This window comes from Streptomyces smaragdinus (genome assembly GCF_009604385.1).
Lineage (GTDB): Bacteria > Actinomycetota > Actinomycetes > Streptomycetales > Streptomycetaceae > Streptomyces > Streptomyces smaragdinus.
Genome location: NZ_WEGJ01000002.1, coordinates 1 through 113,363, shown reverse-complemented (window position 1 = coordinate 113,363; position 113,363 = coordinate 1). Strand labels below are relative to the sequence as shown.

99 protein-coding genes (1 of these 99 running past the window's edge) are annotated in these 113,363 nt (G+C 73.3%); 47 read left to right on the top strand and 52 right to left on the bottom strand.

Features of this window, described 5'->3' with window-relative positions:
* The 5 genes from SRB5_RS03980 to SRB5_RS03960 form a co-directional block, all read left to right on the top strand.
* On the top strand, window positions 1-1,395 hold the 3' portion of the coding sequence (locus SRB5_RS03980; protein ID WP_323376996.1) for an ABC transporter permease. It extends 1,173 nt beyond the left edge of the window; 1,395 of the gene's 2,568 nt are visible here — the last part of the coding sequence; the start codon falls outside the window, past its left edge; the stop codon is at window positions 1,393-1,395.
* A 70-nt stretch (window positions 1,396-1,465) separates the two neighbouring features.
* Complete coding sequence (locus SRB5_RS03975) at window positions 1,466-1,888, top strand: GNAT family N-acetyltransferase (RefSeq protein ID WP_153450031.1); 423 nt, start codon at window positions 1,466-1,468, stop codon at window positions 1,886-1,888.
* Window positions 1,889-2,071: 183 nt separating this feature from the next.
* Complete coding sequence (locus SRB5_RS03970; protein WP_153450030.1) at window positions 2,072-3,418, top strand: hemolysin family protein; 1,347 nt, start codon at window positions 2,072-2,074, stop codon at window positions 3,416-3,418.
* Complete coding sequence (locus SRB5_RS03965; protein WP_153450029.1) at window positions 3,415-4,431, top strand: hemolysin family protein; 1,017 nt, start codon at window positions 3,415-3,417, stop codon at window positions 4,429-4,431. The genes SRB5_RS03970 and SRB5_RS03965 overlap by 4 nt, the downstream gene beginning before the upstream one ends.
* 13 nt (window positions 4,432-4,444) lie before the next feature.
* Window positions 4,445-5,281, top strand: coding sequence for an SGNH/GDSL hydrolase family protein (locus SRB5_RS03960; RefSeq protein WP_153450028.1), 837 nt, complete (start codon window positions 4,445-4,447; stop codon window positions 5,279-5,281).
* A gap of 3 nt (window positions 5,282-5,284) precedes the next feature.
* Here the strand turns inward: SRB5_RS03960 and SRB5_RS03955 are convergent, their stop codons facing one another.
* Genes SRB5_RS03955 through SRB5_RS03925 form a run of 7 tightly spaced genes read right to left on the bottom strand, consistent with a single transcriptional unit; the run spans window position 5,285 to window position 12,555 of the window.
* Window positions 5,285-6,625 carry an aldehyde dehydrogenase family protein gene (locus tag SRB5_RS03955; protein ID WP_323376994.1) on the bottom strand — a complete coding sequence of 447 codons (1,341 nt, stop codon included), beginning with the start codon at window positions 6,623-6,625 and terminating at the stop codon, window positions 5,285-5,287.
* A gap of 25 nt (window positions 6,626-6,650) precedes the next feature.
* Entirely contained in the window at window positions 6,651-8,378 is a 1,728-nt protein-coding gene (locus tag SRB5_RS03950) for an asparagine synthetase B family protein (protein WP_153450027.1), read from the bottom strand.
* 58 nt (window positions 8,379-8,436) lie between these two features.
* Complete coding sequence (locus SRB5_RS03945; RefSeq protein ID WP_153450026.1) at window positions 8,437-8,946, bottom strand: hypothetical protein; 510 nt, start codon at window positions 8,944-8,946, stop codon at window positions 8,437-8,439.
* 40 nt (window positions 8,947-8,986) lie between these two features.
* Window positions 8,987-9,784: a hypothetical protein gene (locus tag SRB5_RS03940; RefSeq protein WP_153450025.1), complete on the bottom strand. Its 798-nt coding sequence runs from the start codon at window positions 9,782-9,784 to the stop codon at window positions 8,987-8,989.
* 1 nt (window position 9,785) lies between these two features.
* Complete coding sequence (locus tag SRB5_RS03935) at window positions 9,786-10,847, bottom strand: hypothetical protein (RefSeq protein ID WP_153450024.1); 1,062 nt, start codon at window positions 10,845-10,847, stop codon at window positions 9,786-9,788.
* Window positions 10,844-11,845 carry a hypothetical protein gene (locus SRB5_RS03930; protein ID WP_153450023.1) on the bottom strand — a complete coding sequence of 334 codons (1,002 nt, stop codon included), beginning with the start codon at window positions 11,843-11,845 and terminating at the stop codon, window positions 10,844-10,846. The genes SRB5_RS03935 and SRB5_RS03930 overlap by 4 nt, the downstream gene beginning before the upstream one ends.
* Window positions 11,842-12,555, bottom strand: coding sequence for a cupin domain-containing protein (locus tag SRB5_RS03925; RefSeq protein WP_153450022.1), 714 nt, complete (start codon window positions 12,553-12,555; stop codon window positions 11,842-11,844). The genes SRB5_RS03930 and SRB5_RS03925 overlap by 4 nt, the downstream gene beginning before the upstream one ends.
* A gap of 178 nt (window positions 12,556-12,733) precedes the next feature.
* Between SRB5_RS03925 and purB the strand changes: the two genes are divergently transcribed.
* The 3 genes from purB to SRB5_RS03910 all read left to right on the top strand — a co-directional run bounded on the left by purB (window position 12,734) and on the right by SRB5_RS03910 (window position 16,951).
* Complete coding sequence (purB, locus tag SRB5_RS03920) at window positions 12,734-14,164, top strand: adenylosuccinate lyase (RefSeq protein WP_323376992.1); 1,431 nt, start codon at window positions 12,734-12,736, stop codon at window positions 14,162-14,164.
* A 22-nt stretch (window positions 14,165-14,186) separates the two neighbouring features.
* The gene (locus tag SRB5_RS03915; RefSeq protein ID WP_323376989.1) at window positions 14,187-14,993 is read left to right on the top strand and encodes a class I SAM-dependent methyltransferase; all 807 of its coding nucleotides are present in this window, start codon (window positions 14,187-14,189) and stop codon (window positions 14,991-14,993) included.
* 101 nt (window positions 14,994-15,094) lie between these two features.
* Complete coding sequence (locus SRB5_RS03910) at window positions 15,095-16,951, top strand: RCC1 domain-containing protein (RefSeq protein ID WP_153450021.1); 1,857 nt, start codon at window positions 15,095-15,097, stop codon at window positions 16,949-16,951.
* 39 nt (window positions 16,952-16,990) lie between these two features.
* On the opposite strand, the gene mscL is transcribed toward SRB5_RS03910, so the two are convergent.
* Entirely contained in the window at window positions 16,991-17,431 is a 441-nt protein-coding gene (gene mscL, locus SRB5_RS03905) for a large conductance mechanosensitive channel protein MscL (protein WP_153450020.1), read from the bottom strand.
* Between the two features lie 352 nt (window positions 17,432-17,783).
* Between mscL and katG the strand changes: the two genes are divergently transcribed.
* Complete coding sequence (katG, locus tag SRB5_RS03900; RefSeq protein WP_153450019.1) at window positions 17,784-19,994, top strand: catalase/peroxidase HPI; 2,211 nt, start codon at window positions 17,784-17,786, stop codon at window positions 19,992-19,994.
* Window positions 19,995-20,046: 52 nt separating this feature from the next.
* On the opposite strand, the gene SRB5_RS03895 is transcribed toward katG, so the two are convergent.
* Together SRB5_RS03895 and SRB5_RS03890 are read right to left on the bottom strand one after the other, a co-directional pair.
* The gene (locus SRB5_RS03895) at window positions 20,047-20,775 is read right to left on the bottom strand and encodes an ABC transporter permease (RefSeq protein WP_153450018.1); all 729 of its coding nucleotides are present in this window, start codon (window positions 20,773-20,775) and stop codon (window positions 20,047-20,049) included.
* Window positions 20,775-21,695 (bottom strand): ABC transporter ATP-binding protein, encoded by a 921-nt coding sequence (locus tag SRB5_RS03890; RefSeq protein WP_153450017.1) that lies wholly within the window; start codon window positions 21,693-21,695, stop codon window positions 20,775-20,777. Before SRB5_RS03890 ends, SRB5_RS03895 begins: the two co-directional genes overlap by 1 nt.
* Before the next feature lie 108 nt (window positions 21,696-21,803).
* Between SRB5_RS03890 and SRB5_RS03885 the strand changes: the two genes are divergently transcribed.
* From SRB5_RS03885 to SRB5_RS03870, 4 genes are all read left to right on the top strand, one after another.
* A complete protein-coding gene (locus tag SRB5_RS03885) occupies window positions 21,804-23,006 on the top strand; it encodes a sensor histidine kinase (protein WP_323376987.1) in 1,203 nt (400 codons plus the stop codon).
* Window positions 23,007-23,036: 30 nt separating this feature from the next.
* Window positions 23,037-23,699 carry a response regulator transcription factor gene (locus SRB5_RS03880; RefSeq protein WP_323376985.1) on the top strand — a complete coding sequence of 221 codons (663 nt, stop codon included), beginning with the start codon at window positions 23,037-23,039 and terminating at the stop codon, window positions 23,697-23,699.
* Window positions 23,700-23,742: 43 nt separating this feature from the next.
* Window positions 23,743-24,900: an ROK family transcriptional regulator gene (locus SRB5_RS03875; RefSeq protein WP_153450016.1), complete on the top strand. Its 1,158-nt coding sequence runs from the start codon at window positions 23,743-23,745 to the stop codon at window positions 24,898-24,900.
* A gap of 145 nt (window positions 24,901-25,045) precedes the next feature.
* The gene (locus tag SRB5_RS03870) at window positions 25,046-27,256 is read left to right on the top strand and encodes a coiled-coil domain-containing protein (protein ID WP_153450015.1); all 2,211 of its coding nucleotides are present in this window, start codon (window positions 25,046-25,048) and stop codon (window positions 27,254-27,256) included.
* A 10-nt stretch (window positions 27,257-27,266) separates the two neighbouring features.
* Here SRB5_RS03870 and SRB5_RS03865 read toward each other — a convergent pair whose 3' ends face one another.
* Window positions 27,267-27,986, bottom strand: a complete 720-nt coding sequence (locus SRB5_RS03865; protein ID WP_323376983.1) for a GntR family transcriptional regulator — start codon at window positions 27,984-27,986, stop codon at window positions 27,267-27,269.
* 193 nt (window positions 27,987-28,179) lie between these two features.
* On the opposite strand from SRB5_RS03865, the gene SRB5_RS03860 reads away from it, so the two are divergent.
* Window positions 28,180-28,926, top strand: a complete 747-nt coding sequence (locus SRB5_RS03860; RefSeq protein WP_153450014.1) for an SDR family oxidoreductase — start codon at window positions 28,180-28,182, stop codon at window positions 28,924-28,926.
* Between the two features lie 21 nt (window positions 28,927-28,947).
* Here the strand turns inward: SRB5_RS03860 and SRB5_RS36235 are convergent, their stop codons facing one another.
* Together SRB5_RS36235 and SRB5_RS36230 are read right to left on the bottom strand one after the other, a co-directional pair.
* Window positions 28,948-29,826: an RNA polymerase sigma-70 factor gene (locus tag SRB5_RS36235; protein ID WP_323376982.1), complete on the bottom strand. Its 879-nt coding sequence runs from the start codon at window positions 29,824-29,826 to the stop codon at window positions 28,948-28,950.
* Window positions 29,775-30,719: a DMT family transporter gene (locus tag SRB5_RS36230; RefSeq protein WP_228389773.1), complete on the bottom strand. Its 945-nt coding sequence runs from the start codon at window positions 30,717-30,719 to the stop codon at window positions 29,775-29,777. The genes SRB5_RS36235 and SRB5_RS36230 overlap by 52 nt, the downstream gene beginning before the upstream one ends.
* A gap of 47 nt (window positions 30,720-30,766) precedes the next feature.
* Between SRB5_RS36230 and pdxR the strand changes: the two genes are divergently transcribed.
* The 3 genes from pdxR to SRB5_RS03840 all read left to right on the top strand — a co-directional run bounded on the left by pdxR (window position 30,767) and on the right by SRB5_RS03840 (window position 33,934).
* Entirely contained in the window at window positions 30,767-32,200 is a 1,434-nt protein-coding gene (pdxR, locus tag SRB5_RS03850; RefSeq protein ID WP_153450013.1) for a MocR-like pyridoxine biosynthesis transcription factor PdxR, read from the top strand.
* A 160-nt stretch (window positions 32,201-32,360) separates the two neighbouring features.
* Complete coding sequence (locus SRB5_RS03845; RefSeq protein WP_153450012.1) at window positions 32,361-32,513, top strand: hypothetical protein; 153 nt, start codon at window positions 32,361-32,363, stop codon at window positions 32,511-32,513.
* An 86-nt stretch (window positions 32,514-32,599) separates the two neighbouring features.
* Window positions 32,600-33,934, top strand: coding sequence for a GNAT family N-acetyltransferase (locus SRB5_RS03840; RefSeq protein ID WP_153450011.1), 1,335 nt, complete (start codon window positions 32,600-32,602; stop codon window positions 33,932-33,934).
* Here SRB5_RS03840 and SRB5_RS03835 read toward each other — a convergent pair.
* A complete protein-coding gene (locus SRB5_RS03835) occupies window positions 33,882-35,063 on the bottom strand; it encodes a trans-sulfuration enzyme family protein (RefSeq protein ID WP_153450010.1) in 1,182 nt (393 codons plus the stop codon). The two genes, SRB5_RS03840 and SRB5_RS03835, sit on opposite strands and share 53 nt — an antisense overlap.
* Window positions 35,064-35,122: 59 nt before the next feature.
* Between SRB5_RS03835 and SRB5_RS03830 the strand changes: the two genes are divergently transcribed.
* From SRB5_RS03830 to SRB5_RS03820, 3 genes are all read left to right on the top strand, one after another.
* Window positions 35,123-35,602: an Lrp/AsnC family transcriptional regulator gene (locus SRB5_RS03830; RefSeq protein WP_153450009.1), complete on the top strand. Its 480-nt coding sequence runs from the start codon at window positions 35,123-35,125 to the stop codon at window positions 35,600-35,602.
* A 61-nt stretch (window positions 35,603-35,663) separates the two neighbouring features.
* Entirely contained in the window at window positions 35,664-37,349 is a 1,686-nt protein-coding gene (locus SRB5_RS03825; RefSeq protein ID WP_153450008.1) for a DUF885 domain-containing protein, read from the top strand.
* Window positions 37,350-37,410: 61 nt separating this feature from the next.
* Complete coding sequence (locus tag SRB5_RS03820; protein ID WP_153450007.1) at window positions 37,411-37,812, top strand: nuclear transport factor 2 family protein; 402 nt, start codon at window positions 37,411-37,413, stop codon at window positions 37,810-37,812.
* 4 nt (window positions 37,813-37,816) lie between these two features.
* Here the strand turns inward: SRB5_RS03820 and SRB5_RS03815 are convergent, their stop codons facing one another.
* The 4 genes from SRB5_RS03815 to oxc all read right to left on the bottom strand — a co-directional run bounded on the left by SRB5_RS03815 (window position 37,817) and on the right by oxc (window position 44,489).
* Complete coding sequence (locus tag SRB5_RS03815; protein ID WP_323376981.1) at window positions 37,817-40,810, bottom strand: SMC family ATPase; 2,994 nt, start codon at window positions 40,808-40,810, stop codon at window positions 37,817-37,819.
* Window positions 40,807-41,973 (bottom strand): exonuclease SbcCD subunit D, encoded by a 1,167-nt coding sequence (locus SRB5_RS03810; RefSeq protein WP_153450006.1) that lies wholly within the window; start codon window positions 41,971-41,973, stop codon window positions 40,807-40,809. Before SRB5_RS03810 ends, SRB5_RS03815 begins: the two co-directional genes overlap by 4 nt.
* 75 nt (window positions 41,974-42,048) lie before the next feature.
* On the bottom strand, window positions 42,049-42,675 hold the full coding sequence (locus SRB5_RS03805) for a YigZ family protein (protein WP_153450005.1): 627 nt from the start codon (window positions 42,673-42,675) through the stop codon (window positions 42,049-42,051).
* Between the two features lie 65 nt (window positions 42,676-42,740).
* The gene (gene oxc, locus SRB5_RS03800) at window positions 42,741-44,489 is read right to left on the bottom strand and encodes an oxalyl-CoA decarboxylase (protein ID WP_153450004.1); all 1,749 of its coding nucleotides are present in this window, start codon (window positions 44,487-44,489) and stop codon (window positions 42,741-42,743) included.
* 275 nt (window positions 44,490-44,764) lie between these two features.
* Between oxc and SRB5_RS03795 the strand changes: the two genes are divergently transcribed.
* Entirely contained in the window at window positions 44,765-46,324 is a 1,560-nt protein-coding gene (locus SRB5_RS03795) for a FadD7 family fatty acid--CoA ligase (protein WP_153450003.1), read from the top strand.
* Between the two features lie 12 nt (window positions 46,325-46,336).
* On the opposite strand, the gene SRB5_RS03790 is transcribed toward SRB5_RS03795, so the two are convergent.
* Both SRB5_RS03790 and SRB5_RS03785 read right to left on the bottom strand, forming a co-directional pair.
* Window positions 46,337-47,272, bottom strand: coding sequence for a LysR family transcriptional regulator (locus SRB5_RS03790; RefSeq protein WP_153450002.1), 936 nt, complete (start codon window positions 47,270-47,272; stop codon window positions 46,337-46,339).
* Window positions 47,273-47,446: 174 nt separating this feature from the next.
* Window positions 47,447-48,421: a 2-dehydropantoate 2-reductase gene (locus SRB5_RS03785; protein WP_323376980.1), complete on the bottom strand. Its 975-nt coding sequence runs from the start codon at window positions 48,419-48,421 to the stop codon at window positions 47,447-47,449.
* 177 nt (window positions 48,422-48,598) lie between these two features.
* Between SRB5_RS03785 and SRB5_RS03780 the strand changes: the two genes are divergently transcribed.
* The 3 genes from SRB5_RS03780 (at window position 48,599) to SRB5_RS03770 (ending at window position 52,440) form a co-directional block, all read left to right on the top strand.
* Window positions 48,599-50,137 carry a Re/Si-specific NAD(P)(+) transhydrogenase subunit alpha gene (locus SRB5_RS03780; protein WP_153450000.1) on the top strand — a complete coding sequence of 513 codons (1,539 nt, stop codon included), beginning with the start codon at window positions 48,599-48,601 and terminating at the stop codon, window positions 50,135-50,137.
* A gap of 6 nt (window positions 50,138-50,143) precedes the next feature.
* The gene (pntB, locus tag SRB5_RS03775; protein ID WP_153449999.1) at window positions 50,144-51,610 is read left to right on the top strand and encodes a Re/Si-specific NAD(P)(+) transhydrogenase subunit beta; all 1,467 of its coding nucleotides are present in this window, start codon (window positions 50,144-50,146) and stop codon (window positions 51,608-51,610) included.
* A gap of 143 nt (window positions 51,611-51,753) precedes the next feature.
* Window positions 51,754-52,440: a GntR family transcriptional regulator gene (locus SRB5_RS03770; protein ID WP_153449998.1), complete on the top strand. Its 687-nt coding sequence runs from the start codon at window positions 51,754-51,756 to the stop codon at window positions 52,438-52,440.
* A gap of 70 nt (window positions 52,441-52,510) precedes the next feature.
* Here SRB5_RS03770 and SRB5_RS03765 read toward each other — a convergent pair whose 3' ends face one another.
* The 4 genes from SRB5_RS03765 to SRB5_RS03750 are packed head-to-tail and all read right to left on the bottom strand — an operon-like array spanning window position 52,511 to window position 57,607.
* Window positions 52,511-52,723 (bottom strand): formate dehydrogenase subunit delta, encoded by a 213-nt coding sequence (locus tag SRB5_RS03765; RefSeq protein WP_323376979.1) that lies wholly within the window; start codon window positions 52,721-52,723, stop codon window positions 52,511-52,513.
* Window positions 52,720-55,521, bottom strand: a complete 2,802-nt coding sequence (gene fdhF / locus SRB5_RS03760; RefSeq protein WP_153449997.1) for a formate dehydrogenase subunit alpha — start codon at window positions 55,519-55,521, stop codon at window positions 52,720-52,722. Before fdhF ends, SRB5_RS03765 begins: the two co-directional genes overlap by 4 nt.
* On the bottom strand, window positions 55,518-57,101 hold the full coding sequence (locus SRB5_RS03755; protein WP_153449996.1) for a formate dehydrogenase beta subunit: 1,584 nt from the start codon (window positions 57,099-57,101) through the stop codon (window positions 55,518-55,520). The genes fdhF and SRB5_RS03755 overlap by 4 nt, the downstream gene beginning before the upstream one ends.
* Window positions 57,098-57,607: a formate dehydrogenase subunit gamma gene (locus SRB5_RS03750; RefSeq protein WP_153449995.1), complete on the bottom strand. Its 510-nt coding sequence runs from the start codon at window positions 57,605-57,607 to the stop codon at window positions 57,098-57,100. The genes SRB5_RS03755 and SRB5_RS03750 overlap by 4 nt, the downstream gene beginning before the upstream one ends.
* 308 nt (window positions 57,608-57,915) lie before the next feature.
* Between SRB5_RS03750 and SRB5_RS03745 the strand changes: the two genes are divergently transcribed.
* Window positions 57,916-58,602, top strand: coding sequence for a GntR family transcriptional regulator (locus tag SRB5_RS03745; protein WP_153449994.1), 687 nt, complete (start codon window positions 57,916-57,918; stop codon window positions 58,600-58,602).
* Here the strand turns inward: SRB5_RS03745 and SRB5_RS03740 are convergent.
* The 3 genes from SRB5_RS03740 to fdhD all read right to left on the bottom strand — a co-directional run bounded on the left by SRB5_RS03740 (window position 58,563) and on the right by fdhD (window position 61,238).
* A complete protein-coding gene (locus SRB5_RS03740; protein ID WP_323376978.1) occupies window positions 58,563-59,351 on the bottom strand; it encodes an acyl-CoA dehydrogenase family protein in 789 nt (262 codons plus the stop codon). The two genes, SRB5_RS03745 and SRB5_RS03740, sit on opposite strands and share 40 nt — an antisense overlap.
* 138 nt (window positions 59,352-59,489) lie before the next feature.
* Window positions 59,490-60,041, bottom strand: coding sequence for a beta-class carbonic anhydrase (locus SRB5_RS03735; protein ID WP_153449992.1), 552 nt, complete (start codon window positions 60,039-60,041; stop codon window positions 59,490-59,492).
* 348 nt (window positions 60,042-60,389) lie between these two features.
* Window positions 60,390-61,238: a formate dehydrogenase accessory sulfurtransferase FdhD gene (fdhD, locus tag SRB5_RS03730; protein WP_153449991.1), complete on the bottom strand. Its 849-nt coding sequence runs from the start codon at window positions 61,236-61,238 to the stop codon at window positions 60,390-60,392.
* Between the two features lie 232 nt (window positions 61,239-61,470).
* On the opposite strand from fdhD, the gene SRB5_RS03725 reads away from it, so the two are divergent.
* Both SRB5_RS03725 and SRB5_RS03720 read left to right on the top strand, forming a co-directional pair.
* Window positions 61,471-62,379 carry a molybdopterin-binding protein gene (locus SRB5_RS03725; protein WP_153449990.1) on the top strand — a complete coding sequence of 303 codons (909 nt, stop codon included), beginning with the start codon at window positions 61,471-61,473 and terminating at the stop codon, window positions 62,377-62,379.
* A 107-nt stretch (window positions 62,380-62,486) separates the two neighbouring features.
* The gene (locus SRB5_RS03720; protein ID WP_153449989.1) at window positions 62,487-63,170 is read left to right on the top strand and encodes a GntR family transcriptional regulator; all 684 of its coding nucleotides are present in this window, start codon (window positions 62,487-62,489) and stop codon (window positions 63,168-63,170) included.
* 80 nt (window positions 63,171-63,250) lie between these two features.
* Here SRB5_RS03720 and SRB5_RS03715 read toward each other — a convergent pair whose 3' ends face one another.
* From SRB5_RS03715 to frc, 3 genes are all read right to left on the bottom strand, one after another.
* Window positions 63,251-64,636, bottom strand: a complete 1,386-nt coding sequence (locus SRB5_RS03715) for an OFA family MFS transporter (protein WP_153449988.1) — start codon at window positions 64,634-64,636, stop codon at window positions 63,251-63,253.
* Window positions 64,637-64,812: 176 nt separating this feature from the next.
* Entirely contained in the window at window positions 64,813-66,951 is a 2,139-nt protein-coding gene (locus SRB5_RS03710; protein WP_153449987.1) for an acetate--CoA ligase family protein, read from the bottom strand.
* 3 nt (window positions 66,952-66,954) lie between these two features.
* Window positions 66,955-68,184 (bottom strand): formyl-CoA transferase, encoded by a 1,230-nt coding sequence (frc, locus tag SRB5_RS03705; RefSeq protein WP_153449986.1) that lies wholly within the window; start codon window positions 68,182-68,184, stop codon window positions 66,955-66,957.
* Between the two features lie 335 nt (window positions 68,185-68,519).
* Here frc and sucC point away from each other — a divergent pair, with 335 nt between their 5' ends.
* From sucC to SRB5_RS03665, 8 genes are all read left to right on the top strand, one after another.
* Complete coding sequence (gene sucC, locus SRB5_RS03700) at window positions 68,520-69,650, top strand: ADP-forming succinate--CoA ligase subunit beta (RefSeq protein WP_153449985.1); 1,131 nt, start codon at window positions 68,520-68,522, stop codon at window positions 69,648-69,650.
* Window positions 69,651-69,655: 5 nt separating this feature from the next.
* Window positions 69,656-70,537: a succinate--CoA ligase subunit alpha gene (gene sucD / locus SRB5_RS03695; protein WP_153449984.1), complete on the top strand. Its 882-nt coding sequence runs from the start codon at window positions 69,656-69,658 to the stop codon at window positions 70,535-70,537.
* Between the two features lie 130 nt (window positions 70,538-70,667).
* Window positions 70,668-71,075, top strand: a complete 408-nt coding sequence (locus SRB5_RS03690; RefSeq protein ID WP_323376977.1) for a CoA-binding protein — start codon at window positions 70,668-70,670, stop codon at window positions 71,073-71,075.
* Window positions 71,076-71,237: 162 nt separating this feature from the next.
* Complete coding sequence (locus SRB5_RS03685) at window positions 71,238-73,352, top strand: VMAP-C domain-containing protein (RefSeq protein ID WP_323376976.1); 2,115 nt, start codon at window positions 71,238-71,240, stop codon at window positions 73,350-73,352.
* Window positions 73,349-74,299 (top strand): AAA family ATPase, encoded by a 951-nt coding sequence (locus tag SRB5_RS03680; protein ID WP_153449983.1) that lies wholly within the window; start codon window positions 73,349-73,351, stop codon window positions 74,297-74,299. The genes SRB5_RS03685 and SRB5_RS03680 overlap by 4 nt, the downstream gene beginning before the upstream one ends.
* A 2-nt stretch (window positions 74,300-74,301) precedes the next feature.
* Window positions 74,302-77,643, top strand: coding sequence for an SAV_2336 N-terminal domain-related protein (locus SRB5_RS03675; protein WP_153449982.1), 3,342 nt, complete (start codon window positions 74,302-74,304; stop codon window positions 77,641-77,643).
* 152 nt (window positions 77,644-77,795) lie between these two features.
* Window positions 77,796-78,683 carry an NAD(P)-dependent oxidoreductase gene (locus SRB5_RS03670; protein ID WP_153449981.1) on the top strand — a complete coding sequence of 296 codons (888 nt, stop codon included), beginning with the start codon at window positions 77,796-77,798 and terminating at the stop codon, window positions 78,681-78,683.
* Between the two features lie 31 nt (window positions 78,684-78,714).
* On the top strand, window positions 78,715-79,188 hold the full coding sequence (locus SRB5_RS03665; protein ID WP_153449980.1) for a GNAT family N-acetyltransferase: 474 nt from the start codon (window positions 78,715-78,717) through the stop codon (window positions 79,186-79,188).
* A gap of 7 nt (window positions 79,189-79,195) precedes the next feature.
* On the opposite strand, the gene SRB5_RS03660 is transcribed toward SRB5_RS03665, so the two are convergent.
* Window positions 79,196-81,958: a CDP-glycerol glycerophosphotransferase family protein gene (locus tag SRB5_RS03660; protein WP_153449979.1), complete on the bottom strand. Its 2,763-nt coding sequence runs from the start codon at window positions 81,956-81,958 to the stop codon at window positions 79,196-79,198.
* Between the two features lie 218 nt (window positions 81,959-82,176).
* Window positions 82,177-82,842 (bottom strand): MBL fold metallo-hydrolase, encoded by a 666-nt coding sequence (locus tag SRB5_RS03655; protein WP_153449978.1) that lies wholly within the window; start codon window positions 82,840-82,842, stop codon window positions 82,177-82,179.
* A gap of 79 nt (window positions 82,843-82,921) precedes the next feature.
* On the opposite strand from SRB5_RS03655, the gene SRB5_RS03650 reads away from it, so the two are divergent.
* Window positions 82,922-83,365, top strand: a complete 444-nt coding sequence (locus SRB5_RS03650; RefSeq protein ID WP_194292819.1) for a MarR family winged helix-turn-helix transcriptional regulator — start codon at window positions 82,922-82,924, stop codon at window positions 83,363-83,365.
* A 12-nt stretch (window positions 83,366-83,377) separates the two neighbouring features.
* Here SRB5_RS03650 and SRB5_RS03645 read toward each other — a convergent pair whose 3' ends face one another.
* Together SRB5_RS03645 and SRB5_RS03640 are read right to left on the bottom strand one after the other, a co-directional pair.
* Window positions 83,378-83,932: a YbaK/EbsC family protein gene (locus tag SRB5_RS03645; protein WP_153449976.1), complete on the bottom strand. Its 555-nt coding sequence runs from the start codon at window positions 83,930-83,932 to the stop codon at window positions 83,378-83,380.
* A 4-nt stretch (window positions 83,933-83,936) separates the two neighbouring features.
* On the bottom strand, window positions 83,937-84,509 hold the full coding sequence (locus SRB5_RS03640; RefSeq protein WP_323376975.1) for a helix-turn-helix domain-containing protein: 573 nt from the start codon (window positions 84,507-84,509) through the stop codon (window positions 83,937-83,939).
* Between the two features lie 106 nt (window positions 84,510-84,615).
* Here SRB5_RS03640 and SRB5_RS03635 point away from each other — a divergent pair, with 106 nt between their 5' ends.
* Window positions 84,616-85,491 carry an EamA family transporter gene (locus SRB5_RS03635; RefSeq protein WP_153449974.1) on the top strand — a complete coding sequence of 292 codons (876 nt, stop codon included), beginning with the start codon at window positions 84,616-84,618 and terminating at the stop codon, window positions 85,489-85,491.
* A gap of 56 nt (window positions 85,492-85,547) precedes the next feature.
* Window positions 85,548-86,012, top strand: coding sequence for a hemerythrin domain-containing protein (locus SRB5_RS03630; protein ID WP_153449973.1), 465 nt, complete (start codon window positions 85,548-85,550; stop codon window positions 86,010-86,012).
* Window positions 86,013-86,160: 148 nt separating this feature from the next.
* On the opposite strand, the gene SRB5_RS03625 is transcribed toward SRB5_RS03630, so the two are convergent.
* Complete coding sequence (locus SRB5_RS03625) at window positions 86,161-86,892, bottom strand: acyltransferase (RefSeq protein ID WP_407703874.1); 732 nt, start codon at window positions 86,890-86,892, stop codon at window positions 86,161-86,163.
* A 128-nt stretch (window positions 86,893-87,020) separates the two neighbouring features.
* On the opposite strand from SRB5_RS03625, the gene SRB5_RS03620 reads away from it, so the two are divergent.
* On the top strand, window positions 87,021-87,560 hold the full coding sequence (locus tag SRB5_RS03620) for a gamma carbonic anhydrase family protein (RefSeq protein ID WP_153449972.1): 540 nt from the start codon (window positions 87,021-87,023) through the stop codon (window positions 87,558-87,560).
* A 4-nt stretch (window positions 87,561-87,564) separates the two neighbouring features.
* Here SRB5_RS03620 and SRB5_RS03615 read toward each other — a convergent pair whose 3' ends face one another.
* A complete protein-coding gene (locus SRB5_RS03615) occupies window positions 87,565-88,017 on the bottom strand; it encodes a DUF4442 domain-containing protein (RefSeq protein WP_153449971.1) in 453 nt (150 codons plus the stop codon).
* 64 nt (window positions 88,018-88,081) lie between these two features.
* Here SRB5_RS03615 and SRB5_RS03610 point away from each other — a divergent pair, with 64 nt between their 5' ends.
* Both SRB5_RS03610 and SRB5_RS03605 read left to right on the top strand, forming a co-directional pair.
* Complete coding sequence (locus SRB5_RS03610; RefSeq protein ID WP_153449970.1) at window positions 88,082-89,056, top strand: hypothetical protein; 975 nt, start codon at window positions 88,082-88,084, stop codon at window positions 89,054-89,056.
* 56 nt (window positions 89,057-89,112) lie between these two features.
* Complete coding sequence (locus tag SRB5_RS03605) at window positions 89,113-90,477, top strand: MFS transporter (RefSeq protein ID WP_323376972.1); 1,365 nt, start codon at window positions 89,113-89,115, stop codon at window positions 90,475-90,477.
* Here SRB5_RS03605 and SRB5_RS03600 read toward each other — a convergent pair.
* The 3 genes from SRB5_RS03600 to SRB5_RS03590 form a co-directional block, all read right to left on the bottom strand.
* Window positions 90,396-91,265, bottom strand: coding sequence for a spermidine synthase (locus tag SRB5_RS03600; protein ID WP_323376970.1), 870 nt, complete (start codon window positions 91,263-91,265; stop codon window positions 90,396-90,398). The genes SRB5_RS03605 and SRB5_RS03600 overlap by 82 nt on opposite strands.
* Before the next feature lie 60 nt (window positions 91,266-91,325).
* The gene (gene tuf, locus SRB5_RS03595; protein WP_153449969.1) at window positions 91,326-92,495 is read right to left on the bottom strand and encodes an elongation factor Tu; all 1,170 of its coding nucleotides are present in this window, start codon (window positions 92,493-92,495) and stop codon (window positions 91,326-91,328) included.
* A gap of 246 nt (window positions 92,496-92,741) precedes the next feature.
* Window positions 92,742-93,449 (bottom strand): DNA alkylation repair protein, encoded by a 708-nt coding sequence (locus tag SRB5_RS03590; RefSeq protein ID WP_153449968.1) that lies wholly within the window; start codon window positions 93,447-93,449, stop codon window positions 92,742-92,744.
* Between the two features lie 78 nt (window positions 93,450-93,527).
* Here SRB5_RS03590 and SRB5_RS03585 point away from each other — a divergent pair, with 78 nt between their 5' ends.
* From SRB5_RS03585 to SRB5_RS03575, 3 genes are all read left to right on the top strand, one after another.
* On the top strand, window positions 93,528-94,247 hold the full coding sequence (locus SRB5_RS03585; protein ID WP_153449967.1) for a TVP38/TMEM64 family protein: 720 nt from the start codon (window positions 93,528-93,530) through the stop codon (window positions 94,245-94,247).
* Between the two features lie 57 nt (window positions 94,248-94,304).
* Window positions 94,305-95,180 carry an undecaprenyl-diphosphate phosphatase gene (locus tag SRB5_RS03580; RefSeq protein ID WP_153449966.1) on the top strand — a complete coding sequence of 292 codons (876 nt, stop codon included), beginning with the start codon at window positions 94,305-94,307 and terminating at the stop codon, window positions 95,178-95,180.
* 97 nt (window positions 95,181-95,277) lie between these two features.
* On the top strand, window positions 95,278-95,502 hold the full coding sequence (locus SRB5_RS03575; RefSeq protein WP_153449965.1) for an EF-hand domain-containing protein: 225 nt from the start codon (window positions 95,278-95,280) through the stop codon (window positions 95,500-95,502).
* A 4-nt stretch (window positions 95,503-95,506) separates the two neighbouring features.
* On the opposite strand, the gene SRB5_RS03570 is transcribed toward SRB5_RS03575, so the two are convergent.
* Complete coding sequence (locus SRB5_RS03570; RefSeq protein ID WP_228389772.1) at window positions 95,507-96,661, bottom strand: CapA family protein; 1,155 nt, start codon at window positions 96,659-96,661, stop codon at window positions 95,507-95,509.
* A gap of 207 nt (window positions 96,662-96,868) precedes the next feature.
* Here SRB5_RS03570 and lnt point away from each other — a divergent pair, with 207 nt between their 5' ends.
* The gene (gene lnt, locus SRB5_RS03565; protein ID WP_194292849.1) at window positions 96,869-98,416 is read left to right on the top strand and encodes an apolipoprotein N-acyltransferase; all 1,548 of its coding nucleotides are present in this window, start codon (window positions 96,869-96,871) and stop codon (window positions 98,414-98,416) included.
* Here lnt and SRB5_RS03560 read toward each other — a convergent pair.
* The 12 genes from SRB5_RS03560 to SRB5_RS03505 all read right to left on the bottom strand — a co-directional run bounded on the left by SRB5_RS03560 (window position 98,340) and on the right by SRB5_RS03505 (window position 107,714).
* Window positions 98,340-99,266, bottom strand: a complete 927-nt coding sequence (locus SRB5_RS03560) for a Gfo/Idh/MocA family protein (RefSeq protein WP_153449964.1) — start codon at window positions 99,264-99,266, stop codon at window positions 98,340-98,342. The two genes, lnt and SRB5_RS03560, sit on opposite strands and share 77 nt — an antisense overlap.
* A 56-nt stretch (window positions 99,267-99,322) precedes the next feature.
* Window positions 99,323-99,757, bottom strand: coding sequence for a hypothetical protein (locus SRB5_RS03555; protein ID WP_153450360.1), 435 nt, complete (start codon window positions 99,755-99,757; stop codon window positions 99,323-99,325).
* 110 nt (window positions 99,758-99,867) lie between these two features.
* Window positions 99,868-100,701 (bottom strand): class I SAM-dependent methyltransferase, encoded by an 834-nt coding sequence (locus tag SRB5_RS03550; RefSeq protein WP_153449963.1) that lies wholly within the window; start codon window positions 100,699-100,701, stop codon window positions 99,868-99,870.
* Window positions 100,702-100,757: 56 nt separating this feature from the next.
* Window positions 100,758-101,444: a uracil-DNA glycosylase gene (ung, locus tag SRB5_RS03545; RefSeq protein ID WP_323376968.1), complete on the bottom strand. Its 687-nt coding sequence runs from the start codon at window positions 101,442-101,444 to the stop codon at window positions 100,758-100,760.
* A 101-nt stretch (window positions 101,445-101,545) separates the two neighbouring features.
* Window positions 101,546-103,135: an ABC transporter substrate-binding protein gene (locus SRB5_RS03540; RefSeq protein WP_153449962.1), complete on the bottom strand. Its 1,590-nt coding sequence runs from the start codon at window positions 103,133-103,135 to the stop codon at window positions 101,546-101,548.
* Window positions 103,136-103,343: 208 nt separating this feature from the next.
* The gene (locus tag SRB5_RS03535; RefSeq protein WP_153449961.1) at window positions 103,344-104,099 is read right to left on the bottom strand and encodes an SDR family oxidoreductase; all 756 of its coding nucleotides are present in this window, start codon (window positions 104,097-104,099) and stop codon (window positions 103,344-103,346) included.
* 13 nt (window positions 104,100-104,112) lie between these two features.
* Window positions 104,113-104,874 (bottom strand): 3-oxoacyl-ACP reductase FabG, encoded by a 762-nt coding sequence (gene fabG / locus SRB5_RS03530; protein WP_153449960.1) that lies wholly within the window; start codon window positions 104,872-104,874, stop codon window positions 104,113-104,115.
* 84 nt (window positions 104,875-104,958) lie between these two features.
* Window positions 104,959-105,393 (bottom strand): DUF3037 domain-containing protein, encoded by a 435-nt coding sequence (locus tag SRB5_RS03525; RefSeq protein ID WP_323376966.1) that lies wholly within the window; start codon window positions 105,391-105,393, stop codon window positions 104,959-104,961.
* Window positions 105,390-106,211: a HipA family kinase gene (locus SRB5_RS03520; protein ID WP_153449958.1), complete on the bottom strand. Its 822-nt coding sequence runs from the start codon at window positions 106,209-106,211 to the stop codon at window positions 105,390-105,392. Before SRB5_RS03520 ends, SRB5_RS03525 begins: the two co-directional genes overlap by 4 nt.
* A gap of 106 nt (window positions 106,212-106,317) precedes the next feature.
* Window positions 106,318-106,623, bottom strand: coding sequence for a site-specific integrase (locus tag SRB5_RS03515; protein WP_407703873.1), 306 nt, complete (start codon window positions 106,621-106,623; stop codon window positions 106,318-106,320).
* A gap of 276 nt (window positions 106,624-106,899) precedes the next feature.
* A complete protein-coding gene (locus tag SRB5_RS03510; RefSeq protein ID WP_153449957.1) occupies window positions 106,900-107,040 on the bottom strand; it encodes a hypothetical protein in 141 nt (46 codons plus the stop codon).
* Window positions 107,041-107,522: 482 nt separating this feature from the next.
* Window positions 107,523-107,714, bottom strand: a complete 192-nt coding sequence (locus tag SRB5_RS03505) for a hypothetical protein (RefSeq protein WP_153449956.1) — start codon at window positions 107,712-107,714, stop codon at window positions 107,523-107,525.
* A gap of 665 nt (window positions 107,715-108,379) precedes the next feature.
* On the opposite strand from SRB5_RS03505, the gene SRB5_RS03500 reads away from it, so the two are divergent.
* Both SRB5_RS03500 and SRB5_RS03495 read left to right on the top strand, forming a co-directional pair.
* Entirely contained in the window at window positions 108,380-109,012 is a 633-nt protein-coding gene (locus tag SRB5_RS03500; protein ID WP_153449955.1) for a hypothetical protein, read from the top strand.
* A gap of 165 nt (window positions 109,013-109,177) precedes the next feature.
* On the top strand, window positions 109,178-113,363 hold a 4,186-nt coding region (locus SRB5_RS03495), incomplete at its 3' end, for a putative T7SS-secreted protein (protein ID WP_323376964.1).

Below are 113,363 nucleotides of genomic sequence, written 5' to 3'. Positions count from 1 at the left end.
ATGGCGGCGCTGGCGGACGCCGAGGTCGCCGGGGTCGGCCGGCCGCTGCGGCTGCGGGCCGTGGCCGGCGCCGTGGTGGCGGCGGGAGGCGCGGCGGCGCTGGTGGCGTGCGCGCGCAACGGGGACACGTCGACCGCCTCGCTGTGGCTGGTGCTGGGGATCGTGCTCACCCTGATCGCCACGGTGATCGCGGGACCGCTGCTGGTGCGCCCGGTGATCCGGGTGCTGGGCGGGGCGTTCCCCCGGGTGTTCGGTTCGGTCGGCGCGATGAGCCAGCGCAACGCCCTGCGCAATCCCCGGCGCACGGGCGCCACCGCCTCGGCGCTGATGGTGGGGCTGGCGCTGGTGGGCGGGATGTCGATCGCCGGGGCGTCGATGACGAAATCCGTGGACAACGAGATCGACCGGTCGCTGGGCGCCGACTTCGTGGTCGGCGGCAGCAGCTTCGGCCCCTTCCCCCGGGAGATCACCGACCGGGTGCGGGACGTCCCGGGGGTCGGGCTGACGGTCCGCCAGCGGTATGCCACCGCGCGGCTGACGCTGCCCGACGGCGAGCGGGTGCGGACGCCGCTGGGCGCGTACGACCCGGAGCTCGACAAGGTGTTCAAGCTGGAGTACGCCGCCGGTGACACCGCGGCGGCGCTGGCGCCAGGACATGTGGGGCTGCAGAAGGAGTACGCCGACAAGCACGGGATACGTGTCGGCAGTGTCCTCCCCGTGCAGTTCGCCGACGGACGGCGGGCCCGGCTCACCGTGGGTGCGCTGAGCAGCCAGGAGTCGGAGAGCTTCAACGCCGGGGGCGGCTTCTATCTGGGCATCGGGACGCTGGAGCGGTATCAGCCGGGCGGGCAGGACAGCGCCGTGATGCTGAACGCCGCGGACGGCACCGGCACGGAGGGGCTGCGGTCCCGGCTGGAGACGGCGCTCGAGACGTATCCGCAGGTCGCGGTGCGGGACCAGGCGGACTTCAAGGATCTGGTGCGGCAGCAGATATCCGTGCTGCTGTATCTCGTGTACGCGCTGCTGGGGCTGGCGATCGTCATCGCGGTGCTCGGGGTGGTCAACACCCTGGCGCTGTCGGTGGTGGAGCGGACCCGGGAGATCGGGCTGCTGCGGGCGATCGGGCTGTCGCGCCGGCAGCTGCGGCGGATGATCCGGCTGGAGTCCGTGGTGATCGCCGTGTTCGGGGCGGTGCTGGGCCTCGGGCTGGGGCTGGTGTGGGGCGTGGCCCTGTGGCGGGTGCTGGCGCTGGAGGGGCTGCGGGCGTTCGCCGTGCCGTGGGGCACGGTCCTCGCGGTGGTGCTGGGCTCCGTGGTGGTCGGGCTGGCCGCCGCGCTGCTGCCGGCGCTGCGCGCGGCCCGGCTCAACGTCCTGGCCGCCATCGCCCACGAGTGACGGCGCGGCGCCGTTCCACGGGGTGAAACCCGTTCGACGTGCGCGTACGGCCGGTGATGGGATGCCCGCCATGAACGATCTGCTGATCAGACATGCCGGGGTCGACGAGGCGGCGGACGTGCTCGCCTTCTGGCGGACCGCCGCCGAGGGGACGAGCGTCAGCGACGACATCGCGGGGGTCACGGCCCTCATCCGCCGCGACCCCGAGGCGCTGCTGCTGGCGGAGCGGGACGGCGACCTCGTCGGCACGGTGATCGCCGGGTTCGACGGCTGGCGGTGCTCGCTCTACCGGCTGGCGGTACGGCCGGACATGCGCCGCCGGGGAGTCTCCGCCGCGCTGCTGCGGGCCGCCGAGGAGCGGTTCACCGCCCTGGGCGGACGGCGCGGCGACGCGATGGTGCTGGAGCGCAACGAGGTGGCGCACCGGGCGTGGGGCGCCGCCGGATACGTCCGCGAGGACCACTGGCGGCGCTGGGTGAAGCCGTTCGTCTGAGTCCCGCACGGCGGCCGTCTCCCCGGGCCGGGTCCGGCCGCCGCTTTGCCCTTCCTTTACCATGGGGCGTCCAGCAGCACCACACGGACGAGACCCCGCAGAAAGGTGTGAGCGTCCCCTGATGGACGAGCCCCCCGGTAGCCGCCCGCCCACCGTGCCCGATCATGGGGAGGTGGTGGTCCGATGACGGAAGTCCTGCTGCTGGCCCTGGCCCTGGCGCTCTGCCTGGCCTGCGGGCTCTTCGTCGCCGCCGAGTTCTCCCTGACCACCGTCGAACGCAGCGAACTCGAAGAAGCCGTCGAGCGCGGTGAGCGGGGCGCGGAGAGCGCCCTGAAGGCCGTACGCGGCCTCACCTTCCAGCTCTCCGGCGCACAGCTGGGCATCACGGTCACCAACCTCGTCGTCGGCATGCTCGCCGAGCCGTCCGTCGCCAAGCTGATCGAGGGACCGCTGACCGCCGCCGGCATCCCCCGTTCGGCGGCGCCGGGCACCGCGCTCGCCCTGGGCACCGCGCTGTCCACGCTCGTACTGATGATCGTCGGCGAACTGGTGCCGAAGAACTGGGCGATCTCCCGCCCGCTGCCCGTCGCCCGGCACGTCGCGACGTTCCAGCGCGGCTTCAGCGCCGCGTTCGGCCCGTTCATCCACTGGCTCAACAACACCGCCAACCGCGTCCTGCGCCTCCTGGGCCTGGAGCCCGCCGAGGAGCTGGCCTCCGCGCGCAGCCCGCAGGAACTCGTCGCCCTCGCCCGGCACTCCGCCCAGGAGGGCTCCCTGGAGGCGGACACCGCGGAGCTGTTCGTCCGTACGCTCAATCTGTCCGCCCTGACCGCCGAGAACGTGATGACCCCGCGGGTGCAGGTCACCGCGCTGGACATCCAGACCACGGCCGAGGACGTCGCCAACGCCACCCGCGCCACCGGACTGTCGCGCTTCCCCGTCTACCGGGGCTCCCTCGACACCGTCGTCGGCTTCGCGCACATCAAGGACGTGCTGGCGGTGCCCGCCGAGCGCCGCCCGTATCTGCCGGTCGGCGAGCTGCTGCGCGAGCCGGTGCTGGTCCCCGAGACGCTCACCGTCGACCGGCTGCTCGACCGGCTGTCCAGCAAACGCTCGATGGCCGTCGTGATCGACGAGTACGGCGGCACGGCCGGCGTGGTGACGCTGGAGGACATCGTCGAGGAGGTCGTCGGCGAGGTCCGCGACGAGCACGACCCGCACGAGACCTCCGACCTGGTGCCCACCGGCACGGACAGCGACGGACGGCAGACCTACGACGCCGACGGCGCCGTCCGCCCCGACCAGCTCGAGGCGATCGGCCTGCGCACCCCGCAGGGCCCGTACGAGACCCTCGCCGGCCTCGTCGCCACCTATCTGGGGCGCATCCCGAACGACGGCGACCGGGTGCTCGTCGAAGGCTGGGCGATCGAGGTCGTCGACGCGAGAGGGCGGCGCGCCGCCCGGCTGCTGCTGCACGCGCCGCCGCCGCGCGGCGACGGGACCGGGGACGAACGGGACGGGGAGCGATGACCACCGCACTGCAACTGCTGACCGGTGTGCTGACGCTGGTCGTCAACGCGTTCTTCGTGGGCGCCGAGTTCGCAATGATCTCGGTGCGCCGCAGCCAGATCGAACCGCACGCGCAGGCCGGCGACCGGCGCGGCCGCCAGGTGCTGTGGGGGCTGCGGCATCTGTCCCCGCTGCTGGCCACGGCCCAGCTCGGCATCACGCTGTGCACCCTGGTGCTCGGCATCGTGGCGGAGCCGGCGATCGCGCATCTGCTCGAGCCGGTGTTCGACGCCGTGGGCGTGCCGCACGGACTGGTGCATCCGATCTCGTTCGTGATCGCCCTGACCGTGGCGACGTACCTGCACATGCTGTGCGGCGAGATGGTGCCGAAGAACGTGGCGCTGGCGGAGCCGGTGCGCACGGCGCTGCTGCTGGGACCGCCGCTGGTGGCCATGACACGGGCGCTGCGTCCGGTCGTCTTCCTGGTGAACGCGATCGCGAACCGCCTCCTGCGGCTGCTGCGGGTGGAGCCGAAGGACGAGGTCTCGGCGACGTTCTCCGACGACGAGCTGGCGCGGATCGTCCGGGACTCCGGCGAGGCCGGGCTGATCGACGAGAAGGCCCGCGAGCGGCTGCAGGACGCCCTGGAGCTGGGGCGCCGGCCGGTGCGGGAGATCGCGCTGCCGCCGGGGCGGGTGGTGTCGGCGCGCTTCGGGATCACGCCCGAGGAGCTGGAGCTGCTGTCCGCGCGCTCGGGGTTCTCCCGCTTCCCGGTGGCGGACGAGCGCGGCCGGGTCTTCGGCTATCTGCACGTCAAGGACGCCCTGGACCGCTCCCCGCGCGATCTGCCGTTCCCGGTGAGCGCCATGCGGCCGATCGCCCGGGTACGGGCGAGCACCCCGCTGGACGACGTGCTCACCGCGATGCGCCGCAGCCGCACGCACCTGGCGGCGGTCACGGACGACGAGGACCGGCCGGCGGGCATGGTGACCATGGAGGACGTCTTGCGTGAGCTCGTCGGGCAGACGGCGTAAAATCGACCACGCCATGGAGATAGATGCTCGATACACCAGCCTTGTCGCGGTCGGCGACTCGTTCACCGAGGGCATGTCGGACCTGCTGCCCGACGGAAACTACCGGGGCTGGGCCGATGTCCTGGCCGGCCGGCTCGCGGCCCGCTCCCCCGGCTTCCGGTACGCCAATCTCGCCGTCCGCGGGAAGCTGATCGGCCAGATCGTCGAGGACCAGGTGCCGACGGCCGCCGCCATGGGCGCCGACGTCGTCACGCTGGTCGGCGGCCTGAACGACGCGCTGCGGCCCAAGTGCGACATGGGCCGGGTCACGGCGCGGCTGGAGCAGGCCGTGGAGACGCTGCGGCCCTCGTGCAAGCGGCTGGTGCTGATGCGCAGCCCCGGCCGCCAGGGACCGGTGATGGAGCGCTTCCGGCCCCGGATGGAAGAGCTGTTCGACTTCATCGACGCGCTGGCGGACCGGCACGGCGCGCTGGTCGTGGACCTGTACGCGGGCGACCACCTGGGCGACCCCCGGATGTGGGACGAGGACCGGCTGCATCTGACCGCCGAGGGCCACCGCCGCGTCGCCGAGGCCGTCTGGCAGCGCCTGGGCCTGCCCGCTCAGGACGACTGGACCACCCCGCTGCCCCCCGCCGCCCGCCCCGGCTGGACGGCGCGCCGCCGCAGCGACCTGGCGTTCGCCCGCAAGCACCTGGGCCCGTGGATCGGCCGCCGGCTGACGGGCCGCTCCTCCGGCGACGGACGTACGGGCGCCCACTTCAGCGCCGAGCGGGGCGAGGCCTTCTGGGTCACCCCGGCGGACCCCGCGAACCCCGGCCCGGTGGCGGGCTGGCGGCCGGTGGAGGCCTGAGCGTCAGAGCCTGGCGGTGACCGTCTTGGGCCGCTGGTACTCGGGCAGGGCCAGCGTGCTCAGGTCCGTGCCGTGGCCGGAGGCGCCCCGGCCGCCGTGCGGGAGCTCGGCGGTCTGCACGAGGTGGCAGTTGAGCCAGACTTCCCCCGCGTTCAGCCGCCCGGCGAGCTCCAGCCCCGTGGCCAGGTCACGGGTCCACACACTCGCCGCCAGCGCCTGCGGGACCCCGCCCGCCAGCGCCACGGCCGCGTCCGGGTCCCCGGCCCGCTGCACGGTGAGCAGCGGGCCGAAGACCTCCTCCACCACCGCCGGGTCGTCGTCGGGCAGGTCGGCCAGGACCCGGGCGGGACGCCAGAAGCCGTTCTCCTCGCCCGGCCCCGGGGCGATGTCCGCCGCGAAGGTCCGGCCGGCGGCGGAGGCCGCGACGATGCCGTCGTAGCGGGCCACCTGGTCCGGGTTGTTGAGCGGCCCGAAGTCCCGTCCGGCGAGGCGTTCCCGTATCGCGGCGGCCAGTCGCTCCACCACGTGCTCGTAGTTCGAACGCAGGGTGATGACCCGGGCGGGCGCGGCGCAGCTCTGGCCGGTGTTGTACGTGCAGGCGGCGGCCAGCCGGTCCCAGGTGTCGTCGGGCGCGTCCGGCAGGACGAGCGCGGGAGCATTGCCGCCGAGCTCGAGGCTGACCCGCCGCCCGGCGGCGCGTGCGGCCACGTCGGCCCCGGCCGCCGCGCTGCCGGTGAACGCCACCATGTCGACGTCCGCCTCGACCAGCAGCCGGCCGGTGCGCCGGTCGCCCGCCAGGGCGGTGAGGACGCCGGGGCCGAGCGTCTCGGCGGCGTGCCCGGCCAGGAGCAGCAGCGAGTCCGGGGTGGTCTCGGCGGGCTTGGCCACCACCGTGTTGCCCGCGGCCAGGGCCGGAGCGCACCGCCAGGCGGCCATCAGCAGCGGATAGTTCCAGGGCACGACGACCCCCACGACGCCCAGGGGCTCCCACCGCACCCAGCTCTCGTGCCCGTCGACCAGCCGTCCGGCCGCCGGTACCGTCTGGGCGCGAACGGCCGAGGCGTAGAACCGCAGGAGGTCCGCGACCTGCTCCACCTCCCCCGCCGTCTCGCTGTCCGGCTTCCCGGTCCCGGCGGCCTCCGCCGCGACGAAGGCGGCGGCGTGCTCCTCCACCCGTGCGGCGAGCCGCTCCAGCCGGCGTGACCGCTGCGCGGGGGTGAGACCGCGCCAGCCGGGCAGGGCGGCGCGGGCGGCTGCAACGGCGGACCGCGCCTCGCTCTCGCGTCCGACGGGGGCGGTGCCCCGGTCGCGGCCGGTGCGGGGGTCGACGAGGGTGGTCTGCACGGTGTGGTCGCCTCCAAGGTCCGGTTCACAGGTCGTACGCCCGCAGCCACAGCTCCAGCGTGAGGACGAGCCACAGCTTCCCGCCCTGACGCGGCAGCAGCGTGCCGCCGCCGCGCAGCCACGTCCGTACGGTGTCCGGCCGGAACAGCCCCCGCCGCCGGGCGTCCCGGCCGGTCAGCAGCTCACGGCCCAGCTCGCGCAGCGGCCCGCTCAGCCACTGCTGCACGGGAACCCGCATCCCGCTCTTGGGCCGGTCGACGACGGTGGCGGGCAGCAGGTCCCGTACGGCCTCCTTCAGCACCCATTTCTCGGCCGTGCCCCGGAGCTTGAGCTCCGGCGGGGTGGCGAAGGCGTGGTCCACCACCCGGCGGTCGAAGAGCGGGGCGAGGCCCAGCAGGCCCTGGGAGGCGGTGAGGCGTTCGACCTTGGTGAGGATGTGGTGGGCGCCCTTGGTCCGCAGATTGCAGTGCAGCAGCTGGTTGAGGAGGTGCGTCATCCGGTCCGGGCCCGTCAGATAGGGCTCGACGAAGCGCTGCGGGACGGGGGCGGACTCCAGCGCGGACAGCGCGTCGGGCGTCAGCAGGCCGGGGAGGTCGGTCCAGCACTTGCGGTACGAGCGCAGATAGGCGGTCGCCCGGTCCTCGTACCAGGGCTCTTCGGGGTCTCCGGCGTGCATCTCCTGGACGAGCATCGGGAGGTTCTTCGGCCCGCCGAAGACCGGGTCCCCGCCCTCGCCGTTGAGTACGGTCGTCAGCCCGTCGCCCGCGACGGCCTCGGCGAGCATCAGGTTCGGCACGGTCAGCGGGTCCCCGACCGGGCTGTCGAGGAGGGCGGCCGTGTCCGCGAGGCGGGCGGCGACCGCCGCGCCGGAGACCGTCAGGATCCGGTGCCGGGTGTGGCAGTGGGCGGCGACCAGGCCCGAGTAGCCGAGTTCGTTGGGGAGTTCGCCGCCGAAGGCGATGGAGTAGGTGTGGACCGGATGGTGGTGCAGCTTCGCGGCGAGCGCGGTGACCAGGGAGCTGTCGACGCCGCCGGACAGCAGGACCCCGACCGGCTCCGCCTGCGGCAGCCGCGCCGCGGTGGCCTCCTCCAGGAGGGCGCGCAGGGTGAGGACGTGGTCCCCGGGTCCGCCGGTCCGCTCGCGGGGCTCCCAGTGGACCGTCTCGGCCGCCGTCCCGTCGGGCGCCAGCCGCAGCACCCGGCCGGGCAGCACCTCGTGTACGCCCTCCAGCAGCGTCTCGTCACCGGGGAGATAGGCGAAGGTGAGGAAGGAGCGTACGGCCGACAGGTTCATCCGGGTGCCCAGCGCGGGCCAGCGGCGCAGCGTACGCAGGGAGGTGCCGGCCGCCCAGGCACCGGCGGCGCGGGCGTAGAACAGGGTGCGGGCGCCGACGTGGTCCCGGATCAGCACCAGGTCGTCGCCGTCGAGCACGGCGAGCGCGAACATGCCCTCGGCCAGCGCGACGCCCCCGGCGCCGAGCCGGGCCCAGCACCGCAGCAGCAGCTCACCGTCGCCGGCACCGTCGGGCGCGGGCGCGCCGTCGGCGGCGAGGGCGGCGAGCAGCTCGGCGCGGTTGTGCAGGGTGACCTCGCCCACGGCACGCATCCCGTGCGCCTCGAACGGGCCGTCGGCGTGCCCGGGTTCGTCCCGTACCAGGGCGAGGCCGGGCGCGAGGGCGGGGGCGCCCATCGCGGCGAGGTGGGCGTCGGAGTGCCCGGTCTCCGGCGCGAGACAGACGCAGAAGCGTGCCATCGGCGGAATCCTTTCGTGGTGCGGCGTTTCCTCGGTCGGCCGGCGGGAAGCCGCCCGCTCAGCCGAAGTCGTCGTCGCTCCAGCCGCCGTCGTCGTCGCCCCAGTCCCCGCCGCCCCAGTCGTCGCCTCCCGCCTCGACGTCTCCCCCGCCGTCGGACGAGGTCCGGGCCTGGCGGCGGAGTTCCTCTTCCTCCTCCGGGGTGAGGTGCAGCGGCGGCATCTGCGATGCGGTGACGGCGACGCCGAGGACGCCGATCCCGGCGAGGATCGCGCCCATCCGGCCGCCGAACGACGTCCGGTTGACCATGAGGGTCTCGCTGCGGCTCCACAGGGTCCGGCCGTAGCCGAGGTCGCGGCCGTAGGTCGCGGTGCCGTCGGCGAGGACGCGCTTGATGATCCGGGCGCCCAGCAGTTCGTCGGTGCCGGTGCCGCCCTGGTCGTCGCGCCAGTGCACCACGCCGTCCGCGCCGCGCCGGCGCCATTCCCGGCGGCCGTCCTCGTAGGTGCGGTGGACGCTTCGGTCGGCGAGCAGTTCGTCCGTGTAGCCGATTTCGCGTGGGCGGGTCATGTCCTCGGTTCCTCGGGTCTGGGGGCGGGGCGGGGCCGGGTCATGCGCCGGGCCAGGTCAGGAACCCGGCGGTGCGCAGCTCCCGCAGCTCGCCCCGGGCGGACGGACGGGCCGGGCGGGGTCCCCGGGTGAGCCGCAGTACGGCACGCAGCAGTTGGGCGGGCGGGACGGCGGCGACCTCGGCGTACCGGCCGGCGGCGAGCCAGTCGGCCTCGGCACGCCGGAGCCCCGGCGGCAGGGTGACGGGAGGCGCCGGGCGGGGGCCGCGCCCGGACACCAGACGCAGCGCCGCCACGTGCCGGGGCACCAGCCCGAGGGAGGCGACCCGGACGGAGGGCAGCGTCTCGCGGACCCGGGCGGGCAGGGCGATCCCGGTGGGGCTCGCGTCGTGCAGGACGTGCACGGTGGCGTCCCCGGCCCGCTCCAGGGCGGCCACCAGCCGGGGGTCGAGCGGCAGGCAGTCCTGGGCCGCGAGGACGGGGCAGGCGGCCTCGAGGTGTACGTGGTTGGCCAGCAGCATCCGGGCGATGGAGCGGTCCTGGCAGACCAGCAGCCGCGGCAGCCCGTACGCGTACAGGTCGGGCTCCCGCGCCTGACCGCTGGTCACCGGGCCGGGGGGGTCCGCGGCGGGGAGCAGCCCGGCCGGCTCCCGGCCCCGCAGCGCCTCGGTGAAGCGGGACAGCCCCGGGGCCGGGGCCGGGCGCAGCACGCGGCGGGCCTCGTAGTACAGCTGCCTCTCGGTGAAGCGGATCCCCCCGGGAGCGGCGGCGCGCCGGGCGGCGACCGCGATCACCCGCTCCAGCAGCACCCGGCCGGCCCGGGCCGTGAACGCCGGCATGTCAGCTCCCGTCCTTCCCGGCGGCCGACGGCCACGTCAGGAACCCGACGCCCGCGGCCTCCCGCCGGTCCGGGTCCGCGGCGTCCCGCGCCTGCTGTACGGCCCGCTCCACGGCGGCCTCCAGCACCGCCGGGGGAACCGCGGCAAGGGGGCTGTACCACCCCTCGGCCACCCACTCCGCGTCCTTCGGGGCGGACCGCGCCAGCTCCCGCAGCCACTCCCCGTCCCGTACGTCCGCGGGCGGATCCCGGTGCAGGGTCACGGCCCCGCGGTTGCCCACGACCGCCCGCACCGGCAGCCCCCCGTCCACGACCACCCCGGGCCGGCCCGCCCGCACGTCGGCGACCAGCTGGAGGCCGCGCGCGCCGGCGTCGTGGAGCACCACCACGGGCCGGGTCTTCGACAGCTGGCGGGGCTCGGGGACCAGCGTCAGGTTCAGCCGCCGCGGAAATCCGTTGGCGGCCAGGAAGACGCTCACGGCCCGGTCGGTACAGAGCAGCTCGACCACCTGGTACCGCGGCCCGTCGGTCTCCTCCGGCACCGCCCGGTAGCGGTGGTCGTCGACGATCCCGGGCGGCAGGCCGCCGTACACCCCGACCCACCGCGTCCGGATCATCGACAGGAACGACGGCGGCGAGGGCACCACCCAGGCGGTCGGGCCCGAGGCGCTCCGATACGGCGCGCCCCTCGCCACCCGGTGCACGCAGAGGGCCAACCCGGCGCCCACCAGCCCGAAGAGAACGTCCTGGACCAGAAATCCCCACACCACGACCACCGCGACGAGCACGATCGCCGAGGTGCGCCGGAACCGCTTCGAGCGCCCGCTCCCCGGCCTGGCCGGCGCGATGTGGTTGGCGCTGCGGGCCAGATACCCGAGCTGGGTGACCGTGACCTGCCGGCGTCCGCCGTCGGTGGCCCTCTCCGCGATCCGCCGGATACGTGTGTCGTGCATGCCCCGGCCGTGCACCCTGGGGTCGAGGGCGAAGGGGCGGCCGCACTCGGCACACACGCTGTCGGGGCGTTCGCCGCGCGTCAGGGAGGCCCGGCAGTTCGGGCAGATCATCCAGCCTCCCCGGGCCAGGTCAAGAACCCTGTGGCGGCGGCCCGGCGGCGCTGCGGATCGGTCGCCGCGGCCGCCTTGTCGACGGCTCGGGTGACAACGGCGAGGAGTCCGGCGGGCGGCACGGCGATCAGCGGGAATCCCCAGCCCTTGCCCAGCCACTTCAGCTGGTCGGGAGGGAACTCGCCGCTCCGGGCGAGCGGTTCCATCACCTCCGCCCCCGGTGACGCGTCGCGTACGGGGACCGCGCGTGACAGGCGCCGCATGGTGGCGAGCGGCAGCCCGAGGTCGACGACCCGGCGCCCGGGGTGCGCGGCGCGGACCCGGTGGGCGAGCAGCAGGCCGTGGGCGTCGGCGTCGTGGAGCACGAAGAGGACGGGAGCCGGGCGCGCGTGAGCCGGGTCGGCGACGAGGGTGAGCCCGTAGCGCGCCGGCAGGCCGGCGGCGTCGAGGAAGACCGCGACGGAGGTGTCGGGGCAGACCAGGACCGGCCCGTCGGCGCCGGGAGCGGGCCTCGGGTAGCGGCCGTCGTCGACCATCCCGGGCGGCAGCGAACCGTAGACGGTCCTCCACTCCTCCAGCAGACCGCCGCGGAACTCCTCCCGCGAGACCTTCGGCCGCCCCCGCTGCCGGTACCCCACGACCACGAAGACGCCCGCCGCAAGCAGCAGCAGGACGCACACGACGCCGAGGGCCGCGGAGTGTGCGCCGAGCGCGGCGAAGCCTCCGACGACGCCGAAGACGACCAGCCCGAAGGCGCAGCCGAGCTCGTCCCCGGGATTGCCCAGCGTCTTACGGGTCAGGGCGTACCACAACTGCCCGGGTGTACACGGCACCTCGCCGTCCCGGGTGAGGCGCAGGGTGACACGCCGGACCCGCAGGTCGTTGAGCTTCAGCGGGTTGGTCTTGGGGTCCAGGGCGTACCTGCGCCCGCATTTGCCGCATGTCCTGTCGGGCCGCTCCTTGAGCAGCAGCGAGCTCTCGCAGTGCGGACAGATCACCGTCGCTCCTCCAGTCCCTGCGCCAGCCGGCGCAGGCGCGCCGCCAGCCGCTCCCGTACGGTGGTCGCGCCGGTCCCCCGTACCCGCTGGACCCGCTCGATGTCCCGCAGGGCGGCGGCGAGTTCGAGGTAGTCGGTGACCGTGTGCCTCTCGGCGTCCGGCACCGGGCCGGACGCCCTGCGCTCCGCCTCGGGGGCGGTGATCGCGTAGTCCTCGTGGTCGATGCCGTAGCCGGTGTTGGCGGCCAGGATGGTCAGCGGGGAGGTGGCGCGGTTGGCGAAGGAGTGCGGCATCATCGCCGGGATACGGATCAGCTCCCCCGGGACCAGCGGGACTTCGACGACCCGGCCGCGTTCGTCGTCGTACAGCCCGCAGGCCGCGTGGCCGAGGCTGAGGACGAAGTGCTCCCCGCCGTGCGCGTGCGGGGTGAAGGCGCTGCGCGGGCCGACGACGCCGAGCTTCACGGTGGCGTTCGAGGGGCGCTCGGGGGAGGTGGCGGCGTCCCCGACGAGATAGTGGGCGAACTGCCCGTCGTCGATGAACCGCAGCAGATCCCGCTCGGGCACCAGCCCCCGGGCGCCGTCACGGTCGGCCAGGGCCACGGAACCGCCGGCCCCCAGCCGGTAGAGCAGCACGCCGCGCGGCAGCCTCCCCAGACCGCTCCGGCCCTCCGCCGTGACCGCCCCGTCCTCACCCGAACCGCCGAACAAGCGAGCCTCCCCCGTGCCGCTCACCCACAGGCTCGAATGATAAGTCGCACAGGGCTTCCCACGCGGGCCGTCCGGCTGAACGAGAGGCAAACAAAAACCCGCCTTCCGGCGGCCTGACCAGCCACGGCGACGGGCCTGGAGGATCGCACAGGTTCGCGGCCCCGTATCATTCGGTCACGTGAACAAGCCCCGCATCCCCAATGTCCTGGCCGGCCGCTACGCCTCCCCCGAGCTGGCCGTCCTGTGGTCCCCCGAGTACAAGGTCACGCTGGAGCGGCGGCTGTGGCTCGCCGTGCTGCGCGCGCAGAAGGACCTCGGGATCGAGGTGCCGGACGGTGCGATCGAGGACTACGAGCGGGTCGTGGACCAGGTCGACCTGGAGTCGATCGCCGCGCGCGAGAAGGTCACCCGGCACGACGTCAAGGCGCGGATCGAGGAGTTCAACGCCCTCGCCGGGCACGAGCAGGTCCACAAGGGCATGACGTCCCGGGACCTCACGGAGAACGTCGAGCAGCTGCAGATCCGGCTGTCCCTGGAGCATGTACGGGGCCGGACCGTCGCCGTGCTCGCGCGGCTGGGGCGGCTCGCCGGCGAGCACGCGGAGCTGGTCATGGCGGGGCGTTCGCACAATGTGGCGGCGCAGGCCACGACGCTGGGCAAACGGTTCGCGACGGCGGCCGACGAGCTGATGGTGGCGTACGCGAGGCTGGAGGACCTGCTGGGCCGCTATCCGCTGCGCGGCATCAAGGGGCCGGTGGGCACGGCGCAGGACATGCTGGACCTGCTCGGCGGGGACGCGGGGAAGCTGGCGGACCTCGAGGGGCGCATCGCCGCGCACCTGGGCTTCGCCCGGGCGTTCACCTCGGTCGGCCAGGTCTACCCCCGGTCGCTGGACTACGACGTGGTGTCGGCGCTGGTGCAGCTGGCCGCGGCGCCGTCGTCGCTGGCCAAGACGATCCGGCTGATGGCGGGGCTCGAGCTGGTCACCGAGGGGTTCAAGCCCGGCCAGGTCGGCTCCTCGGCGATGCCGCACAAGATGAACACCCGCTCCTGCGAGCGCGTCAACGGCCTCGCGGTGATCCTGCGCGGCTACGCGTCGATGACGGGCGAGCTGGCCGGCGACCAGTGGAACGAGGGCGACGTGTCGTGCTCGGTGGTCCGCCGGGTGGCGCTGCCGGACGCGTTCTTCGCGCTGGACGGGCTGCTGGAGACGTTCCTGACGGTGCTGGACGAGTTCGGCGCGTTCCCGGCCGTGGTGGCCCGTGAGCTGGACCGCTATCTGCCGTTCCTGGCCACGACGAAGGTGCTGATGGGCGCGGTACGGGCCGGGGTCGGCCGGGAGCTCGCGCACGAGGTGATCAAGGAGCACGCGGTCGCGTCCGCGCTGGCGATGCGCGAGCGGGGCGCCGAGCGCAACGAGCTGCTCGACAAGCTGGCCGCCGACGAGCGGATCCCGCTGGACCGCGAGCAGCTGGACGCCCTGATGGCGGACAAGCTGTCCTTCACGGGCGCGGCCGGTGACCAGGTCGCGGCGGTCGCCGCCCGGATCGAGGCGATCACGAAGCAGCACCCGGACGAGGCGGCGTACACGCCGGGCGCGATTCTCTGACAGCCGGCGGGGGGCTTTCGCGGTGACGGCTTTCGACGAGTCCGAGCGGCGGATCTGGGCCGGGCGGGCGGACGCGTTCGCGGGCAGCTTCGCGAGGCTGTGCGCGTATCCGGTGTCCCGGCTGCTCGACGCGGCGGGGGTCGCAGAGGGTGTGCGGGTGCTCGACGTGGGGACGGGCACCGGTACGGCCGCCGCCGCCGCGTGCGGGCGCGGGGCACGGGTCACGGCGGTGGACGCGGAGCCGAGCATGGTCGCGCGGGCCGCGCGTGCGGTGCCGGGGGCGGACGTACGCCTCGCGGCGCTGCCGGAGCTGCCGTTCGCCGACGGCGCCTTCGACGCGGTGGTCGGGAACTTCGTCGTCAACCATGTCGGACGGCCCCGGGCGGCCCTGGCGGAGCTGCGCCGGGTGACGCGGCCGGGCGGGCGGATCGCCGTCACCGTCTGGGCGCTGCCCGCCGCCGCGGGGCAGGCGCTGCTGGGGCGGGCCGTGGAGGCGGCGGGGGTCGGCCGGCCCGCGCATCTGCCCATGGTGGACCCCGGTGACGACTTCTCCCGTACGGAGGCGGGGCTGGCCGGGCTGCTGGACGCCGCGGGGCTGGCGGACGCCGGCTGCGAGACGCTGCGCTGGGACCACCGGACCACCGCCGGGGAGTGGTGGAGCGGTCCGGCGTCCGGGGCGGCGACGATCGGGCAGATCGTGACAGGCCAGTCCCCCGAGGTCATCGAGGCGATCAAGGGGCACTTCGACGCGCTGTGCGCCGGGTTCACCGGCGCCGACGGTGTGCTGTCGCTGCCCCACGCGGCCCTGCTGGCGCACGGCCGGGCCTGAGCCGGCCACCGGGACCGTACGGATCAGGGGAGACGCCCGTTCGAGGGGCGGTACCGGTGCGGCGACCGGAAAGCGGGCCCGCCCGGCGATAAGCCGATTGCATGACAAGATCACCTGTCGAACGGAGATCCGGGCGCTGGGCGGCAACGCTGCTCGGCGCGCTGCTCTCCGCCGTCATCGGACTCACCGGACTCGCCGCGCCCGCCGCGACGGCGGTCTCCCCGCCCACCGACACCGCCCTGAGCTGGGGCTACAACCTCCACGGCCAGCTCGGCGACGACACCATCCTCAGCCGGGACCTGCCCGTGGACGTCCAGCTGCCGACGGGGGCGGAAGTCACCGACCTCGCCGGCGGCACCTACTTCAGCCTGGCGCTGACCTCCGACGGCAAAGTACTGGCCTGGGGCAACAACGCCTACGGCCAGCTCGGCGACAACACCGTCACCGAACGCCACACCGCCGGCTACGTGGACCTGCCCCCGGGCGTCACCGTCACCGCCATCGCCGCCGGCGACCAGCACAGCCTCGCGCTCACCTCCGACGGGAGGGTGCTGGCCTGGGGCCGCAACGACCTCGGCCAGCTCGGCGACGGCACCACCGTCGAACGCCACCTGCCGGTGTACGTGGACCTGCCGCCGGGCGTCACCGTCACGGCGATCGCCGCCGGCACCGGCGGACAGCACAGCCTGGCGCTGACCTCGGACGGCCGCGTCCTGTCCTGGGGCTGGAACGCCTACGGCCAGCTCGGCGACGGCACGACGACCGACCGCCCCGACCCCGAGTACGTACACCTGCCCGACGGCGTGACCATCACCGCCATCGGCGCGGGCGAGGGGCACAGCCTCGCGGTCACCTCGACGGGCCAGGTCCTGACCTGGGGCTGGAACAACTCCGGGCAGCTGGGCAACGACACACTCGTGAACCAGCCCCTCCCCGTGTACGCGGAACTGCCCGGCGGCGCCACGGTCACCGCCGTCGACGGCGGCCGGCGCCACAGCCTGGCGCTGACCTCGGACGGCCGCGTCCTGTCCTGGGGCTGGAACGCCTACGGCCAGCTCGGCGACGGCACCCTCACGACCCGTCGCGTCCCCGTCTACGCGAGCCTCCCCGCGGGCACCACGGTCACGGAGATCGACGCCGGCTCGCTGCACAGCCTGGCACTCACCTCCGACGGCAGGATCCTGGCCTGGGGCAGGAACGCGTCCGGGCAGATCGGGAACAACACCACCCAGGACCAGCGCATCCCCGTGTACACGGACCTGCCGGAGGGCCTGGTGGCCACGGCCGTCGCCGCCGGATACCTGCACAGCCTCGCCCTGGCCGTCGAGCCGGCGAGCACCACCACACTGGCGGCCGACCCCACCGAGGCGCAGCCGGGCGACCCCGTCCGGCTCGCCGCCCACGTCACCTGCAACGCCGGCACCCCGACCGGTTCGGTGGCCTTCTACGACGGCGACAGCCTCGTCACCACGGTTCCGCTGGACGCGAACGGCAACGCGGTGCTGACCACGACCGCCCTGCCCGAGGGCGCACACGCCCTCACCGCGCGCTACGCGGGCGAGGGCCTGTGCCCGGGATCCGTCTCCGACACGGTGACGGTCACGATCACCGCCCCCGTGCCACCCGGCGCGGGCTCGGTCACCGTGCGCAAGACCAGCAGCCGTACGGGCGGGCCGCTGGCCGGCGCGGTGTTCCAGCTGTGGCGGGAGACCAACGGCACGCCCGGCCTGCAGCGCACCGACACAAGGGTCGGCGCGGCCTGCGCGACGGACCAGCGGGGCGAGTGCCTCTTCGACGACCTCGCGGCGGGCACGTACTACCTGCGCGAGACGGACGTGCCGGAGGGATACGTGCTGCCGGAGCACCGGGTCACCACGGTCGACCTCGCCGACGGCGCGCGGCTCACCGAGCCGATCGCCAACGATCCCGTCGTCTGCGGGAAGCACTGCAAGAAGTAGTACACGTGGAGCCGGCCCGGGCCGGCTCCACGCACGGGCTCAGCGCGCGGCAGCCGTCGTCTGGGCGGGGAAGCCCGGGCGGCCGGCCAGCTCGGTGGTGCAGAACGCGCAGCGGACGGCGGCCTCCGGCACGGGGCTCAGGCAGTCCGGGCACTCGATCTTCGCCATGGGCATGTCCTTGACCGGCTCGAACTTGGCCTGGAGCTTGCCCACCGGCAGCACGACGGCGAAGTAGATCACGGCGGCGATGAGCACGAAGCTGATGGCCGCGTTGAGGAAGGCGCCGTACGGGAACTTCGCACCCCCCACGACGAAGGACTCCTTGCTGAAGTCACCCACCACCCCGGTGGCGACACCGATCAGCGGGGTCAGGAACGCGGTGACGAAACCGGTGACGACGGCCGTGAAGGCGGCACCGATGACGATGCCGACGCCGAGGTCGACCACGTTGCCGCGCAGCAGGAAGGAACGGAATCCCATGGTTCAGGTCTCCAGATCGATAAGTACTCGAGTCGTACGACCGCCCCGCGGGCAGCCCGGCGGGACATGCTGCCGACGCTATCGGGTGGAGTCCAGTTCGATCACTCGTTACGGTGAAAGGGAGACCGCAACCGTGACCTGGGCCACAGTCATGGACAACCCTTTCCCGGCCGCCCGCGCCGATCGGACGATGTGGCGTGGATCACCCGGGACACGGCTAAACTAGACAGTGTCCGGTCTTTGACTTGTTCGCCGTTAAGCGGTTGAGTGGCCCCGAGCGTCGGCGGCCGGCCGCACCACGGTCGGCGCACAACAGAAAACACCCTCAGAGTCACACAGCCCGGAGGAATCCATGTCGGATAACCAGGAGTCCGTTGTGAACGACACCAACGAGGGCGGCTGCCCGGTCGCCCACGGCCGTGCCCCGCACCCCACCCAGGGCGGCGGGAACCGGGACTGGTGGCCGAACCAGCTGAACCTGAAGATCCTCGCCAAGAACACCGGCGTCACCGACCCGATGGGCAAGGACTTCGACTACGCCGAGGCCTTCAAGTCCCTCGACCTCCCGGCCGTCAAGGCCGACATCCTCCAGGTGCTGACCACCTCCCAGGACTGGTGGCCGGCCGACTTCGGCCACTACGGCCCGCTGATGATCCGGATGGCCTGGCACAGCGCCGGCACGTACCGCATCAGCGACGGCCGCGGCGGCGCCGGCTCCGGCCAGCAGCGCTTCGCGCCACTGAACAGCTGGCCCGACAACGGCAACCTCGACAAGGCCCGCCGGCTGCTGTGGCCGGTCAAGAAGAAGTACGGCAAGAACCTCTCCTGGGCCGACCTGATCATCCTCACCGGCAACGTGGCGCTGGAGTCGATGGGCTTCGACACCTTCGGCTTCGGCGGCGGCCGCCCGGACGTCTACGAGCCCGAGGACGACGTCTACTGGGGCCCCGAGCAGGTCTGGCTCGACGACGAGCGCTACACCGGCGACCGCGAGCTGGAGAACCCGCTGGGCGCGGTCCAGATGGGCCTGATCTACGTCAACCCCGAGGGCCCCAACGGCAACCCGGACCCGATCGCCGCGGCCCGCGACATCCGCGAGACCTTCCGCCGGATGGCCATGAACGACGAGGAGACCGTCGCCCTCATCGCCGGCGGCCACACCTTCGGCAAGACCCACGGCGCCGGCCCGGCGGAGAACGTCGGCCCCGAGCCCGAGGCGACCCCGCTGGAGCAGATGGGCCTGGGCTGGAAGAGCACCTACGGCACCGGCAAGGGCGGCGACGCCATCACCTCCGGTCTCGAGGGCATCTGGACCAACACCCCGACCACCTGGGACAACAGCTTCTTCGAGATCCTCTTCGGCTACGAGTGGGAGCTGTTCAAGAGCCCCGCCGGCGCCTACCAGTACCGGCCGAAGGACGGCGCGGGCGACAACACCGTCCCCGACGCCCACGACCCCAGCAAGCGCACCCACCCGACGATGCTCACCACCGACCTCTCGCTGCGCGTGGACCCGGTGTACGAGCCGATCTCGCGGCGCTTCCTGGAGAACCCGGCCGAGTTCGCGGACGCGTTCGCCCGCGCCTGGTTCAAGCTGACCCACCGCGACATGGGCCCGATCGCCCGCTACCTCGGCCCGGAGGTCCCCTCCGAGGTGCTGGTGTGGCAGGACCCGGTCCCGGCCGTGGACCACGAGCTGGTCGGCCCCGCCGACGTGACCGCCCTCAAGGAGCAGGTGCTGGCCTCCGGCCTCTCGGTGTCCCAGCTGGTGTCCACCGCGTGGGCGTCCGCGTCCTCCTTCCGCGGCAGCGACAAGCGCGGCGGCGCCAACGGCGCGCGGATCCGGCTGGAGCCGCAGAACGGCTGGGAGGTCAACTCCCCCGACGAGCTGGCGACGGTGCTGCGCACCCTGGAGGGCGTCCGGGAGCGGTTCAACGCGGGCGGCAAGAAGATCTCGCTGGCCGACCTGATCGTGCTCGCTGGCGGCGCCGGCGTGGAGAAGGCCGCGAAGGACGCGGGCGTGCCGGTCGAGGTGCCGTTCACCCCGGGCCGTACCGACGCGTCGCAGGAGCAGACGGAGGTCGAGTCGTTCGCCGCGATGGAGCCGACGGTGGACGGTTTCCGCAACTACACGGGCAAGGGCAACCGGCTGCCGCAGGAGTTCCTGCTGATCGACCGGGCCAACCTGCTCACGCTGAGCGCCCCGGAGATGACGGTCCTGGTCGGCGGTCTGCGGGTGCTGGGCGCCAACCACCAGGGCACGTCGCTCGGTGTGTTCACCGACGCGCCGGGCACGCTGACGAACGACTTCTTCGTCAACCTGCTCGACCTGGACACCACCTGGACCCCGACCTCGGCGGACGCCACCACCTTCGAGGGCCGCGACGCCTCCGGCGCCCTGAAGTGGACCGGCAGCCGGGTCGACCTGGTCTTCGGCTCGAACTCCGAGCTGCGGGCGGTCGCGGAGGTCTACGGCGCCGACGACGCGAAGGAGAAGTTCGTGAACGACTTCGTCGCGGCGTGGACCAAGGTCATGGAGCTGGACCGGTACGACGTCAAGTGACCCGATGAGCGGGTGACCGGGGCCGGCCCGCACGGGCCGGCCCCGGTTCGCGTCACGCGTCCCGCCGGCTCACCGACCACCAGCCGGCCGCACCCGCCGCCGCGGCCCAGACGGCGAGGATCGCCAGCCCCGTCCAGGGGCCGAAATCGGTGCTCGGATCCCGGTAGAAGATCATCTGGCCGGCGCGGTCCGGAAGGTAGTCGGCGAAGGTCCCGGCGGAGTCGCCGATCACGAACGACACCGTCAGGATCAGCGGGATCATGATGCTCAGCGCCCCGACCCCGCTGCGCAGCACCGCCGTCAGGCCGGCGGCGAAGACGGCCAGCAGCGCGTAGTACAGGCCGCTCCCCGCGCAGGCGCGCAGCACTCCCTCGTCACCCCAGGCCGGCTTGTCCGCCCCGCCCAGCGCCTGGTCCCCGAGGACCGTCGCGACGCCGGTGAGCAGCCCGGCCGCCAGGGTGAGCCCGGCGATCACCGCCAGCTTCGCCCCGTAGAACAGCCCCCGGCGCGGCACGGCGGCCAGGGAGATCCGCAGTGCGCCCCCGTGGTACTCCGAGGACACGGCGAGGACGCCGAAGGCGATCGCGGCGATCTGGCCCATCGCGATGCCGAAGAAGGCGTGGAAGAGCGGGTCGAGGTTGCCGTCCTCCACCTCGGAGGTCCCCACGGTGAGCCAGCTGAAGCCGGCGGTCAGCGCGATCAGGACCAGCAGGGACACGGCGGTACCGCGCAGCGAGCGGATCTTGATCAGCTCGGAGCGGATCACGGCGGTAGTGGACATCAGGCCTCCTGCGGGGTGGCGGTGAACTGGACGGCGCCGGCGGTGAGATCGAGGTACGCCTGCTCGAGCGTGGCCTCCTCGGCGGCGAGTTCGAGGACGGCGATCCCGGCCCCGGCGGCGAGCGGGCCGACGTCCTCGACCCGGGCCCCGTCGACGATCAGCCGGTCGTCGGCGTCCGGCTGGGTGGTGAAGCCCCGGTCGTGCAGCAGCCCGCGCAGCCGCTCGCCGTCGGTGCTGCGCACCCTCACCCGGGGGTGGGTGCGGGAGGCGAGGAACTCCTTCATCGGGGTGTCGGCGAGCAGCCGCCCCCGGCCCAGGACCACCAGATGGTCGGCGTAGGACGCCGTCTCGTTCATCAGATGGCTGGAGACCAGCACGGTGCGGCCCTCCCGGGCCAGTCGGCGCAGCAGCTCGCGGATCCAGATGATGCCCTCCGGGTCCAGGCCGTTGGCCGGCTCGTCGAGCAGCAGCACCCCCGGATCGCCGAGCAGCGCGGCGGCGATACCGAGGCGCTGGCGCATGCCGAGGGAGTACGTCCTGACCCGGCGTCCGGCGACATCCGCCAGCCCCGTCTGCTCCAGGACCTCCGCCACCCGCCGGTCCGGGATCCGGTGGGTGGCCGCCAGGGCCCGCAGATGGGCGCGGGCGGTACGGGAGCCGTGGGCGGCCCGGGCGTCCAGGAGGGCACCGACGTGGTGCAGCGGCTCACCGAGGGCGGCGTACGGGCGTCCGCCGACGCTCGCGCTGCCGGCGGTGGGGCGGTCCAGGCCGAGGACCAGCCGCATCGTGGTGGACTTCCCGGCGCCGTTGGGGCCGAGGAAACCGGTCACCCGGCCGGGTTCCACGGTGAAGGTGAGGCCGTCCACGGCCCGGACGCTGCCGTAGTCCTTGGTCAGGTCACGCACTGCGATCGAGGTCATGCCCTCAGCCTCGCCGTCCGGCCCGGGGCACGGCTTCCCCCCGCCGGGGGTTCGCTCTCCCCCGCACGGGGGAGCCGGGGCAGGGGGCGGGGCTGGCACGATGGCCGGGTGATCACGCTCTTGCGGCCGCTGACGCGGGCCGTCACGTACACCCGGTGGCTGCATATGCTGCTGGGCGGACTGCCGTCGCTGGTCGCCATGATGGTGATCGGCAGCCCCGACCCCGAGCCCGCCTCCTGGGTGCTGATGCCGGTCGTGGTGGTGCTGCCGCTGATGGCTGTCGCCGCGCTGGTGCCGCAGACGCGGGTGCTGGAGGCCGCGCAGGCCCGGGGGCTGCTGTTCCCCGGCCCGCACGCGCGGGAGCGCGGGGAGGACCCGGGGATCAGCGCCGGGCCGTCGGCGTCCTGGGGGGACCGGGGGCGGGTGCTGTGCTGGCTCGTGCTGCGGGTGGTGTCCGGGGTCGCCGTGGGGATCGCGACGTTCTGGCTGACCGGGCAGTCGATGGGGCTGGCCTTCGGCCCGGCCGGCGGGGCGACGGACCTGGTGTGGCCGGGCGTGTGGCTGTCCTGGTACGCGCTGCTCGCACCGGTTCCGTCCGTCCTGCTGCTGCTCCTGGTGATCCTCGCCGGGCGGCTGGAGGCGGCGGCCGCGCGGCGGCTGCTCGGGCCGTCGGCCGCCGAGCGGATGGCCGCGCTCGAGGAGCGCACAGAGCGGCTGCTGGAGCACAACCGGCTGGCCCGCGAGCTGCACGACTCCATCGGCCACGCGCTCACCGTCGCCGTCGTCCAGGCAGGCGCCGCCCGGGCCGCCGGAAAGCCCGAGTTCACCGAACGGGCCCTCACCGCGATCGAGGACACCGGACGCCAGGCCCTCGAGGAGCTGGACCGCGTGCTGCGGGTGCTGCGCGAGGACGCCGGGCGCGATCCGGCGTCCCGGCCGGGGCTGACCAGGCTGACGGGCCTGGTGGAGGCCGCACGGGCGTCGGGCGCCGAGGTGTCGTGCACGGTGACCGGGGAGCTGGCGGGGGTGCCGGGGCCGGTGTCGCGGGAGGCGTACCGGATCGTCCAGGAGGCGCTCACCAACGTGCTGCGGCACGCCGGGACGGTCCCCGTACGGCTGCGGGTCGACGCGGCGGCCGACGCGCTGGAGCTCGACGTGGCCAACCCGCTGCCCGACGGGGCGCCCGCCCTCCCGGGCGGCGGCAGCGGACTGCGCGGCATCCGCGAGCGCGCGGCACTGCTCGGCGGGCGAGCGCACACCGGCGGCGAGGACGGCGCGTGGCGGGTGCGGGTACGGCTGCCGCTGGTCTGACGCGACGGCGGGGGCCGCTAGGGTGACCGGGTGGGGACGATCAACGTACTGCTGGTGGACGACGATCCGCTGGTGCGGGCGGGGCTGCGGGTGATCCTCGAGGCCCAGGAGGACATCGCGGTCGTGGGCGAGGCGGCCGACGGGGCGGCGGTGCTGCCGCTGGTGCGCTCGCTGCGGCCGGACGTGGTGGCGATGGACGTCCGGATGCCGCTGCTCGACGGGATCGAGGCGACCCGGCTGGTGCTGCGGTCCGTCGCCGAACCGCCGAAGATCCTCGTGGTGACGACGTTCGAGGAGGACGAGTACGTCTACGAGGCGCTGCGCGCCGGCGCCGACGGCTTCCTGCTGAAGCGGGCCCGCCCGGCGGAGATCGTGCACGCGGTGCGCCTCGTCGCCGAGGGTGAGTCGCTGCTCTTCCCCGCGGCGCTGCGCTCCCTCGCCGCCGCCCGCGGCAACGACACCGCGGCCCGGGCGATGGAGCGCGCCGCGCTCACCGAACGTGAGGCGCAGGTGCTGCGGCTCGTCGCCCGCGGGATGACGAACGCGGAGATCGCCGCGCAGCTGGTGCTGGGCACCGAGACCGTGAAGTCGCACGTGAGCGCCGTCCTGACGAAACTCGGCGCGCGGGACCGCACCCAGGCGGTGATCGCGGCGTACGAGTCCGGGTTCGTCGCTCCCGGTACGGGCCGATAGCGGATAGCATCCGCCCCACAGACATTCGATGGGAGGGCGGACGTTGGGGCAGCTCACCGGTGGAGACCCGTCTCTGCTGCGTCGCATCAACTCCGCGGTGGTTCTGCACGCGCTGCGTGACGCGGAGATCCTGACGCTCACCGAGCTGGTGAGCGTCACGGGTCTGTCGCGCCCCACGCTGGAAGGCGTCATCGAGGGGCTGGTGGAGTCCGGTCTGGTCGTCGAGGCGGCGGCGGAGCCGAGCAAGTCCCGCCGGCAGGGGCGGCCCGCGCGGCGGTTCCGCTTCCACGCCGAGTCCGGGCATCTGCTGGGCATCGAGATCGGGCCGCACCGGGTCTCCGCGCTGCTCTCCGACCTGGAGGGCCAGCTGCGCGGCTCCGTGTCGCGGGACGTCGCCGAGGACGCCGCGGCCGAGGAACGGCTGGAGAAGACCCGCGCGGCGGTCGGTGACCTGCTGCGGCGCTCCGGCGTGCCGCGCAGTTCGCTGCGGGCCGTCGGCGTGGGCACACCCGGGATCGTCGAGGCCGACGGGACCGTACGGCTGGGCACCGCCATTCCCGGCTGGACGGGGCTGCGGCTCGGGGAGCGGCTGCAGCGGTCGTTCCGCTGCCCGGTGATCGTGGAGAACGACGCCAACGCCGCCGCCGTCGCCGAGCACTGGCGGGGGGCGGCACGCGACTCCAGCGACCTGGTCTTCGTACTGGCGGGCCTGTCACCGGGCGCGGGCGCGCTGATCGGCGGCCGGCTGCACCGGGGGTTCGGCGGGGCTGCCGGGGAGATCGGGGCGCTGCATCTGCTGGGCCGGGAGGCGTTCCCGGAGAAGCTGCTGTCCACAACCGGGGAGCCGCTGCACCCACTGGACGAGACGGCCGTCGCGCACGTCTTCAGCCGCGCCGCGGCCGGCGAGGCGGGGGCGCGGGATGCGGTGGAGCGCTTCCTGCAGCGGCTGGTGCACGACGTGGCCGCGCTGGTGCTGGCGCTGGACCCCGAGCTGGTGATCGTCGGCGGCTGGGCGGCCGGACTGGACGGGGTGCTGGAGCCGCTGCGGCGCGAACTCGACCGCTACTGCCTGCGGCCACCGCAGGTCAAGCAGTCGATGCTCGGAGACTCGGCGATCGCCACGGGCGCGCTGCGGCTGGCGCTGGACCATCTCGAGCACGAGCTGTTCGCCGTGGAGTCGACGGTGACGGCGCGCCACTGAACCGGCAAAGCGGTGGCGCCCCTCGCCCGGGATGTGTGAGAGTCGTCGATGCCGGGGGGACTCCCGGTGACGGCGTGTAGCTCAGCAGCAGAGCACCGGGCTTCAGACCCGGGGGGCGCAGGGGCGGAACCTGCCACGCCGGCCTATGAACGACAACCGCGAACCCGAGACGTCCGCCGGTCCCGCCTACGCGCGCGCCCAGCTGGCCCGCGCCTTCGCCACCGCCCTCGCCCACCCCGATCCGGCCACCCGTGAACGGGCCGAGACGCGCGCCGGCCTGTGGCAGGACGTCCTCGACGCCATCCTGGGCGGCCGCGTCACCGTCGGCTCCCGCACCCCCGTCGCGGATCTCCCCGCCTGGGTGACGCCCGAGGTGGTCCGCGGCGGCTTCGCCACCTCCCGGGCCGCGGCCGAGGGGCCCCTGGAGCAGTACGAGCGGCGGGCCGCCGAGGAGGCCGGCGTACCGGCGCGGCGCGAGGCGCTGTTCGCCCACTGGCTGACGGAGCCGGGACTCGAGCGGCTGTGGGCGCTGCTCGACAGCGGGCGGTACGAGACGGCGGTGCCGGAGGAGGGCGCCCTGCTCACCGTGGCCTGGCTGGTGCGCGCCGGGGAGCACGACGCCGCCGTGGAGCTGGCGCGCGAGCTGGAGCCGTTCGCGGACCGGCTGCGGTTCACCCCGCGCCCGGCGACGGGGCCGGCGCCGGACTCCCGGGCGGTGCACCGCAGTACGGCGGGCGAGGCGGGCGCCGCCCTGGTCGCGCGCCGGCCGCACGACGGGGTCGAGGCGCAGCGCGAGGCGCACACCGTGTGGCTGCCGTTCGGGGACGAGCTGCTGGCCCACTGGCTCGCGGCCGGCGACCTGGACGGCGTACCGGACGAGGCGTGGCTGGCGCGCGGTACGGCGCTGCTTGCGCGGTACGCGAAGCTGGCCGCCAACCACGACCGGTGCACCAAGCACCTCAACCCCAAGGAGAACCTGGGGATTCTGCGCGGCGCCCTCGAGGAGGTCGTCGCCGGGCGCGCGCTGGACGCGCGCCGGCGGGGGCTCGTGCGGTGTGCGACGCGGGCGATGGTGCGCAAGCGCGGGCTGCCCGGCTCGGACCGGCACCGTGAGCTGCGCGCCGGACAGCGGGCGCAGGCCGCACTGCCGTCGCACCTGGAGATCGGGCAGCTGGTACGGCGCCGGCTGGACGCGCTGCCGCAGACGACGGGGGTCGCCGAGGTGCCGCCGCTGCTGGTGGACGTGTCGGAGGCCGAGGCCGAGGGGACGTCCGTCCCCGCCGGGACGGCCCTGCCCAAGTCGCTGCGGCGGGTCCTCGAGCGCACCCTGAGCGCGCCGGTGGACGTCCTAGTGGCGCGCGGTCTCGTACCCTCCGCGGAGGTGCTGGCGACGCTCGTCCCGCAGCTGGTCGGCACGGCGTTCTCCGGCGCGTACCCGGACGGCGCGCTGCGCACGCTGGGCGCGGCGCACTACCGGGCGTTCCGCACCCGCCGCTCGCTGCTCCTGCTCGACCACGCGTCCCAGGTCCGGATCGGGGAACTGCCCTGGGTGCGGGCGCTGGAGCCGCACCGTACCGAGGCGGGCCGGGCGCCCGCCCGCGTCGCGCTGCGGCACACCGCCGAGCTGGCCGTCGGCGTCTTCCCCGGGACACCGCTGCCCAATCCGCTGGTCCGGGAACTGGGCGTGCTGGCAAGGGAGTCCGGGGACGAGCTGCCGTTCACGGAGGACCTGGCCGCCGACATCTTCATGGGGTCGTTCACCCCGAAGTTCGCCCGGGCTGCCCGGATCGCCGCCGAGGTGCTGGCGGGCAGTCTGTACGCGCGGTACTACGGCATCGACTACTCGGCGGCGTGGACGCCGGAGGACTTCGGCGCGCTGTGTACGGAGCGCGCGGGCGCCGCGGGGCGGCGTGACCGGTCCCCGGCCGTGAACGGGACGATCATCGAGCAGGCGCAGATCCTCACCACCCACAACCTGGCCACCCTGGTGGCGCGGGCGGAGATACGCCCCGAGGCGGGCTGGGCGGATCTGGCGCGAGGGGCCTTCGGCACCGTGTGCCGGTTCACGGCCCGGCTGGAGAACAATCCGCGCCCGCTGACCACCGTGAAGGCGGCGGCGTACGCGTGGCGGCAGATGCTGTTCTTCCTGTCGCTGTGCGACGACGCGGCGCGCGCCCAGGTGCTGGCGGGGCTCGGCGACCACTGCGCCCAGCACCCCCGGCCGGTCGCCCGGCGGCTCGCGCCGGCGCTGGCCGGGCTGAGCGCGGTCGAGGCCGGCGGGCGTGCCGGTGACGGGCAGGGCGAACTGTTCCTGGGATGGACGACGCGCCGCCACTGGATCCTGGCGGCGCGCTGAGGTCCGGACGTCAGCCGGCGAGCAGGCTGCCGTCGTCGCTGAAGGTCAGCCGGCAGGTGTCGGCCCGGTAGGTGTCCACCGACACCGCGACCGTGCGGCCCGCGTCCGTGTAGCGGGTGGTGACGACCAGCACCGGGGCGCCCGGCAGCCGGTCCAGCTCGCGGGCGTCCTCCGCGCGGGCGGAGCCCAGCTCGACCGTGCGGTCCTGGCCGGCCATGTCGTGGCGGCCCAGCTCACGCACCACGCGGGCGGCGGCCACATCGTCGCCGTCGACGCCCGGGACGGACCGCGCCGGCACGTACAGCAGCTGCGCCGCGACGGTCTGGCCGCCGCGGGCGCGGATCCGGCGCACGGTGTGCACCTTCTCGCCGCCGTCGGTGCCGAGCATGCGGGCGATGGCCGCCGGGGCGCTCTCCAGGCTGACGGAGACGGGCTCCCAGAGCTCCTGCTCGTCGGGCCAGGTGTGCTGGCCGGAGCCGACGGGGACGCCGATCCGGGGCGGGGCGACCGTGGTGCCGACGCCGCGGCGGCGCTGCAGCCGGCCCTCCAGCTCGAGCTGGTCGAGGGCCTGGCGGAGCGTGGCCCGGGCGACGCCGAAGCGGGCGGCGAGGTCGCGCTCGTTGGGCAGGATCTCCCCCACGGCGAACTCCGAGTCGAGCGCGTCGCTCAGCACGGACTTCAGGTGCCAGTACTTGGGCTCCTGAACTGCGTCAAGCTGCGTGGTCCCCACCCTGACCTCCCCCGGTCTCTCTCGTGTGCCTGCTGCCGTCTAATGCAGAACTGTTTATTAAAGGTTGTTGCAGTAACTGAGACAGTAGGCGCGCCGAACGTCCTGGTCAAGACCAATCGGGCCGGGAGATGCCGGGCCGGGCCCGTGGCGTAGATTCCGTGATCACACGGGAGCGGGTACGGAAGGGCGGGCCATGCGCAAGGTCACGGTGGTCACCGGCGGCGGCCGGGGGATCGGGGCGGCGGTCGCGCTGCGGCTGGCGCGCGCCGGTCACGACGTCGGCATCGGGTACGAGCGGGCGCGGGACGCGGCCGAGGCCACCGCGCGGGCCGTGCGCGACGCGGGCGGCGCGGCGGTCGCGGTACAGGCCGACGTGAGCCGGGAGGAGGACGTCGACGCCCTGTTCGCGACGGTCGCCGGAGAGCTGGGGCCGGTCACCGGGCTGGTGAACAACGCCGGGGTGCCGGGGCCGCGCGGGCCGTTCACAGAAACGCCCGTGGCCGACATCCGCCGCGTCATCGACGTGAACCTGACCGGCACCGTGCTGTGCGCCCGCCGGGCCGCGCTGGTGATGGCGACGTCCCGGGGCGGGGCCGGCGGGGCGATCGTGAACATCTCCTCCGGCCAGGCCACCCTGGGCGGCGGTGGGGACTACGTGCACTACGCCGCGTCGAAGGCCGGGGTCGACGCGCTGACCGTGGGCCTGTCCCGCGAGCTGGCCGGGGACGGGATCCGGGTGAACTCCGTGCAGCCCGGCGTCGTCGACACCGAGATCCACGCCACGATGGGCGACCCGGACCGGGCGTGGACGATGGGACGGGCGGTGCCCCTGGGGCGGCCGGCCGATCCGGCGGAGATCGCGTCGGCGGTGGCGTGGCTGATGTCCGACGAGGCGTCGTACACCACGGGCGCGGTGCTGCGGGTGGCCGGCGGGCGGTGAGGCCCGGGCCGGGCGTCCTCGCTAGAGGAGCCCGGCCATCTTGTCCGGGTTGCGCACCAGGTAGATCGTGTCGATCCGCCCGTTGCTCGTCTCCAGGGTGACCACCGAGTCCGGCTTGCCCTGCGACAGGACGATCAGCGCCAGCACCCCGTTGACCTCGCGGAACTCGAACGACGGGTCGATCGGGGCCCGGTCCGAGATACCGACGAGGAAGCGGCCGACCTTGTCCGCCGACGCGACGATCCGGCGCGGCGCCCGCGACTTGCCGCCGCTGTCGGCGACCAGGCTGACGTCGGGGGCGAGCAGCTCCATCAGGTCGGTGAGCCGGCCGCCCGCGGCGGCGGCGAGGAACCGCTCGGTGAGGTCGCGGCGCTCCTGCGGGTCGACGGTGTAGCGGGGGCGGCGTTCGTCGACGTGCCGCCGGGCGCGGCCGGCGAGCTGGCGTACCGCGGGCTCGGAGCGGTCGAGCAGCTCCGCGATCTCGGCGAACGGGTAGCCGAACGCCTCGCGGAGCACGAACACCGCCCGCTCCAGCGGCGACAGCGACTCCAGGACGACGAGGACCGCGACGCCGACGGTGTCGGCCAGGACGGCCTGCTCCGCGGTGTCCGGGACGGCCTCGCCGAAGTCGGTGGCGATCGGCTCCGGCAGCCACGGCCCGACGTAGGACTCGCGGCGGGACTGTGCCTGGCGGAGCCGGTCGATGGCGAGATGGGTGGTCATCCGTACGAGATACGCCTTGGGTTCGCGCACCTGGCTCTGGTCCAGGGCGGCCCATTTGAGCCAGACGTCCTGGACCACGTCCTCGGCGTCGGCGAACCGGCCGAGCATGCGGTAGGCGACCCCCGTCAGGAGCCGGCGGTGATCTTCGAAGGATTCGAGCGCTGTCGCGGCTGCCACGCCCCCATCATGGCAGGGCGCCTGATCAGCCCCGCGCCCAGGACCACCCCGAAGCCCACCAGCAGGCTGCCGGCCGCCTGCGAGAGCCCGTACGTGCCCGAGCCGACCAGCGGCGCGGTGACCGCGGCGGCGACGGGGATCAACCCGGAGAAGAGGGTGGCGCGTTCGGCGCCGATCCGGGCGATGCCCGCGTACCAGCAGACGAAGCCCACGACGGTGACGACGACCGCCTGCCAGACCAGCGCCGCGGCCTCCCCGGTATCGGGCATCCGCAGGGTGTCCGCGCCCTCGTACAGCAGCCCCACCGCGAGCGCCTCGAGCGCGGCCACGCCGCAGCCCGCCGTCGACAGCAGCTTCGGGCCCAGCGGCCGCAGCAGCGGCACCGCGACCACGGCGAACCCGACCTCCCCGGCCAGCGCCGCCACCGAGTACGCCAGCCCCGCCGCGTCGGTACGTCCCCAGCCCTGGACGACGAACGCCCCGGCGGCCACGACCAGCGCGCCGGTCAGCACCGCCCTGCCCGGCCGGCGGCCGGCCGTCAGCGGTCCCAGGACGGCCACGAGGACCGGGGCACAGCCCACGAGGACGCCGGGGACGGCCGGTTCCGCGGTGCGTTCGGCGGCCAGGACGGCGAAGTTGAAGCCGACCATACCGATCGCGGCGAGCGCCGCCAGACGCGTCCACTGGCGGGCGGTGAGCCGGCGCAGCGGGGCGAGCCCGCCGCGGCCGAGGAGCGGGATCAGGAGCAGGCAGGCGAGGCCGTAACGGAGGGCCTGCCCGCCGGCGTACGGGTAGTCGCCGAGGGTGCTGTTGACGGTGAAGGAGCCGCCGACGAGGACGCAGGCGAGGGCGGCGAGGAGGGCGCCGCGGGGGTCTGTGCGCGTTGGCTTCATGGGGACGACGCTGCCAGGGACGCGGTCCCCCATTAAGGTCCATTCGCATGGGGCTATCGGGGACCAATGAGTGGGCGGCCGCCTGGGAGCTGTTGCTCCCGGCCGTCGCCGCGCCGCCACGCAGGCGCGGGCGCACGCTGCAGGCGGCGCTGCGGGACGCGGTGCGTTCGGGGCGGCTGGCGGCCGGGACGCGGCTGCCGGCGAGCCGGGAACTGGCCGCCGATCTGGGGGTGTCGCGGGGGCTGGTGACGGACGCGTACGAGCAGCTGACCGCGGAGGGGTATCTGCGGGCGGGACGCGGGGCCGGGACGTGGGTCGCCTCGGTCGGCGGGGCGCTCCCGGCGGCCGGGATCCCGGACGGGGAGCGGGAGCTGCCGGACGTCGACTTCAAGCCCGGGACGCCGGATCTGTCGCTGTTCCCCCGGGCCGCGTGGACGGCCGCGCAGCGGCGGGCGCTGGCGGGGATGGCGCACCGGGAGCTGGGGTATCCGGATCCGCGCGGGCTGCCGGCGCTGCGCCGGGTGGTGGCCGGGCTGCTGCTGCGGCGGCGCGGGGTGGTCGCCGACGCCGGGCGGGTGATCGTCTGCTCGGGGGTGGCGCAGGCGATGACGCTGCTGGGGCTGGCGCTGCACGGGGACGGGCACCGGCTGGCGGCGGTGGAGGACCCGGGGAGTCCGCCGCACGCGGCGCAGTTCGAGGCGGTGGGCATCCGGGCGGTGGGGGTGCCGCTGGACGGCGAGGGCATCCGGGTCGACGCGCTGGAGGCGTCGGGGGCCGGGTCGGTGGTGGTGACGCCGGCGCACCAGTTCCCGTCGGGCATCGCGTACTCGGCGGCGCGGCGCGGGGAACTGCTGGCGTGGGCGCGCGGGGGTGAGCGGCTGATCGTGGAGGACGACTACGACGGCGAGTTCCGCTACGACCGCGCGCCCGTCGGGGCGTTGCAGGGGCTCGACCCCGAACGGGTCGCGTACAGCGGGTCGGTGAGCAAGTCCCTCGCCCCGGGGCTGCGGCTGGGCTGGCTGGTCGTACCGGACCGGCTGGTGGCGGAGGTGACGCGGCGCAAGCTGCACCTGGACCTCGGCAACTCGGTGCTCGATCAGGCGGCGTTCGCCGATCTGGTGGAGCGCGGGGACTACGACCGGCATCTGCGGCGCTGCCAGCGCGCCTACCGGGATCGGCGGGACGCCCTGGTCGCGGCGCTCGCGGAGTCGCTGCCGGGGGCGGCGGTGACGGGCATCGCGGCGGGGCTGCACGTGATCGTGGCGCTGCCGGCGGGGTACGGGCCGCGCGCGGAGCCGCTGGTGGCCGCGGCGGCGGAGGCGGGGGTGCGGGTGATGCCGCTGTCGGCGTACGGGCGGGACGGCGCGGCGGACGGGCGGGTGCGGCTCGTGCTGGGGTACGCGCACCTCGCGCCGGGTGAGATCGCCCGCGGGGTGCGGCTGCTGCGGGGCGCTTGGGAGGCGTCGGCCACCTCCGGCTGACCGGGATTTGGCCCGCCGTTCGCGCCGGGGCCATACCGCCGGTAGTCCTGGGGGGTCAGTGGCTTCCGAGGAGGGCATGTGAACCCGATGGGCCAGGACGGGCGCGGCGGCTGAGTGTGCTGCGTGGGGGTGCGGCCGCCGTGGGGGCTTCGGGGCGCCGGTGGCCTCGAACGTACCGCCGTCCGGGGGCGGGCAGTTCTTCGGTCAGGCCGACATCGACGCGTCCAGCGGGGTGATGACGGTACGGCTGCGGGAGACCGACGGCGGGGTGCTCTTCACCCAGGAGCTCCAGCCGGGGCGGGTGGGGCAGTAGTCAGGATGTAACGGACAGAAGAGGCCTTTACCCATCGGTCACAGTTCGTTCGTGATCACGCAACACCTCTGGTGGACGCTGGGGCCATGAAGCATTCCTCCGCGTTCCCGAGAAATCACGCCTGGCGCCGCGACATCGTCGAACTCGCGGCCCTGTTCACGGCGGTAGCCGTCGCGGACACGCTCGCCAAGACGGTGGCGGGCGTGCCCGACGGCCCGGCGCTGCTGGTGTGCTCGGCGGCGGCGCTGCTGGTGACGGTCGGCCTGCACATGTGGTGGGCCCGCCGGCACACGCACGCGCCGCCACCCGTGGCCGCCGCGCCGGCCGTGACGCCGGCCGGTGAGACCGCGCTGTGGCGGATGCGCACCACCGTGCGGGACCGGCCGGGTTCGCTGGCCGCCGTGTGCGGCGCGCTGGCCCGGGAGGGGGTCGACATCCTGACGCTGCAGACGCATCCCCTGGCGGACGGCACGGTCGACGAGTTCCTGCTGCGCACGCCCGCCGGCCTCGCCCCGTCCCTGCTGCGTACGGCCGCCGCCGGCGCCGGGGGCCAGGACACGTATCTGGAGCGGGCGGACGCGCACGATCTGGTGGACGTCCCGACCCATGTGCTGGGCCTGGCCACCCGCACCGCCACCGACGCCGCCGAGCTGCCGCTGGCCCTGCGGCAGCTGCTCGGGCGCTGCACCATCCGCTCGCTGCCGGCGGTGTCCCCCGGCGGCCGGCCACTGGTCAGCGACATGCCCGCCGAGGGCGACATGGAGGGCGCCGTGATGCGGCTGCCCGATCCCTCCGGAGGCCAGATCATCGTCGAACGGCCGTTCCCGGCGTTCACCCCGACGGAGTTCGCCCGGGCCCGGGCGCTGGTGGAGCTGGACGCCCGGCTGGGCTCCCGGGTGCCGCACGGCCGGGCGGTGACCACGCTGCCGGAGGGCAACGCGGTGACCGTACGCCGGGCGGGGCCGCACGACGTACCGGCCGCGCGGCAGCTGCACGAGCGGTGCTCGCGCGACACCCTCGAGCGGCGCTACCACGGGCCGGTCGCGGACGCCGACCGCTATCTGGAGCACCTCCTCAGCCCCCGCTTCGGCCGCACCCTCGCCGTCGAGAGCGCCTCCGGGCGCCTCGTGGCCCTCGGGCATCTGCTCGGCGACGGGGACGAGGCGGAGCTGGCGCTGCTGGTCGAGGACGACTGGCAGCGGCGCGGGGTCGGCGGGGAGCTGATGCGGCGGCTGATCGGAATGGCGCGGGAGGCCGGGTATCCGAGCGTGTACGCCGTCACCCGGTCCTCCAACAACGCGATGATCGGCCTGATGCGGGGGCTGGGGCTCCCCCTCGACTACCAGGTCGAGGAGGGCACCCTGGTGCTCACCGCCCGGCTGGAGCGGGAGCCCGCCGTTCCCCGTCGGGCGGTGTCGTAGCCGACCCGGCGAGCGCGGCGTCGAGGTCCGCCCACAGGTCGTCGACGTCCTCCAGGCCCACGGACATCCGCAGCAGCTTGTCGCCGATGCCGCCGGAAAACCGGTCGACGGGGTCGACGATGCGGTGGCTGATCGACCCCGGGTGCTGGATGAGGGTGTCCACGCTGCCCAGGCTCACCGCCGGGGTGATCAGCCGGACGCCGGCTGTCACCTCGTGCGGGTCGCCGTGCACCTCGAACGCGACCATGGCGCCGCCGATCTTCGGGTAGTGGACCTTCGCCACCCGCGGGTCGGCGGCCAGCCGCGTCGCCAGCTCGGCGGCGGTCGCGGACTGCGCCCTGACCCGTACGGGCAGCGTGGCCAGACCGCGCAGCAGCAGATAGCCGGCCAGCGGGTGCAGCACGCCGCCGGTGGCGAAGCGGATCTGACGCAGCTTGCGGGCGAACTCCTCGTCGCAGGCCACCACGCCGCCCATCACGTCGCCGTGCCCGCCGAGGTACTTGGTGGCGCTGTGCAGCACCAGGCGCGCGCCCTCGGCCGCCGGGCGCTGGAGCACCGGGGTGGCGAAGGTGTTGTCGGCCAGCAGCGGCACCTCGCCGCAGGAGTGGGCGACGGCGCGCAGGTTCAGCTCGGCCAGCGTGGGGTTGGCGGGGGTCTCCACCATCACCAGGCCGGTGTCGGGGCGGATCGCGTCGGCGACGCCCGCCGGGTCCGTCCAGGTGACCTCGGTGCCGAGCAGTCCGGTGTCGAGCAGATGGTCGCTGCAGCCGTACAGCGGGCGGACGGCGACGACGTGCCGCAGGCCCATGGAGACCCGTACGAGCAGCACGGCGCTGAGCGCCGCCATCCCGCTGGCGAAGGCGACGGCGGACTCGGTGCCCTCGAGCCGGGCGAGGCCCTGCTCGAAGCGGGCGACCGTCGGGTTGTCCAGGCGGGCGTACACCGGCGGGCCCTGGAGCCGGGCGCCGGTCGCGGCGAACTCGTCGATCCGGGCGGCCTCGGCCCGGCTGTCGTACGAGGGGTAGGTCGTCGAGAGGTCGAGCGGGGCGGCGTGCAGACCGAGGGCGGCGAGGTCTTCGCGGCCGGCGTGCACGGCCTCGGTGGCGAGGGAACGCGATGGGATCTCCATGCCGTCATGCTGAACAGTCACCGGATTCGGGCGGTGGATCCCCGTGCTAAGTTCGGCAGATGTCCGATTCCGTGTCCCTCGATCCGGTGGACCTGGAGATTCTGCGGGTGCTGCAGAACGACGCCCGGACCACCAACCGCGATCTCGCGGCCGCCGTGGGCATCGCCCCGTCCACCTGTCTGGACCGGGTGGCCCGGCTGCGGCGCGCCGGGGTGATCCTCGGCCACCGGCTGCAGCTGGACCCGGCGAAGCTCGGGCGGGGGCTGGAGGCGCTGCTCATGGTCCAGGTGCGGCCGCACCGGCGGGAGCTGATCGGGCCGTTCGTGGACCGGGTGCGGGGGCTGCCGGAGTCCCGGGCGCTGTTCCATCTGACCGGGCCGGACGACTATCTCGTCCATGTGGCGGTGACCGGACCCGCCGATCTGCAGCGGCTGGTGCTGGACGAGTTCACCTCGCGCAAGGAAGTGGCCCGGGTGGAAACCCGGCTCATCTTCCAGCAGTGGGAGTGCGGCCCGCTGCTGCCGGGGGATCCCACCTGATCGTCCCGGGACCACGGATATGGGATGACGTGAGCACGCTACGTATACGAGGATGGCCCGTATGTCCGACACCACGCACCCCCAGCTCCCGCGGCAGGTCGCCGACGCCTACGTCGACGACCTGATCGCCCTCGACCCGATCACCGGCACCTACCTCGGCGTCGCCGCCAGTTCGGCGCTGCTGCCCGACTTCTCCCCGGCCGGGCAGGAGGCCCGCGCCGGCCTCGCCCGCGCCACCCTGGCGAAACTGGACGGGGCGGAGAAACTCCCCGAGGCGGCCGGCAGCGCGGCCGAACGGCGCTGCGCCCGGCTGCTGCGGGAGCGGCTGACCGCGGAACTCGCCATGCACGAGGCCGACGAGGGGCTGCGCGAGGTCAGCAACATCCACTCCCCCGCGCACAGCATCCGTGAGGTGTTCACGCTGACGCCGGCGGAGACGGAGGAGGACTGGGCGGCGATCGCCCGGCGGCTGCGGGCGGTGCCCGAGGCGCTGGAGGGCTACCGGCAGTCGCTGAAGCTGGGCCTGGACAAGGAGCTGTACGGGGGGCCGCGTCCGACGCGGACGTTCGTCGGACAGCTCACCGAGTGGGCCGAGGGACGCGGCTGGTTCGCGGAGTTCGCCGCGGCGGGGCCGGACGCGCTGCGCGCCGAGCTCGACTCGGCCGCCGAGGCGGCCCGCCGGGGGGTCGTGGTCCTGCGGGACTGGATGCGCGACGTCTACGCCCCGGCGGTCGCGGGCAGCCCGGACCCCGTGGGGCGCGAGCGCTACGGGCGCTGGGTGCGGTACTTCAACGGCACCGACCTGGACCTGGACGAGGCGTACGCGTACGGCTGGTCGGAGTACCACCGGCTGCTGGCCGAGATGCGCGCCGAGGCACAGAAGGTGCTCCCCGGCGCCGCGACGCCGTGGGAGGCGATCGCGCACCTCGACGTGCACGGCGAGCACATCGAGGGCGTCGAGGAGGTGCGGGTGTGGCTGCAGTCCCTGATGGACGAGGCGGTCGACGCGCTGGACGGCACGCACTTCGAGCTCGCGGAGCGGGTACGGCGGGTGGAGTCGCGGATCGCGCCGGCGGGCGGGGCGGCCGCGCCGTACTACACGGGGCCGTCCGAGGACTTCTCCCGGCCGGGGCAGACGTGGCTGCCCACGATGGGTGAGACCCGGTTCCCGGTCTACGACCTGGTGTCGACCTGGTACCACGAGGGGGTGCCGGGGCACCATCTGCAGATCGCGCAGTGGGCGCATGTGGCGGACCAGCTGTCGCGCTACCAGGCGACCGTCGGCGGGGTGAGCGCCAACGCCGAGGGGTGGGCGCTGTACGCGGAGCGGCTGATGGACGAGCTGGGGTTCCTGACGGACGCGGAGCGGCGGCTCGGGTATCTCGACGGGCAGATGATGCGCTCCACGCGGGTGATCGTGGACATCGGCATGCATCTGGGGCTGGAGATCCCGGCGGACTCCCCCTTCCACCCGGGCGAGCGCTGGACGCCGGATCTGGCGCAGGAGTTCTTCGGGATGCACAGCGGGCGGCCCGCGGACTTCGTGGAGAGCGAGCTGACGCGGTATCTGTCGATGCCGGGCCAGGCCATCGGCTACAAGCTGGGCGAACGCGCCTGGCTCGCGGGCCGCGAGGCGGCGCGGACGCGGCACGGGGCGTCGTTCGACGCGAAGAAGTGGCACATGGAGGCGCTGTCGCAGGGCCCGCTGGGCCTGGACGACCTGGTGGAGGAACTGTCGGCGATCTGATCCTCTTGCGACGGGGCTCCGGGACGCCGTCCCGGGGCCCCGGTCACTAGGATCGGCGCACATGACGACGATGACCCCGGCAGAGACCGTACAGAGCCTGTTCCCGCTGCTCGCCCAGGGCAAGTCGGCCGAAGCCGCGGCCCTGTTCGCCGACTCGGTGTCGTTCTCCATCCCCCACCCGCCCGGCATCCCCTGGGTCCCGGAGGTCGATTCGGCGGCCGGCATGCGCACGTTCTTCGACCTCCTGGGCACGCACGTACGAACCAAGGAGCTCGACGTCCGTCAGGTGATCTCCCAGGGCGACGACGTGGTGTTCATCGGCCACATGGTCTCGGAGGTCCTGAGGACGGGCCGGTCCATCGACACGGCGTTCGTCCTGCACACCACGGTCGAGGACGGCCGGATCACGCGCTACCACCTCTACGAGGACACCTACGCCGTGGCGCGGGCATACTTCGACTGACCGGTCACCACTCCCCCGTCGTGCGCAGGCGGACCGTCGAGCCCGACTTCGTCTTGTGGACCTGGAGTTGGGTGGGGATACGGCGGCGGAGGTCCGGGACGTGGCTGACTATGCCTACCGTGCGGTCGCGTTCGCGGAGGGAGTCGAGGACGTCCAGGACCTCGTCCAGGGTCTGTTCGTCGAGGCTGCCGAAGCCCTCGTCGATGAACAGGGTGTCGAGGCGGACGCCTCCGGCCTCCTCCGTGACCACGTCCGCGAGGCCCAGGGCCAGGGCCAGGGAGGCGAAGAAGCTCTCGCCGCCGGAGAGGGACGACGCCTCGCGTTCGCTGCCGGTCCAGGCGTCGACCACGTGCAGGCCGAGGCCCGAGCGGCCGCGGCCGCCCCGGCCGTCGGAGTGGACCAGGGTGAAGCGGCCGGCCGACATCCGGCGCAGGCGGAGTGAGGCGGTGGCGGCGACCTGTTCGAGGCGGGCCGCCAGGACGTAGGACTCCAGGCGCATCTTGCGTTCGTTCTCCGCCGACGTTCCGGCCGCCAGGGACGCCAGGCGGGCGACGCGCTCGTACTCCGCCCGCAGCGGCGCGATCCGGCGGATCTCCGCCGTCGCCCGCTCGCCGAGCCGGTCGAGCGCCGTGCGGCGCTCCTCGGCCCGCGTCCGGTCCGCGGCGCGCTCACGCATCCGGCGGGTGGCGCGGTCGTACGCGGTGTGGGCGGCGTCGATGTCGGCGGGGGGACGGACGGCGGCCTCGCGGATACGGGGGTCCGCGAGGGTCGCGGCGTCCGCGGCGTCCTCGCGCTGCCAGGCGTCGAGGCGGTGCTGGAGCTCGCGCTGGGCGGCGCGGTCGAGCACCGCGTCGGCGGCGGCCGTCGGCGTGTCGAACCCGGCGCGGAAGGCGGCGTCGGCGAGCCGCGCGTCGGCCTCCTTGAGCCGGAGCGCCGAGACCTCCGCCTGGCGGGCGCGGGCGGCGGCCTCCTCCAGGAGCTCGGACTGCCGCGTGAGCTCGCTCGCCCGGGCGGCAACCGTGGGAGCGGGTCCGCGGGCGGCGGCGATCTGCTCGTCCAGCGCCGCGCGCTCGTCGAGGAGGGCCTCGCGGCGTGTGGTGCGGGCGACCACCCGCTGTTCGGCCTCGTGCCGCTGGGCGAGGCGGCGGTCGTACTCGCCCTCGGCCTGGTCGAGGTCCTCGCGGGCGGCCAGCGCGCCCGCCGCCTGCGCACGGGCCTCCGCCAGCTGCCCGGTGAGCGCGGCGGCGCCGTCGGCGAGCTCCCGGACGTCGGCGGCCCCCGCCTCTTCCCGGGCCGCCGCCAGGACGTCCCGCACCGACCGCAGCCCCTGCTCGGCGCGCTCACGGGCGGCGTCGGCCTCCCGGTACTCCGCCAGCGCCTGCTCCTCCGTCCGCCGGTCGACGTGCCCGGCCTCGGTGCGGGCCGGCTCGGGGTGCTCGTGCGAACCGCACACCGGGCAGGCCTCGTCCGGCCGCAGCCCGGCGGCGAGCTCGGCGGCGATGCCGAGCAGGCGGCGCTCCTTGAGGTCGAGCCAGTGCTCACGCGTGCCGGCCGACCGCTCCCGGGCCCGGACCACCTCACGCTCGGCGTCCTCGGCCCGGACGGCGAGCTCGTCGCGGCGACGGGCCGCCTCCAGTGTCCGGGTGGCGTGCTCGAGCCGGGGGCCGGTCTGCTCGGCCCGCATCGCGGCGCCCTGGGCCGCTTCGATGCGCCGCTGGAGCCGGGACCGGGTCTCCTCCCACCCCTTGAGCCAGTCGGCGGTCTCGGCGAGGAGGTCCTCGTCGGCGCCGGCCTCCCGTTCAAGGGCGCCGAGCTCCGAGGACAGCGCCGTGCTGCGGCCCTCCGCGGCCCGGGCGGCGTTCAGCGTGCCGAGCTCCTCGCGTACCTGGCCCGACCGGGCGGCCAGCCGCTCGGCGTTCTCCCCCGCGATCCCCTCCGGCAGCCGCCCCCGCGCCCGCCGCTCGGCCTCCGCCGCCGTCCGCTCCTCGGCGTCGGCGGCGTCCCGCAGCTCCAGCGCCGGCAGCACGGCGTCCGCCGCGCGCCCCCGCTCCAGCCGCCGCGCCGTCCGCTCCCGCTCGGGGCTCCGCTCCCGCGCCGCCTGCGTACGCGCCAGCGCGGCGGCGTGCTCACGCTGGAGCCGCGCCAGCTCCCGGGCCCCGGACAGCGCCTCGTCCGCCCGTACGTGCCCGGCGTCCGCGGCGAGCGCGGCCAGCTCCGCGGTGTCGCACAGCTCGCGCGCGGTGGACCGGGCGAGCGCCGCGTACTCCAGCACCGCCCCCGTCAGCCCCGGCTCCCCCGCCGTCAGCCCCGGGAGCTCCACCCCGGGCAGCGGGCCGGCGGCCTCGGACATCCGGTGGGCCAGCGACACGAGCCACTCGTCGCCCGTCCCGACGGCCTCCCCCGCCTCCCGGCGGAACCGGGCGAGCCGCTCCTCGACCTCCGCGAACCGCCGCGTGTCGAAGAGCCGCCCCAGCAACTTGGCCCGGGCCTCGGCGTCCGCGCGCAGGAACCTTGCGAAATCCCCCTGCGGCAGCAGCACGACCTGGCAGAACTGCTCCCGGGTCATCCCCAGCAGCTGCCCGATCTCCTCACCGATCTCCTGGTGCGACCGGCTCAGCCCCTTCGTCCCCCCGTCCGCGGTGCTCTCGGACAGCAGGCTGACGGCCTTGTCCTCCGTCGTCCCGGTGCCGCGCTTCTTCGGCCGGAGCTGTGCGGGCCGCCGCGTCACCCGCAGCCGCCGTCCGGCGACGGTGAAGTCCAGCTCGACCTCCGTCGGCGTGCCGACGGCGGCGTGGTCGCTGCGCAGGCCGCCGCCCTGGCGGGCGCCCGGGACGGCGCCGTACAGCGCGTAGCAGACGGCGTCCAGGACGGAGGTCTTCCCGGCGCCGGTGGGCCCGTGCAGCAGGAAGATCCCGGCGCCGGAGAGGGCGTCGAAGTCGATCTCCTCGCGGCCGGCGAAGGGGCCGAACGCGGACACGGTCAGGCGGTGCAGTCTCACCGGGCCGCCTCCCGTACGGCGAGGTCGGCGCGGACCTCGTCGAAGGCGCGGCCGAGCAGCGCGCGCTCGGCGTCGGTGGCGGTGGTCCCGGGGCGGACGTGGCCGACGAAGTCCTCGGCGATCTCCCGGTCGGTGCGTCCGCTGAGGCGCTCGGCGTACGACACGAGGGGATCCTCGGGGGTGCGGTCGGGCTCGAAGACGAGGCTCACGAGATGCGGGAAGCGGGCGGACAGCTTCGCCATCGGCTCGTACGGGCGGGCCGGGTCGGTGAGCACGGCCTCGATCCACGACTCCGTGTGCTCCTCGTACGCCGGCTCGGCCAGCAGCTCCTCCAGCCGCCCCCGCAGCCGCGCCAGCGGACGCGGCACGGGACAGTACAGACGCTCGCAGCCCACGGCCCCGTCGGCCGCCAGATCCACGAGCCACATCGACTTGCGGTGCACCGCCTCGGAGAAGGAGTACGCGAGGGGCGAGCCGGAGTAACGCACCCGCTCGGTGATCGTCTGGCACCCGTGCAGATGCCCGAGCGCCGCGTAGTGCACCCCGTCGAACACCGACGCCGGAACGGACGCCACCCCGCCGACGGAGATGTCCCGCTCGCTGTCGGACCCCTCGCCGCCCGTGACGAAGGCGTGCGCCAGCACGACCGCCCGGGTCCCCGGCGCCCGCCCGGCCAGATCCGCCCGCACCCGGTCCATCGCGGCGGCCAGCACCTCCGCGTGCCCGGCCCGCTCCACCCCGAACTCCCCGCGCACCAGGGCGGGTTCGAGATACGGCAGCCCGTACAGAGCGACCTCCCCGTGCCCGTCGGCCAGCACCACCGGCTCGGCGCACGACGCCGGATCGGTCCGCAGATGGATCCCCGCCCGCCCCATCAGCCCCGCGCCGACGCCCAGCCGCCGCGCCGAGTCATGGTTCCCGGAGATCATCACCGTCGGCACCCCCAGCTCCGCGAGCCGGTGCAGCGCCTCGTCGTACAGCTCCACGGCCGCCAGCGGCGGCACCGCCCGGTCGTACACGTCACCGGCGACGAGGACGGCGTCCACGGCGTGCTCGCGCACGGCGCCGACGAGATGGCCGACGAAGTCACGCTGGGCGTCGAGCATGCTCACCCGGTGGAAGGACCGTCCCAGGTGCCAGTCGGACGTGTGCAGGAATCGCATGAGGCAGGACTGTATCGGCGGGGTCTGACATCGCGGGTGCGAAGCCCCCGGACGGGGTCCGTGTTCGAACGCCGCTCACACCGTTCCGTACGTCTCCCCACCCAGGGTGAACTCCGCCGTCCCGGCGGTGGCGTCGGCCAGCCAGCCGCGGAACTGTTCGATTTCGCCTTCGGGAAGGGCGATGCCGATGACGACGCGCGCCCCGTAGTCCACGTCCCGGACGTCGCGGCCGGTGGCCCGCAGGTCGTTCTCGACCTTCCCGGCGCGCTGGTGGTCGACGGTGACGGTGGCGAGGCGGAAGCGGCGGCGGGTCACGGTGCCCGCGGCGTCGAGGGCGGCGCCGACCGCGCCGCCGTAGGCGCGGATGAGGCCGCCGGCGCCCAGTTTCGTGCCGCCGAAGTAGCGGGTGACGACAGCCACGACGTAGCGCAGCTCGCGACGCATGAGCATCTGGAGCATGGGCAGCCCGGCCGTGCCGCCGGGCTCGCCGTCGTCGCCGGCCTTCTGGACCTCGGCGCCGGCGCCGACGACGTAGGCGAAGCAGTTGTGGGTGGCGGTGGGGTGTTCCGTACGGATCTTCGCCAGGAAGTCCTGCGCGTCCGCCTCCGTCGCGGCCGGGGCCAGCGCGCAGATGAAGCGCGACCGGTTCACCTCGGTCTCGTGGACGCTCTCACCGGCGACTGTCTCGTACTGCTCCCGCATGCCGCCACCCTACGCGGCGGCCGCTTCCCCTCCGCACGGCGGCGGTGGGGAAGCGGCCGGGGCGGTTACTTCTTGCCGCCGATGGTGCCGGCGGTGATCCCCTTGGGGTTGAGGTGCGCGATGTGGCCGCTCTCGGAGCCCGCGCCCGGGTCGATGGCGCAGTCGATGAGCGCGGGGCCGCCCGCGGCCAGGGCCTCGGTGAGCGCCGCGGTGACCTCGGCGGGGGTGGTGGCCCGGTAGCCCTTGCCGCCGAACGCCTCCATCATCTGGTCGTGCCGGGCGTTCAGCATCAGGGTGGTGGGCGCGGGGGCGTCGTCGAGGGGGTTGGTCTCGTCGCCGCGGTACACGCCGCCGTTGTTCATGATCACGACGGTGACGGGGAGCCCGTACCGGCAGATCGTCTCGACCTCCATACCGCTGAACCCGAAGGCGCTGTCGCCCTCGACGGCGATGACGGGCTGGCCCGTCTCGACGGCGGCGGCGATGGCGTAGCCCATGCCGATGCCCATGACGCCCCAGGTGCCGACGTCGAGGCGGTGGCGGGGGACGTGCATGTCGATGACGTTGCGCGCCATGTCGAGGGCGTTGGCGCCCTCGTTGACGAGGTACGCGTGCCGGTTCTCGCGCAGGACGTCGCGTACGGCCCGCAGCGCGCCCATGAACTGCATCGGGTGCGGGTCGGCGGCCAGCCGGCCGGCCATCTTCTGGACGTTCGCGGCGGAGCGGGTCGCCAGCTCCTCGCGCCAGGCGGCGGGGGCGGAGATCTGCCCGGGCTTGGCGCGCTCGGCGATCACCTCGAGCACGGACTCGACGTCGCCGACCAGCGGCGCCGCGATCGGCTGGTTGCTGTCCAGCTCCTTGGGCTCGATGTCGACCTGGATGAACTTGGCGTCCGGGTTCCACTGGGGTGCCTGGCCGTGGTTGAGCAGCCAGTTGAGGCGGGCGCCGACGAGCATCACGACGTCGGCCTTCTTCAGCGCCAGCGAGCGGGCGGTGGCGGCGGACTGCGGGTGGTCGTCGGGCAGCAGGCCCTTGGCCATCGACATCGGGATGTACGGGATGCCCGTCGACTCGACGAACTCGCGGATGCGGTCGTCGGCCTGCGCGTACGCGGCGCCCTTGCCGAGCACCACCAGCGGCCGCTCGGCGCCGGCGAGCAGCTCGATCGCGCGGTCCACGGCGTCGGGCGCGGGCAGCTGGCGCGGCGAGGGGTCGACCAGCCGGCTGAGGGTCTTGGCGCCCTCGGCCTTGTCCATGATGGAGCCCAGCACGGCGGCCGGGATGTCCAGGTAGACGCCGCCGGGCCGGCCCGACACGGCGGTGCGCAGGGCGCGGGCGATGCCGCGGCCGATGTCCTCGACGCGGCTGATGCGGTAGGCGGCCTTGCAGAACTGCTGGGCCGCTGCGAGCTGGTCCATCTCCTCGTAGTCGCCCTGCTTGAGGTCGACGAGGTGGCGCTCGCTGGAGCCGGAGATCTGCACCATGGGGAAGCAGTTGGTGGTGGCGTTCGCCAGGCCCACCAGGCCGTTGAGGAAGCCGGGCGCGGATACGGTGAGCGCGATGCCCGGCTTCTTGGTGAGATACCCGGCCGCGGCGGCGGCGTGGGTGGCGTTGCTCTCGTGCCGGAAGCCGATGTAGCGGATGCCCTCGGCCTGCGCGAGCCGGGCCAGGTCGGTGATGGGGATGCCGACCAGGCCGTAGATGGTGTCGACGTCGTTGAGCTTCAGGGCGTCGACGACCAGGTGGTACCCGTCGGTGAGCTCGGCCGGCGCGTCGGCGTTCGCCGCGGTCTCCTGTGGTGAGGGGGCGGTCATGGTCCGAGGTCCTCCTTGGGCAAGGCGATGCCGTACGTCTGATGGACCCACCTTCCGCACCGGGGCCGCGCCCCGTCCAAGACCTGACGGCGACCAGCCGATAACCCGCGTTTATCAAGGTCGGACAAGAGCGGGGACACCTGCGGTGATAGCCGCCGGCTATCGGCCCTTCGCGGTTGGGCATTGGACGCCCCGGGCCCGGGCGCCGCAGGCTCTTGGTCGACCGTCTCATCTGTGTCGGCTGTTGGCCCCGACTGGCGCGAGGAGGTGCGGCGATGGCCGGTTCGGCCATGTCGTCCGTGCGTGAACCGGACCGCTACCACCCGCCCGCCCTGACCGGCCTCGTCGATCTGCTGGACGGTCCCGTACGGGCCCGTCCCGACGCCCGGGCACTGGTGGCCGGCGCGGAGCGCGCCGAGGTCACGTACGCCGCCCTGGCCGCGCTCGCCGACACGCTGGCCGGCCGGCTCACCGCCGCGGGACTGCGGCCGGGCGACCGGGTGGGGCTGGCCGCCCGCAACACCGTCGAGTTCGTCGTGGCCCTGCTGGGCGCGGCGCGGGCCGGTGCGGTCGTCGCCCCGCTGGACCCGGCGCTGCCGCCCGGTGAGCTGGCGGCGCGGCTGGCGACGGCGGGGGCGCGGGTGGCGCTGTACGGGGAGGGGCCGCCCGCGGACGTGCCCGCCTGGCGGGTACGGGTCCCCGGTGATCCGGGGGCCGTCGTGCTGGACACGGCGCCGGCGCCGCTGGGCCCGCCCCGTCCGGCGCCGCCGGAGCTGGGCCCGGACGACGCGCTGATCATGTCGACGTCGGGGACCACCGACCGGGCCCGGCTGGTGCCGCTGACCCACGCGAACGTGGCGGCGGCGGTACGGGGGCTGTGCACGGCGTACGAGCTGGGGCCGCGGGACGCGACGGTGGCCGTGATGCCGCTCTTCCACACCCACGGGCTGATCGCGGCGCTGCTGGCCACGCTGGCCGGGGGCGGCTGTGTGCTGCTGCCGGCCGGGGGGCGGTTCGCCGCGGGGCGGTTCTGGGACGATATGCGGGCGGTGCGGGCCAGCTGGTTCACGGCGGCGCCCGCCATCCACGAGGTGCTGCTGGACCGGTCGGCCGACGAGCACCCCGAGCCGCTGCCCTCGCTGCGCTTCGCCCGCAGCTCCAGCGCCCCGCTCAACACCGCGACGCAGCGGGCGCTGGAGCGCACCCTCGGGGTGCCGCTGCTGTCCGCGTACGGCCTGACGGAGGCCTCCCATCAGGGGAGCAGCGAGACGCTGCCGCCAGGGAAGACGTCGGAGCACGGTTCGGTGGGCCGGCCGGCCGGGATGCTCATCCGGATCGCCGACCCGGCGGGGCGGGAGTGCCCGCCGGGGCTGCGGGGCGAGGTCTGGATGCGGGGGCCGGCCGTGGCCCGGGGGTATCTGGACGATCCGGCGGCGACCGCGCGGGCGTTTCGCGGGGGCTGGCTGCGGACCGGGGATCTGGGGCATCTGGACGCCGACGGGGTGCTGTTCCTCGGCGGGCGGATCCGGAATCTGATCGCCCACGCCGGGGACCAGGTGTCCCCCGAGTACGTGGAGGACGTGCTGCGGGGGTTTCCGGCCGTGGCGGAGGCCGCCGTGTTCGGGGTGCCGGACGTGGGTGGCGGGCACCGGGTGGGTGCGGCGGTGGTGCTGTGCGAGGGCGAGGAGGCGGAGCCGGCGCAGATCATCGAGTACTGCCGGGACCGGCTGGCCGCGTTCGCGGTGCCCGGCCGCGTGGAGGTCGTCGCGGCGCTGCCGTACACCGCCAAGGGGGTGCTGGACCGGCAGGCGGTGCGGCTGCGGTTCGGGCGCTGAGGGCGGGGCGGGTCAGCGGACCAGGGGTTCGGCTGCCGGGACGGGGCCGTCGAAGAACTCGTCCAGGCTGAGGGAGGCGGCCGCGCTGATGAACGCGCGGGCGGCGAGCGAGCCGGGGGTGGCGTCGTGGATGGCGACGGATATGAGCGCCCGGGCGTCGGGTTCGACCAGCCGCAGCGCCCGCATCCGGCCGGTGACGGGCAGGGCCCGCAGCCAGGTGTGGGGGACGATGCTGGTGCAGGCGCCGGCGCCCACGTTCGCGTAGAGGGTGGCCACCGAGTCGGTCTCCACCTGGGGGGTGACGGTGACGCCGCTGCGGGTGAACGCGGCGTCGATCACCTGGCGGATCCGCATGTCGCGGGTGAGCAGGGCGAGGGGCAGCTGGGAGGCTTCGGCCCAGGTGACGGTGTCGGACTGGGGCAGCGGCTGGTCGGCTGCGGCGAGCAGCATGTACCGCTCCTCGTACAGCGGTGTGACCTGCAGCCCGTCGCGGTCCTCGGGGCCGAAGTGGGCGATGGCCGCGTCGAGCTCGAAGGAGCGCAGCTGGCGGATCAGCTCCGTGGTCGACAGCCGTGAGCGCACCTGGACCCGGGCCAGCGGATGCGCGGCGCAGAAGGCCGTCACCGGCAGGGCCAGCGTGGTGGAGGCCGTGGGCTCCGCGCCCAGGCGCAGGGTCCCGGTGACACCGGACTGGACGGCCGCGACCTCGGCCTTGAACGCCTCCTGCTCGGCGAGGATCCGCTTGGCCCAGACGACCAGGCGCTCCCCCTCGGGCGTGAGGCCCTGGTAGGTGTGGCCGCGGTTGATCAGCGTGACGTTGAGCTCGCGCTCCAGCTTGGCGATCGACACCGACAGCGCGGGCTGCGAGACGAAGCAGGCGTCCGCGGCACGCGCGAAGTGCTTCTCCCGGGCCACCGCCACGAAGTACTCCAGCTGACGGAAGAGCATGCTCGCCTCCGGTCTCGTCGCCCCACACATCCCCGCCCCCACCAGGTCGGACACCGCGCCGGGGGCCGGGTCGCCCGAGCCTACCCGCCGCCGCGTACGACGCACCCGCCGCACGTACGGCCGCCGCCGCGGGCCCGGCTCCCGCACCACCGGTGCCGGAAGCCGGGCCGGCCGTCAGTCCGTACCGGTGCTGCGCGCCAGGAGCTCCGTCGCCGCGGCGATCGCCCGCAGCCGCGGCGCCTCGGCGCCCGTGATGTCGGCCATCTCGACCACGGCCGTGACGATCGCGTCGAGCTCCAGCTGCTTGCCGGCCTCGAGGTCCTGGAGCATCGACGTCTTGTGGTCGCCGACGCCCTCCGCGCCCCGCAGCCGCCGTTCGATGGAGATGTCCGGGGTGCTGCCGACCCGGGCGGCGATGTCCAGGGTCTCCTCCATCAGCTCGGCCACCAGCCGCCGCGAGGGCGCGTGCCGGCAGATGTCGACCATGGTGGCCCGGGTGAGGGCGCTGATCGGGTTGAACGCGACGTTGCCCATCAGCTTGATCCATATGTCGTCGCGCAAGTTGGGCTCCACCGGGCACTTCAGCCCGCCGGCGATCATGGCATCGCTCAGATCGGTGCAGCGCTGCGAGATCTCGCCGCCCGGTTCGCCGATGGAGAAGCGGGTGCCCTCGAGATGGCGGATCACGCCCGGGGACTCGATCACGGTGGCCGGGTAGACCACGCAGCCCACGGCGCGCTCCGGCGCCAGGACCTTGCTGGTGGCGCCGTCGGGGTCGACGGCCTCGATGCGGCGGCCCTCGTACGGGCCGGTCAGCCGGTGGAAGTACCACCAGGGGATGCCGTTCTGGCCGGCGACGACGGCGGTGTGGTCGCCGAGGAGCGGTTCGATCAGGGGGCCGCTGGACGCGTAGGAATGCGCCTTGAGCCCGAGGAACACGACATCCACCGGTCCGATCTCGGCGGGGTCGTCGGTGGCGTGCGGGTGGGCGGTGAAGTCACCGCGCGGGCTCAGGACGCTGACCCCGCGCTCGCGGATGGCCTGCAGATGGGGGCCGCGGGCGACCAGGTGGACGTCGGCACCGCCCCGGTGCAGGGCCGCTCCCACGAAGGCTCCGATGGCGCCGGCTCCCAGGACTGCGATCTTCACGGCATCTCCTCTCAGGAGGAAGGATGAGGGTCTGGATACTGTATGCAGTCTGCAGTCCGCTGTACACCCCTCCCGCAGAACGCGGGCCTCCCGACCTCTGGAGGCTCAAAGTTGCATACAGTATTCTGCATGCCTCTTGTCCCGGTGCCCGTACGGGTCCCTGAGCGAAGGAGAGCCATGACAGCCCCACCACAACGCATCGGTGTGGCCGCCGAATCGACCGCCGGGGAGACCCGGGTGGCGGCCACACCGGACACCGTCCGCCGCCTGACCGCCCTCGGCTACGAGGTGGTCGTCGAACCCGGGGCGGGCACCGCCTCCGGCTTCACCGACCCCGCGTACGCCGAGGCCGGCGCGACCGTCGGCGATCCCTGGCACACCGACGTGGTCCTCAAGGTCAACGCCCCGTCGCCGGACGAGGTGCGGCGGCTGAAGGACGGGGCGACCGTCGTCGGCCTGCTCGCGCCCGCACAGAACCCCGGCCTGCTGGAGCTCCTCGCGAGCCGGCCGCTGACCGCACTGTCGATGGACGCCGTGCCCCGCATCTCCCGGGCACAGTCGCTGGACGTCCTCAGCTCGATGGCCAACATCGCCGGCTACCGGGCGGTCGTCGAGGCGGCCCACGCCTTCGGCCGGTTCTTCACCGGCCAGGTCACCGCCGCCGGCAAGGTACCGCCCGCCAAGGTGCTGGTGGCCGGCGCCGGCGTGGCCGGCCTCGCGGCCATCGGCGCCGCGGGCAGCCTGGGCGCGGTGGTACGGGCCACCGACCCGCGCGCGGAGGTCGCCGACCAGGTCCGCTCGCTCGGCGGCGAGTTCCTGCCCGTCGAGGTCGAGCAGGAGGCGTCCGGCGACGGCTACGCCCGGGCGACCTCCGAGGCGTACGACCGGCGCGCCGCCGAGATCTACTCCGAGCAGACCCGCGACGTCGACATCGTCGTCACCACGGCCCTGATCCCCGGCCGCCCCGCGCCCCGCCTGATCACCGCCGAGCAGGTCGCCTCGATGAAGCCGGGCAGCGTCATCGTCGACATGGCCGCCGCCCAGGGCGGGAACGTCGAGGGCACCGTGGCCGGCCGCTCCGTCGTCACCGACAACGGCGTCACGATCATCGGCTACACCGACCTCGCCGGCCGCCTCCCCGCCCAGGCCTCACAGCTGTACGGCACCAACCTGGTGAACCTCCTCAAGCTCCTCACCCCCGAACGCGACGGCCGCCTCACCCTCGACCTCGAGGACGTCGTCCAGCGCTCGGTGACCGTGGTGCACGAGGGCACGACCCTGTGGCCCCCGCCGCCCGTCGCGGTCTCCTCGGCCCCCGCGCAGACCCCGCCGGCCGCCGCGCCCGCCGAACCCCCGCCGCCGCGGCGGCTGTCGGAGCGCGGCCGGTACGGGCTGGTCGGGCTCGGGATGCTCGCCCTGTTCGGGCTGATCGCCGTCTCCCCCGCCCGGCTCGCCGCCAACTTCACCGTGTTCGCGCTGGCCGTGGTCATCGGCTACTACGTGATCGGCAAGGTCCACCACGCGCTGCACACCCCGCTGATGTCGGTGACCAACGCGATCTCCGGGATCGTGGTCGTCGGCGCGGTGCTCCAGATCGGCCACGGCCCGCCGGCCGTCACCTGGCTCGCCTTCCTGGCCGTCCTGCTCACCACCGTGAACGTCTTCGGTGGGTTCGCCGTCACCCGTCGCATGCTCGGCATGTTCTCGAAAGGCTGAGATCCGATGAACGCATCCACGGCGGCCCAGGCCGCCGACATCGTCGCCGCACTGCTCTTCGTCCTCAGCCTGGCGGGACTCTCGCAGCACCACACCGCCCGGGCCGGGGTGGCCTACGGGATCGCCGGGATGGCGGCGGCGCTCGTCGCCACCGTCGTCGTCGCCGGGCGCTCCGTGTCCGCCGGACCGATCGTGCTGATCCTCGTCGCCGGCGCGATCGGCGCAGCCGTCGGACTCTGGCGGGCGCGGCGGGTCGAGATGACCCAGATGCCCGAGCTGATCGCCGTCCTGCACAGCCTCGTCGGGCTGGCGGCCGTACTGATCGGCTGGAACAGCTATCTGGAGGTCGCCGACCGGGACCCGGGCACCGCCGAGGCGCTGACCGGATCGCTGCTGCGGATCCACCACGCCGAGGTCTTCATCGGCATCTTCATCGGCGCCGTCACCTTCACCGGATCGGTGATCGCGTTCCTGAAGCTGTCGGCGCGGATCAAGTCCCGGCCGCTGACGCTGCCCGGGAAGAATCTGCTCAACGTCGGCGCGCTGGTCGCCTTCGTGGCCCTGACCGTCTGGTTCACGGCCGCCCCGAGCCTCGGGCTGATGATCGCCGTCACCGTGCTCGCGCTCGCCCTCGGCTGGCATCTGGTCGCCTCCATCGGCGGCGGCGACATGCCCGTCGTGGTCTCGATGCTCAACAGCTACTCGGGCTGGGCGGCCGCGGCGGCGGGATTCCTGCTGGACAACAACCTCCTCATCGTCACCGGCGCCCTCGTCGGCTCCTCCGGCGCCTATCTGTCGTACGTCATGTGCCGGGCCATGAACCGGTCCTTCCTGTCCGTCATCGCCGGCGGCTTCGGGATCGAGGCCCCGGCCGGCGGTACGGAGGAGCAGGGCGAGCACCGGGAGATCAGCGCCGAGGACACCGCGAACGCGCTGGCCGCCGCCACCGAGGTGATCATCACCCCGGGGTACGGGATGGCCGTCGCCCAGGCCCAGCACCCGGTGGCGGAGCTGACGCGCCGGCTGCGCGAGCGCGGCGTCACGGTGCGCTTCGGCGTGCATCCGGTGGCCGGGCGGCTGCCGGGGCACATGAACGTCCTGCTGGCCGAGGCGCGGGTGCCGTACGACGTGGTGCTGGAGATGGACGAGATCAACGACGACTTCGCCGGCACCTCGGTGGTCCTGGTCATCGGCGCCAACGACACCGTCAACCCGGCGGCGACGGACGATCCGTCGAGCCCCATCGCGGGGATGCCGGTGCTGCGGGTGTGGGAGGCGGAGCACGTCGTCGTCTTCAAGCGGTCCATGGCCTCGGGCTACGCGGGCGTCCAGAACCCGCTCTTCTTCCGCGAGAACAGCAGCATGCTCTTCGGCGACGCCAAGGAGAGCGTGGAGGCGATCCTGCGCGAGCTGGCCGCGGCCGACCCGGCCCCGGGCACCCGCACCCCGCAGGCGCAGCCCGCACCCGCCTGACAGCACCCGGTATCCCGTCCCCTACCCCTGTCCACCCCCACCGCACGAACGTCGCGCGGCGGCCCGGAAGCACTCTCCCGGCCGCCGCGCGACGCGCATCACCCGTACCTCCCAACAGCGCCGCCACCTCGAGGGGGATCAACATGTTCAAGCCACGCACCGCCCCGGTCACCGTGACCTCGCCCGTCAGCCGGCCCACGCCGCTGCGCCAGGCGGTCTACGACGCCCTGATCGAGCTCATCGTCGGCGGCGTACTCAAACCGGGCCAGCATCTGATCGAGGCCGAACTCGCCGCGGACCTGGGCGTGAGCCGGCAGCCGGTGCGTGAGGCCCTGCTGCGGCTGCAGACAGACGGCTGGGTGGAACTGCGCCCCGCGCACGGCGCGTTCGTACACAGCCCCACCGTCGAGGAGGCCACCCAGCTCCTCAGCATCCGCGCCGTCCTGGAGACCTACTCGGCGCGCGGCGCCGCGCAGCACGCCACCGCCCCGGACGTCGCCCGGCTGTGGGAGCTGCAGGCCGCCGGGATCGCCGCGCTCCAGAAGGACGACGCCCGCGGCATCGTCGAGGCCAACGCGGCGCTGCACGGGTTCATCACCGAGCTCGCCCGCAACGCGATCCTCGCGGAGCTGATCCGCCAGGTCGACCGCCGGGTGCGCTGGTACTACATGCCCATCGCCCGGCCGCGCGGCAAGGATGCCTGGAACGAGCACGCCGGCATCATCGAACGCATCGCGGCCGGCGACGCGGACCGGGCCGAGGAACTGATGCAGCACCACACCCGTACCACCACCGACTTCTACTGCCGGCAGCTGACCCAGGCGCCCTGAACCCGGCGCCGGGCGCGCCGGAGGTCCCGCGGGTGCGTACACCCGCGGGACCGTGATCGCGGAGCCCGGATCAGCGCAGCAGCTTCACCGCCTGCTCGACCAGCGGGTGGATGCCCGGCGCGCCGGCGTCGACCTGTGCCAGCAGCCGGCCGCGCATCCGCGGGTCCCAGAACCTGCCGATGTGCCCGGCCAGTTCGGCGGCGGCCTTGTCGAATCCCAGATGGGCCAGGTTACGGGCGATGTCGTTGGCCATCCGGGTCTCGGACGCTTCCGCGGCGCTCACGCCCGCACCTCCGCCGGTTCGGCGGCGGCCCGGTCCCCCTGCGGGGCCAGGGCGACCTGGACGGCTGTCACCTTGTACTCCGGGCAGTTGGTCGCCCAGTCGGAGTTCTCCGTGGTCACCACGTTCGCCCCGGTGACCGGGTGGTGGAAGGTCGTGTAGACGACGCCGGTCGGCATCCGGTCGGAGATCTGCGCCCGCAGCGTGGTGGCGCCGACCCGGCTGGCCAGCGACACGAGGTCGCCGTCGGCGATGCCGCGGTCCTCCGCGTCGTGCGGATGGATCTCCAGCACGTCCTCCGCGTGCCAGGCCACGTTGTGGGTACGGCGGGTCTGCGCCCCCACGTTGTACTGGCTGAGGATGCGGCCGGTGGTGAGCACCAGCGGGTAGCGGCGGGTGGAGCGCTCGCTGGTCGGCACGTACGACGTGACGACGAACCGGCCCTTGCCGCGGACGAACTCGTCGACGTGCATCGTGGGCGTGCCCTCGGGCGCCGCCTCGTTGCACGGCCACTGGATGCTGCCGAGCTTGTCGAGGAGCGCGAAGGAGACGCCCTCGAAGGTCGGGGTGACCTTGGCGATCTCGTCCATGATCTCGCCCGGGTGGTCGTACGCCATCGGGTAGCCCATGGCGGTGGCGATCTCGGCGACGATCTGCCACTCGTGCTTGCCGGACTTCGGCGGCATCACGGCGCGCACCCGGTTGACGCGGCGCTCGGCGTTGGTGAAGGTGCCGTCCTTCTCCAGGAACGACGCGCCGGGCAGGAACACGTGGGCGAACTTGGCGGTCTCGTTGAGGAACAGGTCCTGGACGACGACGAGCTCCATCGCCTCCAGCGCCGCAGTGACATGCCCCAGGTTCGGGTCGGACTGCGCGATGTCCTCGCCGTGGACGAACAGTCCGCGGAAGGAGCCGTCGATGGCCGCGTCGAACATGTTGGGGATCCGCAGCCCCGGCTCGGGCAGCAGCTCCTTGCCCCACATGTCCTCGAACACGGTGCGCACCGCGTCGTCGGAGACATGGCGGTAGCCGGGCAGCTCGTGCGGGAAGGAGCCCATGTCGCAGGAGCCCTGGACGTTGTTCTGGCCGCGCAGCGGGTTGACGCCCACTCCGTCGCGGCCGATGTTCCCGCAGGCCATGGCGAGGTTGGCCATGCCCATCACCATGGTGGAGCCCTGGCTGTGCTCGGTGACGCCGAGGCCGTAGTAGATCGCCCCGTTGGGGGCGCCGGCGTACAGCCGGGCGGCGGCGCGCAGCTCGCCGGCGGGGACGCCGGTGATCTCCTCGACGGCCTCGGGGCTGTTCTCCGGGAGGGCCACGAACGCGGCCCACTCGTCGTAGCCCTCGCAGCGCTCGGCGACGAAGTTCTTGTCGGCGAGGTTCTCGGTGACCACCACGTGCGCCATCGCGTTGACCACGGCCACGTTGGTGCTGGGCCGCAGCTGCAGATGGTGGTCGGCGGAGATGTGCGGGGAGCGCACCAGGTCGATACGGCGCGGGTCGACGACGATCAGCCGGGCGCCCTCGCGCAGCCGGCGCTTCAACCGGGAGGCGAACACGGGGTGTCCGTCGGTCGGGTTGGCGCCGATCACCATGATGACGTCGGCCTCGGCGACCGAGCGGAAGTCCTGGGTGCCGGCGGACTCGCCGAACGTCTGCTTGAGCCCGTAGCCGGTGGGCGAGTGGCAGACGCGGGCGCAGGTGTCGACGTTGTTGTTGCCGAAGGCGGCGCGGACCATCTTCTGGACGACGTACACCTCCTCGTTGGTGCACCGCGACGAGGTGATCGCGCCGACCGAGCCCTGCCCGTACGTGTCCTGCAGCGCCTTCATCCGGGTGGCGACGGTGGCGATGGCCTCGTCCCACTCGACCTCGCGCCACGGGTCGGTGATCTTGTCCCGGACCATGGGCTTGAGCTGCCGGTCCGGGTGGGTGGCGTAGCCGAACGCGAAGCGGCCCTTGACGCAGGCGTGGCCCTCGTTGGCGCCGCCGTCCTTGTACGGGACCATGCGCACGACCTGGTCGCCGCGCAGCTCCGCCTTGAACGAGCAGCCGACGCCGCAGTACGCGCAGGTGGTGAGGACCGAGCGGGTCGGCATGCCGAGGTCGACGACCGTCTTCTCCTGGAGCGTGGACGTCGGGCAGGCCTGCACGCAGGCGCCGCACGAGACGCACTCGGAGTCCATGAACGTCTCGCCCGCGCCCGCCGCGACCTTGGAGTCGAAGCCGCGGCCCTCGATGGTCAGGGCGAAGGTGCCCTGGATCTCGCCGCAGGCGCGTACGCAGCGCGAGCAGGCGATGCACTTGGAGGCGTCGAAGTCGAAGTACGGGTTGGAGGTGTCCTTCTCCTCGTCCAGGTGGTTGGCGCCGTCGTAGCCGTAGCGGACCTGGCGCAGCCCCACCACGCCGGCCATGTCCTGCAGTTCGCAGTCGCCGTTGGCCGGGCAGGTGAGGCAGTCCAGCGGGTGGTCGGAGATGTACAGCTCCATCACGCCCTGGCGCAGCTTCTCCACCTTGGGCGTCTGGGTGCGCACCTGCATGCCGTCGGCGCACGGGGTGGTGCAGGAGGCGGGGGTGCCGCGGCGGCCGTCGATCTCGACGACGCACAGCCGGCACGAGCCAAAGGCGTCCAGGGAGTCGGTGGCGCACAGCTTGGGGATGTCGACGCCGGCGAGGGAGGCGGCGCGCATGACCGAGGTGCCCTCCGGCACGCTGACCGGTATGCCGTCGACCTCCAGCGCCACCGTGGCCTCGCCCGGCTTGGCGGGAGTGCCGTGATCGGGTTCCTTGAGCAGTGTCATGCCGTGCCCTCCGTGCTCGCAGCGGCGGCTTCACCGAGGAAGTCGTCCGCGAAGTGGGTCAGGGCGCTGCGTACGGGCAGCGGGGTCAGCCCGCCCATCGCGCACAGCGAGCCCTCGGTCATCAGGTCGCACAGGTCGTCCAGCAGCGCCAGGTTCTCGTCCCGCCGCTCACCGGCCACGATCTTGTCGATCACCTCGACGCCGCGCACCGAGCCGACCCGGCAGGGGGTGCACTTGCCGCAGGACTCGATCGCGCAGAACTCCATGGCGAAGCGGGCCTGGGCGGCCATGTCGACGGTGTCGTCAAAGACCACGATGCCGCCGTGGCCGACCATCGCGCCGGCCGCGGCGAACGCCTCGTAGTCCATCGGCAGGTCGAACTGGTCGGGCGGCAGATAGGCGCCGAGCGGGCCGCCGACCTGCGCGGTGCGCACCGGGCGCCCGGAGCGGGTGCCGCCGCCGTAGTCCTCGATGAGCTCGCGCAGGGTGACGCCGAACGCGGTCTCCACGATGCCGCCGCGCTTGATGTTCCCGGCGAGCTGGAAGACCTGGGTGCCGCGGGAACGCTCGACGCCGAGCTCCTGGTACGCCTTGGCACCGTCGGCCAGGACGACGGGGACGGTGGCGAGGGTGAGGACGTTGTTGACGACGGTCGGCCTGCCGAAGAGGCCCTCGATCGCGGGGATCGGCGGCTTGGCGCGGACCATGCCGCGCTTGCCCTCCAGGCTGTCCAGCATGGAGGTCTCCTCGCCGCAGATGTACGCGCCGGCGCCGACGCGGATGTGCAGGTCGAAGGCCAGCGGCGTGCCGAGGACGGAGTCGCCGAGCCAGCCGCGGTCGCGGGCGACGCCGATCGCGGCGCGCATGGTGGCGATGGCGTCCGGGTACTCGGAGCGGATGTAGAGGTAGCCCTCGGTGGCGCCGACGGCGTGGGCAGCGATCGTCATGCCCTCGATGAGCAGGAACGGGTCGCCCTCCATCAGCATCCGGTCGGCGAAGGTCCCGCTGTCGCCCTCGTCGGCGTTGCAGCAGATGAACTTGAGCTCGCCCGGGGTGTCCAGCACCGTCTTCCACTTGATGCCGGCCGGGAAGCCGGCGCCGCCGCGGCCGCGCAGCCCCGAGTCGGTCACCTCGGTGACGACGTCGGCCGGGGACAGCTCGAGGGCGGCGCGCAGGCCGGCCAGGCCCCCGTGGCGTACGTAGTCGTCGGGGTCGAGGGGGTCGACGACGCCGACGCGGGCGAAGGTGACCCTGTTCTGGCGGGCCAGCCAGGGCAGTTCGTCGACCTTGCCCAGACGCAGGGGGTGCTCGCCGCCGTCGAGGAGGCCGCCGGCCAGGAGCGAGGGGACGTCGCCGGGGGTCACGGGGCCGTAGCCGACGCGTCCGTCGCCGGTGTCGACCTCGACGAGGGGTTCGAGCCAGAGCATGCCGCGCGATCCGGTGCGTATCAGGTCGATCGCCACGCCGGCGTCGTCGGCCGCGCGCTGGAGCGCCCCGGCCACCTCGTCGGCGCCGACGGATACGGCGGCCGAGTCACGGGGGACGAAGATCCGCACCCGGGGCTGTGTCTGCTGGGTCATGCGTGTGCTCCCTCGCTCTGGTCGCGCTGTCCCTCGCCGTCCCCGCGCAGCAGCGCGCCGAGGCGGGCGGTGTCCACCCGGCCGTGCAGGCGTCCGTCCGCCTCGACGGTGGGGCCGAGCGCGCAGTTGCCGAGGCAGAAGACCTGCTCGACGGTGACCGAGCCGTCCGGCGCGGTCTCGCCCAGGGTCAGCCCCGACTGCCGTACGTGCTCGACGAGTTCCGCCGCGCCCAGGGCCTGGCAGGCCTCGGCGCGGCAGATCCGCACGGTGCGCCGGCCCGCGGGCTCGGCGCGGAAGTCGTGGTAAAAGGTGACGACGCCGTGCACGTCCGCCCGGGAGAGGTTCAGCTCGTCGGCGAGTACGGGGACGGCCGCCTTGGGCACATGCCCCAACTCCGCCTGTACGGCATGGAGAATCGGCAGCAGCGCGCCGCGCTGCTCACGGTGGGCGGCGGCGATCTTCCTCACCACCTGCTCCACCGTCTCGGTACTGGTCCGGATCGTCATGGACGTGCGGCCTTTCGTCAGGGCCGTGGGAGCGGTACGGGCACGGGCACCTGGGGGTCCGGTCCGAGCACCACGGTTCGCGGTCACAAGGGCACCTCGACCTTCCCCCGCACGCGTGGCGCGAGGGTAGAAACGGTTCTAGCCAAGCACGCCCACGCGTTGCATACAAGCTTCTGCATACAAAATCCCAAACGCTCGTCCACGCGGGCCCTCCTCGATGATCCGTCGTTCCGCGGCCGTCCGGAACGGTTTTGTGCATACGAAAAGCTGTATCCTGAACCCGCCCCGCACCGTCCGAGAGGGGAACCATGGCTCAGGGCCTCACGGCTGCCTCCGCCCGGCGCATCACCCGCCCCGCACCCCTGCGCGAGGCGGTCTCCGACGCCCTCGCCGAGCTGATCGTCAGCGGCGCCCTGGAGCCGGGCCAGCATCTGGTCGAGTCGGACCTCGCCGACCAGCTGGGCGTGAGCCGACAGCCCGTACGCGAGGCGCTGCAGCATCTGCACACCGCCGGCTGGGTCGACCTGCGGCCCACCCAGGGCGCGTTCGTGCACGTGCCGACGCCGCAGGAGGCGACGCATCTGCTGGGCGTGCGCACCGTCCTGGAGACGTACTCCGCGCAGCTGGCGGCGCAGCACGCCGGGCCCGGGCACGTCGAGCGGCTGTGGGAGCTGCACCGGGAGGGCGTGGACGCGCTCGCGGAGGGCGCCACCGACCGGCTCGTCGCGGCGAACGCGTCCCTGCACTCGTACATCACCTCGATCGGCGGCAACACCGTGCTCGCCGAGCTGATCGAGCAGGTGGCGCGCAAGGTGCGCTGGTACTACACGCCGATCGCCAACACCCGCGCCAAGGGCGCCTGGAACGAGCACGCCCGGCTCATCCGGGCCATCGCCAAGGGTGACCCGGAGCGGGCCGGCGAGATCATGCGCAAGCACACCGAGCGCACCCGCACCTATCGCAAGGCCATCGCCGCGCAGGCCTCGAGCGGCTGAGGGGCCTCCCCCGGGACCGCCGGAGCCCACGCCTCCAGCGAGGGGTGCACCGCGTCGGGGCCGACGGCCGCGCGCAGCTCCCGCAGCCACGGCTCCACCGTCCCGGCGAGTATCCCGAGCCCCGCGCCGTCCGCTCCCAGCCTCGCCTCGGCCGGCACCCGGACCGGGTCGGCGACCACCGTCGACGTCGCGCTGGCATGCGGCGTCCCGGTGGGGCGGGCGGGCACGAACAGGCCGGGCGCGTGGGCGGGGACGCCCCACAGCGTCAGTTCGCCGGCGGCGCCGACGGCGGGCGACGACCAGATGTAGCTGTCCGCCTCCCCGGCGGCGACCACGTCACGCTTGCGCGCCCGCAGCGCCACCACGCCCGCGGTGCCCCACGCCGTCGGACGCACCGCGCCCTCGGCGTCGTCGGCCACCGCGAGGCTGCACAGATGGCGCCCGCCCGCGACCTCGCCCCGCAGCCACGGGCCCCCGTGCGCGGCGACCACGGCGGCCGCCGCGTAATGGGACTGCAGGACCGCGGCCGTGGCCGGGCAGACGGTCGCGATCCGGGCGACCACCTCGGCGGCCCGCCCGAACCGCGCGGGGCCGTCGGCGGGGTCGGCCGGGCAGGTCAGGCCGAGGAGCCCGGCCCGGCCGAGGGCCGCGACCGAGGTGCGCGGGAACTTCCCGTCCCGGTCCGCCAGTTCGGCGGCCGGGGCGATGACATGGTCCAGGACCTCGAGCAGTGCGCTGGGATACGACACAGGACGCCCCCTTACGGTGCGATGTCCGATCCGCCCCCGTCGGGCGGTCCCGATCGCCTCGGCGGCCGCGGGGAGCGGCCGGCGAGGCCTGTATACGGTATACAGTATTCTATCGATCCCCGGCGCGCCACCTTCCGGTCAGTCGAAGTCGCGGATCTCCCGCAGCCGCCCGCAGCCGACGTCGAAGACGAAGCCCCGTACGTCCTCGGTGTGCGGCAGGAACGGCGAGGTGCACACCCGCCGCATCGACTGCCGTACGTCCTGGTCGACGTCGCGGAACGACTCCACCGCCCACGCGGGGCGCTGCCCGACCTCCTGCTCGAGCTCGTACCGGAACTCCTCGGTCAGGGTCTGCAGTCCGCATCCGGTGTGGTGGATGAGGACGACGCTGCGGGTACCCAGGGCCCGCTGGCTGATGGTGAGGGAGCGGATGGTGTCGTCGGTGACCACGCCGCCGGCGTTGCGGATGGTGTGGCAGTCGCCCAGGCCCAGGCCCAGGGCGGCGTGCAGGTCGAGGCGGGCGTCCATGCAGGCGACGACGGCGACCCCGAGGACGGGGCGGGCGTCGGTCCCGGGCGCACGGAAGGTCCGGGCGTAGTCGCGGTTGGCGCGGATCAGGGCGTCGGTGACCGTGCTGCGGTCGGGGGTCCGGGTGGCCGGGCGCGTACTCGAAGGTGTCGGCGTCGACATACTCGGTCGCCTCTCGGTCGGGGTGCGCGAAAGCGCCTGAGGGTGGGCGGGCCGGACGGTGACAGGGGGCGCCCGTGAACACCGTCCGGCCTCGCACCCGCGCCGGCACCGGCGGGGCTCGCCGGCAGCGGCACGATGAGGGTCGACGCCCCGCCTCGCGGTACCCCGCCCGGGGCGTCGTGTTCGGGCGGGCGGCAGCCACCGGCCCGGGCCGAAACTCCGTACTGTAGATTGCATACGGTATGGAGTTGCCTCATCGTGGCCGCACGGGACGCCGTTGTCCAGACTCTGTGCGCGATTACTGCGCTTCCCGGGGAGATGACCTCCGGCTCCCGGCCGGACGGACCGTCAGTCGGGGCGGCCGGAGACCGGGACCGCCAGCCGGTGCTCGCCGGCGTACACATTCATGGATGTGCCGCGCAGGAATCCGATCAGCGTCATGCCCGTCTCGGCGGCGAGGTCGACCGCCAGCGACGACGGCGCGGAGACGGCGGCGAGCACCGGGATGCCGGCCATGGCGGCCTTCTGGGCCAGCTCGAAGGACGCGCGTCCCGACACCATCAGCACCGTCCCCGACAGCGGCAGCCCGCCCTGCTGCAGCGCCCGTCCGACGAGCTTGTCGACGGCGTTGTGCCGGCCCACGTCCTCCCGTACGTCGATGAGTTCGCCGCCGACGGTGAACAGGGCCGCGGCGTGCAGTCCCCCGGTGCGGTCGAAGACCTGCTGGCGCTCACGGAGGCGGTCGGGGAGGGCGGACAGCACGTCGGTACCGATCCGCATCCCGGCGTCGTCCGCGAGGGGCCAGCGGGTGCTGGTGCGGACGGCGTCGAGGCTGGCCTTGCCGCACAGGCCGCACGAGGACGTGGTGTAGACGTTGCGCTCCAGGGTGATGTCCGGGACCTCCACCCCGGGGGCCAGCCGGACGTCGACGACGTTGTACGTGTTGGAGCCGTCGGCGGTGGCGCCCGCGCAGTAGACGATGCTTTGGAGCTCGTCCGCGGCGCCCAGCACCCCTTCACTGACCAGGAATCCGGCCGCGAGGGCGAAGTCGTCGCCGGGGGTGCGCATGGTGATGGCGAGCGGCTTGCCGTTCAGCCTGATCTCCAGGGGCTCCTCGGCGGTGAGGGTGTCGGCGCGGTGGCTGAGCTGCCCGTCGCGGATGCGGAGGATACGGCGGCGTTCGGTGACCCGGCCCATGGCGGTCCGTCCCTGTCTGTACGGTTCCGCATCCCTGCGGTCCCGTACGGATCGGAGGCCGAAGCGGCCCCGGCGACGCTTTCGCGGTGACGGCGTCTATCGTCGTCGACAGGATATTGTCTACAGTCTTGTTCCGGGCGGGTCAATACGCATGCCCTCCGCAAGCGGGGACGGCGGGAGCGCCGCCCCCCGAGCCGACAACCCGGAGCCGGGCAATCCGCGAGGAGACGTGATGACGGCACTTCACGAGCCGGCGACCCGGCGGCACACGGAACTGAGCTGGCCCCTCGCCCGGGCGCTGGCGGCCGGCGCCGCCGCCCCGCTGCCCGCGACCGCCGTCCCCCTGCGCCGGGCCCGCGGCCTCGCGCTGGCGCGGCCGCTGCCGGGGGCCGACGGCGAACTGCTGCCCGCCGGGACCGTACTCACCCCCGCCGCGCTCGGGCTCGCCGCGAGTACGGGCCACGACACGCTCACGGTGCACGGACGCCCGCTCGTCGCGGTGCTGATCACCGGCAACAGGCCGGCGCTCCGGCGCACCCCGCCGCCGGGACGGCCGCGGGACGCGACCGGCCCCGTGCTCCGCGGCCTGATCGACTGGGCCGGGGGCCGCGCGCTGCCGGCCACCCATCTGCCGGACGGCGTACGGCCGCTGGCGGACGCCCTGGTCCGGGCGGCGCGCGACACCGACGCGATCGCGGTGTACGGGGCCTCGTCCCCCGGGCCGGCGGACCGGCTGGGGCCGGCGCTGGACTCGCTGGGCGCACAGGTCGTCGTGGACGGCGTCGCCTGCCGGCCGGGGCGCCCGCAGCTGCTGGCCCGGCTGCGGTGCGGGACGCCCGTCGTCGGGCTGCCGGGCGATCCGTACGCCGCGCCGGCCGCGGGGGTCACGCTGCTGGCGCCGCTGCTGGCCGCGCTGGCCGGCCGCACTCCCCCGGCACCCCGTTACGTACGCCTGGACACCGCCGTCGGCGCGCACCGGGCCGACACCCGGCTGGTGCCGGTCACCTCGCGCGGCGCCCGGGTGGTGGCGGTCGGCCACGACCGCCCGGGGCTGCCGTGGGCCGCGGCGCTGGGCGACGCCCTGGCCGTCGTCCCGCCCGGCGGGGCGGAGTTGGTGGAGCTGATCGAACTGCCGCGGTGAGCGACCGTCCGTGTGAACACGATCACGATCGGCCGTAACGCCCCGCCGACCGCCCCGGCATCGGTAGACTGTAGACAAAAGCCAATCACCAGCGAGGCGGGGGAAGCATGCTCTCCACGGGACTACCGCAAGGCTCCGTACCGAAACTGCAACGCCCCGGCCCGCTGCGCGAGCGGGTGTACGAGGCGCTGCTCGAGCTCATCATCACCCGCTCCCTGCTGCCCGGTCAGCATCTGGTCGAGACGGAACTCGCAGGTCACCTCGGCGTGTCGCGCCAGCCGGTGCGCGAGGCGCTGCAGCGGCTGAACACCGAGGGCTGGGTGGATCTGCGCCCCGCGCAGGGCGCGTTCGTCCACGAGCCCACCGACGACGAGGCCGACCAGCTGCTCGTCGTCCGCGCGCTGCTGGAGACCGAGGCCGCGCGGCTGGCCGCGTCGAACGCGGGGGCCAAGGGCATCGCCACGCTGGAGGAGCTGTGCGAGATCGGTGAGGCGGCGGTGGCCGCCGACGACATCGACAGTGTGGTGGGGGCCAACGCCGCCTTCCACGCCCAGGTGATGGCGCTCGCCGGCAACGAGGTCCTGGCCGAGCTGGCCCGTCAGGTGGAGCGGCGGGTGCGCTGGTACTACACCCCGGTCGCCCGGCAGCGCGGCGCCCAGTCCTGGATCGAGCACCGGGACCTGATCGACGCCGTCGCCGCACGGGACGAGGTCCGCGCGCAGGCGGTCATGCGGGCCCACACGGAACACACCCGCACCTCTTACCACCAGCATGCGCGGGCGGAGGGGTGAGGGTGTGCCGCGGGTACGACCGGGGGTAACGGTGTACCCCAGCCACCTGGGGAGCGTGGCCGGGGTCCGTCACCGGGTCGTCAGTCCATCTCCCTGCTGATGGGCTTCGGGTTGGGCTCGACACGGTTCTTGCGCGGCCCCCCGGGCGGCGACAGGAACAGCGCCATGAATCCGGCGAAGATCGATATGCATCCCGCCAGGGTGAAGGCTCCGCTGTAGCCCCAGGCACCGACGACCACGGAACCCATACCGGCGCCGAGACCGGAGACCAGCTTGGAGCTGTAGACCATGCCGTAGTTGCTGGCGTTGTTGTTCTCGCCGAAGTAGTCCGCCGTCAGCGCCGCGAACATCGGGAAGATCGCGCCGCCGCCGAAGCCGGAGATGGCGGAGAAGATCAGGAACAGCGGCAGGTTCTTGATGTCGGCCGACCACATGATGCCGAACTGGGCCAGGCCCAGGATGGCGCAGACGTACAGCAGACACTGCTTGCGGCCGTAGATGTCGGAGAGCCAGCCGATGACACCGCGGCCGGTGCCGTTGACGATGGCCTTCAGCGACATCGCGGTCGCCACGATCCCGCCGGCGAAGCCCGCTTCCTCACCGATGTCGACCTGGAAGGCGATGCCGAAGATGTTCACGCCGGAGGTACAGGCGAGACAGAACCACAGCAGGGCCACCCGGCCGGTCTTCCACGCCTCGGCCGGCGAGTACTGCTTGTCGGCCGGCGGGTTCTTCTCCATCGCGCGACGGGCGCGCGGGTCGTCCGGCGGGTTCAGCGGGTCGACCTCGGCCGGCCACCAGTTCTTCGGCGGGTCCTTGAAGAAGAAGCCGGCGACGGCCACCATCGCGGCCAGCAGGAAGCCGACCGAGACGAGCACCCAGCGGAAGTTGGAGCCGTCCATGAAACCGGTGAAGACAAACACGAACGGCACGGAACCGTAGGCGAAACCGCCGTTGACGAAGCCGGTCTTGCCGCCCTTGCGCTCCGGATACCACTTGCCGACCATGTTGACGCAGGTGGCGTACACCATGCCCGCGCCCATACCGGAGAACATGCCGAACCCGATGAACGCGAGCGCCACGTGCGGCGCGTACGCGAGCGACAGGTATCCCATCAGGGTGCCGGCCGCACCCAGCATCATCGCCCAGCGGGCGGGAAGCTTGTCCTTCTCACGCAGCCGCCCCGCCGGAAAGGCGACCGCGGCCTGGCAGAACACCCAGAGCGTCATCATCCAGTAGATGCTGCCGCTGGACCAGTGCTGAGCTTCGTGAAGCGTGTCCTCGGCGGACGAGAAGGCGTACTCGGCCGAGGAGATGCCCATCATGCCGACCCAGGGAAGGATGACCATCCACTTGCGGCCACGTCCCATGATGTCGGTGGGAGTCTCCCCCAGCCGGTACGTCCTGCCGTTCGCGTCAGTGACCTCCCGGTACGGGACGGCCGACTGTACTTGCGTTGTTGCCATGTGTTGCACCCCTTGCCTCGAGAGACTCTGGCCAGCGCCCCCTGTCCTGATCTCTTTCTGTGGTGCTCCCCGGCGCGGGGCACGGTCCTTGGGCAGAACCGGACCCGAGCCGCCGGGGTGGTGCACCCGGGGCCGGCCCTCGCCCTGAAACAGGGCCGGCCCCGGGTGGTCGTGCACTAGGTGAGGAGCCCCGCGGCCCTCGCCCAGCGGTACTTGGCGCCCAGTACGGCGACCGGCTTCTCGGTCGTGTACGGGTACGCGACCACGCCCCTCTCGAAGAGGTAGGCACACGCCTCCTCGACCTCCGTGTCGCCCGCGAGGGACGCCACGACGGGCTTGACGTTGCCCTTGGCCCGCTCCTCGGCCACCACGCGGGCGGCGAGTTCGGCGAAGACCATGGGCGGGGTGACGATCGTGTGCCAGTAGCCCAGGACCAGCGCGTGGATGCGCGGGTCGGTCAGGCCCAGGCGGATCGTCGCCTCGTACGTGGACGGCGGTTCGCCGCCGGTGATGTCGATCGGGTTGCCCGCCGCGCCGAACGGCGGGATGTACGCCATGAAGGCCTCGTCGAGGTCCGGCGGGATCTCCATCAGCTTCATCCCGTTGTCGACGATCGCGTCGGACAGCAGTACGCCCGAACCGCCGGCACCGGTGATGATCACCACGTTGTCGCCCTGCGGGGTCGGCAGCACCGGCAGCGCGCGGGCGTACTCGAGCATCTCGTTCAGCCCCGGCGCGCGGATCACGCCGGCCTGGCGGAGGATGTCGTCGTACACCGCGTCGTCGCCGGCCAGGGCACCGGTGTGGGAGCCCGCCGCCTTGGCGCCGGCCGCGGTGCGGCCGGCCTTGAGGACGACCACCGGCTTCTTCGGCACGGTGGCGCGGGCGGCCTCGACGAACGCGCGGCCGTCCTTCAGGTCCTCCAGATGCATGGCGATGCACTGGGTGTTCTCGTCCTCGCCGAAGTAGGTGAGGAGGTCGTCCTCGTCCACGTCGGACTTGTTGCCGAGGCCCACGATCGCGGACACCCCGGTCTTGGTCGTACGGGCGAAGCCGAGGATCGCCATGCCGATCCCGCCCGACTGGGAGGTGAGCGCCACCGGGCCCTTGACGTCGTACGGCGTGCAGAACGTGGCGCACAGGTCCTGCCACGTCGAGTAGTAGCCGTAGATGTTGGGGCCCAGGACGCGCACGTTGTGCTCGGCGGCGATGTCCACGATCTTCTGCTGGAGCTCGTGCTCGCCGGTCTCGGCGAACCCGGAGGGGATGAGGACGGCGTTGGGTATGTGCTTGCGGCCGACCTCCTCCAGCGCGCCGGCGACGAACTTCGCCGGGATGGCGAAGACGGCGACGTCGACCTCGCCGGGGATCTCGCCGACGGTCTTGTAGGCCTTGCGGCCGAGGATGTCGTCGGCCTTCGGGTTGACCGGGTAGATGTCTCCGGCGAAGCCCCCGTTGACCAGGTTCTTCATCACGGAGTTGCCGATCTTGCCGTCCTCGTTGGAGGCACCGATGACCGCGACGGAGCGGGGCTTCATCAGCCGGTTCATCGAGGCGAGGATCTCCTCGCGGGTGTAGCGCCGCCGGGGCTCCGGCACGCTCTCGGCGAGGATGATCCGGACATCCGCGGCGAGGGCCGCCTCGGGGGTGGCGATGACCGGGTTGAGGTCCACCTCCGCGATCTCGGGGAAGTCGGTGACCAGGTCGGACACCCGGCGGATCTGCTCCGCCAGCGCCTCGCGGTCGACCGCCGCGCCGCCGCGCACCCCGCGCAGGATCTCGGCGGCGCCGATGGAGTCGAGCATTCCCGCGGCCTCGTCGGCCGTCACGGGCGCCAGCCGGAAGGTGATGTCCTTCAGCACCTCGACCAGCACACCGCCCAGACCGAACGCGACGACCTTGCCGAACGTCGGGTCGGTGACCGCGCCGACGATGACCTCCTGGCCGGGCGGCAGCATCTGCTGCACCTGGATGCCCTCGATCCGGGCGTCCGCGTTGTACGCCCGGGCATTGGCGATGATGCGGTCGTACGCGGCGCGGATCTCGTCCTCGCCCTTCAGACCGACCTCGACGCCGCCGGCGTCCGTCTTGTGCAGGATGTCCGGGGAGACGATCTTCAGCACGACGGGGCCGTCGAAGGCGGCGGCGTACGCCACCGCGGCGTCCGCGTCACCGGCCAGCTCCTCGCCGGGTACGGCGATGCCGTAGGCGTCGGCGATCCGCTTGGCCTCGGGCGCCGTCAGAGACGTCCGGCCCTCGGCGCGGACCTCGTCGAGCAGGGCCCGCACGGCCTCGCGATCCGTTGACTGAGCCATCGTTCAGATCACTCCGTTCGTGCGGAGATCGGCCAGCTCGTCGGGGTCGAGGCCGAGTTCCTGTACGTATATGTCGTGGTTGTGCTCGCCCAGCAGCGGGGAACGGGTGACGTCGACCGGAGAGTCGGACAGCTTCAGCGGGCTGCCGACCGTCACATAGGTGCCACGCTCGGGGTGGTCGACCTCGACGACGATCTCGTTCGCCTTCAGGCTGGGGTCCTCGATGATCTCCTTGGTCGAGAGGATGGGACCGCAGGGGATGTTGTGACCGTTGAGTTTCTCCAGCACTTCCCATTTCGGCAAGGTGCTGGACCATTCCTCTATGAGCTGGAACATCTTCGAGAGCTTCGGCAGCCGCGCCTCGGGGGTCGCCCACTCCGGGTCCTCGGCCAGCTCGGGGCGGCCGATCAGGTCCGTGATGGGCTTCCAGCCGACGGGCTGGACGATCACGTAGACGTAGTCGTTGGGTCCGCCGGGGGCACACTTGACCGCCCAGCCGGGCTGGCCGCCGCCGGAGGCGTTGCCCGAGCGGGGGACCTGGTCGCCGAAGTCCTCGTTCGGGTACTCGTTGAGCGGGCCGTGGGTCAGCCGCTGCTGGTCGCGGAGCTTGACCCGGCACAGGTTGAGCACCGCGTGCTGCATCGCGACGTTGACCCGCTGGCCGCGGCCGGTGTGGGTGCGCTGGTAGAGCGCCGCCAGGATGCCGGCCACCGCGTGCATCCCGGTGCCCGAGTCACCGATCTGGGCGCCGGTCGCCAGCGGCGGGCCGTCCTCGAAGCCGGTGGTCGCCATCGAGCCGCCCATGGCCTGCGCGACCACCTCGTACGCCTTGAAGTTGGTGTACGGGCCGTCGCCGAAGCCCTTGATGCTGGCGTAGACGATCTTCGGGTTGATCTCCTGGATGCGCTCCCAGGTGAAGCCCATCCGGTCGACGGCACCGGGGCCGAAGTTCTCCACCATCACGTCGGAGCGGCGGATGAGCTCGGTGAGGAGCTTCTTGCCGGCCTCGGTCTTGGTGTTGAGGGTGATGCTGCGCTTGTTGCCGTTCAGCATCGTGAAGTAGAGGCTGTCGACATCCGGTAGGTCGCGCAGTTGCTTGCGCGTGATATCGCCCGATGGGGCTTCCAGCTTGACCACGTCCGCGCCGAGCCAGGCGAGGATCTGGGTCGCGGAGGGGCCGGACTGGACGTGGGTCATGTCCAGGACGCGCACCCCTTCGAGTGCCTTCGTCATGTCGAGGTCACCTCATTACCAATCGTTTGGTTCACGTTGATCAGCGGCTGTCCGGGAGCGGATCCGACGGCGTTTCGGCCGTTCGAGGTGTCCCCCGAGAGGTCCGAAGTGCCGTCCGACATGCGTGTTTACCTCTGTCCTCGCCCAGACTCTGTACATTGTATACAGGCCGCGAATACTGTATGCAGAGTGTTATCCCGCATCGGAGAGTCGATGTCCAGGGGGCGTGCACAGGATTTTCCCAAGCCGTGGCACATCAACCCCGCACGGAGCGGCGGCGTTGACGTGCGGCGCGCTTCACAGTCGGACTCGAGCCAGGACAGGTGTCACTGACGATGGATCTGTACGAGTACCAAGCACGTGAGCTGTTCAAGAAACACGGCGTTCCCGTCCTCGACGCGAGCGTGGTGTCCGACCCGCAGGCGGCCCGCGCGGCGGCCGAGCTCCTGGGCGGCCGGGTCGTGGTGAAGGCCCAGGTCAAGACGGGTGGACGGGGGAAGGCCGGCGGGGTCAAACTCGCCGACGGCCCCGAGGACGCCGCCCGGCTGTCCCGGTCCATCCTCGGAATGGACATCAAGGGACATACCGTGGGGAAGGTGATGCTGGCGCAGACCGCCGACATCGCCGACGAGTTCTACGTCTCGTACCTGCTGGACCGCACCAGCCGGACCTGGCTGGCGATGGCCTCGCGGGAGGGCGGGATGGACATCGAGGAGGTCGCCGCCACCAAGCCGGAGGCCCTCGCCAAGGTGCCGATCGACCCGGCGGAGGGCGTCACCGAGGCCAAGGCCGCCGAGATCGCCGAGGCCGGCGGCCTGCCGGCGGAGACCGTGCCCGCGCTGGTCGCCCTCTGGGACGTCTTCACCAAGGAGGACGCCCTGCTCGTCGAGGTCAACCCCCTGGTGCGTACCGGCGACGGGCAGATCATCGCCATCGACGGCAAGGTCTCCCTCGACGACAACGCCCGCTTCCGCCACACGGAACACGGCGACTACGACGACCCCGCCGAGGGCGACGCGCTGGAGGCGAAGGCCAGGGCCAAGGGCCTGAACTACGTCAAGCTCGACGGCACCGTCGGCATCATCGGCAACGGCGCCGGGCTGGTGATGTCCACCCTCGACGTCGTCGCCCACTACGGCGCGGACCCGGCCAACTTCCTCGACATCGGCGGCGGCGCCTCGGCGCAGGTCATGGCCGACGGACTGGACGTCATCCTGGGCGACCCGGACGTGTCGTCCGTGTTCGTCAACGTCTTCGGCGGCATCACCGCCTGCGACGCCGTGGCGAACGGCATCGTGCAGGCGCTGGAGACCGTCGAGCTGACGAAGCCGCTGGTCGTACGCCTCGACGGCAACAACGCCGAACTGGGCCGCAGCATCCTGGACGCCGCCGCCAACCCCCTCGTCACCCAGCTGGACACCATGGACGGCGCGGCCCAGCGGGCCGCCGAGCCGGCAAGGAGCTGAACGTCATGGCCATCTTCCTCACCGCTGACAGCAAGGTCGTCGTCCAGGGCATGACCGGCTCCGAGGGCATGAAGCACACCCGCCGCATGCTCGACGCCGGCACCGACGTCGTGGGCGGCGTCAACCCCCGCAAGGCGGGCACCGCCGTGGACTTCGGCGGGCGCGAGATCCCGGTGTTCGGCACCGTCAAGGAGGCCATCGCCGCCACCGGGGCGGACGTCACGGTGGTGTTCGTGCCGCCACGGTTCGTCCGCGACGCCGTCGACGAGGCCGTCGACGCCGGGATAGGCCTGGCGGTCGTCATCACCGAGGGCGTGCCGGTGCACGACACCGTCGCCTTCCGGGCCCGGGCCGAGGCCGCCGGGGTGCGGATCGTCGGACCCAACTGCCCGGGGCTCATCACGCCCGGCGTGTCCAACGCCGGGATCATCCCCGCCGACATCACCCGGCCGGGACGGATCGGGCTGGTGTCGAAGTCCGGGACGCTCACGTACCAGCTCATGTACGAGCTGCGTGACCTGGGCTTCTCCAGCTGCGTCGGGATCGGCGGCGACCCCGTCATCGGCACCACGCACATCGACTGTCTGCAGGCGTTCCAGGACGATCCGGACACCGATCTCATCGTGATGATCGGCGAGATCGGCGGCGACGCGGAGGAGCGGGCCGCCGCCTACGTCCGGGAGCACGTGACCAAGCCGGTCGTCGGCTACGTCGCCGGGTTCACCGCGCCCGAGGGCAAGACCATGGGCCACGCCGGCGCCATCGTCTCCGGCTCCTCGGGCACCGCCCAGGCGAAGAAGGAGGCCCTCGAGGCGGCCGGGGTGGCGGTCGGCCGCACCCCGTCGGAGACGGCGCGCCTGGTGCGCGACGCCCTGGCCGCCGGCTGAGCCCGCCGTCCTCCCGCGTCCGGGCCCGGCCCCACCGGGCCGGGCCCGGACGCGGGCCCGGGAATAACCGGCGGGCGGCGACCGCTGCTCCCCGTACACGCGGCGGCAGCCATCGAGAAAGGGGCGATCCGTGCAGGACGACCGGGAGACCATCCGACGCATCCTGACCGAGACCGGGAACACCTGGGCGATCGTGGGACTGTCGGCGAACGAGCGCCGGGCGGCGTACGGCGTCGCCGACGTCCTGCAGCGCTACGGCAAGCGCATCGTTCCCGTCCACCCGAAGGCGGAGACGGTCCACGGCGAGCAGGGGTACGCCTCGCTGGCGGACATTCCGTTCGAGGTCGACGTCGTCGACGTCTTCGTCAACAGCGAGCTGGCGGGCAAGATCGCGGACGAGGCCCTGGCGATCGGCGCGAAGGCGGTCTGGTTCCAGCTCGGCGTCACCGACGGGGACGCGTACGAGCGGGTCCATGCCGCGGGCGTGGACATGGTAATGGACCGGTGCCCGGCGATCGAGATCCCGCGGCTGGGGTAGCGCGTCCGGTCCGTGCACGATTTGGCCGTATCCCGCTACAACGGCGGGCCGGTTGGTCACAATGACACCGTGTCCACCTCCACTGACCTCGTGTCCGGCCCGGTCCGGGCCACCGCACCACCGCTGCAAAGCAGCCACGACGCCCCCGCCGCGGGGTGACGCGTGGGATGGTTCGGATCGGCGCCGGATGCGGCTGACGATCCCGTCCTCCATGTCGTCACGGTCCTGCCGCCGGACGGGACCGCGTCGGTGGGCGCGGGCTTCGTCCTCGGCCCCGACACCGTCCTGACCTGCGCCCATGTGGTGAATGCGGCGCTCGGCCGGGACATGCTCGAGCCCGGCTCCCCCGGCGGCGCCGACCTCGCCGTACAGATCCACCACGGCGCCGGCAGCCGGCGGTGCGACGCGCGGGTCGCGCACTGGATCCCGCCCCGGGACCGGGACGGGGGTCCGGTGTCCCCGCGGGCCGTCGAATGGCTCGGGGACCTCGCCGTCCTGCGGGTCGCCGCCCCGCCGGACGAACCGCTGCAGGCGCCGCCGCGCGCGTCCATGGCGTTCGGCCAGAACGTACGCGCCTGGCACGGCGGCGGCCGAGCGGCCACGTTCGCGGATCTGCGGGTCACGTCGCTGCACCGCTCGCTGGGCTATCTCGACGGCGCGGCGACCGGCATGGCCGTCGGCCCCGGCTACAGCGGCGGACCGCTGTGGTGCCGGAGCGAGAGGGCCGTCGTGGGACTGGTCGTCGCCGCGATCCTGCCCTCGCGCGAGCCCCACAGCCCGCAGCACATGATCCGGCGGAGCTGGTCCGTCCCCTGGCAGTGGATCGAGGCGGAGCTCGACCGGCTGGGCGCCCCGGTCCCCCGGTCCGGCACCTCCGGCGATCCCGCCTTCCTGACGCTGACCGGGGTGGTGGCGAACGCCTTCCCCTCCCCGATGAGCCGCGCCGACGCCGGCCGCTGGCTGGCGTCGGCCTGCGACATCGGCTACCGCAGCGAGGTCACCCCGCCCACCCCGGAGGACTTCGCGGCGTTCGCCCTGACGCATCCGCGGGCCCTGGCCGCGCTCTCCGGCCTGCTGCGCCGCACGCATCCGGAGGCCGCCGACGAGGTGCTGGCGGCCGGCGGCCTGTCCGAGACGCCCCGGCTGCTCACCCCGGCGGAGCACGACGAGCTCCACCGGGTCCTGCGGTCCGCCGGCCCCGCGGTGCTGAGCCGCTTCCCCGAGGCGATCCGCGCCGCGCTGCCGCATCTGGCGGCCCTTCCCGAGGGCGACAGCCCCGACGTGCTCCTCGACCGGCTCGAGGAGCTGCCGGGCGACGGCCACTCCATCAGCGAGGAGCGCCGCGTCCCGGCCCTGCTGCGGGTGCTGGAGTTCCTCGGCCGGCTGTGCGCCCGCCCCCAGCAGTCCGAGCTGCGGCTGTGGGCGGACTCCGTGGCCAGGCGGCTCGGCGTCTCCCGGGGCGCGCTGGGCGAGCGCCGCGCGGACGCCCAGGCGTGGGCGCGTTCGCTGCGCGACCGGTCGGCACGGGTCCGGGTGGTGGTCGAGGTGCGCCGCGCGCAGGAGGGCCGCCACCAGCTGCGCATGTGGTGCGACGAGGGGGCCGGGCTGCGTCAGGTGACCGCGCACAGCGCGCCCTCGTACACGGCGTCGGAGGCGGCCCGCGAGGTGCTGCGGGTGCTGGACGGGCTCACCCCGCCGGCCGGGGACGAGCGACCCCCGCTGGTGGAGGTGCTGGTGGACCGGCGCAGCCTCAATCTGCCGGTGGACGAGTGGGAGGCGCGCGACCCCGACGACTTCGTGCCCGGCTCGCTGGGCGTCGAGTACCCGCTGGTGGTGCACTGCCCGGAGCTGGTACGCCGGCACGGCCGCTTCATCTCGCACTGGCGCAGCAGATGGAACCGGCTCGATTCGGGGAAGACCCTCGTCGTCTCGGGATCCGTGGACCGGGACGCCATCTACTCGCAACTGGTCAACCAGCTCGACACCGTTCGCGTCTGTGTGGACGTACCGCCCGGGCCGCGGGACGCCATCGTGCAGACCTGTCTGGTGCTGGGCATACCTGTGGTCGTGTGGGACCGGGGAATGGACGGAGCGTCGCACGTGGTGGAGCACATCTCGGACGTCGCCACCCGCGAACTGCCCGACGGCGTACGCCACTACCGGGCGCAGGCCCGGGCCAGTCCCCCGCAGTTCCCCGGCCATCCCGTCCTGGCCTGGGCGGACGCCGACCGTGCCGTACCCCGGCTGCATCTCACCGAGCCCCAGGAGAACGCATGACATCCGCGCACCGGGCCGAATGGCGGCTGTTCCACGGCGACGGCGAACCACGGGCCGTGACCCTCCCCCAGGCCCCGCCCTGGCGCCGCTTCACCCCCGGCCGGCCGATGCGCCCGGAGCTGCCGTACCTCATCGAGCAGCGGCACGCCGACGTGGTCAACGCGGCGCTGCACCTGCGCCGTCCGCTGCTGGTGACGGGTCCGGCCGGTACGGGCAAGTCGTCGCTGGCCCGGGCCGTCGCCCACGAGCTGCGCCTGGGGGAGCTGCTGCGCTGGCCGGTGAACAGCCGCTCCACGGTGAAGGACGCCCTGTACCAGTACGACGCGATCGGCCGGCTGCGGGAGACGACGCTGAGCCGGGACCGGGGCGAGGGGGAGCCGTCCATCGGCACGTTCGTCCGGCTCGGCCCGCTGGGCACCGCGCTGGTGCCGTCCGCCACACCGCGGGCGCTGCTGGTGGACGAGATGGACAAGGGCGACGTCGATCTGCCCAACGATCTGCTCACCGTGTTCGAGGAGGGCGTCTTCGACATCCCGGAGCTGACCCGGCTGCCGGAGGAGATGGCCGACGTCGAGGTGCAGACGCACGACCACCGCGGCACGGTCACGCTGCACCAGGGGCTGGTGCAGTGCGCCGAGTTCCCGGTGGTCGTCATCACCAGCAACGGCGAGCGCGACTTCCCGCCCGCCTTCCTGCGCCGCTGCGTACGCCTCGACCTCCCGGTCCCCGACGAGGAGCGGCTGCGCGCGATCGTCACCGCGCATCTGGGCCCGGAAGCGCTGCGCGCGGCGGACGACCTGATGGAGGCGTTCCTGCGCCGCCGCGCACCCGGCGAGCTGGCCACCGACCAGCTGCTCAACGCCGTCTTCCTCCGGCTCGGCGGCGTCGACCTGGACGCGGAGGGCCTGCTGGACGCCGTGCTCCATCAGCTCACCGGAGCGATGTAGCCGTGCCGGGCGGGGGCGAGCGGCTGACCGAGGTGCTGCGCGTGCTGTCGGCGTGCGGCCACGACCTCGACGCCGACCAGGTGCTCGACGTGCTGTGGATCGCGGACCGGCTGCCCTCCGGCGCCCGCTCCCCCCTGCACCGCGACCCGCGCACCGCGCCCGCCCCGCACGACCCCGCGTCCGCCGCCGCCCCCGGACCCGCCGCCCCGCCCGGACCCGCGCCGGAGCCCGGGGACGCGGACCTCCCCGACCTCACGGCGCCCTCGCTGTACGCCGCCGCCCGCCGGACCCCGGCCGAACCGGCCCCCGCCGCGGCCGTCCCCGGGGAGGAGCCGCGCCGGGCCATGCCCGTACGCGTACCGGAGGAGAAGGCCCTCGCCGCGCAGCTGGAACTGGGCCGGGCCCTGCGGCCGTTGCGCCGCCGCCTGGAGAGCAGACGGCGCACGCGGGTCGACGAGGAGCGTACGGCGGAGGCGCTCGCCGAGACCGGGCTGGCCGACGTCGTGGAGCGCCCCGTACGGGAGCGCTGGCTGAACCTGGTGCTGCTCGTCGACGACGGCCTGTCCATGCTGCTGTGGCACCGGCTCGGCGTCGAACTGCGCGCCCTGCTGGAGCGGCTCGGCGCCTTCGCCCTCACCCGCGTCATCGGTCTGGACACCCGGGGCCGCACGCCCGCCCTGCACGCCCGCCCGTTCTCCGCGGACGGCGCCGAACTGCAGCTGAGTTCCGTCAACGACCCCTCGGGCCGCACCCTCGTCCTGGTCGTCAGCGACGGCATGGGCGCCGCCTGGCGGGCCGGCGCGATGCACGACCTGCTCGCCGGACAGGCGGCGCACGGGCCGGTCGCGGTGCTCCACACCCTGCGGTACGACATGTGGGAGTCCTCCGGCATCGCCGCCGACCGCTGGCAGGTCACCACCCGGCGGATCGGCGGCGCCAACACCTCCTGGGAGATCACCGACCCGGTCCTGCCGCAGGGCCTCGCCGCCTTCGACGGCATCCCGGTCCCGGTCCTGGAACCGACCCCGGCGGCCCTCGGCGCGTGGGCACGGCTCCTCGCCTCACCGGGCACCACGGCCGAGCTGCCGCTGCTGACCCGGCCCAGCCGGTTCGGGGCGGTGGCCGCCGCACGCGATCTGGGCAGCGCGCAGCACTTCCGGGACGCGGCCACCCCCGAGGCGTACCGGCTCGCCGCCCATCTGGCGGCCGTGTCACCCCTGTCCGTACCGGTGATGCGGCTGGTGCAGTCGGCGGTCCCGTGGCCGGCCAGCACCTCGCATCTGGCGGAGGTGTTCCTCGGCGGGCTGGTCCGGCCCGCTCCGGCGCCGGTGGCGGGGCCGCTGCCCGCCAAGCACCGGGTGTTCGACTTCACCGAGCCCGCCAAGACCGTGCTCCTGGACGCGGTGCCGCAGACCGAACTGCTGCGCACCAGCCGCCGGATCGGACTGCGCCTGGAGCAGCTCGCCGGCAACTCCCCCGACTTCCCCGCCTGGCTGGCCCACCCGGACGGCGCCGCCGACCTGCCCGCCTCCCACCACCCGTTCACCAGCGTGGAGCGGCGGCTGCTCAGCCGGTTCGGGGTGTCCGTCGGCGGACCGCGCCCCGGCCCGGGGCCCGGGCCGGCCCCGGCCGCCGACACCGACGACTGGGGGCCGCTGGCCGCCGACGACCCGCGGGAGATCGGCGGGTTCACCCTCCGCGGCCGGCGGCGCGGACGGCGCACCCTGGTCTACCGGGGCGAGGCCCGGGGCACCCAGGCCGTGATCCGTGTCCCGCGCCCCGATCTGCCGACGGTCAACGCCCGGCTGATCGAGGTGGAGACCGAGGCCCTGGCCCGGCTGCGGGGGCACTACGCCCCCTCCGTGATCGCCACGGGACTCGGGGAGTCCCCGCCGTGGCTGGCAATGACCCCGATCGCCGACCCCGGCACACCGGACACCCAGCCGTTGCGGCTGGAGGAGATCTTCACCCGGGCCACCGCCGGGGGCAACGTCCCCTTCGACCTGCTGCGCGGCCTGCTCGTCTCCTGGTATCTGGCCGGCGCCGTGGCCGCCTGCCACACCAACGGTCTGGTGCCGGCGGACCTCGGCGCCGACAGCGTCTTCGTCCTGCGCCGCACCGTGATGCTCGGAAATCTGTCCGACTGCGTGGTCGACGGCGAGTATCTGGGATCGGGCCCCGTCCCGACCCGGGAGGACAACATCAGGTCCCTCGGCGAGCTGATGCAGATGATCAGCAGCAAACCGGGGATGAGCCTGCGCGGACTGCCGGAGAGCATGCATCTGTGGCACGGCGGCTCCTGGGACAGCCTGCGCAAGCTCGTGGAGCGCTGCCTGGACCCGGATCCGGCCCGGCGCCCGCCGGCGGCCGAGGTCGTCGACATGCTCGCCCGGTACGTGGCCCAGGCCCGGATGCAGCGCGGCGACGCGGAGCAGGCGCCGCTGCCGGCATCGCGGCCCGCGCCCGTCCCCCTCACGCCGCCGGCCGCCGTCGCCCCGCCCGCCGGGCACGGTGTCCGGGTGCCGCGGTTCGGGGCCGCCCGCCGGGAGACGGAGGCGCGGCTGGAGCGGCTGCGCCGGCCGCTGGCGTACAGCAGACGGGTCACCCTGGTGGGGGCCTACCACTACAGCGGGCGCGCCACCACGACCGTCGCGCTCGGCGGGCTGCTCGCGGCCACACGCGGGGAGCCGGTGCTGGCGGTGGACGGCGCACCGTCCGAGGGTTCCCTGCACGCCTTCCTCCCCGCCGCCCCCGGGCAGCCGGGCGGACGGCGGCTGCGGGAGCTGGCGGGGCTGGCGCCGTCCGCCTCGTACGAGGAGATCAGCGCCCGCACCGCCCGGCTCCCGTCGGGGCTCGAGGTGGTCTCGCACGGCGACGGCTTCATCGCGCCGAACGCCGCCCACGCGCACGAGTACGCGCATCTGCTGGAGCTGACGGCACGCCACTACCCGTTCGTACTGACCGACTGGTCCCCCGTGGGCCTGGGCCCGGAGGCGGACGTCGTGCTGGACCGGACCGACCGGCTGGTCCTGGTCTGCGGCACCGCCGACTGGTTCCTCGACGCGGCGGCCCGCTCGCTCGACGCGCTGCGGGAGCGGGGCTACGAGACGCTGGCGCGCCAGGCGGTCGTGGCCGCCGTGCAGATCGACCAGCCCGCCTCCCGCGGCGTCCCGGTCTCCGTCGCGGTCGCCGGGCGGCTGGCCGTCGACCGCTCCCGGGTGGTGCACGTCCCCCACGACCCGGCGCTGCGCTCGCCCCGCTGGGCGCTCGGCAAGCTGCGGGGGACGACCACGGACGCTTTTCTCGAGCTCGCGGAGCTCGTTTCGCCGCGGGAGGACCGCTGAATGTTCCCGGGGAATGGCCCCCGGACCCCCGGCCGGACAGGCAGGTCGGTCGGGCGCCGGGTGTGACATCGCGCGGCGAATCCGGGTGAAACGGCGGGGATTCCTCTTCGTTCCTGATCCCACGGAGGCCGCCTCGGGGTGAGGATGGGGGTATGACCGACAAGATCACCGTCAGTGTTCTGGGCACCGGGATCATGGGTGCCGCGATGGCCCGCAACCTCGCCGCTGCGGGGCACGCCGTCAGGGTGTGGAACCGTACCCGGGCCAAGGCCGAGCCGCTGGCCGGGGCCGGCGCGTATGTGGCCGCCGATCCCCCGGATGCCGTGCGCGGCGCCGATGTGGTGCTGACCATGCTGTACGACGGGCCCGCCGTCCTCGACGTGATGCGCGAGGCCGCCCAGGCGCTGTCCGAGGGGGCGGTGTGGATGCAGTCGACCACCGCCGGCCTCGACGACGTCGCCGCTCTCGCCTCGTTCGCCGGGGAGCGGGGGCTCGTGTTCTACGACGCCCCCGTGCTCGGGACGCGCGAGCCCGCCGAGGCCGGGCAGTTGCTGGTGCTGGCCGCCGGGCCGGCGGAGCACCGGGAGCGGCTGGCGCCGGTGCTGGAGGCCGTCGGACGGCAGACCGTGTGGACCGGCGAGGACGGCGCCGCGGCGGGGGCGACGCGGCTGAAGCTCGTCGCCAACAGCTGGGTCCTCGCGGCCACCGCCGCGACCGGCGAGGTGCTGGCCCTGGCCAAGGCCCTCGGGGTGGACCCGCAGGGCTTCTTCGACGCCATCGGGGGCGGGCCGCTGGACATGGGCTATCTGCGCGCCAAGTCCGCCATGGTCCTGGAGGACAGGCTCTCCCCGGCCCAGTTCGCGGTCACCACGGCCGCGAAGGACGCCGGCCTGATCGTCGACGCGGGCGAGCAGCACGGCGTCCGGCTCCGGGTCGCCGCCGCGAGCGGGGCCCTGCTGCGGCGGGCCGCCGAACTGGGGCACGGGGACGAGGACATGGCGGCGGCCTACTTCGGCTGCTTCGACGAGCCGGCGGGCTGAGGCCGGAGCACCCGTCGGCTACCGTGACCCCATGATCGGGATACGACCGGCGGGTGCGGCCGACGCCGCGGAGTTGGTACGGCTGCGGCGGCTGATGTTCGCCGCGATGAGCGGGCGGGACCGGCCGGGACCGTGGGAGGACGGGGCGCGGGCAGTCGCCGCCGAGCAGCTGGCGGCGCCCGACCCCGCGCTCGCGGCGTTCGTCGTGGACGGGGACGGGCCGCATCTGGCCGCGTGCGCCGTGGGGCGGATCGAGCAGCGGCTGCCGGCGCCGGGGCATCCGACGGGGCGCTTCGGGTTCGTGTTCAGCGTGTGCACCGACCCGCGCTACCGCCGCCGCGGCTACGCCCGCGCGACGACGGCGGCCCTGCTCGACTGGTTCGCCGGGCAGGGGGTCACCCGCGTCGACCTGCACGCCACGAAGGAGGCGGAAGGCCTCTACCGCGCCCTAGGGTTCCACGAGCACCCCGTGGCGCTGTCACTGGATCTGTCGCAGCGGTCGTAGGGCCCCTTCAGCCCCGCGCGGTGGCGTGGGGTCCGCCGGCGAACATGCGGTCGATGACCCGGGCCGTGGCCAGGCCGTCCCCGGGGACGCAGAACTCCTTCACGAACCGGACGTACTTCCCCAGGTATTCGGCCTCCACGGTGTCGATGTCGCGCAGGGCCTTGACCAGGTCCTCGGAGGTTTCGACGAGGGGGCCGGGGGCCCGGGCGGTGAGGTCGAAGTACAGGCCGCGCAGGGTGTCGCGGTAGTGCTCCAGGTCGTAGGTGAAGAAGAGGATCGGCTTCCCGGAGTGGGCGAAGTCGAAGAACGTGGACGAGTAGTCGGTGATCAGGACGTCGGCGATGAGGTAGAGGTCGGCGATGTCGGGGTAACGGGTGACGTCCCAGACGAAGCCCTGGCCCGCGCCGGGTATGTTGTCGTGGACCTTGGGGTGTTTGCGGAAGAGCAGGACGTGGTCGTCGCCGAGTTCGGCCTGGGCCGCCGCCAGGTCGATCCGCAGGTCGAGCTTGTAGAGCCTGCTCGCGTGCCGCTGGTCCTCGCGCCAGGTGGGGGCGTACAGCACCACCTTCTTGCCGCCGGGCAGCCCCAGCCGCCGTCTGACCCGCGAGGCGCGCTCGTAACGGTCGGCGGCGTGGAAGACGTCGTTGCGCGGATAGCCGGCCTCGAGGAGTTCGCCCTCGACGCAGTACGCCCGGCGCATGATCTCGGTGGTGTGCGGGTTCGGTGAGACGACGAAGTCGAACTGCCGGTAGCTGTGCGGCAGGCTCGCGATGTAGGCGGGATTGGACTGGGGGCTCCCGAGGAGGTCCTTGCCGATCTTCTTCAGCGGTGTGCCGTGCCAGGTCTGCACGACCTTCTGCCCGGGGCGGGTGACGAACCAGTCCCCCACGGCCGTGTTGACGACGACGTAGCGGCTGCGTGCGAGGGCCTCGTACCACGCGCGGCTGCCGATGCCCACCACCCGTGCCTCGGCAGGCATTTCGGGCAGGCCGCCGTCCTGGGTCCAGATGTGCTCGACGTCGGTCCCCCGGCGGACCAGCTCCTCGTACACCGCCCGCGGCGAATCGGAGAACTGCTTGCCGCTGAGGCTCAGATAGAGGACCGCGTCGCGCAGGGGGAGCTTCTGCTGCTCCGGGAAGTACTCCTCGCGCAGTCTGCGCTGCCGGTAGGCGCCGTGTTCGTCGGGGGCGAGGAAGCGTTCGGGTCCGATGAAGAGGCGGTCGAAGAAGCGGCGGTCCACGGTGAAGCCGCGCCGTGGGCCGCGGAAGTCCAGGGGCAGTTCGTGGACCTGCTCCGGGCGTATGGTCACCGGGACGTCCCCCGACTTGTCCCAGGCGCCGGCGTCGCGGAGGAACAGATACCAGCGGCCGGAGCACAGGGGGAGTTCGGAACCGTCGGGCTGCGGGACGGCCTCGGGCGCGATCCGGATCGTGAAACGCCCGCCGGCGAACTCGACCGGGGGCTCCTTCTCCTCGAAGCGGATCCCGTGGCGGAGGATCACCTTCTTCCCGGCCGTCTCCGCACCGGGATACGTGCCCTCGAGCACCAGCTCCCCGGCCTCGGTGACGGTCATGGTGTCGACCACGGGCCGGATCGGGCGCGTCATCAGCTGGAGGTGTCCGGGACCGTCGCGGTGGACGGCCAGCTCGCGGCCGGGAGCGAACGGGTGCCTGCCGGTCGTGAAACCCTCGGCGACCACGGCCGGGTGGCCCTTGCCGTCGGCCCCCTTCAGGGTCACCGCGAACTCCCGGGTCTTCGCTCCCGACGGGTCGTCCGCGGTCAGCCGGCCGACGTCGAAGACCGCCTCGAACCTGTCGAGGGAGCCGGTCAGGGGGGTGAGCGGGCCCTCGACCCTGGTCTCACCCTCGACGACGCTCACCGCGGTGGGGGCCTCGACGCCGCCGGGTACCCGGGTGACCAGCCGCAGCTCGCCGTCCGTGACGGTGAAGGACTCGACCTCCGCGGCCGGCCGCCGCACCGTGACGCTCACGGACTTCTCGGCGAAGCCGACCACGAGGCGTGAGCCGTCCGCCAGATGACGCACCTGGTTGTGCGCGGCCGCGCCCGCGTCGCTCGGACGCACCCGCGCGCGATAGATGCCGCCCGGTCCCGGGATCCCGACGTACAGGAACCACCGGCCGGCACCCCGCGCGGCGAGCTCGCGCAGCCGGCGGGCGGGTACGACGATCTCGAAGCCCGTGCGGTCGTAGGAGTGCAGGGCCTGTTTGGAGGCGGCGGTGGCGTGCTCGCTGTGCGTACGGTGCAGCCGCAGCCGTATGTAGCGGCCGTTCTCGGCGTTCCTCAGCACCGCGAACCGGCCCGTCACCCGGCCCGACGCGCGCGGCAGGTTCGCGACGAACGCGTAGCCGCCCCACACCAGGTCGCCGCCGCGCCAGGCGACCGAGGTGAGCTGCGCCGTCACCGGCAGATCCCGGGGCGTGAGCGCCGTGATGTGCTCGGGCAGCGCCAGCTCCCGCAGCCCCGGCAGCACCAGCCGGGGGTGCAGGGTGCCTGCCACCAGAAAGGCCTTCGGGTCCCTGCGCTGGTACCGGACCACCGCGTCGAGGTCCTCGGCGCGCCCCTCGGCGGCGAGATGCCACATGACGCGCTCGATCGGGGGGAGACGGGTGAGGGCCTTCTCTCCGTGGGCGCCGAGCAGCTCCCGCGCCGCGGCGCACGACTCCTCGCGCTCGGCCGGCGAACTCTCGGGGAAATACCGCAGAATCCTCCGCACACTTGCCGATGCGAGATCGGCGAGGGACTGCGTCATGAGCAACGCCCTTCTGCAACCTGCCTGTTGACTCCAATTCGCCGAACGTTAACCGAAACATCAGCGTTTCGCATGCTTCGTAATAAATCGGCGCGAACACGTCAATACACAGATGTCCCGGCCGTTGCTCGAGATGTCGCGAAGGCCACGCCTATGTGACTACCGAGGGGGACGGAAGGTTGCAGTCGTCCCGGAATATTGATCGATCCCGGCGGGACTCACCCGACGCCGCCGGTCGCCAGGTCCAGCGCCTGCTCCGGCCCGAGGTGCAGCAGCGGGGTGTGCGCCGGCCCGTCGGCGCCGAGGAACATGCCCGCCGAACGCAGCCCGGTCCCGCTCAGCATCGCCTCGTGGATCAGCACGCTCTCACGCGGCGCGATGTCACGGATCCAGTCGATCGCCCGCCCCCACGACACCCACGGCCCGCTCACCGGCACCAGCAGCGTCCCGGGGTGCCCGGGCGGCGTCGCGTAGGAGTCGCCGGGGTGGAACACCGAACCGCCGGGGCCGGTGACCAGATAGCCGAGATTGGCGGGCACGGCGATCTCGGGGTGGATCGGCGCGTGGTCGCCGCCGACGACGTCCACGGCGAATCCGGCGACCTCGATCCGCTCGCCGCCGGCCAACGCGCCGCCCCGCTCCACCGGGCCCAGCGACCCGATCACCCCCTCCGGCGCGTACACCGCGAGTTCCGGCCGCTCCGAGACGGCCGCGGACACGGCCGCGACGTCGACGTGGTCGAAGTGCTCGTGCGTGATCAGGACCGCGTCGGCGCGCTCCAGCAGGCCCTCGAGGCCGGGCGTGAAGGCGCCGGGATCGATCACGAGGCGGCCGCCCGGTCCGTCGATGCCGACACAGGCGTGGCCGTGGTGGGTGAGGTGCATGGCTCTCCTTACGTGGGCACGTGGTCCCAGTTATACAACACTGTTGTACAGATGTGGGAGCTCACCTACACTGACGGCCATGCATACGCGCACGCCGGGCCATGACGTCGCCGAGGAGCTGCGCGCCTCGGTCAGTTCGTTCGTACGCGCGGTGCGCGCCTGCGTCGACGAGGTGCCGCCGCTGCGGGCCGAGACGCTGCGCGCGCTGCGCGAGGACGGCCCGCAGACCATGGCGGCGCTCGCCGCGGCACGGGGGACGTCGCACCAGAACATCAGCCGGGTGATCGGCGAGATGGAGGAGCTCGGCCTCGTGGGCCGTACCAGGAACCCGTCGGACGGCCGTGGATTCCTGGTGGGGATCACCGAGGCGGGCCGCGAGCTGATCGACACGGAGGAGCAGGCCCGCCGTACCGCGATCGACGCCGCGATCACGGGGGCCCTCACCCCGGACGAACAGGCCGCGCTCGCGCGGGTCCCGCACCTGCTCGACCGGCTGTGCCAGGCGCTCCCCGGCAGAGCCTGACCGGGCAGGAGGTCAGCCGGCGAGCCCCTCCAGCACCACCGCGCCCGGCAGGGCCGCCAGCGCCTTGCCGGGGACCAGCAGCTTGCCCCGGCGGCTGCCGCTGCCGATCACGAGATAGCCGGCGTCCGCGACGGCCGCGTCGACCAGGATCGGCCAGCCCTCCGGCAGGCCGATCGGCGTGATGCCGCCGTACTCCATGCCGGTCTCGCCGACCGCCGCGTCACGCGGCGCGAACGACGCCTTCCGCGCGCCCAGATGGCGGCGGACGGCGCCGTTGACGTCGACGCGCGTGGTCGACAGCGCCATGCACGCGGCGTACATGGTCTCGCCGGCCCGTTTGCCGGCGGCGATCACGCAGTTGGCGGACTTGTCCAGCAGGTCCTGCCCGTACGTCTCGCAGAAGACGGCGGTGTCGGCGATCTCCGGGTCGCTGTCGACGTACAGGATCTCCCCGGCGGGCACGGCGCCCCGCCAGGCGCGCAGGGCCGCCGCCACCGGCCCGGCCAGCAGGTCCAGGCAGTCGGGGGCCGGCCGGACGTCTTCGAAGTCTCCGATGGGCGCTCGCATGGGGTCAGCCTACGGGTGGCACGGAGACGGCCAGCGTCATGTCCACCGGCTCCGGTCCGTCGTTGCGGTAGCAGTGCGCGACGCTGCCCTCGAAGGCGGCCGAACTGCCCGCCGGGACCTCGTACTCCGTCCCGTCCACGACGAGGGTGAGCGTGCCGGTGGTGACGTGCAGCAGCTCGGACGTGCCGGGCAGATGGGGGTCCGACGCGCTCTCGTCGCCCGGTTCCAGCCGCCACGACCACAGCTCCAGCGGCCCGGGCGCCTGGGCGCCGACGAGCAGCGTGGAGCGGCTGCCCGACGGCGTCGACCACATGCGCACCTGCTGCTCCGGCGGGACGAGGCGGACCTGCGGGCCGGTCTCGAAGTCCAGCAGCGCGGTGATCGTGACGCCCAGGGCGTCCGCCAGCTTCACGGTGGTGCCGACGCTGGGGTTCGTCCGCGCCTGCTCGATCTGGATGATCATGCCGCGGCTCACCCCGGCCCGGGCGGCGAGCTGCTCCAGCGTGAACCCGCGTTCCTGGCGCCAGCGCCTGAGGTTGCGGGCCAGGGACTGGGTGAGGGCGTCGAGATCGGTCACAGGAAGGCCGTCCAATATGATGGATGACAGAGTCGAGAATAATTGACTCCGGTGCGGTGTTACGCACACGAAAGTGCCGCACACAGTACTGCGAGGAGATCCCGCCATGACCACTGCCCTGGCCCTTTCGGCGAGCCTTCTGTGGGGTCTGGCCGACTTCGGCGGCGGCGTCCTCGCCCAGCGCATGCGGGCGCTGACGGTCGTCGTGGTGTCGCAGTTCCTCGCCGTGCTCGCGCTGGGCGTCGTGGTGCTGGCCTCCGGCGCGTGGCGGGAGACCGGCGGGCTGCTCTGGTACGCGGTGGCGGCCGGCGTGGTCGGCCCGGTGGCGATGCTCGCGTTCTACCGGGCGCTGGCGGCGGGCCCGATGGGCATCGTCTCGCCGCTGGCGACGATGGGCGTGGTGGTGCCGTTCGCCGTGGGGCTGATCGCGTACGGGGAGCGGCCGGCGCTGTGGCAGTACGCGGGGATCGCCGTCGCGGTGGGCGGTGTGGTGCTCGCCGGCGGGCCGCAGCGCGGTGGCGGACGCGTCGGGCGGGAGACGCTGGGGCTGACCCTGGTGGCGGCCGTCGGATTCGGTGCGGTGTTCGCGCTGATCGCGGAGGCGTCCACGACGGTGTCGGGGCTGTATCTCGCGCTGTTCGTGCAGCGGGTGGCGAATCTGGCGGTGGGAGGCGGCGTGCTGTGGGTCCAGGCGCACCGCGGCGGGGAGCCGGCGCTGGGGCTCGGCGAGGAGGGGATACGGGCGCTGCGGCCGGCGCTGCCCGCGCTGGCCTTCGTGGGGCTGGCGGATGTGGCGGCGAACGGCGTGTACGCGCTGGCCGCCCGGCAGGGGCCGGTGACGGTCGCCTCGGTGCTGGCGTCGCTGTACCCGGTGGTCACGGCGCTGGCGGCGTTCGGCGTACTGCGGGAGCGGCTGCGCCCGGTGCAGGCGGCGGGGGCGTCGCTGGCGGTGGCGGGGAGTCTGCTGCTGGCGGTGGGCTGAGAAACGCCGCGTGGCGGGCCGTCGTTGCGGTGGGCAGGCGGTTGTAGGTTGATCACATGTGCCACTACTGCGGCTGCCGCGAGATCCCTCTGATCAAGGAGTTCATCGCCGAGCACGAGCGCGTCACGAACGCCGCCGGCGAGGCCGGCCGCGCGCTGCGCGCCGGGGACACCGCACGCGCCCGTGAGCTTGTCGCGTCGATCGCCGCCGAGCTGCGGGCGCACTGGCAGGGCGAGGAGCAGGGCCTGTTCGCGGCGATGCACGACGACCCCGAGTACGGCGACTACATCGACGCCCTGGTGCGCGAGCACCGGGAGCTGGCCCATCTGCTGGCGACCGCGGATCCGTCCCGGCCGGCCGACGCCGACCGGCTGCTCGACGCGTTCGACGAGCTGTACGCCCATATCGCCAAGGAGGAGGACGGCCTGTTCCCCGCCTCGCTCACCGCGCTGACCGGCGACGAGTGGGACACGTCGATGGCGGCCTGGCGCGCGGCGCACCCGGAGGCGGCGGCGCACTGACGAAAGGCCGCGCTCACAGCCCTTCGCGGATCAGCCAGACCAGCCAGCCGAGGGCGTGCAATGCGATCAGCACGGCCAGGACGATCTGCAGCTTGCGCGTACTCACGTGCGGCGTTCCCCCGGGGTGCGGCGACGGACGTGGACGGTATCACTCGGGTGTGTTCCCGGCCTCCCGGCCGGCGAGCGCCGCCAGCTGCTCGGGGGTGACGTCGTCCGGGATCGGCACCGGCGGCGGGGTGCGCAGCGGGGGCTGCCAGCCGGCCTCCGGGTCCCAGCGGCGGACGATCTTCGCCGGGGCGCCGGCCACCACCGCGTGGTCGGGCACCTCCCCGCGGACCACCGACCCGGCGGCGACCACGACGTTGCGGCCGAGCCGGGCGCCGGGCAGGATCAGCGCGCCCGCGCCGAGCCAGCTGCCGGAGCCGATCTCCACCGGGGCGCTGCGGGGCCACTGCTTGCCGATGGGCTCGTGCGGGTCGTCGTACGAGTGGTTCATGGTCGTGATGTAGACGTACGGACCGCAGTAGACGTCGTCCCCGATCGTCACCGGCAGATCCCCCACCACATGGCTCCCCCGCCCCAGCACCACGCCGCTGCCCAGCCGCAGCACCGGATCGGCCCCGAGGTCGAGGTCCGGCATCATCCCGGCGGTCAGGGTGACGTGCTGGCCGATGATGCAGAAGTCGCCGAGCTCGATCCACGGCTCGCCGAAGATCGTGCCCACCGGGAAGGCGATCCGCGTACCGGCGCCGATCCGGCGGAAGCGGTACGGGCCGGGGCGGGCGGCGCTGACGGCGCCCTTGCGCTGCACCCAGCGCCAGCTCGCGTGGACGGCCCGGGACAGGGCACGGGAGAGCACGGTGGCGCGGTCCTGGGTCACCCGCACACCGTACTCACGGGCGGCCCGGCCGGCGGGGACGCCACCGTGTGATCTTTCCCCCACCCGGTCGCCGCCCGGGACCGGCGGATCCTCTACGGTGCGGGAAACCGACCGAGAGGACGTGACCGATGGCCGAGCGACCCCTGATCAAGGCCGTGGGCGGCAGGGAACCGAAGACCGACCCGAACGCGTTCGTGGCCCCCACCGCCGTACTCCTCGGGGACGTGCGGCTGGCCGCCGGCTCCAGCGTCTGGTACCACGCCGTGCTGCGCGCCGAGTTCGAGACGATCGAGCTCGGCGCGGACAGCAACATCCAGGACAACTGCACCGTGCACGTCGACCCCGGCTTCCCGGTGACCGTCGGCGAGCGGGTCACCGTCGGGCACAACGTCGTGCTGCACGGCTGCACCCTGGAGGACGACGTGCTGGTCGGCATGGGCGCCACCGTGCTGAACGGCGCCCGGATCGGGGCCGGTTCGCTGGTCGCCGCGCAGGCGCTGGTGCCGCAGGGCATGCGGGTGCCGCCCGGGTCGCTGGTGGCCGGGGTGCCGGCGAAGGTCAAGCGGCCGCTGACGGACGAGGAGCTGGCCGGCATCCGGTTCAACGCCGAGGGGTACACCGCCCTCGCCCGGATGCACGCCGAGGACGTGCTCCCGGACGCGGACTGACCCGTCAGCCGTTGGGGCGCAGGGTCCATACGACGCTCATCCGTGAGGTGACGGCGCCGTCCTCACGGGTGACGTCGATGTCCACCGGGAACTCCGGGCGCCTGCCCGCGTCGAGCTCCGCCACCACCTCGGCGATCTCCCGGCCCAGCACGGCGGTCGCGGTGACCGGCCCCTTCGCGAGCTTGGTGTAGATCACCTCGGCGCTGACGAACAGCGGCACGGCGCGGGAGAGCTGGTCCCCGAAGGCCGCCAGTACGATGGCGCCGCTGGCCGACTCGGCGAGGGTGAAGATGGCGCCGGCGTGCGGGCCGCCGACGTGGTTGTGGAAGTCGGGCTGGTCGGGCAGTCGCACGACGGCCCGCTCGGAGGTGACCTCGTCGTACATCAGATTGAGGGTGCGGGCCATGGGCACGGAGGCCGCCATCAGCTCGCCGATGTTCACCGCTGTCTCGGACATGAGCAGGACGTTACCAGTGGGTAGCATGCATGGGCCAGGCCCCGGTACGTCTATCGTGCTGGCCATGTGGCCAGGACAGCAGGCCGGGGGCGACCAGCACCCGCAGCAGCAGAACCCGTATCAGCAGCCGGTGCCGTCACCCCAGCCCGGCCCGTACCAGCAGCCGGGGCAGGCGCCGTACCAGCAGCCCGCGACGGGTGGCTGGGGCGCGCCCGAGCAGCCGGGGGCGGCCCCCACGCCGCCCGAGCCGGGCGGCAAGGAACCGATGAGCACCAACGCCGTGGTCGCGATGATCGCGGCCTTCGCGCTGGTCGCGGCGGCGGCCGTGGTCGGCGTGATCGTGGTGAACAACCGCGGCGACGGCGGCACACCGGCGGCGAAGAAGGAGTCGCCCTCCGCGTCGCCGAAGCCGACCGGCGAGGGGCCGACCACCGCGCCGTCGGCCGACCCGGAGAACCCGCGCGGCCAGTCCGTGGAGCCGGTGGTCGCCGGCTGGAAGGCCGTCGCGAACCGCAAGCGGCACAACGCGTTCGACGTCCCGCCCGAGTGGAAGGTGGAGTCGGCGGGCCTGACCACCGGCTTCGAGGCGGACGACGGCAGCGGCAAGGTCCTGGTGGCGATGACCGGCGTCGCCACGTACAAGGACGACTGGTGCGGCAGCGCCAGCCGCGCGATGGCCGGCACCAAGGGCGCCGTCGGCGCCAAGAACACCAAGGAGGCGGCCGAGAACACCGCGTCCTCCTGGATCGTCGCCGCCTACGACCAGAAGCTCAAGGGAACACTGAAGACCCCGGACGCCACGGCGTTCACCAACAAGAACGGCGTCTCCGGACACATCGCGCGGGCGTCCGTCAGCGGGGTGCCGAAGAAGAAGAGCGACGAGGGCTGCCTCAACACCGACGGGAAGGCCGTCTCGGTCAGCTTCAAGGACAAGGACGGGGCGATGGCCTCGTTCGTGGTCATCTCCGACACCGGTGTCCCCGACGAGATTCCCGACTCCGTCATCGACAAGATCGTCGGCTCGCTGCGGCTGATCTGACGGGGCGGCCCGAATAACAATTTGGCGTGACGGGCGGACTCGACCATAGTCCGTCCGTGACCGCACGATCCTTCACCCGCCTGCGCCCCTCCTGGGCCGGACGCAACTACACCCTGCTCTCGGCCGCGGCGGTGATCACCGGCCTCGGCACGTCGGGCGCGCTGATCGCGTCGATGTTCGCCGTGTACGAGGCGGGCGGCAGCGCGACCGACGCGGGGCTGGTGGCGGCCGCCCGGACGCTGCCGCTGGTGGCGTTCCTGCTGATCGGCGGGGCGGTCGCGGACCGCATTCCGCGGCACCGGGTGATGGTCGCCGCCAACGCGCTGAACTGTCTGTCGCAGGGCCTCTTCGGCCTCCTGGTGATCACCGGCCGGGCCGAGCTGTGGCAGATGGCCCTGCTCGCGGGCCTGGGCGGGGTGGGGCAGGCGTTCTTCGCGCCGGCCGCCGAGGGCATGGTGATGACGAGCGTCGGGAGCGCGGAGGCGGGGCGGGCCTTCGCGCTGTTCCGGCTCGGCGTGAACGCCTCCCAGATCGGCGGCGCCGCGCTCGGCGGCGCGCTGATCGCGGCGGTGGGTCCGGGGTGGGTGCTGGCGGCGGACGCGGCGGCGTTCGCCGTGGCCGGGCTGCTGCGGGCGTTCCTGGACGTCAGCCGGGTGCCGGAGCGTGAGGCGGGGGACGGGCTGCTGACGGATCTGCGGGTGGGGTGGCGCGAGTTCGCCTCGCGGCCCTGGCTGTGGGCGGTCGTCGTGCAGTTCTCGGTGGTCAACGCCGTCGTCGCGGCGGCCGAGTCGGTGTACGGGCCGCTGATCGCGGAGGACCATCTGGGCGGCGCCGGACCGTGGGGCGTGGCGCTGGCCGCGTTCGGCGCGGGGACGATGGGCGGGGCGCTGCTGATGATGCGCTGGCGGCCCCGGCGGATGCTCCTCGTCGGCACGCTGTGCGTGTTCCCCTTCGCCCTGCCGACGGCGGCCCTCGCCGTGCCGGTCGGGGCGCACACGCTGACCGCCGTGATGTTCCTCAGCGGGGTGTCGATCGAGGTGTTCGGCGTCGCCTGGATGACGGCGCTGCAGCAGGAGATCCCGGAGGACAAGCTCTCCCGGGTCTCCTCGTACGACTGGTTCGGGTCGGTGGCCGGCGTGCCGCTGGCCGCCGCGCTGGCGGGGCCGGCGATGGAGGTCTTCGGACGCGGGCGGGCGCTGTGGGGCGGGGCGGCGCTGATCGTCGTGCTGACGGCCGCGGTGCTGTGCGTGCCGTCCGTGCGGCGGCTGGAGCGGCGCCCCGCGGAGTCTCTGCCTCCGGTTGAGGTCGAGGGTTCGGACTCTCGCCCTCCGGATCAGGGTCAGGCGTCCGAGCCGCCGATCGTGAACGCCCCGCCCGGTGGGACGGGCGACGGCACCGCGTCGGCGTCCGTCACCGGCTGAGCGTCGCCCGTCAGCCGGTCCAGCGAGGCGCCGTACTCGACACGGGCCGGGAAGGCGTCCGACAGCATCCGCCGGGCGAGGCCCTGGACGGGGAGCTCGTCGCGGGAGGCGATCAGCAGGATGTTGCCGAAGCGCCGCCCGCGCAGCACGGCCGGTTCGGCGATCAGACAGCGGTACGGGAAGACGGCCGCCGCGTTGGCCAGCTGGGAGCGTACGAACGCGAACGGCGCGGCGTCCGCCAGGTTCGCCGCGTAGCAGCCGTGCGGGCGCAGGGCGCGGTCCGCGGCGCGGACGAACTCCACGGACGCGATGTGCGCCGGGGAGCGCGACCCGCCGTACACGTCCGCGATCACCAGGTCCTGCGACGCCGGAGGCACCGACTCCAGCGCGGCCCGGGCGTCGGACGCCAGGACGGTGATCCCCGCGTCCCCGGGCACCGGCAGATGCGCCCCGATCAGGGTGATCAGCCCCCGGTCCGACTCGGCGACCTGCTGGCGCGAGCCGGGGCGGGTGGCGGCCAGATAGCGCGGCAGGGTGAGGGCGCCGCCGCCCAGGTGCAGGACGTCGAGGGGCTCGTCCGGCTCGGCGCACAGGTCGATGACGTGGGCGAGGCGGCGGGCGTACTCGAACTCCAGATGGGTGGGGTCGTCCGTGTCGACGTACGACTGGGGCGCCCCGTCCACCGTCAGCAGCCAGCCGCCGGGCCGGTCGACGTCCGGCAGCAGTCTGGCGGTGCCGTAGTCGACCGCGGCGTACGCGGGTATCCGGTCGTCCTCGGCCTCGTCCACGCCCCCATTGTGGCCGAAGCCGCCACCGGCGTTAACCGGCGGCGGCTCCTTCGGTTCCCCTCACCCCACGGCGGTCACTGTGCCCGCGCCGACCGTGCGGCCGCCCTCGCGGATCGCGAAGCCGAGGCCCTCCTCCAGCGGGAGGTCCCGGCCCAGCTCGACGGTCATGGTGACCCGGTCGCCGGGCAGCGCGATCGCGTCCTCGCCGAGGCCGATGTCGCCGACGACGTCCGCGGTGCGGATGTAGAACTGCGGCCGGTAGCCGGTGGTGATCGCCGTACGGCGGCCCCCCTCGGCGGCGGACAGCAGGTACACCTCCGCCGTGAAGCTCCGGCGCGGCGTGACGCTGCCCGGCGCGGCGACGACGTGCCCGCGGCGGACCGCGTCGCGGGGCACCCCGCGCAGCAGCAGCGCCACGTTGTCACCGGCCTCGGCGGACTCCATCGGCTTGCCGAAGGTCTCCAGCCCGGTGACGACCGTCTCGACGCCGGCGCCCAGCACCTCCACCCGGTCGCCGACGCGTACCGTGCCGCGTTCGACGGCTCCGGTGACGACGGTGCCGCGCCCGGTGATGGTCAGCGTGTTCTCGACCGGCATCAGGAACGGCGCGTCGAGATAGCGCACCGGCATCGGCACGAACGTGTCGACGGCGTCCAGCAACGCCTCGACGGCCGCCGTCCACCGCTCGTCGCCGCGCAGCGCGAGCAGCCCGGAGACGCGGACCACGGGCGCCCGGTCGCCCGGGTAGCCGTGGGCCGTGAGCAGCTCGCGTACCTCCAGCTCGACCAGGTCGGTCAGCTCGGGGTCCCCGGCGTCGGCCTTGTTGAGGGCGACGACGATGTGCTCGACCCCGACCTGCTTGGCGAGCAGAACGTGCTCGGCGGTCTGCGGCATGATCCCGTCGGTGGCGGAGACCACCAGGATCGCGCCGTCGAGCTGGGCCGCGCCGGTCACCATGTTCTTCACGAAGTCCGCGTGACCGGGCATGTCGACGTGCGCGTAGTGCCGCGTGCCGGTCTCGTACTCGACGTGCGCGATGTTGATGGTGATGCCGCGGTCGCGCTCCTCCGGCGCCCGGTCGATCCGGTCGAACGGGACGAAGGTGCCGGCGCCGCGGTCGGCGAGGACCTTGGTGATGGCGGCGGTCAGCGTCGTCTTGCCGTGGTCGACGTGACCCATGGTGCCGATGTTCAGATGCGGTTTGGTGCGGACGTAGGCCTGCTTGGCCATGATCGTTCCTCGCGGATCGCAGTGGATGCGCGGACCCCTCGGACCCGCCGACCCTCCCCCTGCGGGGTCCGCGGAAGAATCCGGGAAGGGTCAGCGTCGGGCGCCGTCTGCTGCTGCTGCGAAGAAGAAGTCCAGGGCAGCCTCCAGCGTGTCCGCGACTGCGGACAGAGCTGCGTGGAAGGCGTGCCGGAACATGCACCGATCTTGCGGTACGGGGATGCCCCGCGTCGAAGGGTTTTCCGCGGCTCAGAGGTTCTTGAGGGCCTCGCGCACCGACAGGGGCGACAGCTCGGCGCGGTGCTCGGCCACGAACAGGGCCACCGCCTCGGGGTCCGTTTTGGCGTATTCGCGCAGGCACCAGCCGATCGCCTTGCGGATGAAGAAGTCCGGGTGGCCGCTCTGTCGCAGGCAGTAGCCGAAGAGCCGTTCGGTGTCGGTGTCGGCCTTGAAGCGCAGCTGGTGCAGCAGCGCGGTGCGGGCGGTCCACAGATCGGGGTCGTCGATCCAGCGGTCCATCTCGCGCGCGAGCGCCCGGTCCGCGGCGACCAGCCCGCCCACCACGTGGGCGGCGAGCGCGTCGACGGTGTCCCACCACGAGTGCGTACGCACCAGATGGCGGGCGACGGGCAGGAAGCCGGACGACAGCCGCTTCACGTACCGGCGCAGATAGTCCACGGCGAAGTAGTGGTACTCCCGCTCCGGCAGCTCCCAGCAGCGCAGGGCGATCGCCGTCGCGTCCGCCTCGCCGGGGCGCGCCGTGCCCTCGAGCACCGTGCGGGACAGCTCCCTGCGCCGGGGCGTGGGGATGCCGAGGCAGGGGACGACGCCCCGCAGATACGCCTCCGTCGCGGCGGCCCGCTCCGGGTCCGCGGCGGCGGCGTAGACCGTCGTCAGCCGGGCGAGCACGGTGTCGGCGAGGGTGCTGGGCGGCGGCTGGGGGCTGCGGGAGGCCATGGGCGCACCGTAACCGTTCTGTACGGATTGAGGGCCGCATCACGGTAAGGGACCCGGGGTGTCGGTTACGCTCCCCCAATGCTGCCCGCCGCCGTCGCCTTTCTCGCCTCACCGAGGGCGCGATTGGCGCTGCTCGTCGCGCTGCTCGGGGGCGGGGCGAGCGCGGCGGTGGTCTGGCAGCCGCAGGACCTCCTCGCGGGCGGCGGACGTCCGTTCGCGCTCGCGGGGGCGGGCGCGGTGGCCCTGTTCGGGCTGCTGTACGGGGTGTGTACGGCGGCGTTCGTCCCGCGTCCGCTGCTGAACCTGGCGTCGGGGGCGCTGTTCGGACTGCAGGCGGGGCTGCTCGCGGCCGTGGCCGGGACGGTGATCGGCGCGGCCATCGCGTTCGGGCTGGGCCGGGGGCTGGGGCGCGGGGCGCTGCGGCCGCTGGTGCGCGGACGGTGGCTGACGGCGGCGGACGATCAGCTGAGCCGGCACGCGTTCCGGTCGGTGCTGGCGGCCCGGGTGTTCCCGGGGGTGCCGTTCGCCGCGGTGAACTACTGCGCGGCGGTCTCCCGGATGAGCGTGCTGCCGTTCCTGCTGGGTACGGGGCTGGGCTGTGTGCCGAACACCGCCGCGTACGTGCTGGCGGGAAGCGCCGCCGCCGACCCCGGCTCCGGGGCGTTCTACGCCGCGGCGGCGCTGTTCGCGCTGACCGCGGGCGGCGGGGCGGGGCTCGCCTGGTGGCGCCGGCGCCGCGGGCGTGCGGGCGGACCGGTGACCGACCCCGTGGACCAGCGGGCTCCGGTCAGGGCATAACATCATCACCTCATCCGCGTACTGCCCGCCCGATCCGAAGGACTGAGCAGCTCCCCCATGTCGTGGTTCGAATCAGTGATCCTCGGGCTCGTCCAGGGGCTGACGGAATTCCTGCCCATCTCCTCCAGCGGCCATCTGCGCCTCACCGCCGCGTTCGCCGGCTGGGAGGATCCCGGGGCGGCGTTCACGGCGATCAGCCAGATCGGCACCGAGACGGCGGTGCTGCTGTACTTCCGCAAGGACGTCGTACGGATCATCAGTGCCTGGTTCCGTTCACTCACCGACAAAGCCATGCGCGCGGACCCCGACGCCCGGATGGGCTGGCTGATCATCGTCGGGTCGATCCCGATCGGGGTGCTGGGGCTGACGTTCCAGGACGCCATCGAGGGTCCCTTCCGCGATCTGCGGCTGATCGGCACCACGCTCATAGTGATGGGCCTGCTGCTCGGCTACGCCGACTGGCGCGCCTCGAAGGACAGCGCGGGCGGCCGGCACCGGGCGCCGAAGCAGCGCAAGGAGCTGACGGACCTCACCACCCGCGACGGCCTGCTGTTCGGCTTCGCACAGGCCCTCGCCCTGGTCCCCGGCGTGTCCCGCTCCGGCGCCACCCTCACCGGCGGCCTCTTCCTGGGCTACAACCGTGAGGCGGCGGCCCGCTACTCCTTCCTCCTCGCGATGCCGGCGGTGCTCGCCTCGGGCGTGTTCGAGCTCAAGGAGGTCGCGAGCGAGCCGCACATATCGTGGGGGCCGATCATCGCGGGCACCCTGATCGCGTTCGGCGTCGGGTACGCCGTGATCGCCTGGCTCATGCAGTACATCACCACGAAGAGCTTCATGCCGTTCGTGATCTACCGCGTCCTGCTCGGCCTGCTCATCTTCGCCCTGGTGGGCTTCGGGGCACTCGAGCCGACGGCGGGCGACCCGGGACACTGACCTCCGGACAGGTGTCCTAGGGTTTGGGGAGCTTCGAACCGCGGTGCACGCGCCGCGTCGTTGACCGGTTTCACACACGCACTGGGAGGGGACAGTCATGACCGATGCCGACGCGGCACGTCAGGCGTTCAACAAGTTCGACCTCAACGGGGACGGGTTCGTCACCCCCGACGAGTTCAAGCAGGCCATGTCGGCCATGGGGGACCACACGTTCACGGTCGGGCAGGCCGAGGCCGTGCTGAACGCCAAGGACCAGAACGGCGACGGGCTGCTGTCCTTCGAGGAGTTCCTCGACGTGTACCACAAGGCCCAGGAGCACTGACGCGTCAGCCGTCCGCCGCCGGGCGCAGGCCGTCCGCGCCGGCGCCCCGGCTCAGCACGGCGTCGCTCACCCGTTCCCGTACGTCCGCGCTCGCCGGTACGAGGCGGAACGGCGGGCCCTGGTCGGACCGCTGGGCCAGGAACTCCGCCCGGGTGACCGTCCAGCGTCCGCCTCGCGGGGTGAACGTGAAGCGGGCGGCGGAGCCCTCGTTGCCCCGGTCGAGGCCGGGGACGAAGCTGGCGACCTGGTCGCCCAGGCCGTAGACGACCCAGGTGCCGTGGAGCTTCTCGTAGGCCTGCGGCACATGGTTGTGGGTGCCCAGCACCAGGTCGATGTCCTTGCGGCCGGCGGTGGCCGAGCGGGTCAGCCGCTCGGCCAGGCGCAGTTGCCGGCGGTCCGGCTCCCGCTGCCATTCCGTGCCCCAGTGCAGGCTCACCACCACCACGTCCGCCCCCGCCCGCCGGGCCGCGCAGGCGTCGGCGGCGATCCGCCGGGGGTCGAGCCGGTTGACCGCCCAGGTCTCGCCGCCCGGCGGCTCCAGATTGCTGAACGCGGTGTACGACAGGTGCGCCACCCTCGCCCCGCCCGCACGCAGCAGCGCCGGCCGCGCCGCCTCCCCGCGGGTACGGCCCGTCCCGGCGTGCGCCACGCCCGCCTCGTCCAGGGCCGCGAGCGTACGGCGCACCCCGTCCGTACCGCCGTCCAGCGCGTGGTTGGACGCGGTGGAGCAGCTGTCGTACCCCGTGTCACGCAGCGCCCCGGCCAGCTGCGGCGGCACGGAGAACACCGGGTATCCGGTGAACGGGCCCTCCGGCGCCCCGAACGGCGTCTCCAGATGGCACACCGCCAGATCCGCCGCCGCGACGGCGGGGCGCGCCCCGGCGAAGATCTTCCGGAAGTCGTAGCCCTCTCCCCCGGCGTCCGCCCGCGCCTGGTCCACGATCGACGGGTACGGGATGACGTCCCCGGTGGCCAGCAGGGTGAAGGCCCGCCCCGGCGGCCGGTGGTCGTCCCGCGCGGCCGGCGCCGGGCGCGGTGAGCCCGCCGCGGTGCACAGCGCCACCCCGGCGGCGACGGCCGCGGCCGACGCCAGCACCCGGCCCGTCGTCCGGCGCCGCTCCAGCATCCGCTCGCGCGCTCCCGCCCTGCCCCGTGCCATCCACGCCTCCGTAAGTGGTCCTCGCACAGGGTGCGCGGTGCCGGGCCCGTCCGCATCCCGGGGCGGCGGGAAGGGGGCCGGGCGGGTGACGCCTGCCCTCCGTTCGCCCCCTGTGCCTGCGCCGGACGTGTGGCCCACACTGGAGCGGTGATCTCCCGGCCCCGCCTCGCGCTGTCCCGCCGGCCCCGCCGGTCCCGCCGGTCCGGCCTGGACGCGGAGAGCCGCGACTCCCGGGACCGCGCGCCGTCCCCCTGGCCCCGGGCCTGCGGTGCCCTCCTCGCGGGCGCGCTGCCCGCGCTGGCGTTCCCCGCGCCCGCGTGGTGGTGGTTCGCGTACGTGGCCCTGGTGCCGTGGCTGCTGCTCCTGCGGTCGGCGCCCACCCCGCGGCGGGCCGCGCTCGAGGGGTGGCTGGGCGGGATCGGGTTCATGGCCGCCCAGCACCACTGGCTGGCGCCCAGCCTGCACGTCTTCCTCGTGGTGATCGCCGCGCTGCTGGGCGCGCTGTGGGCGCCGTGGGGGTGGCTGGTGCACCGGCTGCGCGACCGGGCGCCCGGATACGCGCTGGTGCTGGTGCCCGCCGGGTGGACGGTGGTCGAGCTGGTGCGGTCGTGGGAGTCCCTGGGCGGGCCGTGGGGGCTGCTGGGAGCGAGTCAGTGGCAGGTGCCGGCGCAACTGCGTGTCGCGTCGCTGGGCGGCGTGTGGCTGGTGGGACAGCTGGTGGTGGCCGCGAACACCGCGCTGGCGCTGCTCGTTTCGGCGCCCCGGGCCCGTACCGCCGCCGTCGTGGCGCTGGTCGCGGGGAGCGCCTTCGTCACCGCCTGCTCACTGTGGCTGCCGCGGCCGGAGGTCACCGGGGCGCTGCGGATCGCCGTGGTGCAGCCGGGGGTGATCCACGGGTACGAGGCGCGGTTCGACCGCGCCGAGGAACTGACCCGGCAACTGCCCACCGGGAGTCTGGACCTGGTGGTGTGGGGCGAGAGCAGCGTCGGCGCCGATCTCGCGGGGCGCCCGGACTTCGTCCGCCGGCTGGCGGCGCTCTCCCGGCGTACGGGCGCCGAACTGCTGGTCAACGTGGACGCGCGGCGCTCCGACAAGCCCGGCATCTACAAGAGTTCGATACTGATCGGCCCGGACGGCCGGATCCGCGGCCGCTACGACAAGATGCGGCTGGTGCCGTTCGGCGAGTACGTCCCCTTCCGCGGCGTCCTCGGCTGGGCCACCTCCGTCGGCCGCGCGGCCGGCGAGGACCGGCGGCGGGGCACCCGTCCCGTCGTCCTCACCCTGGCGGACGGGGTACGGGCCGGGCCGCTGGTGTGCTTCGAGTCGGCGTTCCCCGACATGAGCCGGCATCTGGTGCGCGAGGGCGCGGACGTGCTGGTCGTCCAGTCGTCGACCTCGACGTTCCAGCACAGCTGGGCGCCCGGCCAGCACGCCTCGCTCGCCGCGCTGCGGGCGGCGGAGACGGGCCGGCCGGTCGTGCACGCCACGCTCACCGGGGTGAGCGCCGTCTTCGGCCCCGGCGGGAAGCCGGCCGGCCCGCGGCTCGGCACCGACGACGCCGCCGCCACGGTGTACGACGTACCGCTGGCCGAGGGGACGACGGCGTACGTCCGCCTCGGCGACTGGGCGCTGTTCGCGGCGCCGGCGCTCCTCGCGCTCCACGCCGCCGGGGAGGTGCTCAGGCGGACTGCGCGAGGGCGCGCAGGACGACCTCCTCGCACAGGGCGTGCGTCAGCAGCGCGTCCCGGGCGCTGACCGTCTCCCCGTCGCGTACCGCGTCCAGGAACGCCAGCACGGCCTGCTCGATGCCGCGCTGGCGGGCCACGGGCACCCAGTCGCCGCGCCGGCGCACGCTCGGCTGGCCCTTGTGGTCGATGACGTCGGCGATGTTGCGCACCTCGCGCTTGGTGTCCTGGCCGGACAGCTCGAGGATCTCCTCCGTCGAGCCGGACAGCCGGTTCATGGCGCCGATCGCGGTGAAGCCGTCACCGGAGAGCTGCAGCACGACGTGGTGCATGAGGCCGTCGCGGATCCGGGCGCGGACGTCGATGTGGTCGGCGGGTCCGGGGAGCAGGAAGCGCAGGGTGTCGACGACGTGGATGAAGTCGTCGTACACCATGGCGCGCGGGTCCTCCGGCAGGCCCACCCGGTTCTTCTGCATGAGGATCAGCTCACGCGGGTGCTCCAGGCACTGCGCGTACGCCGGGGCGAGGCGGCGGTTGAAGCCGACCGTGAGGCCGACGCCCCGGTCCTCGGCGAGACGCACGAGGCGTTCGCAGGCGGCGAGGTCGTAGGCGAGGGGCTTGTCCACGTAGACCGGGACGCCGGCGTCGATCAGCCGGGTGGTGATCTCCTCGTGGACGTCGGTGGGGGCGTGCACGAACGCGGCGTCGAGACCCGCCTCGAGCAGGGAGTCCAGATCGGTGTGGCGGCGTGCCGCGGGGATGCCGTAGGTGTCGCCGACCTCGTCGAGGGTGGCCGGGGTGCGCGTCTGCAGGTGCAGCTCGAGTCCGGGCCGGGCGGTGAGCACCGGGAGGTATGCCTTCCGGGCGATGTCGCCGAGTCCGATCACGCCTGCTCTGAGCGGGGCGCTGCCGTGTGCCATCGTGAGGTCTCCCGTCTGCCTGCCTGGTGGGGCAGCTTACGGGGTGGCCCTGCCGGTCACGGAGGCTGCCCGCCCGCGCCGCTGACGGCGGGGCCCAGCCGGTCGATGGCGGCGCGGACGCATCGCCCGTACGCGTCGTCGCCCAGCCCCGCCGCCGTGTCGCGGGCCCGCTCCAGGGCGCGCCGGGCGTGCTCGGGGCGGCGCAGACGGACGTAGTCGGCGGCCAGGCTCAGATGAAGCGAGGGGTAGAAGGCGCGCACCGCCCGGTCCTCGGGGCCGTGCCCGCCGGTGGCGGCATGCAGGGCGCGCAGGTCCCAGGCGAGCCGGTCGTCGGGGTCCTCCTGGGTGCCGGCGAGGAAGTGCGCGAGGGTGCACCGGTGCAGGGCGGGGGCGCGGGCGTCGAGCTGGGCCCACAGGGCGGCCAGCCGCCGGCGGGCCTCCTCCCGGTCGCCGCCGCGGTGCAGCATGACGGCCTGGCCGATCCTCGTCATCACGGCGTCGTCGGCCAACGCGGGCTCCCGGGTGCTGTCGCGGCTGCTGTACGCGACGACGCTAACCGGGGGGCGCGGTGTTTTCGCTGAGGCTCGGGACGTGTCCGGGATCAGTCCGCCGGCCGCAGCGCGGTGGTGAGGAGATGGCCGCTGGCGCCGAGCAGCGCGGGGGCGGTCTCGACCTGACGCAGGGCGTGCAGCACGACGGCGCGGCGCTCCGGGTCGTCGAGGTGGCGGTCCATGCCGGGCATCAGCCAGGCCGTGCCCTCCAGGCCCCGGGTGACGACGTCCGTCAGTCCGGCCGCGGCGAACTCGCCGGGGATCTCGGCCGGGTCGTGGAAGTAGGCGGTGGTGAACAGCCGGAGCTCGGGGCCGCCCTGACAGCCGTCGACCAGGACGGCGTCGGTCATCCGGCGCACCTCGGGGTCGAAGTACCGGCCCCGGTGGAGGTTGTCGTTGAGCCCCGCGTACCGGCTGATCTCCGCTGCGGCCACCACTCCGCCCGGGCGCACCGCGCGGGCGGCCTCGCGCAGCGCCCGCAGGCGGTCGGCGCGCTCGGGGAGGTGGTAGAGGGGGCCGAGGAGCAGCACCGCGTCGTAGGCGGCGTCGGGGCAGTCCAGCCGGCGGGCGTCGCCGGTGCGGGCCGTGACGCCGGGCAGCGCGGCGGCCTGGGTGACGTGCAGCGGCACCGGGTCGATCAGGTCGACGGTCCAGCCGTCGGCGGCCAGCCACGCGGCGTGGGCGCCGGGACCGCCGCCGACGTCCAGGAGGCGGCCCGGCTGGGCGGGGAGGGTGCGGCGCAGGACGTCCTGGGTGCGCCAGAACTCGAGCCGGTTGCCCGCGTCGCTGCCCGGGTCCGTGCGCAGCCGGGCGTCCTCGTCGCCGCGCTCGTAGTAGGCGAGGATCGCCGGGTCGAATCCGCCGGGAGCGTCGAGGTCGGTCATGCGCGGATCCTCCTGGAACCGCGCACGACCGCTCAACCCGTTTTCCCCGCCCGGGCCTACTTCTTGGCCTTGAGGTCCGGGATCCGCCAGTCCACGGCCTCGTGGCCCTGGGCGGCGACCGCCTCGTCTATCTGCGTGAACGGCTTCGAGCCGAAGAACTTCTTCGCCGACAGCGGCGAGGGGTGCGCCCCCTCGACCACCACGTGCCGCTCGGTGTCGATGAGCCGCTTCTTCTTCTTGGCGTACGCGCCCCACAGCACGAACACCGCCGGGTCGGGCCGCTCGGCCACGGCCTTGATGACGGCGTCGGTGAACCGCTCCCAGCCCCGGTCCTTGTGCGAGTTGGCCTCGCCGGAGCGCACGGTCAGCACCGCGTTGAGCAGCAGCACGCCCTGCTGGGCCCACGGCATCAGATAGCCGTTGTCCGGGATCGGCAGGCCCGTCTCGGCGTGCAGCTCCTTGTAGATGTTGCGCAGGGACGGCGGGATGCGCACCCCCGGCCGCACCGAGAAGCACAGCCCGTGGCCCTGGCCCTCGCCGTGATACGGGTCCTGGCCCAGGACGAGCACCTTCACCCGGTCGAAGGGCGTCGCCTCCAGGGCCGCGAACACCTCGCCGCGCGGCGGGTACACCGGGCCCTTGGCCCGCTCCTCCTCCACGAACTCGGTGAGCTCCTTGAAGTAGGGCTGCTGGAGCTCCTCGCCGAGCACGCCCGCCCAGGACTCCGGGAGCGTGTCGGTCACGGCTGCATCCACGTGAACTTCCTTCCACTGCCGTTCAGTTTGTGACTGCCCCGACCGTACCCCCGGGCACCGACAATCCGGCGCCACCGGGGAATCAGAGGTCACCAGTCGAGCTTGTGCAGCTCCGACATCAGCATGATCGACGAGGGGTCCAGGCTCCACTCGATGCCGGCGACGTCCTCGTAGGAGGCCACGTACTGGCGGCCCTGCCACAGCGGGAGGAGCCGGACGTCCTCGGCGATGACCTCCTGCGCCCGGGCGAAGTACTGGGTCGTGCCGCCCCGGTCCGCCTCCTTGCGCGACAGCGGCAGCAGCGTACCGGTGATCTCGTCTGCCTCGTACGGGGTGCCCAGCGCGTTCTTCGGGCCGACGAACGGGGCGATGTAGTTGTCCGCGTCGGGGAAGTCGGGGAACCAGCCGCGGCCGAACACCGGGTACTCGCCGGCGTTGTAGCCCTCCTGGAACTCCTTCCAGGGCAGGCCCTTGATGGTGATGTCGAACAGCCCGGTGGAGTCGAGCTGGCGCTTGAGCTCCTTGAACTCGACGGCCGTGGACGTCCCGTACCGGTCGGTGGTGTACCAGAAGGTGAGCGGCACCGGCGTCTGCACCCCGGCGTCCGCCAGCAGCTTCGCCGCCTTCTCGCGGTTGGGCTCGCGGTAGATGTCGTAGAACGGCGTGGTGTGCGAGGCGATCCCGCGCGGCACCATCGAGTACAGCGGCTCCGACGTCCCGTCGTACACCCGGTGCACCAGCGCCTTGCGGTCGACGAGCTGGGCGATCGCCTTGCGGACGGCCGGGTCGGAGACCAGGTCGTGGCCGGCGTTCAGCACCAGGTAGTTGATCTCCGCGCCGACGACCTCGGTGAGCTTGACGCCGTCGACGACACCGCCGCCGTCGCTGAAGCGCCCGATGTGTTCGGCGGTCATCCCGCGGAACGTCAGGTCGAGCTTGTCGTCCATCAGCTCTTCCATCATCTTGTCGGAGGAGCCGTAGTACTTGATGGTCACGGACTTGTTCTTGAGCTTCTGCAGACCCTTGTAACCGGGGTTGGCCGAGAGCTCGGAGACCTCGCCCGGCTCGTACGACTCGAGGGTGTACGGCCCGGAGCCGATCAGCGGCTCGTCCTCGGGGCGGGCCTTGTCCGCGGGGTACTCGGCGGGGTCCACCAGGGCCGTCGCGGGAGTGGCGAGGATGAACGGGAAGGTGCTGTCCGGCTCCTTGAGGCGAAACGTCACCTGCTCGGTACCGGTGATCTTCACGGACTCGAGGTTGGCGAGCAGCGCGGCCGGACCGGTCTTCGCGTTGATCTTCACGATCCGGTCGAAGGTGTGCTTGACGGCGTCGACGTCCAGTGCGTTGCCGTTGGAGAACTTCAGGCCCTTGCGCAGGGTGCAGCTGTAGACGGTGCTCTTGCGGTCGTCGAACTGGCAGCGCTCGGCGGCCTCGGGCTCGGGGTCGGTGCTGCCGGTGGGGATGAACAGGAGCGTCTGGAACACGTTCCGGTACAGCTCCCATGAGCCGTCCCACGCCTTCGCCGGGTCCAGGGTGCTCGGGTAGCTCGTCGTGCCGACGGTTATGTGCTGTTCGCCGTCACCGCCGTCCGACGAGAGAACGCCGCATCCGGAGATCAGCACGGTCATCACCGTGCCCACAACCAGCGTCAGAGGCCTAACTCCGTAGAACACGCGCATGCTCCTCGCACCCACACCGTCGGACGTTGGTCGCAGACCCTACCGCAGTCCCCCGGGGCCTCGGCACGCAGGTCAGGACGGAGAAGGGCCGGTCGACGGGGCCTCTCGCGAGGTCCCTTCGACCGGCCCTTCTTTACCACTGCTTTACCGGCCGAAACGTCCGATCAGGGGATGCATCCCGATCCGGACGGCCGTGTGTACGCGCGCCTCAGACGCTCGCGTTGAGGAAGATCCCGCCGTCGATCACCAGGGTCTGACCGGTGATCCAGGCGGCCGCCGGCGAGGTCAGGAAGGCCGCCGCCCCGCCGATGTCCTCGGGCACGCCGAGCCGGCCCATCGGATAGCGCGCGATGACCTCCTCCTCGCGCCCCTCGTACAGCGCCGTGGCGAACTTCGTCTTCACCACGGCCGGGGCGATCGCGTTCACCCGCACCACCGGCGCGAACTCGTGCGCCAGCTGCAGGGTCAGGTTGATCATCGCCGCCTTGCTGATGCCGTACGGACCGACGAAGGGCGAGGCGTTCAGGCCCGCGACGGAGGCGATGTTGACGATCGTCCCGCCGTGCTGCGACTGCCAGGCCTTCCAGGTCCGCTGGGCGAAGCCCAGGGCGGAGATCACGTTGGTCTCGAAGACCTTGCGGGCGACGTTCAGGTCGACGTCCGCGATGGGGCCGAAGACCGGGTTGGTGCCCGCGTTGTTGACGAGGTGGTCGATGCGGCCGAAGGTCTCCATGGCCTGCTCGACGACGGCCGCCTGGTGCGCCTCGTCGTGCGCCTTGCCGGCGACGCCCAGGGCGTGCCCGGGGCCGCCGAGCTTCTCCACGGCCTCCTTCAGGGCGTCCTCGTTGCGGCCGGTGATCACGACCCGGTCGCCGCGCGCGACGATCGCCTGCGCGATGCCGAAGCCGATGCCGCGGCTGGCGCCCGTGACGAGGGCGACCTCGGTGCTGTTCTCGGTGGTCATGTCCGTCGCTCCGTCAGTTGAGGGGGCCGCCGGCCACATACAGCACCTGACCGGATACAAAGCCCGCCGCGTCGCCGGTGAAGAAGGCGATGGCGTTGGCGATGTCCTCCGGCTCGCCGACGCGCTTGACGGGGATGCCGTCGGCGCCGGCCTTCTTGAAGTCCTCGAAGCTCATGCCGATGCGGGCGGCGGTCTGGGCCGTCATCTCGGTGGCGATGAAGCCGGGGGCGACGGAGTTGGCGGTCACGCCGAACTTGCCGAGCTCCAGGGCCAGGGTCTTGGTGAAGCCCTGCAGGCCGGCCTTGGCGGCGGAGTAGTTGACCTGACCGCGGTTGCCGAGGGCGGAGGACGAGGAGAGGTTGACGATCCGGCCGAACTGGGCGTCCACCATGTACTTCTGGATCGCGCGGGTCATCAGGAACGAGCCCTTGAGGTGCACGTTCATGACGGTGTCCCAGTCGGCGTCCGTCATCTTGAAGAGCAGGTTGTCGCGGATGACGCCGGCGTTGTTGACGAGGATCGTCGGCGCGCCGAGCTCCTCGGCGACCCACGCCACGGCGGTCTCGACCTGCGCGGCGTCGGACACGTCGCAGCCGACCGCGAGCGCCTTGCCGCCGGCCGCGGTGATCGTGTCGACGGTGCCCTTGCAGGCCGCCTCGTCGAGGTCGATGACCGCGACGGCGCGGCCCTCGGCCGCCAGCCGGATCGCGGTCGCGGCGCCGATGCCGCGCGCGGCGCCGGTAACGATGGCGACTCTCTGCTCGGTGGTGGTCATGCTGGTGATCTCCTCGCCCTGGTGAGATGAGCAACCGCTTAGTAGGTACCTGGACGTGACGCTAGGAGTCCGCACGGTCACCTGTCAACGGTTGCCTTGGTCACCCCCGGCCGGTGTCGGCCGCCGGACCAGCAGATCGAGCAGCCGGTCCGCCTCGGCGTCCGGGTCCGGGGTGAGTCCGGTGTGTACGGGACCGGGCTGCACGACGGTGGAACGCGGTGCGACGAGCCAGCGGAACCGGCGGCCCGCGTCGTCCCCGGCGGCCTGACCCGCCCCGGCGCCGCCGCAGCAGACGCTCTCCACGGCGTGCAGGGCGGCCCGTACCCCGTCGACGTCGGCGTGCGGGTCCAGGGCCAGCAGCCGGTCGACGTCGAGGTCGGTGCGGGCGGCGACGAAGGAGCGGGCGCGGCAGTAGACCACCACGCCGGCGTTGATCCGCTCGCCCCGCTCGACGCGGGGGACGACGCGCAGGACGGCGTACTCGTACACGTCGCGTGCGACGTCGGCGGACCCGGTCACCGGGCGCTCCTCTTCGGCAGTTCGGTGGCGAGCCAGCCCGGCACCTGGGACGGCCGGTCCGCGGTGCGGGGGCCGAGCTTGATCCGGTCGTGGATGCCGGCCCTGGCCAGCAGCGCCTCCACGTACGCGCGGCGCAGGTCGTCGGTGGAGTCGAAGCCGGGTTCACCGGCGAGCCACTCGTCGGGGACGAGGGCGAGGACCTCGGTGAGCAGCGCGTCGGTGATCCGGGGGGCGAGGTCGGCCGCGGCGGCGTCGATGTCCGGGGCGAAGGAGGCGAGGACGTGGTCGGAGGCGTCGTAGGGCTTGCCGGCCGCGGCGGCGGCGCCGGGCCAGTTGTGGTGCCAGATCATGGTGGCGCCGTGGTCGATGAGCCACAGCTTGCCGTGCCAGACCAGCAGGTTCGGATTGCGCCAGGAGCGGTCGACGTTGTTGATCAGGGCGTCGAACCAGACGATCCGGCCGGCCTCGCCGGGGTCGGCCTCGTAGGCGAGGGGGTCGAAGCCGATGGACCCCGGCAGATAGTCCATCCCGAGGTTGAGGCCACCGCTGGCCTTGAGCAGGTCCTGGACCTCCTCGTCGGGCTCGGCCAGCCCGATCACGGGATCGAGCTGCAGCCGCACCAGATCGGGCACCCGCAGCCCCAGCCGCCGCCCCAGCTCACCGCAGACGACCTCGGCGACGAGGGTCTTGCGCCCCTGCCCGGCGCCGGTGAACTTCATGACGTAGGTGCCCAGGTCGTCGGCCTCGACGATCCCCGGGAGCGATCCCCCCTCGCGCAAGGGTGTGACATAGCGGGTGGCGATCCGTTCAGGCAGCATTTCCCTAGGCTATACGGCCGAGATACCTACGGATCCACGGCACACCCTGTTCGCCCTGCTCAAGGGCCGAAGCCCTCAAACAGGGCTGGGGAGAATCCGGGGAGAATCAGCCGGTGCCTGACTCCCCCAGCAGCAGGTCAACAGCCGTGCGACCCCGGCGTCCCGCCTCCGGCATGAAGTGCGCGTAGTAACCCAGCGTGATGGTCGGCGAGGAGTGGCCGACCCATTGCGCAAGCGTGACGACTGATTCGCCTGCCTCACGCACGAGAGAGGCGTAGGTGTGCCGCAGCACATGGAAGCCGTCGCGTGGGGCCGCCGCCCACTGCCAGGGCTTTGCCCCGGCGGGCCTCGGCGGGATGAGTCCGGCCCCGGCGAGAGCCGGTTTCCAGGTGTAGGTGTTCCAGGTGTTCACCGCGACCGCGTTGCCGAACCGCGCCTTCGAGGGCGTGGTGGGCCAGGCAGTAGCCGGCGGCCGCGCTCCAGCCGGGGGCGCTGACGGACTGGAGGATGTCGTGGATCCGGCGGGTGCGGTTGTGGTGCAGGTCCCGGACCGGGGCAAACGTGAGATCGATGGCGGCGGTCGCGTCCATGTGGGTCCTTCCAACGAGACTGGAGGCCGGGGGCCGGACCCCGAGGAGTCCGGCCCCCGGTGGTGCTCACCGGCAGTTCACCGCCGGCGTGGTGGCGTTCAGGCGTCGCTGCCGGTGGCGGGCTGGGTGGTCGTCCAGCCCTCGGCGGAGACGCTGGAGGTGTGGGCGGTCGCGCGGACGGGCTTGTCCTCGCCCCGCAGTCCGTCGACGGCCTTGAGGAACGTGTCGAAGAGGTCCATGGTGTTCGTCCTTTCGTACACGGTTGATGGGCCGTGCGTGTGTGGTCCCTGGATGGGGCGGGGGTGATCGTGCAGCGGGCACCGGGTCTCCTTCCTCACCTTGTGGTGCTGGTGGCCGCGTGGTGGGGCGCGGTGTCCGGGTCGGCCGTGTGCTGGAGTGCGCGGTGCAGTTCGCTCATCTCGGGCCGGTCGTTCGGCTCGGGGGCGAGGGCCGCGGTCAGCAGCGGGTGGAGTGTGGCGGGGGCGGTGGCCAGGCGGGAGTGGCCGTGGCGGGGGATGTCGGCGCAGAAATAGCGGTAGGTGAGGACGGCGAGGCTGAAGACGTCGGCGGCCGGGGTGGCTGTGCTGTAGGCGGTGGTGTACTCGGGGGGCCAGTGGACTTCCGGGGGCGGCCAGCGGGTCCGCGGGGGGTGTCGTGGCGGTGGGCGGCTCCGAGGTCGGTGGAGCAGGCCGCGGCCGTCGTGGATGAGGACGTTCCCCTGTTAGACGTCGCGGTGCACGATGCCGCGCTGGTACACGGTGTCCAGGCCGGCGGCAACGTCGGCCGTTACCCGCAGGCCGGTCGCGGTGTCGGCGCCGGTACGGGCGAGAAGAGGGCGGAAGCTGCCGCCGTTGCAGTGGGGCATCGTGTACCAGTCGAAGCGGTCGATGGTGCCGTCCTCCAGCAGGGGCACGATGTGTTCGGCGACGGAACACTCGCCGCCGTGGCACGGACGGACCTGGCCGACCCAGCAAGCTCGCCGGTCCGGCCGTCCGGGCCGGGGAGAGCGCGTGACCCGTGACGCCGGCGAACGGTTCGCGCTCGTACGGGCCCGAAGTCGCCGACGTGCGCCGGGTCATGCCTTCGGCGAAGCCCGAGACCACCGGGCGGTCTGCCGGAGCGGTCCGGAACCAGGCGCCGCCCGAGGGCGTGTTGACCTTCGGTGTGGTTGTCGGCATCACGTACAGGAGGTATTTCCGGACCAGTGCGGGGCGCTGCGGATCGCCGAGCGGCGCGACGGGCAGGACGACGGGCGTGTCATAGCCTGTGGGCCGCGCGGGCCGACGGTGCTGGTGGCGGTCCGCGGATGTCGGGAGTCGGTGGGATCCGCCGGATCCGCGGCTTCACCAGCGAGGGTGCCCTGGCCTGACTCGTACGGGCCGAGGATCCGGGCGACGGATGCGCGACCGGGCGGGGACCGGGAATACGCCGCGCTCCGTGGGCCCGGCCACCGGACAAGGTCATCCCCGTGACGGCGGTGACGGTCGATATCGGCGAGGAGGACACGACGATGCTGTTCCCACTTGTGCAGGACACGGTCTCGGATGCGGTCGCGATGAACCACGAGGAGGAGAACTGATGGGCGCCGAAGATCTGAAGATCGACGCGCAGTCGGTCAAGCTGATCCAGGACGGTGTGCGCGGTGCGATCGCCGAGCTCGGCGAGATCGGTGCCTCTGGGACGGGTAAGAACTTCGGCAAGGGATTCTCCGAGCTGGCTATGACGGGGATGGACGCCGGGCATCACGGACTGGCCACAACCTTCGAGGACTTCGCCGAACGCTGGGAATGGGGCGTACGGGCGCTGATCCTGGACGCCAACGTCATCTGCATGAAGCTGGGTATCGCGGCGGGCGTGCTCTGGGAGGAGGAGCAGTACATCGAGGGCACCTTCAAGATCGTCGTGAACGCGGCGATCGGCAACCCGCACGCCTCCGAGGAAGACGTCGTCAAGCAGGACTGGGGCGACACCTTCACCCCCGACTACCTCAGCCCCGACTACAGCGCGGAATCCTTCCGCAGGGCGGGCGACGACATCGGCCAGGCATGGAAGGACACCGGCCGGGCCCTGGTCACCGAGGGCAACGGGGGCCGGCAGGCGGAGATGATGAACGATCTGCTGGGTGTCGACCAGGAGGCGTTCGACCGTGCGGTGGACGACGTGTACGGCCCCTCCCCGGAGGAACGGGTACAGCAGCAGGGCGGTGAGTGACCGGGCCGGCGCGGCCGGTCGTCCGGGTGCGGATCTCCGCGGGCCGGCGGTACGGTCCCGTGCCGTATCCCCAGGAACCAGACCCCATCGGCGTACGTCATGGGGGATGACGACGGCACTGACGACTGATGGCTTGAGACCGACACGGGGGACAGGAGCTGGCCGGTGGGCATCGGTGACTTCATACCGGATTCGTTGGAGGACGCCGCCGAGAGCACCACCGAGTGGCTCGGCGACCGGATCGAGGACGGCGGCGATATCGTCGCCGATGGCCTCGACGACATGGGCTGGCAGTCCGGCGCGGACTGGGTACGCGAGAACTCCCGCGCCCTCGCCAACCAGATGGGCGCCCAGGTCGACGAGCTGCAGCTGGGGCAGACCAAGGATCCGAAGCAGCTGATCCACGGCAACGCGGAGAAACTGCGCACACACGCCACGAACCTGCGGGACATGGCCCAGTCGTTCAGCAATGTCGCCCAAGGGCTGAAAGGCCTGGACTCCTCGCACATCAAGGGCCGGGCGGCGGACGCCTTCCGCGACTCCGTCAGCATCGAACCCCCGAAGTGGCTCAAAGGCGCCGACGCGTTCCTCAAGGCCGCGGGCGCGCTGGAGCAGTTCGCCGGGACGGTGCTCTGGGCGCAAGGCCGGGCGCAGGTGGCGCTGGACACGTTCGAGCGCGGCATGCGCGCCTCCGACGCGTACGAGGAGAAGCGCACCGCGTACAACGACGCCGTCGACCGCTACAACAAGCAGCCCGAGGAATCCCGCGACCCGGCTTCCCTCCCCGCCCGCCCGTCGGCGGTGAATCCGGGGATCGCCCTCATGAACGAGGCGCAGGAGATCCTCACCGAGGCCCGCAAGCAGCGCAACACGGCAGCCGAGTCGGCCGCTTCCGCCGTCGACGCGGCGGCGTCCACGGCCCCGCCGAAGCCGGATTACGGCGAGCAGGTCAAGGACGGGATGATGGAAATCCCCTCGCAGTACCTGCATCTCAACGCCGGTGCCGTCAAGGGCATCACGGGAATCACGACCTTCGTCCGGATGATCAATCCGACCGACCCGTACAACATCACCCACCCCGCCGAGTACGCGACCTCGCTGAACAGCACGGTCACCGGTATGCTCCGGGCCGCCAACGATCCCTGGGGCACCGGGCGCCAGATGGTCACGGACTTCATGAAGGACCCGGCCGAGGGCTTCGGCCGCCTCATCCCGGACATCGCGCTCACCATCGCCACCGACGGTGCCGGGGCCGGCGTCAGGGTCGTACGGCTGGCGGACGACGTGTCCGACGCCGCCAAGGACGCCAACCGGGCCCGCCGGGCGGTGGACGACCTCCCCGGCGGGCACAACAAGCCGGACCGCAGACGCGTCTGCAACGGCACCGACCCGGTGGACCTGGCCACGGGCCGGATGTTCCTGCCCCAGACGGACGTGAGCCTCCCGGGCGCACTGCCCCTGGAATTCACCCGCCGGGTGGAGTCCGGCTACGGCCTGGGCCGGTTCTTCGGCCCGTCGTGGTCGTCCGTGGTCGACGAACGGCTGCTGGTGGACGCGCACGGCGTCGTCCACGTAACGGCGGACGGCCTGCTGGTGACCTACCCGCATCCCGTGCCCGGAACGCCGACCGGGCCGGAGACGGGTGCGTGGCGGACGGTGCTGGAACGCGACGCCATCGGGGACTACCGGCTGACCGACCGCGACACCGGCCTGGTCACGTACTTCCCCGGGCCGGACGGCGGCGACCCCGGCTCGGACGGCGCGGCCTGGCTGGCGGAGAAAGCCGACCGCAACGGGCACCGGATCACGATCGACCGCGACCCGGAGGGCACCCCCCTCGCCCTGGTCCACTCAGGCGGCTATCACCTGCGCCTGACCACCTCCAACGGCCTGATCACCGCCCTCGACCTGGGCACCACACCCGTCATGCGCTACGGCTACACCGGCGGGAACCTCACCGCCGTCATCAGACCGTCGGGCGCCACGACCACCTTCGTGTACGACGACGAGCGCAGGATCACCGCGTGGACCGACTCCAACCGGCGCCGCTACGACTACGTGTACGACGACCGGCACCGGGTGATCGCCGAAGGCGGCGAAGCCGGCCACTTCCAGATCACCCTCCGCTACGGCGACCCCGACCCGGACACCGGCGAACGTGTCACCGAACTGACCACCGCCGCCGGCCACACCACCCGACACCGTGTGGACTCCCGGTGCAACGTCCTGGCCACCACGGATCCGCTGGGCCACACCACCTCGTACACCTACGACCCGGCCGGACGGCCGCTGACCCGCACCGACCCACTCGGGCACACCACGTCGTACACCTACGACGACGGCCTGCTCACCGGCGTCCTCCGGCCGGACGGCACCCGGACCAGCACCAGGTACGACGCCCTCGGCTGCCCCGTCGAGCTGACCGGCCCCGACGGGGCCGTCCGCCGCCAGGAATTCGACGAGCGGGGCAATCTGCTCCGGCACACCGACCCGGCCGGGCACACCACCGTCTTCACGTACGACGCCCACGGCCACCCGGCGTCCGTGGCCGATCCGCTGGATGCGGTCACCCTGCTGCGCTGCGACGCCGCCGGGCTGCCGGCCGGATTCACGGACCCGTGCGGCGGCGAGGGCAGCACCATGCGCGACGCCTTCGGCCGCCCGACGCTGATCACCGGGCCCGACGGTGGGATCACCGCCCTGGAGTGGACCGCGGACGGCTACCCGGCGCGCCGGACCGCACCGGACGGCTCGGCGGAACGGTGGACGTGGGACGGCGAGGGGAACTGCACCGCATACACCGGCGCGACCGGAGCGACGACGCTCTTCGAGTACGGCCACTTCGACCAGCTCACGGCCCGCACGGAGTCCGACGGCGCGCGCTATGAGTTCGACCACGACGCCGAGCTCCGGCTCACCCGCGTCACCAACCCGCAGGGCCTGACCTGGACGTACGAACACGACGCGGCGGGTCGGACGATCGCCGAGACGGACTTCGACGGCCGCGGTTTCCGCTACGAACCGGATGCCGCCGGCCGGCTCGTGACCCGGACGACACCACTCGGCGACACGATCGGCTTCACCTACGACGAACTGGGCCGCACCATCCGCAAGGACGCCGCTGGCGCCGTCACGACGTACAGCTACGACCCGGCCGGCCGGCTGATCCACGCCGGCGGTCCGGACGGCGAGCTCATCCGCCAGTACGACCGCCGCGGGCTGCTGAAGACCGAACTGTCCGGCGGTCACGCCATGACCCACGCCTGGAACGCCGCCGGCCGCCGCACCCGCCGTACCACGCCCTCCGGCCACGTCACCACGTACACCTACGACCCGGCGGGCCGCCCGGCGACCGTCACCACCGGCGACCGCGAACTGCGCTACACCCGCGACCTCTCCGGGAGGGAGGTCACCCGCGACTGGGACGGCGTGATCACTCAGAGATCCGTCTGGGACATCGCCGGCCGGCTCACCGAGCAACACCTGACGGCGGGTGCACGCGCCGTGAACCGCCGGGATTACACCTACCGTCCCGACGGACATCTGGCAGCCGTCGGGGACACCCTGCGCGGTCTGCAGCGCTTCGACCTCGACAGCGCGGGCCGGGTGACCGCCGTCACCGCCGACCGCTGGACCGAGCGCTACGCGTACGACACGGCCGGCAACCAGACGGCCGCCGCCTGGCAGGGCCACCCGGGCGGCGCGGAAGACCAGGGCGCACGCGCCTACACGGCCACCCGCATCGAACGGGCGGGCGCCAACCGCTACACCCACGACGCCGCGGGCCGCCTGATCACACGCACCAGAACCCGGCTGTCACGCAAACCCGATGCCTGGCACTTCCGTTACACCGCCGACGACCGGCTGCGGGAGGTCACCACACCCGACGGCACCCGGTGGCGCTACACCTACGACCCACTGGGCCGCCGCACCAGCAAGCAGCGGCTGGCCGGCGACGGCACCGTCGCCGAGCGGACCGACTTCGCCTGGGACGGCAGAACCCTGTGCGAACAGACCACCGCCGGACTCGCAACGACCTGGGACCACCAGGGACACACACCCGTCGCCCAGACCGAACGCCGGCAGGGCACCGATGCCCGGTTCTTCGCCATCGCCACCGACCTGATCGGCACCCCCACCGAACTCATCGACGAAGCCGGCACCATCGCCTGGCGCACCCGCAGCACCCTGTGGGGCACCACCACCTGGCACCGCTCCGCAACGGCCTACACCCCGCTACGTCACCCCGGCCAGTACTACGACCCCGAAACGGGCCTCCACTACAACCACCACCGCTACTACGACCCCACCACCGCCCGCTACACCACCCCCGACCCCCTCGGTCTCGCCC

Excerpts from the sequence above, each read along its gene's own strand:
- SRB5_RS03820 (WP_153450007.1), top strand. The coding sequence starts at position 37,411 with ATGACGACGATGACCCCGGCAGAGACCGTACAGAGCCTGTTCCCGCTG.
- SRB5_RS03500 (WP_153449955.1), top strand. The coding sequence starts at position 108,380 with ATGGGCGCCGAAGATCTGAAGATCGACGCGCAGTCGGTCAAGCTGATC.
- SRB5_RS03835 (WP_153450010.1), bottom strand. The coding sequence starts at position 35,063 with ATGGAGATCCCATCGCGTTCCCTCGCCACCGAGGCCGTGCACGCCGGC.
- frc (WP_153449986.1), bottom strand. The coding sequence starts at position 68,184 with ATGACGAAGGCACTCGAAGGGGTGCGCGTCCTGGACATGACCCACGTC.
- SRB5_RS03570 (WP_228389772.1), bottom strand. The coding sequence starts at position 96,661 with ATGGCACGGGGCAGGGCGGGAGCGCGCGAGCGGATGCTGGAGCGGCGC.
- SRB5_RS03520 (WP_153449958.1), bottom strand. The coding sequence starts at position 106,211 with ATGCTGCCTGAACGGATCGCCACCCGCTATGTCACACCCTTGCGCGAG.
- katG (WP_153450019.1), top strand. The coding sequence starts at position 17,784 with ATGTCGGATAACCAGGAGTCCGTTGTGAACGACACCAACGAGGGCGGC.
- SRB5_RS03580 (WP_153449966.1), top strand. The coding sequence starts at position 94,305 with ATGTCGTGGTTCGAATCAGTGATCCTCGGGCTCGTCCAGGGGCTGACG.
- SRB5_RS03535 (WP_153449961.1), bottom strand. The coding sequence starts at position 104,099 with ATGACCACCGAGAACAGCACCGAGGTCGCCCTCGTCACGGGCGCCAGC.
- SRB5_RS03590 (WP_153449968.1), bottom strand. The coding sequence starts at position 93,449 with ATGGCCTCCCGCAGCCCCCAGCCGCCGCCCAGCACCCTCGCCGACACC.
- SRB5_RS03630 (WP_153449973.1), top strand. The coding sequence starts at position 85,548 with ATGTGCCACTACTGCGGCTGCCGCGAGATCCCTCTGATCAAGGAGTTC.
- SRB5_RS03975 (WP_153450031.1), top strand. The coding sequence starts at position 1,466 with ATGAACGATCTGCTGATCAGACATGCCGGGGTCGACGAGGCGGCGGAC.
- SRB5_RS03895 (WP_153450018.1), bottom strand. The coding sequence starts at position 20,775 with ATGTCCACTACCGCCGTGATCCGCTCCGAGCTGATCAAGATCCGCTCG.
- SRB5_RS03810 (WP_153450006.1), bottom strand. The coding sequence starts at position 41,973 with ATGCGATTCCTGCACACGTCCGACTGGCACCTGGGACGGTCCTTCCAC.
- SRB5_RS03620 (WP_153449972.1), top strand. The coding sequence starts at position 87,021 with ATGGCCGAGCGACCCCTGATCAAGGCCGTGGGCGGCAGGGAACCGAAG.
- SRB5_RS03840 (WP_153450011.1), top strand. The coding sequence starts at position 32,600 with ATGAAGCATTCCTCCGCGTTCCCGAGAAATCACGCCTGGCGCCGCGAC.
- SRB5_RS03670 (WP_153449981.1), top strand. The coding sequence starts at position 77,796 with ATGACCGACAAGATCACCGTCAGTGTTCTGGGCACCGGGATCATGGGT.
- SRB5_RS03665 (WP_153449980.1), top strand. The coding sequence starts at position 78,715 with ATGATCGGGATACGACCGGCGGGTGCGGCCGACGCCGCGGAGTTGGTA.
- SRB5_RS03960 (WP_153450028.1), top strand. The coding sequence starts at position 4,445 with ATGGAGATAGATGCTCGATACACCAGCCTTGTCGCGGTCGGCGACTCG.
- fabG (WP_153449960.1), bottom strand. The coding sequence starts at position 104,874 with ATGACCACCACCGAGCAGAGAGTCGCCATCGTTACCGGCGCCGCGCGC.
- tuf (WP_153449969.1), bottom strand. The coding sequence starts at position 92,495 with ATGGCCAAGCAGGCCTACGTCCGCACCAAACCGCATCTGAACATCGGC.
- SRB5_RS03615 (WP_153449971.1), bottom strand. The coding sequence starts at position 88,017 with ATGTCCGAGACAGCGGTGAACATCGGCGAGCTGATGGCGGCCTCCGTG.
- fdhF (WP_153449997.1), bottom strand. The coding sequence starts at position 55,521 with ATGACACTGCTCAAGGAACCCGATCACGGCACTCCCGCCAAGCCGGGC.
- SRB5_RS03770 (WP_153449998.1), top strand. The coding sequence starts at position 51,754 with ATGTTCAAGCCACGCACCGCCCCGGTCACCGTGACCTCGCCCGTCAGC.
- SRB5_RS03940 (WP_153450025.1), bottom strand. The coding sequence starts at position 9,784 with ATGCCGGCGTTCACGGCCCGGGCCGGCCGGGTGCTGCTGGAGCGGGTG.
- SRB5_RS03910 (WP_153450021.1), top strand. The coding sequence starts at position 15,095 with ATGACAAGATCACCTGTCGAACGGAGATCCGGGCGCTGGGCGGCAACG.
- fdhD (WP_153449991.1), bottom strand. The coding sequence starts at position 61,238 with ATGGGCCGGGTCACCGAACGCCGCCGTATCCTCCGCATCCGCGACGGG.
- SRB5_RS03860 (WP_153450014.1), top strand. The coding sequence starts at position 28,180 with ATGCGCAAGGTCACGGTGGTCACCGGCGGCGGCCGGGGGATCGGGGCG.
- SRB5_RS03510 (WP_153449957.1), bottom strand. The coding sequence starts at position 107,040 with ATGGACCTCTTCGACACGTTCCTCAAGGCCGTCGACGGACTGCGGGGC.
- SRB5_RS03610 (WP_153449970.1), top strand. The coding sequence starts at position 88,082 with ATGTGGCCAGGACAGCAGGCCGGGGGCGACCAGCACCCGCAGCAGCAG.
- sucD (WP_153449984.1), top strand. The coding sequence starts at position 69,656 with ATGGCCATCTTCCTCACCGCTGACAGCAAGGTCGTCGTCCAGGGCATG.
- SRB5_RS03725 (WP_153449990.1), top strand. The coding sequence starts at position 61,471 with ATGACGGCACTTCACGAGCCGGCGACCCGGCGGCACACGGAACTGAGC.
- SRB5_RS03650 (WP_194292819.1), top strand. The coding sequence starts at position 82,922 with ATGCATACGCGCACGCCGGGCCATGACGTCGCCGAGGAGCTGCGCGCC.
- SRB5_RS03830 (WP_153450009.1), top strand. The coding sequence starts at position 35,123 with ATGTCCGATTCCGTGTCCCTCGATCCGGTGGACCTGGAGATTCTGCGG.
- SRB5_RS36230 (WP_228389773.1), bottom strand. The coding sequence starts at position 30,719 with ATGAAGCCAACGCGCACAGACCCCCGCGGCGCCCTCCTCGCCGCCCTC.
- SRB5_RS03710 (WP_153449987.1), bottom strand. The coding sequence starts at position 66,951 with ATGGCTCAGTCAACGGATCGCGAGGCCGTGCGGGCCCTGCTCGACGAG.
- sucC (WP_153449985.1), top strand. The coding sequence starts at position 68,520 with ATGGATCTGTACGAGTACCAAGCACGTGAGCTGTTCAAGAAACACGGC.
- pdxR (WP_153450013.1), top strand. The coding sequence starts at position 30,767 with ATGGGGCTATCGGGGACCAATGAGTGGGCGGCCGCCTGGGAGCTGTTG.
- SRB5_RS03555 (WP_153450360.1), bottom strand. The coding sequence starts at position 99,757 with ATGACGAGGATCGGCCAGGCCGTCATGCTGCACCGCGGCGGCGACCGG.
- SRB5_RS03970 (WP_153450030.1), top strand. The coding sequence starts at position 2,072 with ATGACGGAAGTCCTGCTGCTGGCCCTGGCCCTGGCGCTCTGCCTGGCC.
- SRB5_RS03795 (WP_153450003.1), top strand. The coding sequence starts at position 44,765 with ATGGCCGGTTCGGCCATGTCGTCCGTGCGTGAACCGGACCGCTACCAC.
- SRB5_RS03790 (WP_153450002.1), bottom strand. The coding sequence starts at position 47,272 with ATGCTCTTCCGTCAGCTGGAGTACTTCGTGGCGGTGGCCCGGGAGAAG.
- SRB5_RS03715 (WP_153449988.1), bottom strand. The coding sequence starts at position 64,636 with ATGGCAACAACGCAAGTACAGTCGGCCGTCCCGTACCGGGAGGTCACT.
- SRB5_RS03950 (WP_153450027.1), bottom strand. The coding sequence starts at position 8,378 with ATGGCACGCTTCTGCGTCTGTCTCGCGCCGGAGACCGGGCACTCCGAC.
- SRB5_RS03890 (WP_153450017.1), bottom strand. The coding sequence starts at position 21,695 with ATGACCTCGATCGCAGTGCGTGACCTGACCAAGGACTACGGCAGCGTC.
- SRB5_RS03720 (WP_153449989.1), top strand. The coding sequence starts at position 62,487 with ATGCTCTCCACGGGACTACCGCAAGGCTCCGTACCGAAACTGCAACGC.
- SRB5_RS03655 (WP_153449978.1), bottom strand. The coding sequence starts at position 82,842 with ATGCACCTCACCCACCACGGCCACGCCTGTGTCGGCATCGACGGACCG.
- SRB5_RS03825 (WP_153450008.1), top strand. The coding sequence starts at position 35,664 with ATGTCCGACACCACGCACCCCCAGCTCCCGCGGCAGGTCGCCGACGCC.
- SRB5_RS03805 (WP_153450005.1), bottom strand. The coding sequence starts at position 42,675 with ATGCGGGAGCAGTACGAGACAGTCGCCGGTGAGAGCGTCCACGAGACC.
- SRB5_RS03780 (WP_153450000.1), top strand. The coding sequence starts at position 48,599 with ATGACAGCCCCACCACAACGCATCGGTGTGGCCGCCGAATCGACCGCC.
- SRB5_RS03550 (WP_153449963.1), bottom strand. The coding sequence starts at position 100,701 with ATGACCGACCTCGACGCTCCCGGCGGATTCGACCCGGCGATCCTCGCC.
- SRB5_RS03965 (WP_153450029.1), top strand. The coding sequence starts at position 3,415 with ATGACCACCGCACTGCAACTGCTGACCGGTGTGCTGACGCTGGTCGTC.
- mscL (WP_153450020.1), bottom strand. The coding sequence starts at position 17,431 with ATGGGATTCCGTTCCTTCCTGCTGCGCGGCAACGTGGTCGACCTCGGC.
- SRB5_RS03755 (WP_153449996.1), bottom strand. The coding sequence starts at position 57,101 with ATGACCCAGCAGACACAGCCCCGGGTGCGGATCTTCGTCCCCCGTGAC.
- SRB5_RS03935 (WP_153450024.1), bottom strand. The coding sequence starts at position 10,847 with ATGATCTGCCCGAACTGCCGGGCCTCCCTGACGCGCGGCGAACGCCCC.
- SRB5_RS03680 (WP_153449983.1), top strand. The coding sequence starts at position 73,349 with ATGACATCCGCGCACCGGGCCGAATGGCGGCTGTTCCACGGCGACGGC.
- SRB5_RS03745 (WP_153449994.1), top strand. The coding sequence starts at position 57,916 with ATGGCTCAGGGCCTCACGGCTGCCTCCGCCCGGCGCATCACCCGCCCC.
- SRB5_RS03735 (WP_153449992.1), bottom strand. The coding sequence starts at position 60,041 with ATGTCGACGCCGACACCTTCGAGTACGCGCCCGGCCACCCGGACCCCC.
- SRB5_RS03540 (WP_153449962.1), bottom strand. The coding sequence starts at position 103,135 with ATGCGCGTGTTCTACGGAGTTAGGCCTCTGACGCTGGTTGTGGGCACG.
- SRB5_RS03660 (WP_153449979.1), bottom strand. The coding sequence starts at position 81,958 with ATGACGCAGTCCCTCGCCGATCTCGCATCGGCAAGTGTGCGGAGGATT.
- oxc (WP_153450004.1), bottom strand. The coding sequence starts at position 44,489 with ATGACCGCCCCCTCACCACAGGAGACCGCGGCGAACGCCGACGCGCCG.
- SRB5_RS03635 (WP_153449974.1), top strand. The coding sequence starts at position 84,616 with ATGACCACTGCCCTGGCCCTTTCGGCGAGCCTTCTGTGGGGTCTGGCC.
- SRB5_RS03645 (WP_153449976.1), bottom strand. The coding sequence starts at position 83,932 with ATGCGAGCGCCCATCGGAGACTTCGAAGACGTCCGGCCGGCCCCCGAC.
- SRB5_RS03945 (WP_153450026.1), bottom strand. The coding sequence starts at position 8,946 with ATGACCCGCCCACGCGAAATCGGCTACACGGACGAACTGCTCGCCGAC.
- SRB5_RS03575 (WP_153449965.1), top strand. The coding sequence starts at position 95,278 with ATGACCGATGCCGACGCGGCACGTCAGGCGTTCAACAAGTTCGACCTC.
- SRB5_RS03750 (WP_153449995.1), bottom strand. The coding sequence starts at position 57,607 with ATGACGATCCGGACCAGTACCGAGACGGTGGAGCAGGTGGTGAGGAAG.
- SRB5_RS03870 (WP_153450015.1), top strand. The coding sequence starts at position 25,046 with ATGAACGACAACCGCGAACCCGAGACGTCCGCCGGTCCCGCCTACGCG.
- SRB5_RS03585 (WP_153449967.1), top strand. The coding sequence starts at position 93,528 with ATGCTGCCCGCCGCCGTCGCCTTTCTCGCCTCACCGAGGGCGCGATTG.
- pntB (WP_153449999.1), top strand. The coding sequence starts at position 50,144 with ATGAACGCATCCACGGCGGCCCAGGCCGCCGACATCGTCGCCGCACTG.
- SRB5_RS03560 (WP_153449964.1), bottom strand. The coding sequence starts at position 99,266 with ATGGCACACGGCAGCGCCCCGCTCAGAGCAGGCGTGATCGGACTCGGC.